Raw genomic sequence first — 113206 nt, forward strand, 5'->3', positions numbered from 1 at the left:
GGGCGATCCGCCCCTCGACGATGAGCGCGCCGATCTGCTGGTCGCCGCCGAGCGGGCCGCTCTTCATCAGCAGGATGTCGAGGTCGGGCATGTCGGCCTTGAGCAGCGAGCCGGTGGTACCGGTGGCAACCAGCGGCAGGCGCTGGAGCACGCCATGGTGGCGGCGGGCCCAGGCCAGCATGTCCGGCTTCTTCTGGTCGTGGGCGATCAGTGCGATCAGTCCGTCTTGGGCCATGGTGTCCTCCCGCTGCGCCGCCGCCATCATCCCCTGATCGGACGGCCAATACGACCTCCGAGCCGCCGCAGCATTTCCCGCGCCAACACCGAGGTCGGGATGTCCCGCAGCGCCGGACGCCCGGCAATGATGGCCGGGACCGCCCTCGCCCGCCAGCGGCGCAGCGAGACACTGGTGGTCGACGCCCGGCGGTATGACATGGACCCGTGCGGGATCGACGCCGATCAGGCGAACGATTTCGTCGCGGGAGAACTGCGAGACGGTGTGGATGGCCGGCGCGGTGCTGACCCGGTGGAGATGCGCCTCGAAGAAGCGGACGCGCTTGGAGGGATGGTCGTCGGGATTGGTCAGGCACGACATGTCGTGCACCACCGGGAGCAGCGGCCCATCAATGTCGGTGATCGGCATGTAGTTCAGCGAGTGAAAGAGGTCGTACTGGATGCGGGACATCGGCTTGCGATGCACCAGGACTTCCTCAGCGGAAATATCTCAATTCACGCGATCAAGCGGCGTAATCTTGATCGCCGTAATCCGGTTTCGCTGCCGTCTGAGCACCTGGATGCGGAAACCATGGAAGGTGAAGGTCTGCCCCGTCTCGGGGATGGACCTGGCCTCATGGATGACGAGGCCCGCCACGGTGGTGGCCTCCTCGTCGGGCAGGCGCCAGTCCATGGCGCGGTTGAGATCGCGGATAGGGACCGCGCCATCGACATTGACCGAGCCGTCGGCCTGCGGCCGGACGCCGGTCACCTGCACATCGTGCTCGTCCTTGATGTCGCCGACGATCTCCTCGATGATGTCCTCGAGGGTCACGAGGCCCATCACCTCCCCATATTCGTCGACCACGAAGGCGAAATGCGTCTTGCGGCGCAGGAAGGCCTTGAGCTGGTCCTGCAGGCTGGTCGAATCCGGCACGAACCAGGCCGGCAGGGCGAGGCTCGACGGATCGATCTTGGCGAGGTCCCCGCCGACGGCGGCCAGCGCCCGCAGCAGGTCCTTGCCGTGCAGCACGCCGATGATGTTCTCCGGCGTGTCGCGCCAGAGCGGGATGCGGGTGTAGGGCGCGGCGAGCACGTCGCGGACGATCTTCTCGGGCGCGTCGCCGGCATCGATGGACACCATCTTGGTGCGATGGACCATGACGTCCTCGACGGTCAGGTCACGCAGGTCGAGAAGGCCGCCGAGCATGTCGCGGTCGAGCTTCTCGAAGGAGCCTTCCTTGTGCATGAGGTCGACCGTGCCGCGCAGCTCCTCCGCGCCGGTGAGGACGTTCTGGTTCTCCTTGATGCGCATCCCGAAGAGGCGCAGCACCCCGCGGACGATGGCCTCGACGGCGATGAGCACGGGCCCGAACAGGGCGACCACCAGCGCGACCGGGCGGGCAAAGACCAGGGCGGTCTGTTCCGGACGGGTGATGGCCACCGTCTTCGGCAGCACCTCGGCGAAGACGATGATCAGCACCGACATGATCGCGGTGGCGTAGATGACGCCCTCCGCGCCCAGCACCGAGACGAAGAGCGTGGTGGCGAAGGCGGAGACGCCGACATTGACGACATTGTTGCCGACCAGCATGGCGCCGATCAGCCGCTCGCGCGTGTCGAGCAGGCGGCTGACGATGCCGGCACGCCGGTCGCCGGCCCCCTCGAGCGCCAGCATCCGCGCCTTGGAGGCGGCGGACATCGCCGTCTCGGCGCTGGAGAAGAAGGCGGAGAGCAGCAGACAGGCGAAGATGAGGCCCAGCGCCAGCCAGGGATTGATCGCAAGCTCGTCCATGATCCTCCGGGCCGGTCAGGCCTCGCCTCTGTGGAGACTGCTCGATGGTGTCGCCTATGCCTAAAGCCTTTCGGCGGCGAGGCAAGGCGCGCGCCTCAGGGTGTCCGCCGCTTGGCGATCACGGTGTCGTCGGACCAGTAGTCCACGAACCCCTGGCGGCTGTAGTAGGCGAGGCCGCCGGCATTCTCGCGACGGATGGTTGCGTCGATCATGACCACGCCGGAAGCCTTCGCCGCCTGGCGCGTCGCCTCGAACAGCCGCCGGCCGATGCCGGTGCCCTGCCCCTCGATGGCGACGAAGGTGGCAACCAGCGCCCAGTCGGCGGGAAGAGGATTGGCGCCGGCCCAGCCGGGATCGGTCCATTCCAGCGCCTGGAAGCCAAGGATGGCGCCGTCCCGCTCGGCGACATGGCAGGCAATGCCACGCGGCGACGCGATGTATTCGGCAATCATCCGGTCGCGGTCGAAGGGGGTGCGATGGGCCGTGGTGCCCCCTTGGCGATGATGGCGTTGAGAAGGTCCGCCATGGCTTCGGCATCGGCAATGTCGGCCAGCCGGATGCGGATGTCATCGGCCATGTGCGTCTCAGCCTCTCGCGAGGTCCTCGGCAAGGAAGGCGCGCACGGCGGCGGGATCAACGTCCTTCGCGATGAAGCTCTCGCCGATGCCGCGGGCGAGGATGAAGGTGAGCTTGCCGCGCGCCACCTTCTTGTCCTGACCGATCGCGGCCATGAGGCCGTCGACATCGCCGACGCCGCCCGGCACATGGGCGAGCTCGGTCGGCAGGCCGACGGTTTTCAGATGCGCGGTCATGCGCTCCGCCGCGTCAGACGAGCAGAGGCCAAGCTTCGCCGAGAAGCGGAAGGCCTGGCACATGCCGATGGCCACCGCCTCGCCATGGACGAGGCGGGTGCCGTCGTAGCGCGTGGCGGCCTCCAGCGCATGGCCGAAGGTGTGGCCGAGATTGAGCAGGGCGCGGTCGCCGGTCTCGGTCTCGTCGCGGGCGACGACGGCCGCCTTGGCGCGGCAGGAGGTTGCGATGGCATGGACGCGATCCTTGCCGCCCTGGAAGACGCCGCGCCAGTTCGCCTCCAGCCAGGAGAAGAAGCCGGGATCGTCGATGAGGCCGTACTTCGCCACCTCGGCATAGCCGGCGCGGAACTCGCGGGTGGAGAGCGTGTCGAGCACGTCGGTGTCGGCGAGCACCAGGCCCGGCTGGTAGAAGGCGCCGACGAGGTTCTTGCCGTGGCGGGAATTGATGCCGGTCTTGCCGCCGACCGAGCTGTCGACCTGCGCCAGCAGCGAGGTCGGCATCTGCACGAAGCCCATGCCGCGGCGGACGATGGCCGCCGCGAAGCCGGCGAGGTCGCCGACGACGCCGCCGCCGAGGGCCAGGACGAGGTCGCCTCGCTCAAGGCGATGGGCGAGGACCTGGTCGACCACCTCCTCCAGCATGGCGAAGCGCTTGGTGGCCTCGCCGGCCGGCACGGTGATGCGGTGATGGCGCAGGCCCGCCGCGGTCAGCCCCGCCTCCAGCGCCGGAGCGTGGAGATCACCCACCGTCGCGTCGGTGACGATGGCGACGGCGCGACCGGGGAAGCGCGCGGCAAGCGTGGCGCCGGCCGAGGCGATGAGGCCGGAGCCGATCAGGATGTCGTAGGAGCGATCGCCCAGCGCCACGGGGACGCGGGTGGTCTCGGGGGCGTCGATGCTCACGGCTGGGCTCGCTCGTCGGACGGCAGGAGGTGGCTGGTCAGAGCGCGCAGCACGTCGTCGACGATCTCGTCATGCGCCGCCTCGCGGGACATGACCGTGACGGATGCCTCGGCATAAACGGGATAGCGCTCGTCCATGAGGCGGCGCAGCACCGCCTCGGGATCGTCGGACTTGAGCAGCGGGCGGTCGTTGCGGCGGCGCACCCGCTTCATCAGCACGTCGAGATCGGCCTTGAGCCAGACGGAGATGCCGCGCTCGGCGATGCGGGCGCGGGTCTCCGGGTTCATGTAGGCCCCGCCTCCGGTGGCGAGGATCTGCGGCCCCGACTCGAGGATGCGGGCGACGACGCGGACCTCGCCGGCGCGGAAATAGGCCTCGCCGTGGCGGGCGAAGATCTCGGGAATGGTGAGGTCGGCGGCCTTCTCGATCTCGGTGTCGGCATCGACGAAGGGCAGGTTGAGCCTGGCCGCGAGGCGCTTGCCGATGGTCGACTTGCCGGCGCCCATCAGACCGACGAGCACGATGGTGCGCGCGCCCAGCGCGTCGCGCAGCCGCTTCACGTCGATCACGGCCGGAGCCGTCGAGGTTACCTCACCCACCATGACGCCCGTGTCTCACGGAATCGGGCGACAGGGCAACCGACCGGATCGGGCGAGGCTCAGGCCGCCTCGCGCGCGGCGATGGCATCGGCGATGGCGACGAGCTTGCGCGCCATCTCGGCATGGAGGCGCTCGACCATGCGGCCCTCGATCTGGATGGCGCCCTTGGCGGCGTTCTCGGGGAGGTCGAAGGCGGCGATGATGGTGCGGGCCCAGGCGACCTCCTTCTCGGCGGGTGAGAAGGCGGCGTTGCAGGGGCCGATCTGGCTGGGATGGATCAGCGTCTTGCCATCGAAGCCCATGTCGCGGGCCTCGGCGCATTCGCGGGCGAAACCCGCCTCGTCGCCGATCTCGTTCCAGACGCCGTCGAGGATGGCGAGGCCATGAGCGCGGGCGGCGGCCAGCGAGGTCATCAGCCAGGCGTTCATCGGCGCACGGCCCGGCACGATGCGGGCGCCGGTCTCCTTGGCGAGGTCGTTGGTGCCCATGACGAAGCCGGTGAGGCGGGTTGAGCGATCCTTCGCGGCGGCGGCAATGGCGCCGGCATTCAGCATGGCGAGCGGCGTCTCCATCATGGCCCAGACCGCGGTGCGCTCCGGCGCGCTGGCGGCGGCGATGGCCTTGCCGGCGGCAACGAGGTCAGCACCCACGTTGACCTTGGGGATGAGGATGACATCGGCGCCGGTGGGGGCGAGGGCGGCGAGGTCGTCATGGCCCCAGGCGGTGTCGAAGCCGTTGAGCCGCACCACCACCTCGCGGTGGCCGAAGCCGCCCTGCCGGACAGCGGCGGCGACCTGCTCGCGCGCCACCTGCTTGGCATCGGGCGCCACAGCATCCTCAAGGTCGAGGATGACGACGTCGCAGGGCAGAGAGCGGGCCTTGTCGAGGGCGCGGGCATTGGAGCCGGGCATGTAGAGGACGGAGCGGCGGGGGCGGATGGCCATAGTGAAGGGTCCGGGGAGTGGCTATGTCGGCGTGAGGCTAGCTGCATCGCAGCATGCGTGCCATCGTCCTTCCGAACGAGAGCGGATTGCAGAAGAGACACGGCGTGACACACGCGGATGTGCTGATCGTCGGCGGCGGGATCATGGGATCCTGCACCGCCTATTTCCTCAAGAAGGAGCTGGGTTTTCAGGGCTCGGTCCATGTCATCGAGCGCGACCCGACCTATGCCGAGGCCTCGACGACGCTGTCGGCCGCCTCCATCCGCCAGCAGTTCTCGACGCCTGAGAACATCCGCATGAGCCGCTTCGGCATCGAAGTGATCCGCGGCCTGAAAGAGCGCTTCGGCGCGGAGGCCGATATCGGCTTCCGCGAGGGTGGCTATCTCATCCTTGCCTCGGAGGGCGGCCGCTCCGTGCTGGAGGCCAACTGGCGCACGCAAGCCGCGGAGGGCGCCGACATCCTGCTGCTGGGTCCCGCCGATTTGCAGGCCCGGTTCCCCTGGCTCTCGACCGAGGACATCGCGCTCGGCGCCTGGGGCCGCACCGGCGAGGGCTGGTTCGACGCGGCCATGCTGCTCGACCTGTTCCGCAAGGCGGCGCGGGAGGCCGGCGCGACCTATGAGAAGGGGGAGGTCGCAAGCCTCACCCGCACGGGCGACCGCGTCACCGGCGCGGTGATGGCGGATGGCTCGGCGCGGACCTGCGGCACGCTCGTGCTTGCGGCCGGCGCCTGGGCGGGAAAGCTGGCTCAAGGCATCGCCGTGCCGCTGCCGGTGGAGCCGCGCAAGCGCACGGTCTTCGTGGTGAAATGCCCGGAGACCTTCCCCGACATGCCGCTGATCGTCGACCCCTCGGGTGTCTGGATGCGGCCCGAGCGCGACCTCGTCATCGGCGGCTGGGGGCCGGGCGAGGGCGACCCGGATCCCGCAGCCTACGGCGACTTCAACCCCGCCCACGACGAGTTCGAGGCCCATGTCTGGCCGGCCTGGGCGACGCGCATCCCCGCCATGGAGCAGCTGCGCCAGATCCGCGCCTGGGCCGGGCACTACGACTTCAACACGCTCGACCACAACGCCATCCTCGGCCCCCATCCCGAGGTCACAGGCCTGATGTTCATCAACGGCTTTTCCGGCCACGGCCTGCAGCAGGCGCCCGCCGCCGGCCGGGCGCTGGCCGAGCTCATCGTCCATGGCGGCTATCGCAGCCTCGACCTCTCCGTCTTCGGCTTCGACCGCATCCTGCGGGGCGAACCGGTCCTCGAACTCAATGTGATCTGACCCGGAGCCCCCCATGAAGGTCTGCATCTTCGGCGCCGGCGCGGTCGGCGGCAACGCGGCGGCGCGGCTCATCGCGGCGCGCGACGCCGAGGTCTCGGTGGTGGCGCGCGGCGCCCATCTCGCCGCCATCCGCGAGAAGGGCCTGACGCTGCACACGGGCGGCGAGACGCTCGGCGGCATGCCCCATGCGGCGACCGACGACCCGTCGACGCTGCCGCCGCAGGACCTGGTGGTGGTGACGCTGAAGGCCCATTCGCTGCCTGCCATCGCCGGCCAGATCCGCGCGCTGCTGGCGCCGGGGGCGGCGGCGGTCTTCTTCACCAACGGCGTGCCGTGGTGGTGGAACCACGGCATCGACGAGGAGGCGGGTTCGCTGCCGCTGCTTGATCCGGACGGGCTGCTGTGGCGCGATCTCGGGCCGGACAGCGTGCTCGGCGGCGTGGTCTATTCCGCCAATGCGGTGACCGAGCCGGGGGTCATCACCCACACGGCCGGCAATCGCTGGATCATCGGCGAGCCGACCGGTTATGCCTCGCCGCGGGCGGATGCGGCGGCGGAGGTGTTCCAGCGGGCCGGGCTCGGCGGCGAGGTGACCACCGACATCCGCAAGGCCATGTGGGAGAAGCTGGCGCTCAACATCGCGGCGAACCCGCTCTGCGCGCTGTCGCGGCTGCCGCTCGGGCGCTGGCACGAGGTGCCGGGAATCGGCGCGCTCGGCATCGGCATGATCAAGGAGATGCTGGCGGTCGCCAAGGCGCTGGGCTGGGATCTCACGTCGGAGGTCGACCCGGCGGCAGCGCTCCCGGCGCGGCCCGGCCGCCCCGGCGGCAAGCCCTCCATGCTGCAGGATGCCGAGGCCGGGCGGCCCATGGAGGTCGAGGCCATTGTCGGCCAGCTCCAGGCCTTCGGTCGCGACCATGGCGTGCCGACGCCCGCCATCGACGTGGTGCTGCCGCTGCTCAGGGCGCTGGACGCGGCCGTGAGCAAGCCGCCCGTGAAGGTGTGAGGGGCGGCGACAGGCTCCAGGCCCCCGTCCTGTCGGAGGGCGCGAGCATCGCCGACACCTCTCCCCGGCGGGGAGAGGTCGAGCCGAGGCGAAGCCGCGGATCGGGAGAGGGGGAGATGTCGTCGGGGCCTTGCCCCCTCTCCCGGCGCTGCGCGCCGACCTCTCCCCGCCGGGGAGAGGTGCGCTGACCGGCCAGCCCTTGCGCTTGAACCTCCGCCCGTCATGCCCGGGCTTGGCCCGGGGGCATCCACGCATTCGTTTCAAGGGGCAGTGGTCAAGTCGTGGATGCCCGGCACAAGGCCGGGCATGACGAAGAGGGCGGCGGGACTTCGGGAGGGGCGAGGTTCCTCGCCTGCTCCCCCTCCCCTCAGTGGTTCGACATGGGCCGCCGCCGCACGTTGGGCCTCAGGTGCTGGAACGGGATGACGCCGGTGTCGTCCAGCGCCGCGCCGGGGGAGGCGCCGACCACGACCGAATCCGCATAGGGCTGCCAGTCGCCGCGGAAATGCACCGAGCTCTTCAGCACGACCACCTTGTAGCCGGTGATGTCGATGCCGAGATGGGTGCAGACCGCGACGCAATGCGGCTGCTGGCGCACCGTGCCGACGACGAGATCGATGCCGCCGATCCTGAGCCAGGCGGAGGGCCCCATGTTGATGGGCTGGCCGCCGACCATCGGCCCGGTGCCGATGAAGCGGCCGTCGGAGACGGCGATGACCTCGGCCGTGGTGGTCAGCGGCTCCTCGCCCGGTCCGCTGCCATTCGCGGCGAAGGTGACCGCGATGGTGGCGCCCTTGCCGGCCTTGTGCGCGGCCTCGGCGATAGCCGGCTCGTGGTGCAGCGCCATCAGCGTCGACTGGGCGCCGCGTTTGATCATGGCGCGCAGGAAGCCGGTGGTGATGGAGGAGCCGCCGGCGCCGGGATTGTCCTGCGTGTCGGCGATGATGACGGGCTTGCCGGCCATGTCGGCGCGCTGGAAGGCGAGCGCCACCGCCTCGTCCTGGGGCTTGGCGAGATGGTCTAGGAAGGCGGCCTCGGAGCGCAGCACGGCGTGATAGAGCCGGTCGACGGCGGCATCGACGGACGGCTGGTCCGCGCCATAGCCGATGACGGTCGCGCCCATGTCGAAGATGTCGGCGGAGGGGAAGCCGGGGCAGAGCGAAAGATGCACGCCGGTCTCGGCCTCGATCTCCTCCAGCAGGGCATAGAGCCCCTTCATCGGCTCGATCATCGAGCAGCCCGAGGCGATGGGGATGAGGAAGGGCATCTGCCGGAAGGCGCGAGCCGGCTGCGGCCCCCAGGCGAGGACGCGGTCGAGCCACTGCGCAACGCGCTCGCCGGTCTGCAGCCAGTCGATATGCGGATAGGTGCGGTAGGCCGACATGAAGCTCGCATTGTCGACCATCTGCCGCGTCACATTGGCGTGGAGGTCGAGCGAGGAGAGGACCGGCACATTTGGACCGACGAGGCGGCGGACGCGGGCGAGCAGCTCGCCCTCGGCATCCTCGATGGTCTCGGTGGTCATGGCGCCGTGGAGTTCGAGGAAGACGGCGTCGGGCGCGGCATCGGCCAAGTCGGCGAGGATGTAGGAGACGGCCCGCTCGAAGACGCGATCCTCGACCCGGCCCGAGGGCTGGGCGAAGGACCAGGACAGCGGCACCATCGTGTGACCGGCGGCCTCCGCGATGCGCATGAAGCCGGTGGAGGCGATGTTGAAGGGGCGGAACTTCGTCAGGAGATCCGGGCCGCGGGTGAAGCCGGGCCAGGCGCCCTCCTGGTTGAACATGGCCCAGGGCGTCGGCTCCGGGACGAAGGTGTTGGTCTCGTGCATGAAACCGCCGAGGGCGATGCGCATGGGGTTCGTCCTGTCCGGTGGCCGCCCGCGGCGGCCTCGGGAGGGATCAAAGCCGAGGGCGGTCAGCCCGGCCAGTCCTGAAGCGGCATGACGCGGTCGCGGTGGGGAGACTTGACGAGGCGGGCGAGAAGCCGGGCGTCGGCGGTGACGAGGCGGCAATCACGCGCCGCGGTCAGCGCCAGGTAGAGGCAGTCATAGACGGGGTGGTCGAGGACGAGGGCGATGGTGAAGGCGGAACCGACCAGGTCCTGGTCAGGAACCAGCTCCGCGAAATAGCCTTCCAGAGCGGCAAGAGCCGAACGCCCCTCGGCCGCGCTGATACCGCCGACGCGGCAGCGCTTCCAAAGCACGCTAGCCACTTCCAGAAGGATCAGGCTGGGCGCGATCAGCGGCTCATCGCGTTCCAGGAGCGCAAGGGCAGCGTCGGACCCGTCTTCCTCGATCAGCCATTTGGCGGCGACGCTGGCATCCACGACCAGGGCCATCGCCGTATCGCCTCAAGCCAGACCGTCGCGCCGCTCTTCGGCGGTAAGCGGTTCGCCGGGGCCTCCGCTTCGCGCAAGGAACCACCGGCTCGCCGCGACTCGCTCCTGCGGCGAGAACTTGCGGCCCCCGAGACTGTCCAGCCAAGCGCTGAACTCCTCTTGCGGCGCACCGGGCGAGGGAATGGAGGTCATCTCGCCTGCCATCGGTGGAGACGTGGCGAGACGGCTCTGCCCAAGCACATCGACGATCTCCTGCTCAAGGGACCGGCCCTTTCGGGCGGCAGCCTTGCGCAGCTCTGCGAGCGTCTCCTCGGGAATGTCGCGGATCAGGACCTCGGCCATGACGAAGCTCCGTGCTGTCCTCAAGGATAGCACGGAGCGCCGCAGAGCCGAAACCGTCAGCCCATGGTCGGGATGACGAAGCTGGCGCCGTCCTTGATGCCGGAGGGCCAGCGGGACGTGACCGTCTTGGTCTTGGTGTAGAAGCGGAAGGCGTCGGGACCGTGCTGGTTCAGGTCGCCGAAGGCCGAGCGCTTCCAGCCGCCGAAGGTGTAGTAGGCCAGCGGCACCGGGATCGGCACGTTGATGCCGACCATGCCGACCTGCACCTTGGCGGCGAAGTCGCGGGCCGCATCGCCGTCGCGGGTGAAGATGGCGACGCCGTTGCCATATTCATGGTCGTTGGCGAGGTCGAGGGCCTCGCCATAGGTCTTGGCGCGCACCACCGAGAGGACGGGACCGAAGATCTCCTCCTTGTAGATGCGCATGTCCTTGGTGACGTTGTCGAAGAGACAGCCGCCCATGTAGTAGCCGTTCTCGTAGCCCTGCATCCTGAAGCCGCGGCCATCGACGACGAGCTTGGCGCCTTCCTTCACGCCGATATCGACATAGCCCTTCACGCGCTCCAGCGCCTGGGCGGTGACCAGCGGGCCGAAATCCGCATCGAGCGAGGTGGAGGGGCCGATCTTCAGGGATTCGACCCGCGGGACCAGCTTCTCCATCAGGCGGTTCGCCGCCTCTTCCGTCACCGGCACGGCGACCGAGATGGCCATGCAGCGCTCGCCGGCCGAGCCGTAGCCAGCGCCGACCAGGGCGTCGACCGCCTGGTCCATGTCGGCGTCGGGCATGATGATCATGTGGTTCTTGGCGCCGCCGAAGCACTGGACGCGCTTGCCGCTGGCACAGCCGCGGGCATAGACGTACTCGGCAATGGAGGTCGAGCCGACGAAGCCGACGGCCTTGATGTCGGGATCGTCGAGGACGGCGTCGACTGCCTCCTTGTCACCGTTGACCACGTTGAAGATGCCCGGCGGCAGGCCGGCCTCGAGGAAGAGCTCGGCGAGCATCAGCGGCACACCCGGATCGCGATCGGAGGGCTTCAGCACGAAGGCATTGCCGGCGGCGATGGCCGGGCCAGCCTTCCACAGCGGGATCATGGCGGGGAAGTTGAACGGGGTGATGCCGGCGCAGACGCCGAGCGGCTGGCGCATCGAGTAGATGTCGATGCCGGGGCCGGCGCCCTCGGTGTACTCGCCCTTCATCATCTGCGGGGCGCCGATGGCGAACTCGACCACTTCGAGGCCGCGCTGGATGTCGCCCTTGGCGTCGAGGATGGTCTTGCCGTGCTCGCGGGCCAGCAGCTCCGCCATCTTGTCGTTGTCGCGGGCGCAGAGCTCAAGGAACTTCATGAGGACGCGGGCGCGGCGCTGCGGATTGGTGGCGGCCCAGGCGGGCTGCGCGGCCTTGGCGTTCTCGACCGCGGCGCGGACCTCGGCCTTGGAGGCGAGGGCGACCTTGCCGAAGACGGAGCCGTCCAGCGGCTGGTAGACGTCGGCGGTGCGGCCGGACGTGCCGGCGACATGCTTGCCGCCGATGAAATGACCGTAATTGCGCATGGGCTCTCTCCCTCGGACGTCTCGGCCGTTTGCGGCCCCGCAGCAGCACTAGAGCGAAGCAGTGCAAGGTCCAAGGGGTAAGATGGCGCATGCGTTGTGCGCGTTTTGGCGTAAGATAGGCGCATGACGCCAAACTGGGATCATGTCCGGGTCTTTCTTGCGGTGGCGCGCGCCGGCCAGTTCCTCGCCGCGGCGCGGGCGCTGTCGCTGGACCACGCCACTGTCGCCCGCCGGATCGGGCTCCTGGAGGAACAGCTCGGCACCCAGCTCGTCGCCCGCTCCACCGCCGGGATCACGCTGACGGTCGCCGGCGAGAGCTTCCTCGCCGCAGCGGAGGCCATGGAGACCGCCTGGCTGGATGCCCAGGCCGATGTCTCGCAGGTCGACCGGGTGGTGTCCGGCACCATCCGCATCGGCGCGCCGGAGGGCTTCGGCGCGCTGTTCCTCGCGCCCCGGCTGGGGCGGCTCGCCGAGCGGCACCCCGAACTCACCATCCAGCTCGTGCCGCTCCAGCGGACCATGTCGCTGTCGAAGCGCGACGCCGACCTCGCGGTGGTCATCGACCCGCCCTCGGACGGGCGGCTCACCGTGCGCAAGCTCACCGATTACGGCCTCGGTCTCTATGCGACCCCGGACTATTGCGAGCGCCACGGCATGCCCGCCGACGCGGAGACGCTGCGGCGCCACCTGCTCGTCACCTCGGTGCAGGAGCTCCACTATTCGGAATCGCTGACCTATTACCCGCCGGCCTTCGATGCGGGGCAGCGGCGCTTCGAATGCGCCAGCGTGCTCGCCCAGATGGAGGCGGTGAGGGCCGGTGCCGGCATCGGCATCCTCCACGACTATGCGGCGCGTGACGCCGGCGGGCTGGTGCGGGTGCTGCCGGACCTGGCGATCCGCCGCACCTATCACCTCGTCGCCCATGTCGACACGCGGCGCATCGCCCGGATCGACGAGGCCTATCGCTTCGTCGTCGAGGAGGTGGCCGCGGCCGGGGGGCTCTTCGCCTGAGGGGAGAAACGGGAAGAGCCCGGCATCCACAGGGGCGGACCCATGGGCACCGGGCTCCCACGCGGCCGGCCCGGGGGGAACCGGCGCGTATCGGGCATTATTCTGCCGCGACGCGGATGGGGCGCGGTGTCTCGCCGGGTGAGGAGGCATCGGCGGGCAGCAGCAGCGGCGGCGCACCTTGCGAGGCGGCGCCATGGCCGCCCTCGCCGGGCTCGTCGGTGGGTCCGACAAAGCGGCCGAAGACCCAGCCGAAGAAGCGGCCGGCATCGTCCATCACCGTGTAGAAGGACGGCACGAAGACGAGGCTGAGGACGGTCGAGACGATCAGGCCGCCGATCACCGCGATGGCCATGGGCGCGCGGAACTCGCCGCCATCGCCCGAGCCGAGAGCCGGCGGGATCATGCCGGCGCCCATGGCGATGGTGGTCATGATGATGGGCCGCGCGCGCTTGCGGCCGGCATCGAGGATCGCCTCGCGCCGGTCGACGCCCTCGCGCACCTTCTCCACCGCGAAGTCCACCAGCATGATGGCGTTCTTGGTGACGATGCCCATGAGCATGAGGATACCGATCACCACCGGCATGGAGATGGCATAGCCGGTGAGCAGCAGGGCGAGGATGACGCCGCCGAGGGACAGTGGCAGCGACATCAGGATGGTCAGCGGCTGGAACACCGAGTGGAACAGCAGAACCAGCACGCCAAGCACCATGAGCAAGCCGGTGCCCATGGCCACCGCGAAGCCCTGGAAGACCTCCTGCATGATCTCGGCGTCGCCGCCGCGCTGGAAGGAGACGGTCGGCGGCAGGTTGCGCGCCGCCGGCAGGGCGAAGACCTTCTCCAGCGCCGGGCCGATCTCCATGCCGCCGGTGAGGTCGGTGCCGATATTGACGCGGCGGATCCGGTTGTAGCGCTCGATCGACGAGGGGCCCTGGCCGAAGGTGATGTCGGCCACGGCGGTGAGCGGCACCTGCTGGCCCGTCGCCGAGACAACGGTGAGGGACGAGAGGATGTCGAGCTCGGCGCGGGCGTCGGTGTCCAGCTGGACGCGGATGGGAATGAGCCGGTCGCCTGCGTTGAACTTGGCGAGGTTGGCGGCGACATCGCCGATGGTCGCCACGCGCACCGCTTCCGAGATCTGGTCGGTGGTGATGCCGTAGCGCGCCGCCTCGTCGGTCTTCGGCACGACGCGGATCTCCGGGCGCTCGAGGCCGGCGGAGGCGGCGACGTTCACGAAGCCGGGGATCTGCCGCATCTCGGCTTCGAGCCTGGCGACGGCGAGCGACAGGTTCTGCGGGTCGAGGCCGCGGACGATGATGGAGAGCTCGCGCTCGCCGCGATCGTTGACGTACCAGGCCCGGATGTCGGGGATCTGGGTGAAGAGCGGCGATGTTGCCGCCTGGATCTGCCGCTGGGTGCGCTCGCGCTTGGTCTTGTGGATGAGGCGGACGATGACGGTGGCGCGGCGGATCTCCAGCGTGCCGACGGGGTTCGAGCCGCCGATCACCAGCACCGATTCCACTTCCGGGATGGTCTTGCGGATGAGCTTGGCGAGCTGGTCGGAGCGCTCGCGCGTGTCCTCCAGCGTCGATCCCGGCGGGAGTTCCATGGAGACGACGAAGCGGGCCTCGTCGGGGAAGGGGATGAAGCCGGTGGGCAGGAAGCGGATGGCCCAGATCGACACGGCGAAGACCGCGATTCCGGCGAGCAGCGTCACATAGCGGAAGCGGATCGTGCCGGAGAGGAAGCGCAGGTAGGCGCGCATCATCACGCCGTCCTTCGGCTCCTTGTGCGCGTGCGGCCTCAGGAAATAGGCCGCCAGCATGGGCGTTATGAGGCGTGCCACCAGGAGCGAGAAGAGCACGGCGATGGCCACGACCAGGCCGAACTGCTTGAAGTACTGACCGGCGATGCCGCCCATGAAGGAGACGGGCGCGAAGACCGCGACGATGGTCAGCGAGATGGCGATGACCGCGAGACCGATCTCGTCCGCCGCCTCCATCGAGGCGCGGTAGGGCGATTTGCCCATTTTCATATGTCTGACGATGTTCTCGATCTCGACGATGGCGTCGTCGACGAGGATGCCTGTGACGAGGATGATCGCCAGCAGCGAGACGAGGTTCATCGAGAAGCCGAGCATCTCCATGGCCCAGAAGGTCGGGATGATGGAAAGCGGCAGGGCGACGGCGGAGATGAGCGTAGCGCGGAAGTCGCGCAGGAACAGGAAGACCACGATGACGGTGAGGCCGGCGCCTTCCAGCAGCATGGTCATGGCCGACTTGTGGTTGCCGGCCGTGTAGTTCACGGAATTGTCGATCTCGGTGAAGCTGATCGCCGGATTGGCCCGGCGCAGCTCCTCGATCTTCTCGCGGGCCAGCGCTGCCACGCGCACGTCGGAGGCGCCCTTCGAGCGGAAGACCTGGAAGGCCACCGTCGGCGTCTCGCCATTGAGGCGGGTGAAGCTCTTCGGCTCCTCGAAGAGATCGGTGACCGAGCCGAGGTCGGACAGGCGCACCTCGCGGCCGCCCGACAGGACGATGCGGGTGGCGGCCAATTCCTCGACCGTCACCGCACCCGCGAGGGTGCGGATGGACTGCTGCTGGCCGCCGATATCGCCCTGGCCGCCGGCGAGGTCGACATTGGTGGCGCGCAGCTGGCGGTTGACCTCGCCGGCGGTGATGCCGAGGGCCATGAGGCGGTTGGGGTCGAGCGCAACGCGGATCTCGCGCAGCACTCCGCCGTTGCGGCTGATGCGGCCGATGCCACGCAGGCCCTGAAGCTCGCGCTTCACCGTGTCGTCGACAAACCAGGACAGCTGCTCGATGGTCTTGGCGGGGGCCGCCACCGCGACCGTCAGGATCGCCTGGTTCTCGACGTCGAGCCGCTCGATGATCGGCTCGTCGATGTTGCGCGGCAGGTCGGCGCGGATCTTGGCGATGGCGTCCTTGACGTCGTTCAACGCCCGGTCGGTGTTCACCTCGAGACGGAACTCGACCACCGTCGAGGACATGCCGTCGGTGAGGTTCGAGATGACGTTCTTGACGCCGGTGATGTTGGCGACGGCGTCCTCGACGCGCTTGGTGATCTGGCTCTCGAGCTCGGCCGGTGCAGCGCCGGCCTGGACGATGCGCACCTGGACCAGCGGCACGTCAATGTTGGGAAAGCGGGTGATCGGCAGGTTGAGGTAGCTCATCCAGCCGAGGAAGCAGAGCACCACGAAGAGGACGATCGAGGGGACCGGCTGGCGGATCGAGGCGGCGGAGATGTTGAGGGCCATCGTCCTCTCCCTCAGCGTTGGACGGCCGCGACCGGGGCGACCCGGTCACCGTTGCGGACGAAGCTCCCGGAGACGGCGACGACCTGCTCGCCCTCCTTCAGACCCTCGCGAACCTCCACCCGGCCCTGCGAGCGCAGGCCGATGACGACCTCGCGCGTCTCGACAAGGCCGTCCTTGACCACCTGAACCGTCGTCCTCTGGCCGAACATCACGGCCGAGAGCGGCACGGTGACGCCCGAGGAGCGGGCGACCTCGACGGTGGCGCGGCCAAAGGCGCCGAGCGGCGGCCGGTCGGTGCCGGTCAGGGTGACACGGACGCGGCCGAGACGGTTGCTGCGGTTCACCTCCGGAGCGACGAGGCGGACGCGGCCGGGCAGCGGCGCGGCATAGCCGGCCGCGTCGATCTCGGCGGGCTGGCCGGGGCGCATGCGCGCGAGCGTCGTCTCGGGCACGTCGGCCTCCAGCTCGACCTGGCTCTCGGCGATGATGCGGAAGAGCGGATCGCCTGCGGCGGGAGCCAGCGCGCCGAGGCGGGCCGTGCGGCGCGAAACCGTGCCGCCGACCTTCGCCTTGATCTCGGTGCGGGCGATCCTCAGCTCGATGTCGCGGCGCTGGGCGCGGGCGAGAACGAGGTCGGCCTCGGCAAGGGCGAGGGCATTGGTCGCCGACTCCACGCGGGCCCCGGCGGTGCGGGCCGCGGTGGTGCGCTGGTCGAGCACGTCATTGGTGGCGGAGCCGGTGCGCTGGAGCTGCTGGGTGCGCTCGAGCTGCTGCTCAGCGAGGGTGCGGGAAGCGGTCGCCTCGGCGATCTGCGACTTCGCCTGGGCCACGGCAGCCGCGGCGCGGGAGATCTGCGCGGCATTCTGGGCCAGTTGCACGTCCAGCATCTCGCGGTTGAGGCGGGCGAGGACCTGGCCGGCGGCGACCCGGTCGCCCTCCTCGGCGAGGATCTCGACCACCGTGAGGCCGTCGACCTCGGGGGCGACGAGGATCTCCTCGCGCGCCACGAAGGAGCCGCTGGCGACAACGGTCTCGCGCAGTTCCTGGCGGGTGGCGGTCGCCACCGTCACCGAGGGCGCAGCGGTCTGCGCAGCGGCGGTGCCTGCGAGCGCGACCAGAACCGCAGCGATGGGCAGCGTCAGGCGGGTCGGGGTGAAGATCATGGGGCGAAGGCCTTAGCGGAAGTGGGCGCGGTGGATGGCAGCAGCATGTCGCGCAGGACGTCGAACATCAGCGCCACGTGGGGGCGTGGATCGAAGGAGGGATCGCGGGCCCGGCGCAGCATCAGGCCGTCGCCGAAGGTGATGAGGAACTGCACGGCGCGCTCCAGGTCAGCCTCGGGGGCGGTCTGGCCCCGGTCGCGCGCCACCGTGAGAGCGAAGCGGATGTTCTCCGCGATGAACGCGTCGATCCTCCTACGCAGGGCGCCGATCTGCGGATTGCGCGACACCTCCGACATGATCTCGACCCAGAGCATGCAGCTCTCGCGCGGTTCCTCGACCATGTGATGACGCGCCAGGACCTCGAAGGCTCCCCAGATGTCCGTCGTATGCGACAGGGCCGCGAAACCCTGGCCGATCTCGTCGAAGTCGCGCTCGCACAGGCCCTCGATCATCGCTTCCTTGGAGGGGAAGTAGCGGTAGAGGTTGCCCGGGCTCATGCCCGCCTCGGCGCAAATCTCGGCCATGGAGGCGCCGTGGAATCCGGAGCGTACGAAGCAGCGCTCGGCGGCGTCGAGGATCGCGACCTTGCGGTCGGTGCGCTGGGTCTCGGCAATGCGGGGCATGGGGCTCCTTCAGTGTGCGCAGCCTTACGATGAGACAGGAGACGACGCAATTGAAAAGAGAATGAACATTCATTTTCGACTGCGGCTCGCCGTCGCACCCCCCTCCTCTGTTGTCTGCCGTTCAGCGATCCGCCACCCCGCGAGCAGAAACCGGTCTTTTCAGCGACAAGAACCAGTGGTGTTCTGATCTCACCAGCCGATCAGGTGGTTCGCTCAAGCGGGCCCGTCGGCTGCACCGGAAGGACACGCCATGCTGAAGACCCTGATGCTCGCCGCCGCCCTCGGCATCGCCGGCACCGCCGCGATGGCCCAGACCGCCACCCAGCCCTCGACGACACCGGCCACCCGTCCGGCACCGACCGCCCCGGCGACCGCGGCTCCGGCCCCGGCGGCCACGCCCGCGCCCGCGGCGACGACCCCGGCCGTCCAGCTCATCGACATCAATTCGGCGACGGAAGCCGAGCTGCGGGTCCTTCCGGGCATCGGCGAGGCGCGCGCCAAGGCGATCATCGCCGGCCGCCCCTATCGCGGCAAGGACGAGCTCGTGCGCAAGAACATCATCCCGCAGGGCGTCTATGACGGCATCCAGGCGCGGATCGTGGCCCGCCAGCGCTGAGGTCTCACGCCTCGCTCTTCGCCCTCCCCGCTCCGGCGGGGAGGGTTTTTTGTTGGGGGTCGGCGTTCAGTCTCGATGCCCCACCCTTACCCTCCCCTCTGCCGAGGGGAGGGGGACTTCGACGTCCCGCCCGATCGAAGCGGCTGGGCCTGGCGCGACCGTCACCCACCCCGCGCAACGCGGTGGTCCCCCTCCCCTCGGCAGAGGGGAGGGTAAGGGTGGGGCATTCCTGGTCCCTAATACGCCTCTAGCGGCTGCACTCGCGGATGAGGCCGGCGATGAAGGCGTCGCAGCGCGCGAGTTCGGCCACTTCAATCCACTCGTCCGGCTGGTGCGCCTGGGCGATGTCGCCGGGACCGCAGATGACGGTGGAGATGCCGGCGGTCTGGAACAGGCCGGCTTCCGCCCCATAGGGCACGACCTGGATACCGTTGTCGCCGGTGAGGCGGCGGGCGATGCGCTCGGCCTCGCCGTCTTCCTCGCGCACCAGCGGCTGCCCACCGACCCGCCAGGTGATCCTCACGCCCGCATCCGGATGCACGGCCTTCATGGCCGGCTCGATCTCGCGGCGGACGAAATCCTCGTACTCCCGCACATAGCGCTCGCCATCATCGCCGGGGACGACACGGATGCCGGTGACGAAATGGGCATCGAGCGCGGTGATGTTGTGCGCCGTTCCGCCCTGGATCGTGCCGACATGCAGCATGGTCCAGCCCGGATCGAAATAGGGCACACCGCCATTCGCCTCGGCTTCGGCCTTGTTCCGCAGGTCCCGGTCCTCCATCCAGCTGACGAGGCGGGCGGCGACGAAGACGGCGGAGACGCCGTTGTAGCGCTGCGAGGAATGGACCTCGTGGCCGCGCACATGGGTGTCGATCCGCATATAGCCCTTGTGGCCGGTGACCACCTTCATGCGGCTGGGCTCGCCGACGATGCAGGCGGAGGGACGCGTCCAGTCCTGGCCGAGCCGCGCGATGAGGGCGCGGGCGCCGTCCATGCGGATCTCCTCATCCGCGGTGAGGCAGATGTGGATGGGGCGCTTGAGGTCGGCGGCGACCATGGCCGGCACGGCGGCGAGCACGCAGGCGTCGAAGCCCTTCATGTCACAGGCGCCGCGGCCGTAGAGCTTGTCGCCCTTGGCCGTGAGGGTGAAGGGGTCGGTGGTCCAGGGCTGGCCCTCGACCGGCACGACGTCGAGATGGCCGGAGAGCACGATGCCGCCGTCCACCTTCGGGCCGATCGTCGCCCAGATATTGGCGTTGCGGCCGTCCGGCATCGGCACGATCTCGCACGCGACGCCATGGCCCGCGAGATAGTCGCGGATGTAGTCCACGAGATCGAGATTGCTGGCGTCGGAAACCGAGGGGAAGCCGACAAGGCGCTCGAGGAGCTGGATGCTGGAGAGGGTCATCTGCCGAAGGAGCCGATGGCAGCCATGCACGTCAAGGGGAGGCCATCGCATGGCAGCCTGTTGACCGGCCCGGCCCACTCCGGTTCTGTTGCCCTTTCTCCCTCGGGACACATCCATGCCTATCGTCAATCGCATCGCCGGCCTTCACGAGGAGGCCACGGCGTGGCGTCGTGATTTCCATCAGCATCCCGAATTGCAGTTCGACCTGCCGCGCACCTCCGCCATCGTCGCCGACAGGCTGCGCGAATTCGGCTGCGATGAGGTGGTGACCGGGATCGGCCGCACCGGCGTCGTCGGCGTCATCCGCGGCAAGAGCACCGGGTCTGGCCGGGTGGTCGGCCTGCGCTCCGACATGGACGCGCTGCCGCTGACCGAGATCACCGGCGCGCCCTGGGCCTCGACCGTTCCGGGCAAGATGCACGCCTGCGGCCATGACGGGCACATGGCCATGCTGCTCGGGGCGGGCAAGTATCTCGCCGAGACGCGCAACTTCGACGGCACCGCCATCCTCATCTTCCAGCCGGCGGAAGAGGGCGGCGGCGGCGCCCGCGCAATGGTCGCCGACGGGCTGATGGACCGCTTCGGCGTCCAGGAGGTCTATGGGATGCACAATGCGGTTGGCCGCCCTGTCGGGACCTTCGCCATGCGCGCGGGCCCACGCAGCGCCGCTGCCGATCTGATCGCTATTCGCGTCGAAGGGAAGGGAGGCCATGCCGCAAAACCCCACCTCGCAGTCGATACGATCCTTGTCGCCTCGCATATCGTGGTGGCCATCCAGTCGGTGGCCTCGCGCAATGTCGACCCCCTCGGACAGGCGGTGATCTCGATCTGCGCCTTCAACGCCGGCTTCACCAACAATGTTATCCCGCAGACGGCCGAACTGAGGGGTACGGTGCGCACCTTTGATCCGGCCATCCAGGACATGATCGAGCGACGCCTCAAGGAGATCGCCGAAGGCACCGCAGCGCTTTTCGGCGCCAAAGCAGAGTTGACCTACACCCGCGGCTGCCCGGCGGTCGTGAACCATCCGGCCGAGACCGACTATGCCATCGCGGCCGCAGCCTCCGTCGTCGGCGAGTCCAACATCGCCACCGACTTTCCCCCGTCTATGGGTAGCGAGGACTTTTCCTTCATGCTGAACGCCCGTCCAGGCTGCATGGTCTCGATCGGACAGGGGGACGGCCAATACGTCCACCACCCCGCCTATGACTTCAACGACGAGATCCTGCCCATCGGCATGAGCTACTGGGCGCGTCTGGTCGAAACCCGCATGCCCGCCTGAGGCCTCGGACCATCGTGCCCATCATCAACCGCATCGCCGCGTTGCACGAGGAGGTCACCGCCTGGCGGCGGGACTTCCATCGGCATCCCGAGCTCGGTTTCGACCTGCCGCGGACGGCCTCGGTGGTGGCCGATAAGCTCCGGGCCTTCGGTTGCGACGACGTCGTGACGGGGATCGGCCGCAGCGGCGTCGTGGGCATCATCCGTGGCCGCTCCGACCGGTCCGGACGTGTGATCGGCCTGCGGAGCGACATGGATGCCCTGCCCATCCACGAGACCAGCGGCGCCGCCCACGCCTCCACCGTTCCCGGGCGCATGCACGCCTGCGGGCATGACGGGCACATGGCCATGCTGCTTGGCGCGGGGCAGTATCTCGCGGAGACGCGCAATTTCGATGGCACGGTCGCGCTGATCTTCCAGCCGGACGAGGAGGGTGGCCACGGCGCACGGGCGATGGTCGCCGACGGCCTGATGGAGCGGTTCGGCGTGCAGGAGGTCTACGGCATGCACAACAGCCAGGACCCCGTCGGTTCGATCCAGGTGATCACCGGGGCCGCAAGCGCCGCCGTCGACTGGATCGATATCCGCATCGAGGGCAAGGGCGGCCATGCCGCGAAGCCCCACATCGCCGTCGACACGCTGCTTGTCGCCGCCCAGACGGTGATCGCCGTGCAATCGATCGCCTCGCGTTCGATCGACCCGCTCGCCGCCGTCGTCGTGTCGCTCTGCTCGGTCGAAACGGGAGCGGCGAACAACGTGATCCCCCATGCGGCAGTCCTGAAGGGGACGGTCAGGACCCTCTCCCGGGCGGTGCAGGACCAGGTCGAGGCGCGGCTGAACGCGGTGGTGTCGGGCACGGCCGCAGCCTATGGCGCGACCGCGACAGTCGCCTACGAGCGGGCCTGTCCGAGCGTCCTCAACACCGCGGCCGAAAGCGCCGCCGCGGCCCTCGCGGCAGCCTCGGTGGTCGGTGAACCGGGGGTCTGGCGGGACGTGCCGCCGCCAATGGGGGGCGAGGATTTCGCCTTCATGCTGGAGGAGCGCCCGGGCTGCATGGTCGGCATCGGCCAGGGTGGGGAATTTGGCCTTCATCATCCCTCATACGACTTCAATGACGAGATCCTGCCCATCGGCATGAGCTATTGGGCAAGGCTCGTCGAAACCCGCATGCCCGCCTGAGCGGCACCCTCGATCCGGAGACAGATCATGCCCATCAACAATCGCATCGCCTCCCTCCATGACGAGGTCACCGCCTGGCGCCGCGACCTGCACGAGAACCCTGAGCTGATGTTCGACGTGCACCGCACCGCCGGCATCGTCGCCGACAAGCTCAAGGAATTCGGCTGCGACGAGGTGGTCGGCGGCATCGGCAAGACCGGCGTCGTCGGCATCATCAAGGGCCGCAACACCGGCTCGGGCAAGGTGATCGGCCTGCGCGCCGACATGGACGCGCTGCCGCTGACCGAGATTACCGGCCTGCCGCACGCCTCCAAGGTGCCGGGGAAGATGCATGCCTGCGGCCATGACGGCCACACCGCCATGCTGCTGGGCGCTGCCAAGTACCTCGCCGAGACGCGCAATTTCGACGGCACGGTCGCGGTCATCTTCCAGCCGGCCGAGGAGGGCGGCGGCGGCGGCCGCGAGATGGTCAATGACGGCATGATGGACCGCTTCGGCATCCAGGAGGTCTATGGCATGCACAACGCGCCGGGCCTGCCGGTGGGCAAGTTCGCGCTGCGCGCCGGCCCGCTGATGGCGGCCGCCGACCGCATCCAGATCGACGTCGAGGGCAAGGGCGGCCATGCCGCCAAGCCCCATCTCGCCGTCGACACGATCCTGATCGCCTCGCAGATCGTCACCAACGTCCAGTCGATCGTCTCGCGCAACGTCGACCCGCTCGGCAACGCGGTCGTCTCCATCTGCGCCTTCAATGCCGGCTTCACCGACAATGTCATCCCGCAGACGGCGACGCTGCTCGGCACGGTGCGCACGCTGACCCCCGAGATGCGCGACCTCGTCGAGAAGCGCCTGCACCAGATCGTCGAGGGCACCGCGGCCATGTATGGCGGCACGGCCAAGCTCACCTATTTCCGCGACTATCCGGTGACCCGGAACCATGCCGACAACGCCATCTTCGCCGGTGACGCGGCGGCCTCCGTGGTCGGCGAGGATGGCGTCAACCGCGACACCGTCCCGGTCATGGGCGGCGAGGATTTCTCCTTCATGCTGGAGGCCCGTCCCGGCGCCTTCATCTTCATCGGCCAGGGCGACACGGCCTCGGTCCACCACCCGGCCTATGACTTCAACGACGAGATCATCCCCATCGGCATGAGCTACTGGGCGAAGCTCGTCGAGAGCCGCCTTGCCGCCTGACGCCTGATCCGGCGCGGCGGTGCCGTGCCGGTCGCCCTCCCTTCCGCAGGACCACGCCCATGCCCATCGTCAACCGCATTGCCGCCCTCCACGAGGAGGTCACCGCCTGGCGCCGCGACATCCACGAATATCCGGAGCTGCAGTTCGACGTGCACCGCACCGCCGGCATCGTCGCCGACAAGCTGCGCGAGTTCGGCTGCGACGAGGTGGTGACCGGCATCGGCCGCACCGGCGTGGTCGGCATCATCCGCGGCAAGGCCCATGGCTCCGGCAAGGTGGTGGGCCTGCGCGCCGACATGGACGCGCTGCCGCTGACCGAGATCACCGGCCTGCCGCATGCCTCCAAGGTGCCGGGGAAGATGCACGCCTGCGGCCATGACGGCCACACCGCCATGCTGCTCGGCGCTGCCAAATACCTCGCCGAGACCCGCAATTTCGACGGCACGGTCGCGGTCATCTTCCAGCCGGCGGAAGAGGGCGAGAAGGGCGGCGAGGCCATGGTGCTCGACGGCATGATGGAGCGCTTCGGCATCCAGGAGGTCTATGGCATGCACAATGCGCCGGGCCTTCCCGTCGGCCAGTTCGCCATCCGCCCCGGCCCGATGCTGGCGGCGGTGGACAATTTCCGCATCCATGTGGAGGGCAAGGGCGGCCACGCGGCGCGGCCGCACCAGTCCATCGACACCATCCTCGTCGCCTCCCACATCGTGGTGGCGGTGCAGTCGATCGTCGCCCGCAACATCGACCCGCTGAAGAGCGCCGTCATCTCCATCTGCGCCTTCAATGCCGGCTTCACCAACAATGTCATCCCGCAGACCGCCGAGCTGCGCGGCACGGTGCGCACCCATGACGGCGAGGTGCGGGACTTCATCGAGAGGCGGCTGAAAGAGGTCGCCGAGACGACTGCTGCCGTCTTCGGCGCCACGGCCACGGTGGAGCATGTGCGGGTCGTGCCGGCCACCGTCAACGATCCCGCCCATACGCCGCATGCGGTCGCCGCGGCGGCCGCCGTGGTGGGCGAGAAGGCGGTGAACGACGACGCGCCGCAGATCATGGGCGGCGAGGATTTCTCCTACATGCTGCAGGCCCGCCCCGGCGCCTTCATCATGATCGGCCAGGGCGACACGGCCTCGGTCCACCACCCGGCTTACGACTTCAACGACGAGATCATCCCGCTGGGCATGAGCTACTGGGCGAAGCTGGTCGAGAGCCGCATGCCGGCGTGAGGGGGCGGCTGACGCTCACCTCTCCCCGGCGGGGAGAGGTCGGCCGAAGGCCGGGCGAGGGGGCCAAGCGCTGGCCGTGTTTCGCTCTCCTCCTCACCCGCCTCGCTCTCGCTCGTCGACCTCTCCCCGCCGGGGAGAGGTGAATGCGCCACGCATCCCCGCCTCCCACCTTCCCCCTCGCCTCGGCGCTCCTGCCGCGCTAGCCTCCCGCCTTCGCATCGCCGTTCCGGAGCCTTTCCATGCCGATCATCAACCGCGTCGCCGACCTCCACGACGAGATCACCGCCTGGCGGCGTGACTTCCATGAGAACCCGGAGCTGCTCTACGACGTGCATCGCACCGCCGGCATCGTCGAGCAGAAGCTCAAGGAATTCGGCTGCGACGAGGTGGTCTCCGGCATCGGCCAGACTGGCGTCGTGGCGGTGATCAAGGGCCGCAAGACCGCATCGGGCAAGGTCGTCGGTGTGCGCGCCGACATGGACGCCCTGCCCATCGAGGAGGCGACCAACCTCCCCTACAAGTCGAAGGTTCCGGGGAAGATGCATGCCTGTGGCCATGACGGCCACACCGCCATGCTGCTCGGCGCCGCCAAGTACCTCGCCGAGACCCGCAATTTCGACGGCACCGCCATCATGATCTTCCAGCCGGCGGAAGAGGGCGGCGGCGGCGGCGACGCCATGGTCAAGGATGGCCTGATGACCCGCTGGGGAATCCAGGAGGTCTATGGCCTGCACAACATGCCGGGCATTCCCGTCGGCCATTTCGCCGTGCGCAAGGGTCCGGCCATGGCCGCGGCCGACCGCTTCATCATCGACATCGAGGGCAAGGGCGGCCACGGCGCCATGCCGCACCTCTGCGTCGATCCGGTCCAGGCGGGCTTCGCCATCGGCCTTGCGATGCAGACCATCGTCTCGCGGAATGTCGACCCGATCGAGAGCGCAGTGATCTCCATCACCTCGGTGAAGGCGGGCGAGGCCTTCAACGTCATCCCGCAGACGCTGCGGATGCTCGGCACGGTGCGCACCTTCAAGCCGGAGATCCAGGACCTCGTCGAGGCCCGCATGAAGGAGCTGGTCGAGAACGTCGCGAAGGGCATGGGCTGTGTCGGCACGATCAACTACCAGCGCGGCTATCCCGTCACCTTCAACCATTCCGACCAGACCGACTTTGCGGTGAAGGTCGCCCAGTCCGTCGTCGGCGCCGACAAGGTCGACCCGGAGACGCCGCCGCTGATGGGCGCGGAGGACTTCTCCTACATGCTCAACGAGCGGCCGGGCTGCTACATCTTCCTCGGCAACGGCGACACCGCCGCCTGCCACCACCCCGCCTACAATTTCGACGACAACGCGATCCCGACGGGCACCAGCTATCTCGCCAAGATCGTCGAGACGGCGATGCCGGCCTGAGGCGGATCCCGTGACACAGCAGAAGGTTGCGCCGGGCCCGGTTTCGCTGGGCATCGTCGGCGCGGGGATCATGGGCGAGCGTCTTCTTGGCGCCGCCCTCGCCCATGCGGCGGATGTCGTTCGTATCGCCGGCATCTGGGACCCCTCGGAGGCGGCGATGGCGCGCATCGCGGCCGCCCATCCGGGCGTACCGCGGCTTGGCGGTCCCGAGGCGGTGGCGGCGGCGAGCGACTGCCTCTACGTCGCCTCGCCCCCCTCCTCCCACCTTGCCCATGCCCGCACGGCGCTGGCGCTCGGCAAGGCGGTGTTCTGCGAGAAGCCGCTGGCGGTGGACCTGACGGATGCCCGCGCCTTCGTGGCGGAGGCCGGCGGACGCGGGGCGGTGAACTTCCCCTTCGCCTCCTCCTTCGCCGTGGCAACCCTGCAGCGCTGGATCGCCGAAGGCGCGATCGGCACGCCGCAGCGCATCGCCATTGAGGTGTCCTTCGCGACCTGGCCGCGCTCCTGGCAGCGCGATGCCGCCTCCTGGCTCGACGGGCCGGCCGAGGGCGGCTTCACCCGCGAGGTGGTGTCGCATTTCCTCTTCCTGTCGCGCCGGCTCGGCGGGCCGCTGACCGGCCTCAAGGCGACGGCGGAGTTCCCGGAGGCCGGCAAGTCCGAACGCAAGATCGCCGGCACGCTCGTCGCCGGCAGCCTGCCGGTGACGCTGGCGGGGAGCGTCGGGACCACCGCCAAGGACGACCACAACACCTGGACCATCGAGGGCACGGCCGGCGCGGTGCGCCTGCGCGACTGGTCCTTCGCCGAGCGGCGGACGCCCGAGGGCGCCTGGCAGCCCGACCCGGAGGCGCTGCCCAACGAGAAGATCCGACCGCTGGTGCTGCGCCGGCAGCTCGAGGGCGTCGCGGCGCTGGTGCGCGGCGAGGCGTTCCATCTCGCGACGCTCCCGGAAGCGCTCGAGGTACAAGAGACGGTCGAGGCGATCCTGAAGGGGTGAGAAGACCGGACGTCGGCTGGCCGAATGGCCGCTTAGCTTTTCTCACGATGGCCCCTCACCCTTCCCTCTCCCCGCAAGCGGGGAGAGGGGGCAACAGCGTCGCGAGTCTTTCGGCAACGGTTGGGCCTGGCTCGTCTCTTCCGAACGATCGCGACGTCGACGTCCCCCTCTCCCCGCTTGCGGGGAGAGGGAAGGGTGAGGGGCATTGCTCAACGCCCCCCCTACCTCTTCCCGTCCTCCAGAATCATCTTGGCGCCCTTCTCGGCGATCATCAGCGTCGGCGTGTTGGTGTTGCCGGAGGTGATGGTCGGCATGACCGAGGCATCGGCCACGCGCAGCCCCTCCACGCCGATCACGCGCAGGCGCTCGTCCACCACGGCCATCGGATCGGAGGCAAGGCCCATCTTCGCCGTCCCCACGGGATGGAAGATGGTCGTGCCGATATCGCCGGCGGCCCTGGCGAGGCTCTCCGCATCGTCGCCGATGACCGGGCCGGGCAGGAATTCCTCGGGGCGGTAGGGGGCGAGCGCCGGCTGGCTCATCAGACGCCGCGTCACCCGCAGCGAATCCGCCGCCACCTTCCGGTCCTCGTCGGTCGCGAGATAATTCGGCGCGATGATCGGCTTGTCGGTCGGGTCGGCTGAACGGATATGCACCGAGCCGCGCGAGGTGGGGCGCAGGTTGCACGGCGCCACCGTCACGGCGGGGAAGCGGTGCAGCGGGTCGCCGAACTTGTCGAGCGACAAGGGCTGGACGTGGAACTGGATGTTGGCCCGCTCCTGGGAGGGGTCGGAGCGGGTGAAGATGCCGAGCTGGCTCGGCGCCATGGTCAGGGGGCCGGTGCGTCGCACCAGATATTCGAGGCCCATCAGGCCGCGCTTGACGAGGTTGTGGTAGGTCTCGTTCAGCGTCTTGATGCCCTGGACCTTGTAGATGGCGCGGATCTGCAGGTGGTCCTGCAGGTTGCCGCCGACGCCGGGCTTCTCCTTCACCACCGGGATGCCGTGGCACGACAGCACGTCGCCATGGCCGATGCCGGAGAGCTCGAGGATCTGCGTCGAGCCGATGGAGCCGGCGGTCAGCACCACCTCGCCACGGCAGCGCAGGATGACGCTCTCGCCGCCCTGGCGGATCTGCACGGCCTTGGCGCGGCCCTCCTCGACGATCACCTTCTCGACGAGGACGCCCGAGAGCAGGTCGAGATTGTCGCGCTGGTCGATGATGGGCTTGATGAAGCCGCGCGCCGCCGACCAGCGCAGGCCCTTCTTCTGGTTGACGTGGAAATAGGCGGCGCCCTCGTTGTCGCCGGTGTTGAAGTCGTCGAGCGGGCGCACGCCCATCTGGACCGCCGCCTCGCGCACCTTGTCGAGCAGGTCCCAGCGCACCCGTGGCGCCTCGACGCGCCAGTTGCCGCCGGTGCCGTGGTGCTCGCTCTGCCCCAGGAAATGGTCCTCCAGGCCGACAAAGAGCGGCTTCACGTCGTCCCAGCCCCAGCCGGTGAGGCCGAGCTGGCGCCAGTGGTCATAGTCGGCGCTCTGGCCGCGCATGGTGATCATGGCATTGATGGCGGAGGAGCCGCCGATCACCTTGCCGCGGGGATAGATGAGCGAGCGGCCGTTGAGACCGGGCTCGGCCTCGGTCCTGAACATCCAGTCGGCGCGCGGATTGTTGATGGCGAAGAGATAGCCGACGGGGATGTGGAACCAGATCCAGTCATCCTTGGTGCCGGCCTCCAGCAGCATGACGCGGTTGCGGCGGTCGGCGGAGAGGCGGTTCGCCATGAGGCAGCCTGCCGTACCGGCCCCGCAGACAATGTAGTCCCACTCACCCTCGATGGTGCGGGCCATGGCTCCCCTCCGGCACTGTCGCGGGCTCTCAGGTTCTGGCCCTTGCGGCGATCCATCGCGCGGGATGGCGAGAAGGTCAATCAGGCCGCTCGGGGGGCGGGAGGCGATGACAGGATTGCCTTGGCGAACAGGGGCGTTAGATGTCGGGCATGCTGTCGTTCCCCCGCTTCCGTCGCCTCTCCACGTCCGTCGCCATGGCCCTTGCGGCCGCCGCTCTCGCTCTTGCCGCTCCCGCCGCAGCGCAGGAGATGCGCGGCCATGGCGGGCCGGTGCGGGCGCTCGCCGTCGCGCCCGACGGGCGCCTCGCCCTCTCCGGCTCCTTCGATTCCTCGGCCATCCTGTGGGACATCGAGCAGGGCCTCGCGGTCACCGTGCTGCGCGGCCATGACAGCTCGGTCAACGCCGTGGCCGCGCTTCCCGACGGCCGCTTCGCCACCGCCGGCGAGGATGGGCGCATATTGCTCTGGCGCATCGGCCGGGCGGAGCCGGAGGCGCGGCCTGTCACCCACGAGGCGCCTGTCGCCGCGCTCGCGCTCTCGCCCGATGGTCAACGTCTGGCCTCGGCGTCCTGGGACGGCACGGTCCGCCTTGCCCCGCTCAGCGGCGGCGCGGCGCGGGTCGCGACCACCCAGCGCGGGCCGCTCAACGCCGTCGGCTTTGCGCCGGATGGTCGCAGCATCGTCACTGGCGGCCATGATGGCGCGCTGCGCTTCGTTCCCCTCGATGGCGGCACGGATCGCGTCGTGGAGCTCGGCCTGCCGGTTAATGCGCTGGCGGTCGCGGCGGATGGCGAGATCGCCGCCGGCCTGGCCGACGGCCGCGTCGTGGTCCTGTCGGGGACGGGTCAGCAGCGCGGCGAGATCCGCGCCGCCGAGACGCCGATCGTCGCGGTGGGGCTGTCGCCGGACGGCAAACGCATCGCCGCAGCCGGCATCCGCGGCTCCGTTGCCATCATCGACCGCGCGACCCTCGCCGTCGAGCGGGTGCTGGTGGGGCCGGGCCTGCCGGTCTGGTCGCTGGCCTTCCGGCCGGGGACGGAGGAACTGCTCACCGGCGGCGGCGACCGCCTCGTGCGCCGCTGGCTAGCCTCGACCGGCGAGCATATCGGCGCGGTCATCATGGCGAAGCCGTCCGAGGCACTGGCGCGGCTGGCCGACCATCCGGGGGCGGAGGTGTTCCGCGCCTGCGCCGCCTGCCACACGCTCGATCCGGACGGCGGCAACCGCGCCGGGCCGACCCTGCACGGCGTCATCGGCCGCCGCATCGGCACGGCGCCCGGCTACGACTATTCGCCGGCGCTGCGGGGCATGGACATCGTCTGGACCAAGGAGACCATCGCCCGTCTCTTCGAGATCGGGCCGATGGCCTATACGCCCGGCACCAAGATGCCGGAACAGCGGGTGACCGACCCGGAGGACCTGAAGGACCTCGTCGACTTCATCGCCAAGGCGACCGGGGCGGAGTGAGCGGGCTCAGTTGAGCCCGTCGTTCCCCGCCTTGACCTCGGCCAGATAGTCCTCGGTGGTGCGCACCCGCGGCCGCTCCGGCGCGCCATAGGGGTCGAAGCTCTCGTTGACGACGCGCTCGACGCGGCAGTCCTCGCACATGAACAGCGCCTCGCGGCGCGCGGCATTGGCGCCGGAGAACATCCAGTGCCCCTCGAGCTTGGCGGCGATGCGCTCGATGGTGGAGCGGGTGCCGAAGGCCTTGTTGCACTGGGTGCAGTGGAAGGGCTCCTCCTCCTTCACCAGCCGCTTGGGCTCGCGCCAGGCGACGAAATCGAGCTGGGCGACGAGGTCGATGGCGTCCTCGGGGCAGGTCTGCTCGCACAGGCCGCACTGGACGCAGAGGCTCTCGGAGAAGCGCAGCATCGGCTTGTCGGGATTGTCCGACAGCGCACCGGTCGGGCAGGCAGAGACGCAGGACAGGCACAGCGTGCAGGCCTCGACATTGACCTGCGCCTTGCCGAAGGGGGCGCCCTTCTCCAGCGGGATGACGTCGACCGGCGCGGGGGCGGCGGCATGGAGCTCCTGGAAGGAGAGTTCGAGCAGGCCGCGCTTGGCGCCCATGGGGAGGAAGCTCGCGGGCTTGGCCGTCGGCGTGCCGGCGAAGGGCACGGCGAGGAAAGAGCCGAGCGCGTCGGGATCGTCGGTCTCGACCAGGCGCAGTACGTCGGCGCCATAGCCGAGGGCCGAGAGGATGGTGCGGGTGGTGGCGAGGGTGCGCTGCAGGCCGAGCAGGTCATGCTTCGGCTTGGCGCGGGTCAGCACGGCGATGCCGGCGACGCCATAGGCGAAGGCGCCGGCGAGCATTTCGGGACCCACCTGCGTCACCTCGTTGACCTGCAAAGGCAGGACATGGGCCGGCAGTCCGTCACCGTAGCGGGCGAGCATGTCGATGAGCGGCAGGCCGTGGTCCCCGTCATGCAGCAGGATGACGGCGCCGGTGCCGCCCGCCGCCTGGTAGGTGGTGACGAGGGCGCGCATGCGACGCATCAGCGCATCAACGGGCGGCAGGGCGTAGGAGGCAGCCCCCGTCGGGCAGGCGGCGGCGCACTGACCGCAGCCGGCGCAGATGGCCGGATCGATAGCGACATGGTCGCCATCCGGGGTGATGGCGCCGGTCGGGCAGAGGTCGAGGCAGCGGGTGCAGCCGGTGATCTTCGAGCGGGAATGGGCGCAGAGCGAGGCCTCGAACTGGACGAAGCGCGGCTTGTCGAAGGTGCCGACGAGCCCGGAGGCCTCGCCGATCAGCCGCTCGACCGCGGCGGGATCGCGCGGGTCGGCGCGCAGGTAGCCGGGGCGCAGTTCGGCGGCAGGGAAGAGCGGTATCCCGCCGGAGAGGTCGATGACGATGTCGGAGGTGGAGGAGGCGCCGTTGCGCGGCGCCTGCCAGACATAGGCGCGGCGCGAGGCGGGCGACGGCAGCGCATAGTCGTCGACCACCAGTTCGAAGGCACCGAGATGGCCGCGGGCGACGGAGATCGTGCCCTTCACCACGGGAAAATCGGTGGTGGAGGGCGGAGTCACCGCCTCGGGCCGCGTCAGCAGCACGGTGACGTCGAGGGTTTCGGAGAGGCGGCGGGCGGCCTCGATGGCGACCTCGTCGCGGCCATAGACGAGGGCGACGCCCTTCGATTCCAGCGTCACCGCCTGGATCGGCGGCATCTCCTCGGAGGCCGCGGCGAGGAGCGCCGCGGTCTTCGGACCGGCCTCGCGCGCGCCACCCGACCAGCCCGCCTGCTCGCGCACATTGGCGAAGGCCAGCCGGCCGGCAAAGCCCATGTCCTCGGCGGTTTCGGTGAAGAGCGGCGCCTCCTGGGTGCAGGCGACGAGCACGTCGCTCTCCTGCGCCAGCACGGCCTTGAAGAAATCGAGTTCCTTGCGGCAGAGCTGGTCGGCCGTGCGCACCTTGGTGCGGCAGGCCTTGGCCACCGTCTCGCCATGCAGCGGCATGGTCTCCTCGCAGGAGCAGAGGAACGTGGTGGCTGCCGTCATTTCACTCTCCGACCCGCGGCTCTTCCCGCCGCTTGGTGTCTTCATATATTGGAAGCAGTCCAAAGAACCAGACCGGCCCGTCAGAAGGGCCGCCGCCCCCTGAAGGTCCCATGGCCCTCGTCACGCTGCGCACGCCCTCGACCCTCGACCTGCCGCCGGGCTTCCGGGCGGTGGCCTTGCGCGAATCCGGCGACGCTTTCGCCCATGCCTGCCGCACCGCGGGCGAGGAGGGCGCCGGCACGCTCGTCTGGGTGCGGCGTTTCGACATGGCCGAGTTCGCCGTCGTGCTGGAGCCGGAAGAGCCGCTCGCCGAGGCGCGCAAGGCCGTCTTCATGGGCATGGCCGCGACGGCGGACGCCATCGCCTCGCTCTGCCCGCCGGAGCGCAGCGTCGGCATCGCCTTCCCCGACACGATCCGCTTCGACGGTGGCCTTGTCGGCGGTGGCCGGCTCGGCTGGCCGAAGCGCTGCGGCGAGAACGAGGTTCCGGACTGGCTGGTCTTCTCCGCCACCGTCCGGGTGTCCTTCGCCGGGCTGATGGAGCCCGGAAAGGTGCCCAACGCCACCGCCCTCGACGAGGAGGGCTTCGAGGGTGTCGGCCCGGCCATGCTGGTGGAAGCCTTTGCCCGCTTCCTGATGCGCTTCGTCGACATCTGGCAGAACGAGGGACCCGACCGGATCCTCAAGGACTACATGAAGCGGCTCGACAAGGACCGGCCGGGCGACACGCTCGCTATCTCCCCCGCGGGGGACCTGGTCGTCACGCCGGCGACCGGCGGGCCCGGCCGTACCGTGCCGCTGCTCGACGGGCTCAAGGCCGTCGCCTGGCTCGACCGCGACGCCGGAGGGCCGCGCCTGTGATGATGCTGCGGACCATTCGCCTCGACCCCTCCGACACGTTCGTCTTCCCGCTCGCCGCGGAACCCGGTGAATGGGCCGTCACCGGCTCCTTCCTATTCTGGGGCCGCGATGTCGCGGCGCTTGCCGGCAAGGAGCGCGCCGCGTTCCGGTCAGGCTTCGTCGGCGTCGACTCGCTCGGCTTCTCGACACTGGTGGTCGTCCAGCCGATCCGGCCGGAGGAGCGCGCGGCGGCCGTCGAGGCGCTCGCCGCGCATCTCGTCGACAAGCTCGGCGCCCCCTCGCTCGATGCGGCCCGCGCCGCAGCCAAGGAGGAGATCGCCTTCGCCGCATCGCTCGCCGAGCACGACGAAGGCACGCTTGTCGCCCTCCATCGCGGCGAGGAGGGCGGGGAGATCCGCGAACAGTACCGCGTGCTGCAGCGGCGCGAGCGCAATGACAGCGCCGACAGCCTGCACGCCCATGCCCGCGCCTTCACCTTCCACGAGGAGGTGGACGATGTCCCGGAGGAACGGGTGGACCTGATCGACATGATGGCGACCCGCCGATGACCCCCGCGACGCGCACAGTGAAGGAATTCTGGGTGTCCTCGGGGCACCACATGACCCGCCGCACCGAGGGCGGCGGTCTGGCCATCAGCGACGAGATGATCCTCGCCTACCTGGCGCGGCCGGAACTGGTGCCGCCGCCGGAGGCCTGTGCCGCCGAGCGCGAGCTGCACGCGCTGCTGCTGGCCGAGCCGCGCCGCCCGGTGACAACGGCGATGATCGCGGCCATCGCCGACGAGGATGCCCGCGAGAACTGGCAGTTCATGATCGGCTTCCGCGACAGGTTGCTCGCCCATGCCAGCATCGAGGCGGCCTATCTCGCCATCGTTCGCGGGGGGGCCAAGGGCATCCCGCCCCTCTTCCTCAACCAGCTCGTCCATCTGATCCTGCGCAACGCCCTCGACGGCTGCGAGGACCCCTTCGTGCTGCGCGCAGCGGAACTCCTGTTCCGCGCCCAGAAGGGCAGCCTCAAGGACAGTGCGCTGCTGCTCGCCGACCACGAACTGGTCGAGGAGCTGGAGGCCGAGCGGCAGAGCCTCATGACGACCTCGCCGCTCGCCGCCATGATGGGCAAGGACGCCGCCGCCGAGCTCGACGTCATGACCGACGAGACGGCCGAGAGCTACTGGTCGCGCTCCGACGCCTTCAGCATGGTGCTCAACCTCGGCGGCGACCCGCGCTCCCGCGAGGCGCTGTGCCGGGTCCTCGAGACCTGGATCCTCCACATGCTGGGTATCGAGACCACCATCGCCGCGGTGGAGCGGGTGGAGGATGCGGACTGGCGCTGGTTCGTCGGCCTCGACGCCGAGGCGACCTCGATCGGCAACCGCCTGTGGCGCGGCGAGGCGGTGGACCCCGGCGAGCAGAGCCGCATCTGCGGCCTGTTCCGCCTCGACTTCGCCGATGCGAGCCGCGTCGATCCGAAGCTCGCGGGCAAGCCCGTCTATCTCCTCATGGCCCTGACCGAGGACATGGTCCTCAGGGTCAAGCCGCAGAACCTCATCGCCGGCCTGCCGCTGGCCGGCCGGCTCGCCGCCTGACGGAGAACGCCATGCCCGTTCGCCACCTGACCGTCGGCATCGTCGCCGTGAAGCGCAAGCTCAGCAATCCCTGGGTCGATTTCGAATGGCTGCCCGAAGCGGTGCTGCCCGGTCTGCCGGAGGTGCCGCCGGGCACCCGGATCGGCGCGGAGGGCACCGTCGAGCGCTGGTATCTCGGACCGGTGGAGCTGACCCTCCATTCCGGCGAGACCTCGCACTATCGCGACAACCTGGCCTCGGGGCGTCCCTCGGTCTGGGTGGCCCTGCGCGAGTCGCAGGAGGGCGGCTGGGGCGTCGCGGGGGCCACCATCGACCCTTATGAAGGCGAGGCCTTCGTCGACGTGGTCACCGACAAGGTCGAGGCCGTGCCCATGCCGCATGAGGTTGCGGTGGAGCTGCAGGCCTTCATCGACGCCCATCATGTCGACCAGCCCTTCTACAAGCGCAAGCGCGACCGCAAGGATCCCAATGCCGAGCCCGATTTCGGCATCGGCCATCCGGCGCTGGCGGAGCGGGGGAAGCGGTCGTGAGGCGCGCCGTCCCGCCGCCGCAGGGCGAAGGCTTCCTCTCCCGCTGGTCGCGGCTGAAGCGCGAGCCCGAACCCGCGCCCGCCCCCGTCGAACCAACGCCGCCGGCCGCCGCCGAGCCGGCGCTGCCCGAGGGCAAGACGCTCGAGGACCTGATCGCCGAATTGCCGAAGGTCGAGGACCTCGTCCCGGGCCAGAGCGTCTCCGCCTTCATGCAGCCCTGGGTGCCGACGCCGCTGCGCAACGCCGCGCTCCAGCGGATGTGGCTGCTGGACCCGGCCATCCGCGACTATGTCAGCCCGGCGCTCGACTACGCCTATGACTACAACACGCCGGGGGCCGCGCCGGGATTCGGGCCGATCGAGACGACCAAGGACATGATCCGCGAAGTGGCGGACCTGTTCGACCGTGCCCTGGCGCGGTCGGAGGCCGGCAATAATCCACAATCCGCTCACGACATAGTGTCGCAAGCCGAGGCGCCCGCGGATGCTGCGCCGCAGCATGCTCGCCAGGCCGCCGCCGAGCCGGAGGAGACGGAAAGCCGCAATTCCCCTGAGGAACCTGCCGAGTCCACCTCCGCCGCGGCAGCCCCTGTTGCTGCGCCGCACAAAAGTTCAGGCTTTGATAAGGATTTAGCGCCGCCGAAGCGGCGCAATGGCGGAGCTTTGCCCGCCTGAAAATCTCTTTGCCGCCTTGCCTTGCCAGGTCATAGCTTGTACCTATTCTAAAGCAAATGAGGGCAGGCCTATGGGCCGCCAAGTGCCGGAACAGGCACCGCCCCATTGAGAGGAAAGCAGTCGCGCTGTGCGTGAACGGGGACTGGAAGAGGCCATCAAAGCGGTGGGCGGCGTCGGTGCGCTTGCCCGTGCTCTCGGTATTTCCCAGCCGTCGGTGTCCAGCTGGAACCGCGTGCCGCCCGAGCGCGTGATCGCCGTCGAGAAGGTCTCCGGCATCGGCCGCCACATCCTCCGCCCCGACCTCTATCCGGAAGCCCGCTCCGCCATCGCCGTCGCCATGGACGCCGCGCAGGCGAAAGCTGCTGCGGACGAGATCGACGAGATGGATCAGCTGAGGGCCGCCGAGTACGGCATGCTGGCGCTGCTGCTGTTCAAGGTTCCCACCGCCGAGGTTCTGAAGCAGGTCGGCGAACTCAAGGGTGACGCCTCGCCGCTCGGCATGGCGCATCTGGCCCTGGCCCAGGCGGCCCGCGACACCTCCGTCGAGGCGGTGAACCGCGAGTTCTTCGACCTCTTCGTCGGCGTCGGCCGCGGCGAGCTGCTGCCCTATGCCTCCTATTACCTGACGGGCTTCCTGCATGAGCGGCCGCTGGCCGCCGTGCGGCAGTCCTATGTCGATCACGGCATCCTGCGTTCGGACGATACGCGCGAGCCGGAAGACCACATCGCCCTGCTGTGTGACGTCATGGCCAACATGGCCCTGCGCTCCATCGGCGAGGGATACGAGACGGAGAAGGCCTTCTTCGAGGCGCATCTGAAGCCTTGGGCAGGACGATTCTTCGCTGATCTCGAAGCCATGCGGACCCGCCCGTTCTACGCCGCCGTCGGCGCGGTCGGACGGCTGTTCGTGACCATTGAGGAAGAGGCTTTCTCCTTCGACGCCTGAGCGCCGGGGAGAAGACTGGAGGACGCGACCCATGTCGACGAAAGACCAAGCGAACGCACTCGTGACGGCCCGCCGAGACTTCCTGAAAGCCATGGCCGGCACCTCCGCCGCAGCGGCTGCCGTCGTCGTCGGCGCCGATGCCGCCGAGGCCCAGACCGCCACCCGCGAGAACCGGAACGAGCGCACGAAGGCCCGCTATCAGGCCAATTCGGCGCACGTCCAGGCCTTCTACCGCACCAATCGCTACTGAGAGGGCGCTCCCCCATGTTGATCAAGCGCAAGTCCCAGGACGCCGCCCGCACGCGGCTCGCCGGCCTCGCCGGCGGCCTGACCTCCGGCGTGATGGATCGCCGTACCTTCCTCGCCCGCTCCGGCCTCACGGCCGCGGGTGCCATCGCCGTCGGCTCGCTGACGCTCGGTGCGGTGCGCAAGGCCGAGGCGGTCGCCGCCCCCCAGCCGGGCGTCGCCATCGCCGTGAAGAAGAACATGTGCACCCACTGCTCGGTGGGCTGCACCGTCATCGCCGAGGTGCAGAACGGCGTCTGGACCGGCCAGGAGCCGGCCTGGGAGAGCCCGATCAACCGCGGCACCCACTGCGCCAAGGGCGCGTCCTCGCGTGAGCTCGTCTTCGGCGAGCGCCGCGTGAAGTATCCGATGAAGCTGGTCAACGGCCAGTGGCAGCGCATCTCGTGGGATCAGGCCTTCAACGAGATCGGCGACAAGATGCTGGAAATCCGCGCCAAGTCGGGCGCCGACAGCGTCTACATGCTCGGCTCGGCCAAGTTCACCAACGAGGCGGCCTATCTGTTCCGCAAGTTCGGCGCCTTCTGGGGCACCAACAACGTCGACCACCAGGCCCGCATCTGCCACTCCACCACGGTGGCCGGCGTCGCCAACACCTGGGGCTACGGCGCCCAGACCAACTCCTACAATGACATCCGCGTCGCCAAGACCATGATCATCATGGGCGGCAACCCGGCGGAGGCGCATCCGGTGTCGCTGCAGCACGTGCTCAGCGGCAAGGAGCTCAATCGCGCCAACCTGATCGTCATCGACCCGCGCATGACCCGCACTGCGGCCCATGCCACCGAGTATGTCCGCATCCGTTCCGGCACCGACATTCCGGTGATGTGGGGCATCATGTGGCACATCGTGAAGAACGGCTGGGAGGACAAGGAGTTCCTCGCCCAGCGCGTCTACGGCATGAACGAGGTGCTGAAGGAAGTCGAGAAGTGGGATCCGAAGACCGTCGAGGACGTCTCGGGCGTTCCCGGCGCCCAGCTCGAGAAGGTCGCCAAGCTCTTCGCCACCGAGAAGCCCTCGACGCTGATCTGGTGCATGGGCGCGACCCAGCACACGGTCGGCACGGCCAACGTCCGCGCCTACTGCAACCTGCTGCTGCTGACCGGTAACGTCGGCGCGCCCGGCACCGGCGCCAACATCTTCCGCGGTCACACCAACGTCCAGGGTGCGACCGACATGGGCCTCGATGTCGGCAACCTGCCGCTCTATTACGGCCTGGTGGAAGGCGCCTGGCGTCACTGGTCGCGTGTCTGGGAAGTTCCCTACGACTACTTCGTCTCGCGTTTCGACGAGGTGCCGGCCAAGGGTGGCCGTGCAGCCCGCACGGCGCGCCAGAACATGGAGGTCTCGGGCATCCCGTCGACCCGCTGGTTCGACGCGGCCCTGCTGCCCACCGAGCAGGTGGACCAGAAGGACAACGTCAAGGCGATGTTCGTCATGGGCCACGGCGGCAATACCATTCCGCGTGTGCCCGGAGCGGTCGAGGGCCTCGGCAAGCTCGACCTCCTCGTGGTGGTCGACCCGCATCCGACCAACTTCATCTCGCTCGGCAACCGGCGCAACGGCACCTATGTCCTGCCGGCCTGCACCAACTTCGAGTGCGACGGCTCCCGCACCGCCTCGAACCGGTCCATCCAGTGGGGTGAGAAGGTGGTCGAGCCGATCTTCGAGTCGGCGACCGACTACTGGATCATCTACAGGTTCGCCCAGAAGCTCGGCTTCGCCAACGAGATGTTCAAGAACATCAAGATGGTGAAGGGCAAGTACGGCGACGAGCCGGAAGCCGAGTCGATCCTGCGCGAGATCAACCGCGGTGGCTGGTCGACCGGCTACACCGGCCAGTCCCCGGAGCGCATCAAGGCGCACATGGCGAACCAGGACAAGTTCGACATCGTGACGCTGCGCGCATCGAAGGACGTGGCGGGCGTCGGCGGCGACTTCTACGGCCTGCCCTGGCCGTGCTGGGGCACCCCGGAGCTCCGCCATCCCGGCACGCACATCCTCTACAACACCAATGAGCGCATGATGGACGGCGGCGGCACGTTCCGTCCGCGCTTCGGCCTCGAGCGCAACGGCGAGACGCTGCTGGCGCAGAACTCCTGGAGCAAGGACTCCCTGATCCAGGACGGCTATCCGGAGTTCACCTATGCGATGTTCCAGCGTCTCGGCTGGGACGCCGACCTGACCCCGGCCGAGAAGGCGACCATCGAGCGGATCGGTGGCGCCAACCCGGGCGCGATCTCCTGGGCCACCGACCTGTCGGGCGGCATCCAGCGCGTCTGCCTCGAGAAGAACGTCTGCCCCTACGGCAACGGCAAGGCTCGCGCCATCGCCTGGAACCTGCCTGATCCGGTTCCGGTCCATCGCGAGCCGATCTACACGCCGCGCGTCGACCTCGTGGCCAAGTATCCGGCCCGCGCCGACGAGCGGACGCTGCGCATGCCCAACCTCCACACGACCTACCAGAAGGGCGCGGTGGACAAGGGCATCGCCCGGCAGTTCCCGATCATCCTCACCTCCGGTCGTCTCGTTGAATACGAAGGCGGCGGCGAGGAGACGCGGTCCAACAAGTGGCTCGCCGAGCTGCAGCAGGACATGTTCGTCGAGATCAACCCGCGTGACGCGGCCCAGCGCAACATCTCCGATGGCGGCTGGGTCTGGGTCGCCGGCCCCGAGGGTGGCCGGGCCCGCGTCAAGGCGCTCGTCACCGAGCGTGTCGGGCCGGGCGTCGCCTGGATGCCGTTCCACTTCGGTGGCTGGTACCAGGGCGAAGACCAGCGCAAGAACTACCCGCAGGGGACCGATCCGATCGTCCTCGGCGAGAGCGTCAACACCGTGACCACCTATGGCTATGACCCGGTGACGGGCATGCACGAAGGCAAGGCCACGCTCTGCCAGATCCAGGCGGCGTGAGAGGGAGGACCGAACAATGGCCCGCATGAAGTTCCTCTGTGATGCCGATCGTTGCATCGAATGCAACGCCTGCGTCACCGCCTGCAAGAACGAGCACGACGTGCCCTGGGGCATCAACCGTCGGCGCGTCGTGACGCTCAATGACGGCAAGCCCGGCGAGCGCTCCATCTCGATGGCGTGCATGCACTGCACCGACGCGCCCTGCGCGGCGGTGTGCCCGGTGAACTGCTTCTACACCACGGCCGACGCGGTCGTGCTGCACTCGAAGGAGCTGTGCATCGGCTGCGGCTACTGCTTCTACGCCTGCCCGTTCGGCGCGCCGCAGTATCCGCGCGTCAGCAACTTCGGCACCCGCGGCAAGATGGACAAGTGCACCTACTGCGCCGGTGGTCCTCTCGCCGACAGCTCGACCGCCGAGTACGCGGCCTATGGCGCGAACCGCCTGGCCGAGGGCAAGCTGCCGATCTGCGCCGAAATGTGCTCGACCAAGGCCCTGCTTGCAGGTGACAGCGACATGATCGCGACCATCTACAAGGAGCGCGTGCTGAAGCGTGGTTACGGCTCGGGCGCCTGGGGCTGGCAGACGGCCTACAAGGAAACCATCGCCATCTGATCCGCCGGGCGGCGGCGTTCCGTCGCCGCCCGCTTCATTCCATTCGGGACGGCAGCCCCATGTGCGCCGTCCGCAGGGAGGACCATCCGATGCGCGTCACGCTTCGGTCTCTCGTGGCCGCCTTCGCCCTGGCGATCGCCGTCTTCATCGCCGCACCGGTCTCGGCGCAGCAGCCCACCTCGGTCAATCCGACCGCTGCCTCCGTCAAGGAGCAGCAGCTCATGCAGGCCCTCCAGGCCGGCACGCCGGGCGCCGGCTCCACGCTCTCCGGGCGCATCACCATTCCGGATGCCAGCGCGGCCAACCTCATCCAACCGCAGGGCCAGGCCTGGCGCGCCTTCCACCAGGGCGCCATGCACTGGGTCGGCGCCATCGCCATTCTCGGCATGCTGGGCCTGCTCGCGGTGTTCTACTTCACCCGCGGCAAGATCATGATCGACTCCGGCCTGTCCGGCGTGAAGATCCTGCGCTTCTCGACCTTCGAGCGCTTCATCCACTGGCTCACCGCGGGCTGCTTCATCATCCTCGCGCTGTCCGGCCTGAACGTGACCTTCGGCAAGTTCGTGGTCGCGCCGCTGCTGGGCGAGGACGCCTTCGCGACCCTCGCGCAGGGTGCCAAGATCGCGCACAACTTCCTCGCCTGGCCCTTCATGCTCGGCCTGGTCTTCATGTTCGTGGTCTGGGTGATCCACAACATCCCGAACAGCACCGACATCACCTGGATCAAGCAGGGCGGCGGCCTCGTGGGTGGCGGTCATCCGCCGGCCAAGAAGTTCAATGCCGGCCAGAAGGTCATCTTCTGGGCGGTGATCATCGGCGGCGGCCTGCTGTCGCTGTCGGGCGTCTACCTGCTCTTCCCGGCCTCGGCCGGCGGCGTGCTCGCCCTGCAGTTCTGGAACATCGTCCACGGCCTCGTGGCGGTGCTGCTCATCGCCATGATGATCGCCCACATCTATATCGGGTCGGTCGGCATGGAGGGCGCCGCTGACGCCATGACCTCCGGCGAGGTCGACCTCAACTGGGCCAAGGAGCACCACTCGCTCTGGGTCGAGGAAGAGTTGGCCAAGGGCAAGGCGCTGCCCCCCGGGGCCCAGCCCGCCGAGTGACGGCATCATCCTGACAATCCCGAACGCCCGGCTCCGGCCGGGCGTTTTCGTTTGGGGGCTGGCGGCGACGGGGCCGCGGCCCTAGTTTCCGCTCTCCACAACGAACGAGGCCGCGACGGCGATGAAGGTGGTTGGACTGGCGGGCTGGAGCGGGGCGGGCAAGACCACGCTGCTCTCCCGCGTCATTCCGGTGTTGCGCGGGCGGGGCCTGACGGTCTCGACGCTGAAGCATGCACACCACGCCTTCGACATCGACAAGCCCGGCAAGGATTCCCACGAGCACCGGCTCGCCGGCGCCACCGAGGTGCTCGTCGCCTCCGGCCGCCGCTGGGCCCTGATGCACGAGTTGCGCGACGAAGGGGAACCCCGCCTCGCCGAGCTCCTCGGGCGGCTCTCGGCCGTCGATCTCGTCATCGTCGAAGGCTTCAAGCGCGAGGCCCATCCGAAGGTGGAGATCCATCGCGCTGCCAATGCCAAGTCCTGGCTCTTTCCCGACATTCCCGACGTGCGCGCCCTCCTCAGCGACGTGGTCGCTCAGGGCTTCAGCGGCCCCTGCGCGAGTATCGACGCCATCGAGACCGCCGCCGACCTGCTTCTCGGAGCTGCCGATCCGCTCGACGCCGTGCTGGACCTCCTGCGACGCACGGAGCCCGTCGAACTCGCCCGCCAACCGCGCAAGGCCAGCTGAGCCATGGCGCAGCTCTCCTCCGACCAGTTCGCCTTCGGCGGCCAGCTCCTCTCCATCGAGGACGCGCTCGACCGCGTCGCCGCCGGCCTGCCGCCCGTCGCCGGCACCGAGAGCGTGCCGCTGCTGGACGCTGACGGGCGCGTGCTCGCCGCCGACATCGCCGCGCCTGTGAGCCTGCCGCCCTTCTTCAACTCGGCCGTGGACGGCTATGCCGTGCGTTTCGCCGATCTCGCCGCCTCGGGGGAGACGCGCCTGCCCGTGTCGGGCCGCGTGCCGGCAGGCGCGGCGGCCGGCGCGACGGCGGGCGGGGTCGCCGTGCGCATCTTCACCGGCGCTCCCATGCCAGAGGGCTGCGACACGGTCTTCATGCAGGAGGACGTGCGCCTCGACGGCGAGACCATCATCCTGCCGCAGGGGCTCTCAGCAGGCGCCAATTGCCGCCCTGCGGGCGAGGATCTGCCCCGCGGCGCGCAGGCATTGTCCAGCGGCCGGGTGATGACGCCGGAGACCATCGCGCTCGCCGCCGCCCTCGGCCTCACGCACGTCACTGTGCGCCGCCGCGTGCGCGTCGCGGTCTTCTCCACCGGCAACGAGATCGTCTCGCCCGGCACGCCGCTCGGACCCGCGCAGCTCTACGATTCCAACCGCTTCACCATGCAGGCGCTGCTGCGCCGCCTAGGCGCCGACATCACCGATCTCGGCATCCTGCCCGACGACCGTGCGGCCATCGCCGCGGCGCTGTCGGCGGCAGCCGGCGGCCATGACCTCATCCTCACCTCCGGCGGTGTTTCCACCGGCGAGGAGGACCATGTGAAGGCGGCGGTGGAGGCGGTCGGATCCCTCACCTTCTGGCGTCTCGCCATCAAGCCGGGCCGCCCTGTCGCCATGGGCGTCATCCCCGCGCCCGGCGGCGCGGAACAGGCGGCCTTCATCGGCCTGCCCGGCAATCCCGTCGCGGTCTTCGTCACCTTTGCCCATGTGGTCCGGCCCTTCCTCACCGTGCTGGCGGGGGCGAAACCCGAGCGGCCCATGGCGCTGCCCGTCCGCGCCGCCTTCCCCTACAAGAAGAAGGCGGGCCGCCGGGAATATGTGCGGGTGGCGCTGAGGCGCGGCGCCGACGGCGTCATGGAGGCGGTAAAGCATCCACGCGACGGCGCCGGGGTCATCACCTCGCTGACCGAGACGGACGGGCTCGTGGAACTTCCCGAGCCGGTGGAGCGCGTCGCGCCCGGCGAGACGGTCGCCTTCCTCTCCTACGCGCTGCTGCGTTGAGCCTTCAGGCCTCGGGGAAGCGCGCCAGCACAGCCTCGGCCTCGCCCAGGTCGTCGGGGCTGTTGGCATTGAAGAAGGGATCGTAGGGCTCGGTCGGCCAGATCGCCTCGGCCACGCCGTGGCGCGCGGTCCAGCGGTCGATCTTGCGCAGATCCTCCTCCACCAGCGCCCGGCGCAGATCGGCGAGCAGCGCGACCGGCCAGAGGCCGACCACGGGATGGGTCTGGTCGCCGGAGCGGGCGGTGGCGAGCGGCGTTCCGGCGGCCTCGCGGGCCTGATGCAGCCTTGCCACCAGATCTCCGGGCAGGAAGGGCGAGTCGGTCGGGATGGAGACGATCCACGCCATGTCCGGCCGCTCCCGCTCCATCCATTCGAGCGCCGCGACGATGCCGGCCAGCGGCCCGGCGAAGCCCGGCACCGTGTCGGCCACCACCGGCAGGCCGAGGGCGGCAAAGCGCGCCGGATCGCCGTTGGCATTGACGATGAGCCCGTCGCACTGGGGCGTGAGGCGTGCAACGGCGCGGTCGAGGAGGGTGACGCCGCCGAGCGTCTTCAGCGGCTTGTCGCCGCCGCCCATGCGGCGGGCGAGGCCGCCGGCCAGCAGCACGCCGAGGGTTGAGGGATGCGGCATGGGCGTCAGTCCTCCGCGCCCTTGCGGCGGTGGCGGGCGCTCTCCTCCTCGACGTAGGAGAGGTCCTGGTCGAAGACGATGCGGTCCTCGCCGGCCAGCGCCACGAAACGCTTGCCCTTGGCGCGGCCGATCAGGGTCAGGCCGCACTGGCGGGCGAGCTCGACGCCCCAGGCGGTGAAGCCCGAGCGCGAGACGAGGATGGGGATGCCCATGCGGACGGTCTTGATGACCATTTCCGAGGTCAGGCGGCCGGTCGTGTAGAAGATCTTGTCGCCGCCCGTCTCGCCGTGGCGGTACATCCAGCCGGCGATCTTGTCGACGGCGTTGTGGCGGCCGACATCCTCCATATAGACCAGCGGCTTGTCCTCGCGGCAGAGCACGCAGCCATGGATGGCGCCGGCCTCGAGATAGAGCGAGGGCATGGTGTTGATGGCGTGGGTCAGCCGGTAGAGCCAGGAGGTGCGGAACGGCGCCTTGGGCAGCTGGATGTCGGCGAGGGCCTCTATCAGGTCGCCGAAGGTCGTGCCCTGGGCGCAGCCGGAGGTCTGGGTCCGCTTCTTCAGCTTCTCCTCGAAATTGGTGTGCTCCTCGGTGCGCACCACCACGACCTCGAGCTCCTCGTCATAGTCCACGCCGGTGACCACGTCGGTCGGCTTCAGCATGTTCTGGTTGAGGAGGTAGCCGATGGCGAGATAGTCGGGGTAATCGCCGATCGTCATCATCGTGACGATCTCCTGGGCGTTCAGGTAGAGGGTCAGCGGCCGCTCCACCGTCACCGACGTCTCAATGGCCTCGCCGCGTTCGTTGACGCCCGTCACCCGCTGGGTCAGGCGGGGATCGGCGGGGTTCGGGACGATGAGGGGCGGCGTGTCGGACATGGCACCGGCAATCGCTTGAACGGGGCCGGTCCATAGCACGGCGCCGGGGCGCCGTGCCATCGCCGCGTCATTGGCGGAAGGGGCTCACGCTCCCGTGTCGGCGGCATTGGCGAAGAAGAGCTGCTGGCCGTTGATCCGGTAGTCGGCGATGGCCTGCTGGCCCTCAGGGCCGACGATCCAGTCGATGAAGGCCTGGGCCTCGGCCTGTTTCACGTGGCGATGGCGCTCGGGGTTCACCAGCATGATGCCGTACTGGTTGAACAGGCGCCGGTCGCCCTCGACGAGGATGTCGAGATCGCCGCGATTGCGGAAGGAGAGCCAGGTGGCGCGGTCGGAGAGGACATAGCCGTTCATCGCCGAGGCGGTGTTCAGCGCCGCGCCCATGCCCTGGCCGATCTCGCGGTACCAGCTGCCACGGGTGGCGGCGAGGTCGATCCCGGCGGCGGTCCACAGCGCCAGTTCGGCCTGGTGGGTGCCGGAGCGGTCGCCGCGCGAGACGAAGGGCGTCGCCTTGGTCTGGATGGCGCGCAGGGCCGCGGCGATGTCGCGCGAGCCCCTGATGCCGGCCGGATCGGCCTTCGGACCGATCAGCACGAAGTCATTGTACATGACCGGGCGGCGCGGGCCTCCATGGCCCTCGGCGACGAAGCGCTCCTCGGCCGCGCGGGCATGGACGAAGACGACGTCGGCATCGCCGCGGCGGCCGGTGTCCAGCGCCTGGCCGGTGCCCTGGCTGATGACGCGCACCTCGATGCCGGTCTTGGCCTTGAACAGCGGCAGGATGTGGTTGAACAGGCCGGAATCCACCGTCGAGGTGGTTGAGGCCACGGTGATGAACCGCGGGCCCGCTGGCGTGCGGATATCCTGGGCGAATGCGATCCCGCCAAGGGCGAGGAAGGAGGCGGTGGCGGCGATGAGATGGCGCCGGGTCGTCATGGTCGTCTCCGCTGGAGGTGTGGGACAGAAGGGCCGGCTCACCAGACGAGATCGCCGGCGATGAAGGCGCGGGCCTCGGCGCTGACCGGCCCCGCGAAGAAGGTCTCCGCCGCCGCGTCCTCGACGAGGCGGCCGCGGTGGAGGAAGAGCACCCGGTCGGCGAGGCGGCGGGCCTGGCCCATGTCATGGGTGGCCATGACGAGGGTCACGCCCTCGGCCTTGAGGGCGAGGATCATCTGCTCGATCTGGCGGGTGGCGCCGGGGTCGAGCTGGGAGGTCGGCTCATCGAGGAAGAGGATCTCGGGGCGCAGCGCCCAGGCGCGCGCGATGGCGAGACGCTGCTGCTCGCCGCCCGACATGAGGCGGGCGGGCCGCTCGGCCATGTCGGTGAGGCCGAAGCGCTCGAGGGCCTCGCGGGTACGGGTGCGGCGCTCGGACCAGCCCGCGCCGGCGGCGGCCAGCGCGTGCTCGACATTCGCCAGCGCCGAGCGGCGCAGCATGACCGGTTTCTGGAACACCATGGCATGGCGCTTGTGGCCGGCGATGACGCCATGGTCGGCGGCCCAGGCCACGCGCCCGGCGGAGGGCGTCAGCAACCCGTGGCAGAGCCGCAGCGTCAGCGACTTGCCGGAACCGTTGGGGCCGATCAGCACGGTGAGCCCGCCGCGCGGGATGGTGAAGCCGATGCCGTCGACGAGGCGCTTGCCTCCTCCATCGAAGGCGAGGCCAGTGACAGCGAGCGGCAGAACGGAGGTGGTGTCGCGCATGGCCGTCATCCCGCGAACCGCGCGCCGACACGGCTCGCCGCATAGGTGACGGCATTGATGCCGAGGGTCAGCAGGATGAGGACGATGCCGAGGCCGAGGGCCAGCGGCAGGTCGCCCTTCGAGGTCTCGAGCGCGATCGCCGTGGTCATGGTGCGCGTGTAGCCGGCGATGTTGCCGCCGACGATGAGCACCGCGCCGACCTCGGCGCTGGCCCGGCCGAAGCCGGCGAGAATGGCCGTGGCGAGCGCGAAGCGGCCGTCCCAGAGCAGGGTCGGGATGGCCCGCAGCCCGTTGAGGCCGAGCGATGCGAGATGCTCGCGATACTCGCCGTGCAGGTCCTCGACGAGCTGGCGGGTGATGGCGATGACGATGGGCAGCACCAGGATCGCCTGGGCCACCACCATGGCGGTGGGGGTGAAGAGCAGGCCGAGCGGCCCCAGCGGGCCGGAGCGCGACAGCAGCAGGAAGACGAGGAGGCCCGCCACGACCGGCGGCAGGCCCATGAGCGCGTTGACGAGGACGATGACCAGGCCGCGGCCGGGGAAGCGCGACAGCGCCAGCAGCGCGCCGACAGGCAGGCCGATCAGCGCCGCCACGGCGACGGCCGTCAGCGTCACCGCCAGCGACAGCCGGACGATGGCGAGGAAGGCCGGATCGCCGCCCCAGATGAGGGCGAGAGCGGCGGAAAAGGACTGGGCGATGTCCACGTCGGGAAGAACTCGCTGCACGAAGAGTTGCGCAGTCTACGTTTTCTGACTAACTCAGATCAAACTTGGAATTTCTGCAGGAAATTGCTGCCTCATGCAGGATGATCTGTACCTCACGACGGACGAGGCCGCGGCCTATCTCCGCCTCAAGGAGCGCAAGCTCTATGAACTGGTCGCGGAGGAGGCGATCCCCTGTTCCAAGGTGACGGGCAAGTGGCTCTTTCCCCGCGCCGCGCTCGACCGCTGGGTCGCCGCGGGCCTTGCCCGGCCCGCCGGCTTCGTGGCCGAGGCACCGCCGCCCATCGTCGGCGGCAGCCATGATCCGCTACTCGAATGGGCGCTGCGGCAGTCCGGCTCGGGCCTCGCGCTGCTGTCGGAGGGCTCGGAGGCGGGCCTCGACCGGCTGGAGCGCAACGAGGTGGCCGCCGCCGGCATCCACCTCCACGGGACCGGCGACGACGAGACCGCCAATGCGGCGGCGGTGGCGGCGCGGTCCGGCCTCCACGATGCGGTGGTGCTCGGCTTCGCCCGGCGCGAACAGGGCTTCCTCGTCGCGCCCGGCAATCCGCTTACCATCGGGTCGCTCGCCGATGTCGACCGCCGCACGGCGCGGATCGGGCTGAGGCCCGCCGGCGCCGGGGCGCAACTGCTGCTGGAGGCCATCGCCGCCAGGGCCGAGATCCCGCTCGACCGGCTGACGCGGTCGGCGACCCCCTACCCCACCGGGCCGGACCTCGCGGTGGCCATCCGCGCCGGCGAGATCGATTGCGGCATCGCCACACGCGCCGTCGCCGACCTCAACGGCCTCGGCTTCGTGCCGCTGACCTGGGAGCGCTTCGACCTCGTGCTGCGCCGGCGCAGCTATTTCGAGCCGGCCTTCCAGAGGCTGACGGCCTTCCTGCGCCAGCCGGCCTTCGCCGCACGGGCCGCGGCGCTTGGCGGTTATGACGTCGCAGAGGCCGGCGTCGTCCGGCTCAACCGGTGACGGCCCGGCGGCACGGGCCTATATGGGGCCGATGACCACCCGCCCCCTCACCCCGCTAGCCGACGCGCGCGCCCGCCTCCTGAGCGGACGCGGGCCCGTGGCGGCGGTGCGGGTATCCCTGTCGGAGGCGATCGGCTGCGCGGCGTCGGAGACAATCCACGCGCCGCATGCGCTGCCCCGGACCGCGGTCGCCCTGCGGCCGGGCGTGGCGGTGGCGAGCGCGGACCTCGTCGGTGCGACGCCGCAGGCCCCTGCCCTGCTCCCCCTGGGGCCACCGCATGTCCTCATCGGCGAGGCACTGCCGGCCGATGCGGACGCCGTGCTCGCGGCCGATGCCGTCGCGATGAACGGGCCCTTCGCCGAGATCGGCCAGTCCGCCTATCCCGGCGAGAATGTCCGCAAGGCCGGCGGCGATCTTGCCGCCGGGACGGTGATCGTCGCCGAGGGCGGCCTGATCACAGCGGAGGTGGCCCTGGCGCTTGGCTGCGCGGGCTTCACGGAGGTCGCCGTGCGCCAGCCCGCCATCCACATCGAGGGTCCCGCCTCTCCGGAAGCCGTCTTCCTCGCCCGCCTCCTGTCGGAAGCCGGGTGCAGGATGGCGGAGGGGACGGCCGACCTCGTCATTACCCTCGTCGCCGATGTGGCCGCCGCCACCCCGCCCGACGCCATCCTCGGCCTCGCGCTGCAGCCAGGCCGCGACAGCGCCCTCGACCTCTCCGGCGAGACGCCCTGCCTGATCGCGGCACCGCGCTTCGACGGCCTCGTGGCACTGCTGCACGGCCTCGTCCTGCCGCTGGTTGCGACGCTGGCCGGTCGTCGCCCGCGCCGCGTCGAACGCGCCCTCACAGCCAAGATCGCCTCGCAGGTCGGCATGACCGACCTCGTGCTGCTCGCCGCTGCGGCGGAGGGCTGGCGTCCGCTCGCCACCGGACAGGCGACGCTCGCCGCTCTCCTTGCTGCCGACGCGGTGGCGCTCATCGACCCCGACAGCGAGGGCCTGCCCGCCAACGCCCTCCTCGCCGCGACCCCTCTCCGGGAGCCTTTCGAACCGCGATGACCTCCTCAGCCCTCGTCCAGGACCAGTTCCTCAAAGTGCTCTCGCGCGAGGAGGCCATTGCCCGCTTCCGCGGCGCCCTGGAGCTCCGCCCGCTCGGGGCGGAGAGCGTGCGGCTGGAAGGGCTCGTCGGGCGGGTGCTGGCCGAGACGGTGGCAGCCCCCGTCGATGCACCGCCCTTCGACCGCTCGGTGGTCGACGGCTTCGCGGTGCTGGCCTCCGACGTCGCGGGAGCGAGCGAGGAGAGCCCCGCCTGGCTCGCCCTGACCCCTGAGACCATCGCCTGCGGGACGCAACCACGCCTGCCGGTCATCGCCGGCCATGCCACCCCCATCGCCACCGGCGGACCGATCCCGCGCGGCGCCGACGCGGTGGTGATGATCGAGCACACGCGCTTCGAGAACGGCCGCCTCGCGGTCATGCGCGCTTCGGCGCCGGGGCAGAACATATCCTTTGCCGGCTCGGACATCGCCCGCGGCGAGACGCTGCTGCGGCGCGGCACCCTCCTCGGCTCGCGCGAGGTGGGGATGCTCGCCGCCGTCGGTGCGGCGGAGGCCAAGGTCTGGCGCAAGCCGCGCGTCGCGGTGATCTCCACCGGCGACGAACTCGTCGCGCCGGGCGAGGCGCTGCGGCCTGCCGCCATCTACGATTCCAACGGCCCCATCGTCGCCGCCGCGCTGGAGGAGAACGGCTGCGAGCCCGTCCGCTTCGGCGCCATTCCCGACGTCGCGACGGCACTGGCCGCGGCGATCCGGGAGGCCCATGCCACCTGCGATGCCGTCATCCTCTCCGGCGGCACGTCGAAGGGCGCGGGCGACCTCACCTACACCATGGTGGAAAGCCTCGGCTGGCCCGGCATCATCGCCCATGGCGTGGCGCTGAAACCCGGCAAGCCGCTTTGCCTGGCGGTCTGCGAGGGCAAGCCGGTGGTCATCCTGCCGGGCTTCCCGACCTCGGCCATGTTCACCTTCCATGACATCGTCGCGCCGGTGCTACGCATCCTCGCCGGCCTGCCCGAGCGCGCGGAGATCGGCGTGCCGGCACGGGTGCCGACGCGCATCCCCTCGGATCTCGGCCGCACCGAGTTCGTCATGGTGGCGCTGGCGGAGGGGCCGGAAGGCCGCGTCGCCCACCCTGTCGGCAAGGGCTCCGGGGCGGTGACCGCCTTCGCCCAGGCCGACGGCTTCCTCACCATCGACGCGCTGAGCGATGCCCTGCCGGCCGGCACCCAGACCGAGGTGACGCTGTTCGCCCCGCATATCGCCGCGCCGTCGCTCACCATCATGGGCAGCCATTGCGTCGGCCTCGACGCGGTGATCGACCGGCTCTCCGACCGCGGCCTCACCGCCCGGTCGCTGGCGCTGGGCAGCCTCGGCGGCCTCTCGGCACTGAAGCGCGGCGAATGCGACATTGCGCCGATCCACCTGCTCGATCCGCAGAGCGGCACCTACAACACGCCCTTCCTCGGCGAGGGCCTGCGGCTGGTGCCGGGCTGGCGGCGGATGCAGGGGCTCGTGCATCGCGCCGACGATCCGCGCTTTGCGGGTGTCGGCTCGGTGGACGACCTGGTCGCCCGGGCGCTGGCCGATCCCGACTGCCTGATGGTGAACCGCAACCAGGGCGCCGGCACGCGGGTGCTGATCGACCTCCTGCTCAAGGGCGCCAAGCCGCCGGGCTACTGGAACCAGCCGCGCTCGCACAATGCGGTGGCCGCGGCGGTGGCGCAGGAGCGCGCCGACTGGGGCATGACCATCGCGCCGGTCGCGGCGGCCGCGGGTCTCGCCTTCCTGCCCCATGCCGAGGAACATTACGACTTCGCGGTCTCCGCCACGCCGCGCGGCGAGGCGCTCGCCGCCTTCGAGGCGGCGGTGACGGAGGCGGCGGCGGATCTCAAGCGCATCGGCTTCACGCCGGCCGGCAAGGGCTGAGGCCGCACGCACGGGAACCATGGCTCCGCCTACCGGTTGTTCGGGCAACCTCAAGGAGCCGCCGATGTTCTCGTTCTTCGACACCCGCACACCCGCCCAGCGTTTCGCCGACGAGGCGATGGAGCATATTTCCGCACTCGCCAAGCAGCTCGGCCAGGCCGGCCAGGCCGGCGGTGATGCGATCTCCCACGCACCGGACCACCTGAAGGCCATGGCCAAGAGCCTCGACCGCATGGGCATCGGGCCGGGCGTCGCGGCCGCCGCCGGCCAGCACGCCCTGCGCAGCGTGTCGCGCAATCCCTCGCTGCTGGCGCCCATCGTGGTGGTCGGCGCGGCGATTGCGCTTGGCTACTGGCTGGCCCAGCCCGGCGAACAGCCGGCCGCACCCCATGTGAAGCGCGCGCGCGACTGAGCGGCCGCCAGCCTGTCCCGATCTACCGCTCGCCCCCCGGCGGACCCGTCTCGTGGTCCTCCGGGGCGGCGTTCGTGTCCTCGACCTTGAGCGGCGTCAGTAGGCGCAGGGTCATGACGGTCAGCACGGTGAGGAGCAGGGCCACGGCCCAGGCCCCGAGGCCGACGGCGGTGCCGATGGCACCCGTCGCCCAGAGGCTCGCCGCCGTCGCGGTGCCGCGGACCGAATTGCGCATCTTCAGGATGGCGCCGCCGCCGATGAATCCGACGCCGGTGATCAGGCCCTCGACGATCTTGCCCATGGCATCGGGGTGGGTCCCATAGCGCAGCTCCGCCGCCTGCACGAAGCCGCAGCAGGCGATGGCGACCAGCGGGAAGGTGCGAAGGCCGGCGCTGCGCTCCTCCTGCTCGCGATCCCAGCCGATGGGCAGGGCCAGCAGATAGGCGATGGCCAGCGCGACGAGATGCTGCAGAGCCTGCGCATCGCGCACGAAACCCCAGACCGTGTCCGTCATCGATCATCCCTCATCGATCCTCCTTGGCGACGCGAAAAGGGCGGCCCCGCAGGACCGCCCTCTGGTGCGTCACCCCATCGGGGTCAGCGGCGCATGCCGTAGAGAAAGCCGACGAAGGCGGCGACGGCGATCGACTGGAAGGGGCGCGATGTGATCTCGTCGCGCAGCATGCGCTGCAGGTCGCCGGCGCGGTTGGCCATGACGTCGGTATCGACGCCGACGGCCTTCAGCTGCGACTGGGCGGCGCTGGCGAGATCGGACACGCCAGTCTGCGGGTTCATGGTGTTGGCATCGGCCATCGGGGTCCTCCGGGTTGGGTGCAAGGGTTTGCCTTGCCTGCGCAACGCCGGGTGACGCGGAATCGTTCCTTGGCCCCTCAGCCGCGGGTGACGTGGTGGGCGGGCGTCGCGCCGCCGTTCCACTGGCCGCCCAGCGCCCGCTCGACCTGGGCTGCGAGCTGGAGCAGCAGCCCGTCCTGGCCCTGCGCGCCCATCACCTGGATGCCCATGGGCAGGCCGTTGGCCAAGCGCCCGAAGGGCATGGAGAGGCCGGGAATGCCGCAGAGATTGGCGAGCGGCGTATAGGCGAAGATGCCCCAGAGATTGGCGAACCAAGCGTGCACGTCCGGCTCGTCGCTGACGGTCAGATACTCGGTGGTGCCGATACGCGGGGTCGGCTTCGCCATGGTCGGCGTGAGGATGATGTCGAAGCGCTCGAAGAAGGCGCCGAAGCCGCGCGAGGCGGTGTTGAAGGCGAGCTGCATCCGCGTGCGCTCGGAATAGGTGGCGTCGATGCCGGCGGCCCAGAGGCGGATGTTCATCGGCTCGACCAGGTCCTCGGGCGGGCGGGTCATGCCGCGCGGCTCCAGCAGCAGCGCGATCGTCTGGGCGAAGTTGGTGATGTAGCAGGTGGTCTGCGCCTTGAAGGCTGCCTCGTAGTCGATGGCGGGCTGGGCCTCCTCGACATGGTGGCCGAGGCCCTCGAGGAAGCGGGCGGCGCGCATGAGTTCGGCGATGATCTCCGGCGAGGTGCCATAGGGCCCCCACTGGTGGGAGAGGCCAATGCGCAGCGGCTTCGGGTCGCGGCGGACGAGGTCGGCATAGGGCTCGTCGGCGCGCCAGTAGGGCATGAACTCGCCAGGGGCGCCGCCGCGGCAGGAATCGACGAAGAGCGCGCTGTCGCGGACGGAGCGCGACAGGCAGCCCTGCGACGAGACGATCGAGGCAAGGTCGGAGCCGCCGGGAGCGATGGAGAAGACGCCGCGCGAGGGTTTGAGGCCAATGAGGCCGTTGACGCCGGCGGGGATGCGGATGGAGCCGCCGCCATCGGTGCCGTGCGAGAGCGGCAGCGCGCCGGCCGCCACCATGGCCGCCGTGCCGGCGGAGGACCCGCAGGTCGTGTAGGCGGTGTCCCAGGGATTGCGGGTGACGGAGATGGCGTTCTCGGCCGAGGAGCAGACGCCGAACTCGGGCGTCGTCGAGCGTCCCATGAGGTTGAGGCCGGCGGCGCGGATCTTCCGGGTCAGGTGGCTGTCGGCGGCTGCCACATTCCCCTGCATGAGCTGCGAGCCCATTTCCTGGCGGCGGCCCTTCAGCGTCGGCCCGAGGTCCTTCATCAGGTAGGGCACGCCGGCGAAGGGGCCGGCGGCGTTCATGCCGTCCTTCAGCGGATCGGCGACGACGTCGTCGAAGACCTCGACCACGGCGTCGAGGGCGGGGTTCAGCCTGGCGATGGCGGCGGCGGCCTGGGCGGCGAGCTCAGCCGGAGTGACCTCGCCCTTGCGGACGCGGTCGGCCAGCGCGACGCCGTCATGCGCCGCCCATTCGCTCCAGCTCATCGCGAGGGTCATGATGTCCGTCCTTCAATCCCGGTGGTGCCACAGCCTTCGGGCCTTCGGGAGCCGATGACCAGCGGGCATGGCGCATGGCGGCGATGCGATGCGCTTTCGGCCCCTCACCCTTCCCTCTCCCCGCCAGCGGGGAGCGGGGGCACCAGCGTCTTGCTCGTTGCGTGACCGTTGTGACTGGCATGGCGGTTCGGGGCATCCGCGACGTCGTCGTTCCCCTCTCCCCGCGTGCGGGGAGAGGGAAGGGTGAGGGGCCGTTTCGAACATGCCCCCGATCAGACGGGCATCCGCGCCCTCCATTTTCCCGTGAACCTTTTCCGCTCTCCCCCCGACCCATGGTCACTCCGCAGCACGGTGCCGCGGACATGACCCGGGGAGGCGACCCATGTTTGCGAAGCTCGATGTTCGGAAGTCGGCTCTCACGTTCCTTGCTGCGGCGCTCGTCTCGACGCTGGCCGGGATCGCCGCCTCGGCCCATGCCTCGCCGCTGGCAGCCTCGGCCCGGCTCGTTGCGCCCCATGCCATGACCGACGGCAAGGGGGCCGAAGCCTCCGCCGAGCGCAACGGCCACCGCCTCACCCGCCCGGCCAACCGTTTCGACGGGGCGGCCGGGACGGCCGGCAGCACGATCGAGGGCCGCTGAACGGAAAAAGGCCGGGTTGCCCCGGCCTTCTGTCAGTCCCGATCGATAAAGCCCCGGCTCAGAGGCCGAGCTTCTTCTTGCGCTGGGCGAGGGTGCGCAGGCGCAGCGCGTTCAGCTTGATGAAGCCGGCGGCATCGCGGTGGTCATAGGCCACGGCGCCCTCCTCGAAGGTCACCAGTTCCTTGTCGTAGAGCGAATAGGGGCTCTCGCGGCCGACCACGATGGCATTGCCCTTGTAAAGCTTCAGCCGCACCGAGCCGGTGACGAACTGCTGGCTCTTGTCGATGAGGGCCTGCAGCATCTCGCGCTCCGGCGAGAACCAGAAGCCGTTGTAGATGAGCTCGGCATATTTCGGCATGAGCTCGTCCTTCAGATGCGCCGCGCCGCGGTCGAGGGTGATGCTCTCGATGGCGCGGTGGGCGAAATAGAGGATCGTGCCGCCAGGGGTCTCGTACATGCCGCGCGACTTCATGCCGACGAAGCGGTTCTCGACGAGGTCGAGGCGGCCGATGCCGTTGATCTTGCCGAGCTCGTTGAGCTTGGTGAGCAGGGTTGCCGGCGACAGCGCCTTGCCGTCGATGCCGACGGCATCGCCCTCCTTGAAGTCGATGGTGATGTAGGTCGGCTTGTCCGGCGCGCTCTCCGGGCCGTCGGTGCGCGAGTAGACGTAGTCCGGCACCTCATCGGCGGGATCCTCCAGCACCATGCCCTCGGACGAGGCGTGGAGCAGGTTGGCGTCGACCGAGAAGGGCGCCTCGCCGCGCTTGTTCTTGGCGATCGGGATCTGGTGCTGTTCGGCGAACTCGATGAGCTTGGTGCGGCTCGACAGGTCCCATTCGCGCCAGGGGGCGATGACCGTCACGTCGGGCTTGAGCGCATAGTAGGAGAGCTCGAAGCGGACCTGGTCGTTGCCCTTGCCGGTGGCACCGTGGGAGACGGCGTCGGCGCCGACGGCCTCGGCGATCTCGATCTGGCGCTTGGCGATGAGCGGGCGGGCGATGGAGGTGCCGAGGAGATAGAGGCCCTCATACATCGCGTTGGCACGGAACATCGGGAAGACGTAGTCCTTCACGAAGGTCTCGCGCAGGTCGTCCATGAAGATGTTCTCGGGCTTGATGCCGAGCAGCAGCGCCTTGTCGCGCGCCGGTCCCAGTTCCTCGCCCTGACCGAGATCGGCGGTGAAGGTGACGACCTCGCAGCCATAGGTGGTCTGCAGCCACTTCAGGATGATGGAGGTGTCGAGTCCGCCGGAATAGGCGAGGACGACTTTCTTGACGGACTTCTGGGCGGCCATGGGCGTTCCCTGACAGGGCTTGGGCGGGGTTGCGCCGACTTAAAGACAGTCCGGGCCGCTGGCAAGCGGCGCCATGTCAACCCGGCCGCCCGGCAAGCCGCCGGAGCGGCGCGCCGATGCGGGCGAGGCGGGCCGCCCAGACCTCTTCCGGCGCGGCGCCGGGCCGCCGGTAGAACCAGCGATAGGCCCCGGCGATCATCAGCAGGGTGATCAGGATGGCGATGAGCGTGTCGGACAGGAAATGGCCGCCAAAGGCCATGCGCAGGCCGGAAATGACCGCCGTGTAGGCGGCAACGCCCGCCAGCAGCGGCACGCGCGCCGCCGGCGGCGCAAGGAGTACCGGCGCGGCCAGCCAGGCGGCGCCGGAGGCCTCGCCCGAGACGAAGGAGCAGTTGGTGCGGCATTCGCGGCCATTGCCCGGCTGCCACCAGGGCGTGAACTGCCAGGGACCGCCGAACTGCGTCACGTGCACGGGGCGGGCCCGATCCCAGACTTCCTTGAAGACGCCGTTGACGACGAGCACGGGTGCGGCGGCGACGGTCAGGAAGAGGAAGAGCGCGGCGCGGGCCGACATGAACTGCCGGCTCGCGGGCGCGACGATGTGCTGGAGGATGGAGACAAGCGCGGCGATGCCGATGGCAATGGTCGGCCACATGCTGACGCGGCGCAGGAGGGCGGCAAGGCCCCACTCGCTCATCCAGAAGCCCGCGGCGGGCGTCCAGAACCAGCCGCCGACCGCAAGGTCGATGCCGGGCGCGACGGCGATTGCCGCAATGACGACGGCGAGCGCCAGCAACGTTGCGAGAAAGAGGGCGCGGACCAAGGGGGCTCCAGCGGATCGATGGCGATGCGCGCTTCTAGGCCAGCCGCGGGCGACTGAACAGCGCTACGGTGTCTCAGGAGGCGCGGTCGGCCTCCGAGGCGTCGTGGCGCATGATGAGGGGCACCTGCGCCATGGCGAAGATCATGGTGAGGGGCATGATGCCCCAGACCTTGAAGGCGACCCAGGTGTCGGTGGTCTGGGTGCGCCAGACGATCTCGTTGAGCGCGGCGAGGACGAAGAAGAAGAAGGCCCAGCGCCAGGTGAGCAGGCGCCAGCCCTCGTCGGTGAGGTCGAAGACACTGTCGAGGACGAGCTTGAGGACGTTGCGGCCGCTCAGCCCGGCCCAGACCAGCACGCCGCCGAAGAGGGTGTTCACGATGGTCGGCTTGAGCTTGATGAAGAGCTCGTCGTGGAGGATCAGCGTCAGGCCACCGAAGATGGTGATCACCACCGCCGAGACGAGCGGCATGACGGGCAGCTTGCGGACGAGCGTCCAGGTGATGGCCAGCGAGGCAAGGACGGCGACGACGAAGATGCCGGTGGCGAGGAAGAGACGGTTCTGCGTCGCCACCCCGAACCAGCGGTCTCCATAGGAATTGACCAGGAAGAACAGGACCAGCGGACCCATCTCCAGGGCAAGCTTGGCGACCGGCGGCAGTTGGTGTTTTTCGGTATGTGTCATCAGCCCTAGCGCCATGGACAAATCGTCCGGCGAGTTTAGCTTGCGCGCGACGTCGACACCAACACACACCGACGCGATTATCGAGGAGTGGCATCTTGTCCTATGTGTTCGAACCCGCCGCCCGCCCTGCCCTGCCCGTGGTCGGCACCGACAAGCTCTTCCCTGTCCGCCGGGTCTATTGCGTCGGCCGCAACTACGCCGCCCATGCCCGCGAGATGGGCGGTGACCCGACCCGCGAGCCGCCGTTCTTCTTCAACAAGGCCGCCGACGCGCTGCAGCCGGTGCCGCATGGCGTGACCGTCGACCATCCCTATCCGCCGAAGACCTCCAACTATCACTTCGAGCTGGAGATGGTCGTGGCGCTGTCGAAGGGCGGCAAGGACATCCCGGTCGAGAAGGCGCTGGACTGCGTCTTCGGCTATGCCGTCGGCCTCGACATGACCCGCCGCGACCTGCAGGACGAGGCCAAGGCGCTGAAGCGCCCGTGGGAGCTCGGCAAGTCCTCGGACCTGTCGGGCCCGGTCGGCCCGCTCTATCCGGTGTCGATGGTCGGCCATAAGGGCAAGGGCCCGATCTCGCTCACCGTCGATGGCGTCACCAAGCAGAAGGCGGACCTCGCCGACATGATCTGGTCGGTGGCCGAGCAGATCTCCTTCCTGTCGACCTATTTCGAGGTCTGTCCCGGCGACGTGATCTTCTCCGGCACGCCGGACGGCGTCGGTGCGGTGACGCGCGGCCAGACCATGGTCGCCGCCGTGGACGGCCTTGGCGAGATCAGCCTGAAGGTGGTCTGACGCTCCTCCCCGGTAGACCTCCGGTCCAACACAACGCGGCTGCCCCGGCAGCCGCGTTTTTCGTTGGACAGGTAGGACCTGCGATGCGCCCAACAGAAAAGGCGGCCCGAAGACCGCCTTTCCCAATTCCGGTGACGCGGGGCGTCACAGCGAGCGCTTGATCTCCTCGACCCGGTAGCACTCGATGACGTCGCCGGGGCGCATGTCCTGGTAGCTCTCGAAGGCCATGCCGCATTCCTGGCCGACCTGGACTTCCTTGACCTCGTCCTTGAAGCGCTTGAGCGTCGAGAGCTTGCCCTCGTGCACCACCACGCTGTCGCGGATGAGGCGGACATTGGCGCCGCGCTCGACACGGCCATCGGTGACACGGCAACCCGCCACCTTGCCGACCTTCGTGATATTGAACACCTCGAGGATCTCGGCATTGCCCAGCATGGTCTCGCGCAGTTCGGGCGCGAGCAGGCCGGACATGGCGGCCTTCATGTCATCCACCAGGTCGTAGATGATGTTGTAGTAGCGGATCTCGATGCCCGCCTGCTCGGCCGCGGCACGCGCTTCCTTGTGGGCGCGCGTGTTGAAGCCGATGACCACGGCGCCCGCGGTCTGGGCGAGGCCGACATCGCTCTCGGTGATGCCGCCGACACCCGACAGGATGACACGCGCGGCGACCTCGTCGTTGCCGACCTTTGCCAGCGCACCGACGATGGCCTCGACGGAACCCTGCACGTCACCCTTGATGATGAGCGGGAATTCCTTCTTGCCGGCACCGGCCTTGAGCTGGCTCATCATGTCGACAAGGCTGCGGCCGGCGCCGAGGCGGGCGGCTGCCTTCTCGCGCTTCACCGCCTGGCGGTAATCGGCGATCTCGCGGGCACGGGCCTCGGTCTCGACCACCGCAACGCGGTCGCCGGCCTCGGGCGTGCCGTTGAAGCCGAGCACCTCGACCGGGACCGAGGGACCGGCACCGTCGACCGTCTCGCCCTTGTCGTTGATGAGGGCGCGCACGCGACCCCACTCGGCGCCGGCGACGATGATGTCGCCGGGATGCATGGTGCCGCGCTGGATGAGCACGGTGGCCACGGGACCGCGGCCGCGATCGAGCTTGGCCTCGATGACCGTGCCCTCGGCGAGGCGGAAGCCGTTCGCCTTGAGGTCGAGCAGCTCGGCCTGCAGCTGGATGAGCTCCAGCAGCTTGTCGAGGCCCTGGCCGGTCTTGGCCGACAGTTCGACCTCGAGCACCTCGCCGCCGAGGCTCTCGAGCTGCACCTCGTACTGGAGCAGGTCGGTCTTGACCTTCTCGGGACGGGCGTCGGGCAGGTCGATCTTGTTGATCGCCACGATCAGCGGAACCTTGGCGGCCTTGGCGTGATTGATGGCCTCGACCGTCTGCGGCATGACCGAGTCGTTCGCCGCCACCACCAGAACCACGATGTCCGTCACCTTGGCGCCGCGGGCGCGCATGGCGGTGAAGGCGGCGTGGCCCGGCGTGTCGATGAAGGTGACCAGGCCGCCGAGCGGCGTCTGCACCTGATAGGCGCCGATATGCTGGGTGATACCGCCGGCCTCGCCCGAGACCACGTTGGTCTTGCGCAGGGCGTCGAGCAGCGAGGTCTTGCCGTGGTCGACGTGGCCCATGATGGTCACGACCGGGGCGCGCGACTCCAGCATGTCCTCCGGATCCGGGCTGTCGAAGAGGCCTTCCTCGACGTCCGACTCGGCGACGCGCTTCACGGTGTGGCCGAGTTCCTCGGCGATCAGCTGCGCGGTGTCGGCATCGATCACGTCGGTGATCTTGTGCATCGCGCCCTGCTTCATGAGCATGCGGATGATGTCGACGGCGCGCTCCGACATGCGGTTGGCGAGATCGGCGATGGTGATCGTCTCGGGGATCGTCACCTCGCGCAAGATCTTTTCCTTCTGTTCGGTCGGTCGGCGGCCGGACATGCGCTGCACGCGGCGGCGGAACGAGGCTTCCGACCGCATGCGGTCCGAGGCGTCTTCCAGGGCATTGGTGAGGGTGAGGCGCGTGCGGCTCGGCGCGTCAGCGGCCGGGCGCTCCGGGCGGGCGGCAGGCGTTGCCGCCTTGCCGCCGACGCCGCGGCGGGCGCCGCGCGGTGCGTCATCGTCATCCGCGCCGCCACGGGGACGGCCAGCGGCCGGCGGGCCGGACCGCATCGGGCCGGCACCTTCGGGACGGGTGGGGATGGCGCTGGCGGCCGGGGCACCGGTAAAGGGACGCGGCGGGCGCGGCCCGTCGAGGCGCGGCGGGCGGCCGTCGAGGCGCGGCGGGCGATCGCCGAAGGGACGGTCGCCGGCCGGACGCGGGGCATAGCCGCCCTCGCGGCCACCCTCGCGGGGCGGACGGTCACCATAGGGGCGGTCGCCCTGCGGGCGCGGCGGACGGTCGCCGAAGGGGCGGTCGCCCTGCGGACGGGGCGGACGGTCGCCATAGGGGCGGTCGCCCTGCGGACGGCCACCAAAGCCACCCTCGCGCGGCGGACGGTCGCCGAAACCGGGACGGTCGCCCTGCGGACGGGGCGGACGATCACCATAGGGACGGTCACCCTGCGGGCGGGCGCCGTAGCCACCCTCACGCGGCGGGCGGTCGCCGAAACCGGGACGGTCGCCCTGCGGACGGTCGCCGAAGCTGCGGCCCTCGCGGGCGGGGGGCGCCGAGGACCGGGCCTCGGGCTGGGGAGCGGCATCGGCCTGCTCGGCGCGCGGCTGGCGGCCGAGGTCATCGAGGCTGCGGGGGCGGTTCTCGTCACCGAAACGGCGGCGGGATTCCCATTCGGCGCGGCGGCGGGCCTCTTCCTCGGCGCGACGGCGGTCATCCTCCTCGCGCTGGCGGCGGTCCTGCTCGGCACGCTCGGCGGCGCGGCGCGCCTCCTCGTCGGCCCGGCGGCGGTTCTCCTCGTCGGAGACCTTGCGCTCCTCGGTCTCGCGCTGGCGAGCCTCGGCAAGCACGCGCTCGCGGGCCTCGCGCTCTTCCTCCGAGAGGGTGCGCAGGATCATGCCGGCCGGAGCAGCGGGCTTCGGCGCGGCCGGCTTGGCGGCAGCGGGAGCGGCCGGGGCAGGTGCCGGCGCCGGTGCAGGGGCCGCGGGCGCGGCGGCGCCCGGACGCGGAGGCGCGAACGAGCGCGGCTTGGCCGAGACCTTCTCCACCACGACGGTCTTGGTGCGGCCGTGGCTGAAGCTCTGGCGAACCATGCTCTGTTCATTGCCGGCGGGCTTCTTCAGGCTGAGGGTCTTGCCCGTCAGGCTGAGGGTCTTGTCGCCGGAGGTCTTCTCATCGGTCATTCGGTTCGGGTCCTGCGCCTATCGGCTTTGGTCCTGGGAATTCAGTGCTTCGGCTCGTTGACGGGAGCCGGAGGTGTCGCGCCGGTCACAGATCCGGTGCGATAGACCTCAAGGGCCGTGCAGCGCGCGAGTACATTGGTGCTCGGCCCGCCGGCGAGCAGGGCAGCATGTACCACATTCATGCGCCCCAATGCCAAATCCAATTGCAGCGACGTGAACGCCGTCACGCGCGGCAACCGATCACCGGTATCGGGGTCGGCGCGGCGGGCGGCCTGGCCGATTTTCCTGACCCCGTCATCGCTCGCGTCCGAGGCGTGGACGAGGCCTGCGACCTTGCCCTCGGCGAGCGCGCCCTCGACCTTGGCGAAGCCGGCGACCACGGCGCCGGCCTTGTTGGCGAGCGACAGGGCGGCGATGGCCTGGGCCTCCAGCAGCTTCTCGACGAGGTCGGGAAGATCCGGAGCGACGGTGACCTCGCGCTTGAAGGCGCGGGCGAAGAGCTTGCGTTTCACCGCCTCGGCGACAGCCGGACGGGTGGCGGTGACCCAGGCGCCGCGGCCCGGCAGGCGGGCCTTCACGTCGGGCACCACCTGATCGTCGGGACCGACGACGAAGCGGACGAGCCCATCGGGGGCGCCAGCCCGGCGATGGACGATGCAGGTGCGTTCGCTCCCCGCGCGGCCCGTCAGCGGGCCGGCGTCGAGCGTCGGCTCATCAGCATCGTTCACCACGGTTGCGGCCACCCCGGCTCATCTCCCGCTCAGGCTTCGGCGGGCTCGGAATCGGCCTCGGCCGGCTCCGGAGCCTCGATCCAGCCCGCCTTGACGCGGGCCTGCATGATCATCGCCTCGGCATCGTCCTTGGTCAGCTCGAAGCCGTCGAGGAAGCCCGCGTGCTTGACGGTCTGGCCGTCCTTGCGCTCGCTCCAGCCGACGAGGTCGTCCGGCACGCAGCCGGCGAAGTCCTCGAGCGACTTCACGTCGTTCTCGCCGAGCTTCACCATCATGGCGGTGGTGACACCCTCCACCTCGCGCAGGTCATCGGCAACGCCGAGCTCCTTGCGCTTGGCGTCGTGCTCGGCCTCGACCTTGGCGATGTGATCAAGGGCGCGGCGCTGCAGTTCCTCGGCGGTCTCCTCGTCGAAGCCCTCGATGGAGGCGAGGTCGGAGAGCTCGACATAGGCGACCTCCTCGACCGAGCGGAAGCCCTCGGAGGTGAGCAGCTGGCCGACGACCTCGTCGACGTCCAGGGCGCCCATGAACAGCTTGGTGCGAGCCTCGAACTCGGCCTGGCGACGCTCCGACTCCTCCTGCTCGGTGAGGATGTCGATGTCCCAGCCGGTGAGCTGCGAGGCGAGCCGAACGTTCTGGCCGCGGCGGCCGATGGCGAGCGAGAGCTGCGGATCGGGCACGACGACCTCGATGCGCTCGCGGTCCTCGTCGAGCACGACCTTGGCGACCTCGGCCGGGGCCAGCGCATTCACCACGAAGGTGGCGATGTCCGGATTCCACGGGATGATGTCGACCTTCTCGCCCTGCAGCTCGGCGACGACCGCCTGGACGCGCGAGCCGCGCATACCGACGCAGGCGCCGACCGGATCGATGGAGGAATCGCGCGAGACGACGGCGATCTTGGCGCGCGAGCCGGGGTCGCGGGCGACCGCCTTGATCTCGACGATGCCGTCATAGATCTCCGGAACCTCCTGGCCGAAGAGCTTGGCCATGAACTGCGGATGGGTGCGCGACAGGAAGATCTGCGGACCGCGCTGCTCGCGGCGGACGTCGAAGAGGTAAGCGCGGACGCGGTCGCCGTTGCGGAACATCTCGCGCGGGATCAGCTCGTCGCGACGGATGATCGCCTCGCCGCGGCCGAGATCGACGATGACATTGCCGTATTCGACGCGCTTCACCAGGCCGGAGACGATCTCGCCGACGCGATCCTTGTACTCGTCGAACTGGCGGTCACGCTCGGCCTCGCGGACCTTCTGGACGATGACCTGCTTGGCCGACTGGGCGGCGATGCGGCCGAAGTCGAAGGGCGGCAGGGTCTCGGCGATCCAGTCGCCGGGCTGGGCGGCCGGGTTCTTGCGACGGGCCTCCTCGGTGGCGATCTGGGTGGCGACGTTCTCGATCTCGTCGACGACCTGGAGCAGGCGCGACAGGCGGATCTCGCCAGACTTCGGATTGATCTCGGCGCGGACCTCGGTCTCCTGGCCGTAGCGCGAACGCGCGGCCTTCTGGATCGCGTCCTCCATCGCCTCGAGCACGATCTGACGGTCGATCTGCTTCTCGCGCGCGACCGCGTCGGCGATCTGCAGGAGTTCCAGTCGGTTTGCCGAAACGGCCATGGTCGGTCCCCTCTAGCGGGAAGGTTTGGGTTTGGCGTAACGACCCGGGCCCTTGGGCTTGGGGCCCTTCGAATAGGGCGCGCCGGGGGCGGGTTTCTTCTTCGGGGCCGGCGCGGCGCGCACGGGGCGCGGCGTGCCGGGGCGGACGATGACGATCTCGGTGTCGTCCTCGCCCTCGTCGGCGGCGTCGATGTCCTCGTCGCCGTCCTCGTCCTCCTCATCCATGGCGCGGCCGGCGGCTTTCGCCCGGCGCAGCGCCTCGCGGATGAGATCATCGGTCAGCACGAGGCGCGCCTCGCCGATCTCCTCGATCGGCAGCAGAACCTCGGTCGGCTCGTCGCCCTTGGTGTCGGTGCGCTTGATGCGGGCGTCCTTGCCGGCGGCGCCGAGCACGAAGCCGCGGTAGCGCTTGCGGCCGTCCTGGGCGACCGCCATCTCGATCTTCGCCTCATAGCCCGACCAGCGGTCGAAATCGCCGGCGCGGACCAGCGGCCGGTCGATGCCCGGCGAGGAGATCTCGAGATTGTAGGCGGAGGCGATCGGGTCCTCGACGTCGAGGACCGGCGACAGGGCGCGGCTCACCGCCTCGCAATCGTCGATGGTGAAGGTACCGTCAGGCCGCTCGGCCATGATCTGCAGGGTCGAGCCGCCGGCCTGCGAGCCGGAGATGCGCACACGCACCAGGCGGAAACCGAGGCCCTCCAGCACCGGCTCGGCGATGGACGCGACGCGCGCCGCCGCCCCCGTCTCGACGATGAGGCGCGGGTCGGCGCCAGCGGCATCCGCCGCTTCGGCCAGGACTTCAGGACGCGGGTCTTGCCCGGACAATCGCAACTCCGAAAAGGGAGATCACCGGGGCTGAAACAAAAAGAGCGGGTCCCCGGGGGGACCCACTCTCACGATAGCCATCGATGAGGGTGTATCACGTGACGCTTCACATACGCCCTGCAACGCCGTCGCGCAAGAGGCGGTGCGCCGGAACGGGGGCCCGCAGGCGAGCCCCCATCAGGCGTCACTGATCCTCGTCGTCGTCGCCGGCGTCGCCGATCAGGTCGCTGACGTCGCCGTCGTCCTCGTCCTCGTCGTCCTCGAGGAAGGTGTCGTCCTCGTCGCCGGCATCCTCGACATCGACGTCCACGTCGTCGTCGATGACCGCGGCCTTGGCCGGGGACGCCTCTTCGCCATCGGCCTCTTCGAGGCTGACGAGTTCGGCGTCGGCGACCTCGAGCTCGGCCTCGTCCTCATCGGGCTGCGGGGCAGCCTTGGCGGCGGCCGAGCCGCGGCGGGCGGGCTCGAACATGGCGCGCTGGAGCACCTCACCCGTGTAGGGCGAGACGATCGGATCGCGGTTCAGGTCGTAGAACTTCTTGCCGGTCGTGGGGCAGATGCGCTTCACGCCGAGTTCGGGTCTCGCCACGGCGGACTCCTTGAGAAAGATCGGACTTCGCTTGAAGGGGGGTCAGTTGGACGCAAGGCCCCGGCTTGTCAAGAGGCTTGCGGCGCGGGATAGAGCGCACGACCCTTTTTTCAGACAGCCCGGATCATTCATCGTGAGCGCTTCAGAAACCAAGACCCCGCTCACCGCCCGGCGCGGTGCCTCGCTCTCCGGCACCATCACCGTGCCCGGCGACAAGTCGATCTCGCACCGGGCGCTGATGTTCGGCCTGCTGACCGTCGGCGAGACGCGCATTTCCGGCCTGCTCGAGGGCGAGGACGTGCTCAACACCGCCAAGGTCTGCCGCCAGCTGGGTGCGACCGTGACCCGCACCGGCGAGGGGGCCTGGACCGTCCACGGCGTCGGGGTCGGCGGCCTGAAGCAGCCCGAGGCAGCGCTCGACTTCGGCAATTCCGGCACGGGCTGCCGGCTGATGATGGGCGTCGTCGGCTGCCATCCGATCCGCGCCACCTTCGACGGCGATGCCTCGCTCCGCAAGCGGCCGATGCGCCGCGCCCTCGACCCGCTCGAGCTCTTCGGCGTGCGCGTCGTGGCGCAGGGCGAAGGCGGCCGCCTGCCGATCACCATCGAGGGGCCGTCGGACGCCGTTCCGGTCACCTACGAATCCCCCGTCGCCTCGGCGCAGGTGAAGTCGGCCGTGCTGCTCGCCGGCCTCAATGCGCCGGGCATCACCACCGTCATCGAGAAGGAAGCGACGCGCGACCATACCGAGCGCATGCTCAGCCATTTCGGCGCCGAGGTGACCGTGACGCCGCATGGCGAGCATGGCCGCCGCATCGACCTCGTGGGACAGCCGGAGCTGAAGGCCGCCCCGGTCGTGGTGCCGGCGGACCCGTCATCGGCCGCCTTCCCGATCGTCGCGGCCGCCATCGTGCCGGGCTCGGACGTGACGGTGACCGGCGTCATGATGAACCCGCTGCGCACCGGCCTGATCACGACGCTGCAGGAGATGGGGGCCGATATCGAGCTGGTGAACCCGCGCGTCGAATCGGGCGAAGACATTGCCGACCTGCGGGTGCGCGGCTCGAAGCTGCGGGGCGTCGACGTGCCGGCTCACCGGGCGCCGGCGATGATCGACGAATATCCGATCCTCGCGGTGGCGGCTTCCTTCGCCGAGGGCCCGACGCGGATGAACGGCCTGCACGAGCTGCGCGTGAAGGAATCGGATCGCCTCGCGGCGGTGGCCGCCGGCCTTGCCGCAGCGGGCGTCGACCACACGATCGAGGGCGACGACCTCATCGTCGCCGGCAATGGCAAGGCGCCGGGCGGCGGCACGGTCGCGACCCACATGGACCATCGCATCGCCATGAGCTTCCTGGTCATGGGCCTTGCCACGACCAAGCCAATGACCGTCGACGATACCGGCTTCATCGCCACGAGCTTCCCCGATTTCGTCGGCCTGATGCGCGGCCTCGGGGCCGATTTCGCATGATCATCGCGATCGACGGACCGGCCGCCTCGGGCAAGGGCACCATCGCCCGGCGTCTTGCGGCGCATTTCGGCCTGCCGCATCTCGACACCGGCCTGCTCTATCGCGGGGTCGGCCGCATCATGCTCGACCGCGGCTTTCCGCTCGACAATGTCGAGATCGCTACGGCCATCGCCGAGAACCTCGATATCGCCGACCTCGCCGGCGAGGCGCTGCGGACCCGCGAGGCGGGCGAGGCGGCCTCCGTCGTCGCCGCCCATGCGCCGGTCCGGCAGGCGCTGCTCGACCTGCAGCGCGCCTTCGCGGCCCAGACGGGGGGCGCTGTGCTGGACGGCCGCGACATCGGCACGGTGATCGCGCCGGACGCGCCGGCCAAGCTCTTCGTCACGGCGAGCCCGGAGGAGCGCGCCCGCCGCCGCTTCCGCGAGCTGGTGGGCCGCGGCGAGCTGGCCGACGAGGAGGCCTTCTATGCCGCCGTCCTCGCTGACATCGCCAAGCGCGACGCGCGCGATTCCGGCCGGTCCTCTGCGCCGCTCATCATCGCGCCGGACGCGCTGGTGCTGGACACGACGACGCTCGGCATCGAGGAGGCCTTCGCCGCAGCGCTCGCGGCCGTCGAGTCGGCCCGGCGATGACGCCCTTCGGCGCCCGGGTCCGGTCCTTACGCGAGGCGAAGGGCGTGACGCTGACCGCCATGGCGGAGACGGTCGGCGTCTCGGCGGCCTATCTCTCGGCGCTGGAGCACGGCAAGCGCGGCCGCCCGAGCTGGTATCTCGTCCAGCGGATCATCGCCTATTTCGGCATCATCTGGGACGAGGCGGAGGAACTGGCGAAGCTCGCCGAGATCTCCCATCCGCGCATCGTGATCGACACGTCCGGCCTGTCGCCGCAGGCCACCGAACTGGCGAACCTGCTGGCGCGACGCGTCGGGGTGCTCTCGGACGAGGAGATCGCCGAGCTGCTGTTCATCCTGAAATCGAAGTTGCCGGGGCGCTGATCAGCCTTCGACACGCCGGACCGGCATGTCCGCCTCGCGCGCCGCGGGGTTCGGCGCGAGGACCGGCCGGAAGATCTCGATGGCGCGCTCGCGCCTGATCGCGGCAGGCTTGTAGACCTGCTTCGTCGCCTCGACGAGATGGACGCCGGCGAAGGGCAGCCCAAGGGCCGAGCCTGTGCGCTCCCAGGCAATGGCCGAGCCCAGCACCAGCGAGCGCCGCACCGGCGGAACCCAGAGGGCCTGGCTCCAGGACACCGGCGTGAAGGAGCACTGGCGCATCAGCTCGGTGAGCTGGCGGGCCGAATAGGGCCGGCCCTGGCCGAAGGGGGTGGTGTCGCGCTGCGCCCAGAGGCCGCGCCGGTTCGGCACCACGGCGAGGACCTTGCCGCCGGCGGCGAGCACCCGCCAGGCCTCGCGCAGCAGCGCCTGCGCGTCGTTTGAGACCTCCAGCGCGTGGACGATGAGCAGGCGGTCCACCGCCGCATCGGCCAGCGGCAGCATGTCGTCCTCGACAAGCGCGGAGCGGCCCGGACGTGCCGTCGGCCAGTGGATGACGCCCTGACGCGCCGGCATGAAGGCGAGCGAGCGGTCGGCCTCCTCGCGGAAGATGCCGAGATAGGGCGTGCAATAGCCGAGGCCGACGGTGAGCATGCCACGCGCCGAGGGCCAATGGGTGCGGATGGCGCGCGTCACCATGCGCCGCGCGACCATGCCGAGCTGCGAGGAATAGAAAGCGCGAAGGTCGATGACGTCCGACACGGGACCTCGGGCGGGATCAGAGGGCCTTGAGAATGGATTGGCGCGGGCGCGGCGGCAATGACATATAGCCGCCAGGGTGAACGGTCACGATGCGTCTCACCCGAACCATCCGGAGATGCCCATGGCCGCCGCCGTCCACATGTTCACCTGCCTCAGCGACAATTTCGGCGTGCTGCTGCACGATCCGGCGACCGGCGCGACGGCGGCGATCGACGTGCCGGAGGCGGAGCCCGTGCTGGCGGCGGCGAAGGACAAGGGCTGGACGATCAGCCATGTCCTCGTCACCCATCACCATCCCGACCATGTGCAGGGCATCGAGGCGGTGAAGGCCGCGACCGGCGCCCGCGTCATCGCCAACGCCTCCGATTCCCATCGCATCCCGCTGGTGGACGAGACCGTCGTCCCGGGTGGCAAGGCGCGATTCGGATCGCTGGAGGCCGACGTCATCGATACGCCCGGCCACACGGTCGGCCACATCGCCTATCATTTCGCTGCCGAGAAGCTGCTGTTTGCCGGCGACACGCTATTCTCGCTCGGCTGTGGTCGCCTCTTCGAGGGCACGCCGCAACAGATGTGGGATGCGCTCAAGGCGCTGCGGGCGCTGCCCGACGACACCGCCGTCTATTGCGGTCACGAATACACTGCCTCCAATGCCCGCTTCTCGCTGGTGGTCGATCCGGACAATGCCGCCCTGAAGGCGCGCGCCGAGGAGGTGTTCCGCCTTCGCGAGGCGGACAAGGCCACCTTGCCGAGCACGATCGGGCAGGAGAAGGCGACGAACCCCTTCCTGCGTGCCGATGATCCGGTGATCGCTGCCAATCTCGACATGCGCGGCCGCCTGCCGGCCGAGGTCTTCGCCGAGCTGCGCGAGCGCAAGAACAAGGCGTGATCGGCTGAAGCGCGGCCTCAGCCGATGAGGCCGCGCATCGGCGGGAGCGCCAGCGTGCCGGGAAAGATCGCCTCGGCCAGCGGCTTCGCGTCCATCCCGAGATGCTCGACCAGCACGCCCTTGAGCACGGCCCTCAGGTCCGTGGTCGCCGCGAGGTCGCGGCCCTCGAACAGCTTGTTTTGCGCGAGGCCCGGCCAATCCGCGACGACCCGGCCGCCCTTCACCGCGCCGCCGGCGAGGAAGGCGACCGTCGCCGTGCCGTGATCCGTACCGGTCGTGCCGTTGACGCGGGCGGTGCGGCCGAACTCCGTCATCACCACCACCACGGTCTCGCGCCAGACCGCCTTCAGCTCCTCCTCGAAGATGGCGAAGACACGATCGAGCCCGCCAAGCCGGGTGGCGAGCTGGCCGGTGGCGCCGCCGGCATTGACATGGGTGTCCCAGCCCTCGAGGGCGAGCGCGGCGACACGCGGCCCATCGGACGCCGCCATGAGCTTGGCGGCCCCGGTGGCGATGAGCGCCATGCCCTCGGGATCGGCGGGGCTCGAGCGCGGGCGCAGGGCCCCAAGCCCCGAGGCGCTTGCCATGCGGCTGGTGTCGAGGCCCTGACGGAGCGCCGCGGCAAGACGCGGCTCGCGCTCGTCATAGAGCTGGAGGACGCGGCGGGCGACATCATCGTCAGCCTGCTGCAGGCCCTGCGGCGCCCAGCCGAGCACGGGGGCCTGCCCACGCACCACCAGCGGGGCGATGGCGCCGATGCCAAGCGCGCCCTTGGCGCCGATCCGCTCGCCAGGGGGCAGCAGCGCGATGGCGCGGTTGAGCCAGCCGGACTGGGTGAGGCCGGGGCGCGGCTGGCCGCTCTCCAGCACGTCCTGGCCGTCGAAATGCGAGCGCTCGCGATAGCCGGTGGCGGTGGCGTGGACGATGGCCGCCTGCTTCGCCCGGTAGAGACGAGCGAGGTTCGGCATGGCGGGGTGGAGGCCGAAGAAGCCGTCGAGCGGCAGGGCGGCACCGTCGCCGGAGGCCGGCAGGGCAAGGCCCGGGCGCAGCGGGACATAGCCGGGATCGCCGACCGGCGGCACCGCCGCGAGACCATCGAGCGCGCCGCGCAGCACCACCACGACGAGGCGCGGATCACGCCCTCCGGCCGCGAAGGCGTAGCGCGGCGCGAAGCTCCACGCAAAGAGCGCCCCGGCGGCGCCGAGGATGGCGCGGCGACTCGGATGGATCTCGTCCTCGCAGAGCATGGGCTCCTCCTTGCGCGCCTCAGCGGCGCTGGACCTCGGGACTCATCAACAGGATGGCGAGGCCCTGGGCACGGCTCTCGGCGCGGGCGACGGCCTGGCGGGTATTGGCCGAGCAGGCCGGACCGAGCGTTGCGTCGAGGATCGCCAGCGGATTGGCGGCGCCCGGCGTCTGGCGCGCGAAGGTCATGGCCGTCTCGAGCCGGACCTTCAGGCCGTCGGGTGTCGCCCATTGAGCATCGGTGTCCGGAAAACCGTTCGGGCCCGGCGGATTCCAGATGGGCTGGCCGAGCAGCTGGGTGACGAAGAGCACCTGCCCCGGATCGACGGGTCGGCCGGTCATGCGCAGTGCCGCCACGGCGAAGTCTAGCGGCGGGCGGAGCTTACGCGGCTCGGGATAGGCGGGGCTCGCCGCGACGAGGACACGATAGAGGGCGGGCAGGTTGCCGTCGGTGTCGCGGAAGACCTTGGCGAGCCGCGCCACGAGATCGGCCGGCGGGTCGTCGGCGATGAAATGGCGCGCGAGCTTCGTTGCGATGTGGCGCGCGGTGGCAGGATGGCGGGCCAGATCGTCGAGAATCGCCTCGCCCTGGGCGAGGCCCGCATCGGGATAGGTGCGGCCCAGCACCGTCTTCGCGCCGGGCTCGTGGCGGTTGGCGTTGAAGAAAAACGCGCCCATCTCGGCGTCCTCGTCGAAGCGGCCGGGCACGGTCCAGCCGGTGATGGCGCGGGCGAGGCTCGTCACGTCGACCTGGCTGTAGCCGCCGTCGACGCCGAGCGTGTGCAGCTCCAGCAGCTCGCGGGCGAGGTTCTCGTTGAGGCCGCGGCCGCGCCGCTGGCCGGCGCGCGACGAAGGCCCGACGGACTGGCGGTTGTCGAGATAGAGCAGCATGGCCGGGTGCTGCTCCACCGCCTTCAGCATGGCGCGGAAGGAGCCATGGACATGCGGGCGAATGGCCTCGCGCTCGAAGGCGCCGGCGGTCAGGCGCAGCTGCTCGCCCTTGGCGACGGCGACGCAGAAATGGTTGGACCAGAACCAGACGAGGCGCTCGGTGAAACCGAGCTCGGCCTCCACCGCCGTGCGGATGCGGAAGGCGGCCTCCTCGCGGAAGATGCGGGCGGCCGGCGGCTGGTAGCCGGGCGGCGGGCGCTGGCCGGCGCGGCGGGCCGCCTCGATGGCGTCGGCCGCGGCCTTCTCGGCGGCCTCGCGCTCCTTCTGGGCGGCGAGGCGGCGTTCCTCGGGCTGGAACTCGCCATTCTGGGCCAGGGCGGCGGCACTGGTGGGAAGCGTTTCGGCGCCGGGGGGCAGGGCCCGGCCGCGGGCGATGTCGCGCTCGATGGCGGCGGGAATGTCGCGGGGGCGCGACGGATCATCGCCGAGGCGTGGGCCGAGGCCGAAGCGGGGGGCAAGGACGGCATCGTGACGGGCAGCCATCGGGATCACCCATGCGGCGTTGCAGGGCGCAGGTCAGCGCTTCGGCTGGAGTAGACAGCAAATCCGGCAACAAAGGGTCAACGCGGCCGCAGGAAAGCCGCGGCAGTTCAACTCGTCGTCACCGGCGGGGGGCGATCAGAAGTCGACGGCGATGCCGCCGATCTCCCAGTCGTCATAGCGGACCGGATCGGCGCCGCCGCGGCCATGGAGTTCGGGGTTGGCGGCGAGCTCCGCCGCCTTGGCGTCGAGGGCGGCGCGCCGTTCCGCAGCTTCCGCCAGGGCCCGCCTGGCAGCCTCCGACAGGACCTTCGCCGGAGCCTCGATGCGGGCGGAAGGCTGCTCGACCGCGACGGCCGTGGTGAAGACGGGGTTCTCGCTCATGCCGGGGACATCGGTCCGCAGACCGTCGAAGTCAAGGCCTCGAACGTTGACCCGCCCCCGGTCATGGCTATAGTCCGGCCCGCGTTGCCCCTATGGCGGAATTGGTAGACGCGCTCGACTCAAAATCGAGTTCCGCAAGGAGTGCTGGTTCGATCCCGGCTAGGGGCACCAACCGTTTTTCGAAATTATATCAATTGGCTAATGTGATAAAATTGCGTCGATACTTCCGGGGCTTGCCGGAGACGCCTTCAGAAAGTCGCTCTCACATAGCCGAAAACTCAGCCGCTTCGGCCCCAGAATTCACCGCCAATTCTCGGCCCTAAAATCGGAATACGTCACTTTTTTAGGGCTGAACCTGGTGAGAACGAGTTCGCACTTCAACAGACCGGTTAGCATGAATGAATGCGGTCTGCCCGCTGACCACGAGATCATGCCTAGGTAGGGTCGATCCCGGGTCGATCCCACCGCTTAGGGGCCGAAAGCGGATGGGCGGCTCGTTGACTGCAAACCCCAGAAGCGGACATCCTGCGACCTGGTAGTCCGGGCTGGGGACGTCCAGAGCCGTGCGGTCAACCCCTCTTCACTTTACACAAACAGCGAGTACTCATTCAGGTCGCCTTATTGATATTTTTGAGATCATATGACGCAATCCCCTGAACTGGCTGGTGGCGCCGGCTTTACCTACGCCGACCAAGTTGCTACACGGTACCTCGCCGCGCTGCTGCTGGGGTCCGGCGCGCCGGGCCTCGCCGAACGAAAAGTGTTTCGCGTCGCACTTGAGCAGCGGGACGCCGGGGAGCCGCTCGACGACTTAATCGTGGACGGCGAGGCACCGGACGGGTCGTTGGCTCGCTTGAGCCTACAGGTTAAGCGCGAGATCACCATCAGCGCTGCACCCACGAACGAGGACTTCCGCGCCATCATCCGCGACAGCTGGGCAACGATGAACAAGCCCGACTTCCGTGAGGGAGTGGACAGGGTCGGAGCTGCAGTCGGGCCGTCGACCGCCGTCGGAAAATGGCGCGACCTAGTGGCCCTCGCCGAGTTTGCTGCCGCCAGCGCCACACCCGTCGATTTTGCGGTAAGGTTCACATCCAGCGGAAGCGCTTCGACAGACCACCGCGCCGTCTTGTGTGACCTCCAGAAGATCACCGCCGAGCTCGGTAGGTCTGCCACCGTCGAGGCGATGCATGCACTGCTGCGCCATTTCGTGCTTATCCGGTTCGACACGCTGCACGAAGGTGCCGCTGATGACCCGAACACGATTGCGATGATCGAGCAGGCGCTGGCTCCAGGCCATGCAGGGCAAGCCGTCGCGTTAGCCGAGCGACTACGCGGTCTGGCGCGGCGAGGGGCTGGTGCGGCGCGATCATGGGATCGCGGCGCACTGAGGCTCGACGTCTCGCCGTGGTTCAGGCTCGCTACAGACCGATGGCTCGCCGCTGACCTCGAAGTCCTCATGGTCGAAGTGAGGCTGGCCACGGCGAGCATCCTAGACCGAATCGGCAACGCGACGCTCGACCGCGCAAACTTGCGGACTAAGGTAGCGACCGCGCTCGCGGATCGTCAGCTAGTCACGCTTCGTGGGCTGCCTGGGTCCGGCAAGTCCGTGCTGCTGCGCCGAGAAGTAGAGGCGGCTCTAGCTCGCGGGCCGGCACTACTTCTTAAGGCCGACCGTCTGACCGGCGGTAGCTGGGCGCAATACGCGAACGCGCTCGGTTTGGTGCAGCGTGATCCGATCCCGCTCCTACGCGAAATCACCACAGTCGGCACGCCCACGTTGTTCATTGACGGCCTAGACCGCATCGACAGGGCGCAGCGCGGCATAGTTATGGACCTCCTTGCAGCGCTGGAGACGCAACCCGAGTTCTCAAATTGGCGCGTCCTCGCCACGCTTCGGGACTCGGGCGTTGAGCCGGTCCGCACCTGGCTCCCTCGCATGTTCGACGGTGGGCGGATGAGTTCGATCGACGTCGGAGCGCTAGACGACGCTGAGGCCGACGAACTTGCGGTGGCACGGCCGGGTCTCCGACCGCTCCTATTCGGCCCAGATCCCGTCCGCACGCTCGTCCGCCGCCCATTCTTCGCGAAAGTTCTCGACGGGCCCGGCTCCGGGACTGGGGACACCCCGCGCTCGGAGATCGACCTGATGGGACGCTGGTGGTCGCGCGGCGGCTTCGACGCGGAGGGTGGACAGGCGCGCGTCCGGCAGCGGGCGCTTCTGAAACTAGTGCGACTGCGCGCGCTGCAGCCGGATGCGCCCGTGACGCTAGATGCGCTGGAGGCTGCATTGCTCCCGCCGATCGAGGATCTGGTCAAGGACGGAGTTCTCGAGGATGCCGGGGACGGGCATTTCGTGCGCTTCGCACACGATATCTTCTTCGAATGGTCCTTCGCGCAGGCGCTCATGGGCGCCGGAGCTCGCTGGCTCGACGAATTGAAGGCAGCCGGCGAACCACCGGTGATCGGGCGATCTGTGGACCTGCGCGCGCAGGCGATGTTCGTATCGGATCCCGATGGCTGGCGGGCTACGCTGTCCACCCTCTCGGACCGCTCCTTGCGTAGCCAGTGGCACCGAGTTTGGCTGCTTGCCCCTTTGAACCACCCCGATTTTCAGGCGCGGGCAACCGACTTTGACACTGCGGTTACCGGCGAGGGCTACGACGTCCTGCGCTTGGCGATGGTATGGTTTCAGGCGCAGCACACCCTGCCAAACCCCATGTTCATGGATGGATCGGCGGTCGACATCGCCGACCGCGACGTAAGGCTCCGCGCTGCCGATCTGCTGGGATGGCCGGACGACTTCCGGCTCTGGATGCGCTTCCTTCACTACCTCGACGGACGGCTGGAGGCGATGCCGCACCGGCATCTTCCGCACCTCCTGACGCTGTTCGAGGTCTGGCAGAATGCCTTAGCGGACACGCCCAACGCTCTCTCGATGATGATCGTGCGGCGTGCGGGTAGCTGGCTGCATGAGCTTGAGAGACGTCGCGAGAGGATGGGGCGTTTCAGGCGACGCGATGAGGAAGAGGAGGTGCCAGATCCCTGGGGGGAGGTCGAGGGCACCGACGAATTTGAGAGCGCCATCCGCCGTCTGTTGCTGCGGGCGGGCAGGGCAGAACCCGGTCGTGTGTCGGCTTACCTCAGCCAGTTCGGCCCCGAACGTCCGGCTTCTTCAAAAGTGTTCGAGGACATCATGGCTTTTGCGCCGCTGCTGTCACAGACCCATCCCGACGGCCTCGCCGACTTCGCGCTGGATCACTTCCGCCGCGAGCTACCTGAGGACCACCGTCGTCGGATGATGGAGAAGGACCAGCGCCAGGCGGCCTATCGCGAGGAGCTGCGCAAGAGGCCAAAGGACAGCCTCGGCCGGCTAGAGCAGATGAGTCTTTCGAGTCCACACTTCGGATACTCGGGTCCTGACAGGATGGATTGGCAGTCGCTGTCGCTGGAACGCGATCCAACAAGCTACTTCCCGGCGTCGCCACTCCACCAGCCGTTCCAGGCGCTGTTCGAGAACGCGCCAGATGAGGCGCTGCGGCTCGTGCGATCGATGTCAAACCACGCGGTGGAGGCTTGGCGGCAACTTCACCGGCTGCAACCGAACAGTGGCACGCCTGTGCCAATCACGATCGATTTCCCTTGGGGACGCCAGACCTTCTGGGGCGGTGCACGCGAATATCTCTGGAGCCGCGGGCTGTGGGCCCCGAAGCCGCTTGCGTCGGCCTACCTCGCGCTCGACAAGTGGGCGCTCGACCAAGTCGATGCTGGGGCCGATGGTGATGCGCTGATCGAGCGGATCGTCGGCGGCAACCAATCGATTGCCGCGCTCGGGATCGCACTACACGTGGCGCTCGCGAAACCGGTGATCACGCGAGTTGGTGAGGCGCTTGTCACCACGCAGCGGCTCTGGCAGGCGGATATCGAACGTTACGTCAAAGAGGCAGAGATCCGGTCATCTAGCCAGATAGGATTCTATCGTGAGCATCACCGCAAAGATGCCGTAGCGGTCGAGGCGTTGAATACGCGTGCCGTCCGTTCGGAAGAAATCCGAAATCTCGTTACGCTGCACGTTCTCCAGACAGACCCGGAGGCCGCTAAACGTGTTCGGTATGCGATCCTCGCCTTTGCGGACTCACCGGACTTCGAGCTTGAGGAAGCGAAGAGCCACCCGGGCGCGCGCGCCCGTGCAGTGGAGCAGGCGCGCACCTTCGCCGCCTGGGGTGATCTAGCTCACTACCGATTGGTGGACTTTCCAGAGCAACCCGAGCAACGGGCGATCCTCATGGTCAATCCGATCGTGGAGGAGCCTAGCGTCCGGGAGCGGCTGGAGGAGGGGCAGGAACATTTACGGACCTTCGCCCTTTTCCACTGGGCCGAACAGTCCTTCAAGGATGGGCGGATCGCCGACGCTATGAGTCTGCAGCAAGGCGTGGCGAGTGCCCGCTCCTTCGACGACGGGACGATATTCCAGCCGACCTCGGACGACGACCTGATTTCCATGCGGCGGGGTGCAGTGGCCGGCGCTGCAGCGGTCGTCGTGGCGTTCGCACCAGACGATGCGGAAGCCGAATGGGCGCGGGGCGTGCTGGCGCGAGCCGCCGATTGCCCGGAAGAGGGTGGCCCACTCTGGTCGGCGGTCGGCATCGTCAGCTGGCACCACGTCATCTTCGTTGCGCGTGCCGCAGCAGCTGATCTACGCCGCGATCCCGCATCCAAGCGGCATGCGACCGAGCTCCTCTCCACTCTCGTGCATCCACTCGACAACGTCGGATTGGAGACCTCCGGCCTATTGGCCTCGCTGTGGGACGTAGCACCGCGCGTGTGCTGGGTGGGCTTGGGGCTCGCGCTCGACCTCTGCATCGTCGCGTCCGGCGAGATCGGCCCCAACTCGATGCACGATCCCAATGCAGGCGGCGAAGCGCGGAAACGCAAATTGGACGCGGCGCTCGCGAGGCTTGAACTGGCTCCAAATTCGCTTCCAATACCACCGGCGCCTTGGGTGGCCACGACAGCAGCTGACCGTCGCCGTGTTGATCGGCTAACTGAGGACAACAACGCCAGTGAGACTTCGCCCCACTGGCGTGCCGCGGACGGTTGGTGGCGGTCAGATCGTGCAGGAGAGATTCTGGTCAAGCAACCGGTGCAGGCCATCCTCGCCGCTGGCTTCGAGGACATGTTCATCCCTTTCTGCGAAGCGATGCTCGCGTGGACGATCGAGCGGCAGGCGCCAGTGTGGGCACGGGGCTCCCGCGAGATTGAGAGGCCCGACATATTCGAGTGGACGCACAAGTTCGCGGACGTGTTAGGGGCGCTTGTCGGCCTGATTGCTCCCGAAAGGGCGGAGACAAGCTTCATCTCGCCGATCTGCGGAATTGAAGAGGAGGATACCTGCTTCGACCTGCTCGCCCCGCTGGTCATCATGTTCATCTGCCAGCATGTCCTAGATAGCCCCGAAGTGGCGCAGGTGACCCCTGTCGTACTTGATCGCTCGCTCAACCGCCTGCTGGACGCGCCGACATTTCGGCAGACGGCATACCGCGCCGGCGAGATGCACGGCTTCTCAATGCCGCGACTCGCCCAATGGTTAATGTTTGTTGGCGTAGAAAAAGCGTCGCTCGCCCATCGCTTTTCAAACGGTGACTGGTCCGAGATCGCGCTAATCTTGCCTACGGTGGACCGGTTCGTGCGCACTGCCGGATGGGTGCCGACAGTAATGGAAGACTTCCTGACTCTGGCCGAACGCTCCCGTAAGCACTTCCCCGCTGACGCGTTCGCAGATGCCGTCCTCGCTGCACTCTCCGCCAAGGATGATCCGGGAGCGCGGTGGCGCGGCACAATGATAGCCGCAAGAATCGCTTCACGCGTCCAAGATATCGCCGACCGCACGTCTCCGCTGCCGCTCGCGCTTGGTCAGAAGCTCCTGCGCATCCTAGATGTTTTAGTCGATCAAGGTGATAGGCGCAGCGCAGCGCTGCAGATAAGTCCAGCCTTCCGTGACCTTCGGGTCATCGAGGTAGGCAGGTCACCATCTTTGTAAGTTGACCAACTTTGTCCCCAAACTGACCCATTCTCGGGTGAGAGTTCTCCGTGCCATTTTCCGTGGGCTGGGAGAGGAGCGGAGAACGATGAACGCGAGCAAGTTTTCGGGTAGGCAGAAGACGTTCGTTCTTCATCAAGTTGGAGCGTCCTTTGTGTTTTCGAACATTTGAATGTCCGGTATCGGGTGCTCGACTCGCGTCAACGAGCGACCGCAATGGGGCGCGAAGCTGCCGATGATTTGTGGTAGCCGGGAACATGCCGTTCCAACCGTTTCTCGAACTCGCCGATACCCATCCCGCGCTGGCGCATTCGCCAATGCTCCGGGGTCTCACGCGCACGTTCGCCTACATCGCGGAGAATGGTCCGATCGGACTGACGCCATCCGGAGCCTTCAAGCGCGTTTTCGTTCAGTGGGCGGCCGAGGCATTTGATTGGCCAGGACACGGGCCAGCAGACCTCTACGCCGTCAACAAGGTCCTGAACGAGTGGGATTTCTTCCGGCTCGCCGAGCTTCACGACCTCATGCTGGCGCTCACGATCGGTCGGCATTTCAAGGGTGAGTTCCGACTGACGCCGTTCGGCAAGACCTTCGTTGGACAGCCGGGTCGCTTGTTCGGGCTTGTCGCGCCATTCTACCTGTTCCGTGTGGATCATGCCCGCAATTCGCGGCTGAACGAGGAGCGGCTTCTCGGCAGCTGGGAGATCTTCCTCAACGTAGTCAATGTCGAGGCCGAGGGCGGGATTACAGCCGAGCGGCTGCGCGAGGTGCTTTATGGGCCACCGGAGCCTGGCCCACGCTACGATCGGATCGCAGGTCAACTCTATATCGAGGTCCTGCGCCCGATGTGCTGGCTCGGACTGCTTCAGATTGTCGGCGAAGAGCGCATGGCGTCTCGCGACAATGTCTATGCCAAGACCCCGCTCTGGCATGCCGCCTTGCGGCTGGATACTGATGCCTCGTTGCGCACCATCGTAAAGCATTGAACGGTCTGGCGACGGTGGTGTTGCTGAATTAGGCTGGCGCGATGGCTCATTGCGTTTTCATGCACCGATCGGACTCGATCTACGACGACAGTCCGGCGGTCCAGTATCAGTTTCCGAAACAGTATCTCGGCCGCGCCGATCCCAGCATCGGCGACTGGATCCTCTATCTCGAGCCCACCAAGGTCCGTGGGTCGCGCGGCTACTTTGCCATCGCCCGCGTGCAGCGGATCATCCCGGATCCGAAGGCGCTGGGGATGTTCCTCGCGCTGATCGAGCCGAACTCCTATCTCGACTTCGCCAACCCGGTTCCGTTCAACGATGCCGACGGCCCGATCGAGCGCGGCCTCCTGAATGATGAAGGCAAGTTATCGGGGCGCGCCCAATCAGCAGTGCGCCCGATCTCGGATGCCGACTTCTATCGCATCGTCGATCGTGGTCTCGATGATCGCACCCCGCTCCTGCCGCGGGAGGGCGTGCTCGGAGAGCTGTCCGGTTTCGAAGAAGGCCAAGCGCCTTATGTTTTCAAGCAAGAGCGGGATCGCGTGCTCCAGCTGACGTCGCGGGCCGTCCGGGATCGCGTCTTTCGGCGGATCGTGCTCCGGGCCTATGACGAGCGCTGCGCCGTGACCGGCCTCAAGTTGATCAACGGCGGCGGGCGGGCCGAGGTGAACGCCGCCCATATCCGGCCGGTCGAAGCGAACGGTCCGGATACGGTCCATAACGGGCTGGCACTCTCAGGAACGGCCCACTGGATGTTTGACCGAGGCCTGATCAGCCTCGGCGATGATCTTGAGATCCTGATTTCCCGCCAGGCAAACGATCCTGATGGCGTTCGCGCCTTCATCAACCGCTCCGGCTTCGCCGTGCCGCCGGTCAATCTGAAGGACCGGCCCCATCCGCAGTTTCTGGCGTGGCACCGCGAGTACCGCTTCAAACACTGAGCCGGTCAGGCACGGAACGTTTCGTCGTTGTGCCATCGCAGAGCTGAGCGATCGGGTTGCAGCCGCGGATTGTCCGGCACCGCGATCGTCTGACCGTGCAATTCGTAATATTGGCGGCCGTTCGAGAACTCCTCGCGGATCCGCGGGCTCACCTCGAAGCGCAACTCCGGCGTGATCGTGACATAGCCCGCATCGAACAGGCTATGGATGTCCCGTCGCATGAGCACGCCGTTGGAAGCCTCATGCGTGCCTCCATCGGCGAAGGGGCGGATGTGGGCTGCATCCAAAGCTGGAAGGGTCTTCTCGCCTGAGATCGCACATTTGCGGTGATAGCTGTCGGTAACGAGGATGCGGAAGGCGCCCTGGCCAAGGCGCGGTCTGACGAGCGTTGGTTCGCCATAGCGTGCCTGCTCTTCAGCAAAGCCAGTGTGGGCATGCGCCGCCATGCCGCTCTGAACAGCTTCCCAGAGGCGCAAGCCATCTGGTTCGCTGGTCGAGTACCCCTTGAACGAAACGATGTTGGGCGCCCAGCTCTCAGGGACAGGAATCCAACGTGACTCCGGCAGGAAGAATGGTTGCGTCAGGATTCGGCATCCGATCGTGAAATCGCTGCGATCGGCGGGATCCGCCTTGCGGTACTTCGCGATACGGGTCCGCATCTGACCAAGGCTTGACGCGCCATTGGCCTCGCCGAAGGCTTCCCAAGCCAGCGAACAGGGAAGCGCATTGGCGTAGGCGAAAACGCCGCCACCCACGATCATGTTGCGGGGCGCATGGAGCTTGAACAGGAAGAGTTCGCCGGGCTCCAGTGCCTTGAAGTTCGCCGCTGCAGGCGCCCAGAAATTGACCTCGGCAAGATCAGGCTTACGGCGCAGGTGTTCGAACCAGTCGCCATCCGTCACCGCTACGATCAGTTTGACCGACATTCGCACCTCCGATTCCGGCAGAGTACCGTTGATCAGAAAGCCGGGACAATCGCCGCGCGATCCACAAAGACCAGCGGCGATTGGCATCGTGTTGCGCGTTGTCAGATAGCGAGCGACGTCGTCATCCCGACGTATCGCCGCTGCTCGGCCCAGTTCGCCGGCAGATTGGCGGAGAGATCGGAGACGGTGGTGTCGACCTTGAGCCGCTCGTCGATGATGGCCTCGATGATGTCCGGGGCGAGGAAGGCGAGGTTGAGGAGCGTGCGGATGTTGCGCGGGCTCTTTTGTTCCTGCGTGGCGATGGCATCGATATCGGCGAAAGCGCCGCTTACAAGCCCCGCATGCCATTGGCGGGCGCGGTGGATGGCGACGACGAGGCGAAGCTGGTTTTGCCGTTGGCTAGCGTCAGACAGTTCTTTCGCCGTGTGAACCTCCCGCTGGGGTTTGAGAACCTTTGGCGACCAGGGCACGGTTATCTCGATGCCGTTGGCCCGTTCGTCGCAAGCGCCGTCGGCCGCCGCTTCGCGCACCGTCACGACGAGCTTTTCAGCGTGTACCGTGGCCCGGTCGAGATGCACATCGACAAGGTCGATCGCGTTCGGGTCCTGATCGACGATAGCGGCGTCGTTAGGAGAGGCATCGCCGCCGCCAAACTGCCGCTGGATGGCGTCGACTACCAGACGCTCGATGTCCGGCGCGGGAACGCGCGCCCGAGTTCCGGCCTCGTGCGTTCTGCCTTCACAGAGCGCGCGGGAGATGTAGTAGCGGTAGCGGATGCCATTTTTCTTGGCGTGGACCGGCGTCATGCGGTTGCCGGTAGAATCGAAGATCTTGCCCGTCAGCAATCCACCCTTGGCCGCGCGCAGACGACGCTTGGCGTTGAGTTGCAGGGTCAGCCTGTCCTGGACGGCCTTGAACAGGGCCGGCTCGATCAGGGCCTCATGCTCACCCGGGTTCCAACTGCCCTTGTGCGGCAGCTCGCCAAGATAGGTCCTGTTCCTCAAGAGGTGGGAGAGACCGCCGAGAGTGAAGTCGCGGTCGCCGTTGATGGCCCCGGTCGACTTGTATCTGAGCGCGGTGCGGATGCCGCGGGCGCGCAGCTCCGGCACGAGGGCGTGCAATGAGCCGGTGTTGAGATAGAGCTGGAAAATCTGGCGCACACGCTCGGCCTCTTCCTCGTGGATCAGAAGTTTCCGGTTCTCGACGCGGTAGCCGAGCGGCACGACGCCGCCCATCCAGATGCCCTTCTTCTTGGAGGCGGCGATCTTGTCGCGGACGCGCTCGGCCCCGACCTCGCGCTCGAACTGGGCGAATGAGAGCAGCACGTTGAGGGTCAGCCGCCCCATGCTGGTCGTGGTGTTGAAGCTCTGGGTGACGGAGACGAAAGAAACACCATGCGCGTCGAAGCGCTCGACGATCTTGGCGAAGTCGGCGAGCGAGCGGGTCAGGCGATCGACCTTGTAGACGACCACGACGTCGACCTTGCCGGCGTCGACTTCCGCCAAAAGCGCCTGCAGGCCCGGACGATCGGTGGTCCCGCCGGAATAGCCGCCATCGTCGAAGGCGGTCGGGACCAGCACCCAGCCTTCGTGGCGCTGCGAGGCGATATAGGCTTCGCAGGCCTCGCGCTGGGCATGGAGCGAATTGAAGTCCTGATCGAGGCCTTCGTCGGTCGATTTGCGGGTGTAGATCGCGCAGCGCTTAGTGGCGGGCGCGGATGGCGCGCGAGGCGCGCCTGCCTTCGCGGTGGTGGAGGCGGGCTTAGCCATGCGCCGCCTCCCCGGGTTCATTGGTAACCGGAGGACGGGCGGGTCGAGCCGACCGCAGGTGATCGGCCGTGCGTCGCTTCGGTTGGCTGATCCCGAAGAAGGTCCAACCGTTCCAGCTTGTGCCGGTGATCTCCTTGGCGATGCCGGAGAGGCTCGTGAACACGATGCCGTTCCAGAGATAGCCGTCCGCGACGACCACGACTTCATGGAGCGCGCCCTGCCATTCGCGGACGAGGCGCGAGCCCGGCTTGATCTGCCGGCGTGAAAGACCGACCGGCCCGTTACCGTCCTTGGCGGTGGCGCGCGCGAGTTCCTCGGCCGCCTCCTTGGCCATGGTGGCGAGCCGCCGCGCCCAGACGGGCGAGAGCGCGCCATGCGCCTTCTCCTGCAGGAGATGCACAAGCGAGCGCGCCAGCAAATCGCCCTTGAGGCCACGGCCGGCCGGCTTGCCGGTCAGCCGTCGCCACTCGGTGCGAGCCTCCGGGGTCGCGAGATCGCGCATGCGCGCGATCTCCTCATCGAGCGTCCTGCCCGGCGGCAGTTGGTACATCCGGGCCATGATCAGGCCGCCGCCGCGATCCTGGCGGCGTCTTGCGTGGTCGCGCTCACCGGCGTCTCGGTTATGCGGTAGATGCTGCCGCGTTGGTCCGTGCGGGCCTCCCGACCGAGCGTGTAGCCCTTGTGCCGAAGCCCGGTCAGCGCTGCACGCGTCGTGTGCGGAAGCCAGCCTAGTGCTACCGCGAGTTCGGCGATGCTGGCACCGTCCTCGCGCGAGAGCATGGCGATCAGCGTGCTCTGCTTGCTGCCTGGACGCGGGTGGCGCGGCCGGGGTTCCGGAGTGCCAGACTCCGCGGTCGGCTGTCGGTTGGGCCTCGCCCGCTCGACCCGGTCTTCGCCGCCGACGTGGTCTTCGTTGGGAATGACGCCGGCGGCGATCTCCCCTTCTGTCACGCCGGTCGACGCGTCTCCAGATTCCAGGCCGTCATCGATCCCGAGCACAGCGAACGCCTTGTCCGTGACGCGCAGCGTGATCGGCTCGCCGGTCTCGTCATCTTGCTGCCAGACCGGCTCGCCGCGTTTGGCGATTGTTTCTTCCGCGAGGCCGACTGCGATCAGGCTCGTGGCGAATGAGCCGATCGCTTCGTCTTCCAAGGACTCGGGGATAGCGATCGTCCGGTCATCGTGCTGGCAGGCCTTCGACAGCGCCACAAGTTGCTGGTCGGTGAGGTGCTCGGCGAGGAGCACGTTGTTGTTGGCCTTGGCGCGCACTACCGCTTTGGCCTGCTTCCCGGTCGCCGCAAGCGGGCTAGTCGACGCAAGTGTAGCCGCGGGCGGCGGCGAAGGCTCCGTCACGCCCGAGGGCTCTGGGCTCTGCGCGCCGTTGCGATCGATGTCCGAAGCGGCATGGGGCGTTAGCGCGGACCGGGTCGGACGCGCTGCTTTGGCTTTGGTTTTCGTCGTGGTGGTCATGGTGATCTCCATCGTCGGGGACGCGCGGCGACCTGCCGCCGTCACTGACGTCACCCCGCCGACGCTTGGCGCGCGCGGGGTCTTGGAGATCGCGGCGGGCGGGCGGCCCGCGTGGGTCAGCGCCCGGGCGCTTGGTCCTCTCGCACGATCCGCCGGAGCACCGCTGTGGCGGCGAGGATGGTCTGCGCCTCGTGAAGCAGCGGCTCGACATCGAGGATCGCGTCGATGGCGAGGTCCGCCTGTTTAGCGTCGAACGCCGCTTCGGCATTCGTCATCAGTGCGGCGCAGGTCACGATCCTCGCTCGCGCCACGCGGATGCCGAGGCCGAGCGCGGCATCGAGGCTGGAGGCGTCATCGAACCTTGTTCCTGCTAATCGATCCGTGGCTTCAGGCACGGCCGCTGACGCCCGCGTAGCCTGACGAGTCCGCCGGCGGCGGGTCCCGTCGGTCGATCCGCCCTCGGCAGTGTTCTTGGCTTCATCATCCGCCATGGCGCACCTTCATCTGGTCCCACCCGCGGCGGTCGCCGTCTTGGGGCGGCGCCGCCTTCGCCACCCACACACGCTCCGTTCGCGCACGTAGTCCAGTCGAATGTGCGAGCCCCCAATGATGCTTTTCGACCTGCCGCGAATGCAGCGAGCGGGAATGTAAGCTCCGTCCGATCGAGCGGGCTTGATCAGCCTGTTGGGTTTGGCCTCCACTGCATCCGGAAGCTTGACGGATCAGGTGCCACAGCACCGAAGATTGTATTGGCGATCAAACAGAGCGTCAGGCCTTGCCGCCCGCGACCTCTTCGGCCATCGCGGTGATGAACGCGACGGGCTCGGCGCCGATCGCGGACACGTAGGCGACGAGCTCAATCACATCGAGCCGGCGTTCGCCGTTCTCGACCTTGGCGACGAAGGATTGCGGCTTGCCGAGTCGGAGCGCGACCTCGGCCTGGGTCAGACCATTGGCCTTTCGGGTCGCGAGTAGCCGCTCCTGGAAGCGGACGTAGTGCTCGCTCGTTCTCGACTTGCGCATGACCGTCCGGGGATTGGGAGGAGCACACGCAGGAATGATCCCGAATTCGGTTTATCCCAAAACTGGATTTTATCTCCGACCCATGGCTTGGTGCGACGCGTCACCCCTGGCGTGGAGCCCACGATGAACCCGACCGAACCGACCACCGACATCCCCGTCCGCTACATCAAGCTCGGCCCCGGCGGCGCCTGGGCCGCACGCTGCATCTCCGAGGGTGTGTTGGAATACTCGGCCGTCGCGATCCCTGCCGATCTCGTCGCCGATCCCGATCTCGACCGGGTGACCGGTTACTACGTCGATCTGGGGCGGCCGAAGGCGGTGGCGCGCCATTCGGCGAACCAGCTCAACGCCTTCGTCACGCTGCCCACGACCGGCATCTGGATTACCTTTCACGATGGCTTCCTCTGGTGGACGCATGGCGCCGAGAGCGTCGAGTTGGTCGCCAAGGTCGAAGGCGACGGTGCGGACGGCGCCGGTGAATACGGGCCGCCCCACGGGTTCCTGCGCCGCCGTACCTTGGGCGGCTGGCACAAAGCCAGCCTTGCCGGTGACCTCTTGGGCGTCTCCAGCCTCAGCACGCGCCTGACGCGCGTCGCGGGCTATCAGCGCACCATCTGCAACATCGCCGAGGCCGACTATCTCCTGCGCCGCATCCGGGGCGAGCGTGAACTCTTGGCCGATCGCGCAATCGCCGCCCGGGTCGCCATGGAGGAGGTCGCGGGCGACATGATCGCGGCACTGCACTGGGCCGACTTCGAGACCCTCGTCGATCTGATCCTCGCGCGCTCTGGCTGGAATAGGGTTTCGGCGCTCGGCGGCACGCAGAAGGACGCCGACATGATCGTCGAGCAATCGGTGACCGGCGAGACGGCGCTGGTGCAAGTGAAGTCCGCCGCGAGCCAGCAGGTGCTCGACCGCTATGTCGACCTTCACGACCGAACATCCGCCCACGACCGCCTGATCTTCGCCTGCCACAGCGCGAAGGGCCGGCTCTACGCGGACGCCCGCGACGACGTGATCCTCTGGGACCGCCAAGGGCTCGCGCAAGCCGCGATCAAGAATGGGTTGATCGATTGGCTGACGACGCGCGTCGGCTAAGGTCCACGTCCGCTCCGGTCCATGGGCGCCCACCGTCTTGGTCGTCGAGGCCGATAGGCCCGTGTCGCGACACAGGCGCCCCGCGTGCGGCCACCTTGCGTCGGCTGCTCCCTTGGGGCTCGGCCGATACCTCCCGTGGCACGCTTTAGCCCTCGGTGCGCCGTCCGCCGGCGCTGTATCGACGTTCGCATCACGGCTCGTCCTTCTTGCGCTTGACCGGCCGCGGCGGGGTCGGGCCGAGCGTTGTGATCGACGGCTTCGGATATCCGTGGTCGTCGTCGGGGCGTGGGAACGCTGTCCGCGCGCTGTCGACGGGCGGTATAGGCGCGGGCTCACTCGCCGCGCCATCCGCGCCACCTTGTAGAGGCTCCGGTCGCGCCTTTCCCGTGCTGTAGATCAACCTCCCAAACCGGTCGTAAACCGAGACTCGCACTTGCGGCCGATCGGACGCGGCGAGCGCCTGACAGAGCGCGTCGACCTGATCGTCGTGGGCTCCGTGCGGGAACCCAAGGAGTTCTGCGACGAGATCGGTGGCCCACGGCGCCCGCGATGGCAAAAGCACCCGACCCGACTCGAACTTCGGCGACTGGAACCGCACGCGATCGTCCTTCGACTCCCTCGGGGTGATACCGATCGGGTTGAGCCGTTCCCGCCTCAGGTCCTGGACGAGCCCCACGCCGACGCCAGCTTCCTCGATCACGAGGATTTGCGGACGGTGGCGCTTGGCGAGTTCGATGGCACGCAGGCGGAGCGCGGGGTAGGTCAGCTTCGCGCGCGCCACGTCGAGGACGTAGAACACGCCATGGAGTTCGGCGAGCGTGACGCAAACCGAATAGTCGTTCTCCAGCGAGACCTTCGAGGCGGTGTCCCAGCTCTGGATGATGCGCGCACCCGCGAGATCCGGAAGCGGGTCGTAGTATCGAAGCCAGGATCGCCGGAGGATGTTCCCTTCCGGCGGCGAGGGTCGCTGCAGGTACTGCGCTTCGAAGACGGCCGTCCCAAGATCGCGCCGGATGCGGTCGAGGACCTCGACCGGCTCACGGGCCGGATGCAGCGCCTCGCCGGCGGGCCAGAGGTAGGTTTCCTTCGGCCCGATCGGAACGATGCGGTCGGCGTCGGCGATCGCTGGCAGGTCGAGCACCTCCCATTCTTCCGGCGCCCGTGCCAGCATGGTGCCGACGGGGTCGTGCACGTGGAGGCGCTGCATCACCAGGACGACGGCGCCGTTGGCCTTGTCGTCGAGCCGCGACATCGCGGTGCCCGACATCCATTCGTTGACGCTCGCCCGCTTGACGTCGGAATGGGCGTCTTGCGCCTTCAGCGGATCGTCGAAGATCAGGATGTCGCCACCGCGGCCCGTCAGCGTGCCGCCGACGGATCCGGCGAAGCGCGAGCCGTTGCCGGCGAGGATCACCTCCTGCCCCGTGTCCTTCCACGGCCCGATCCGAGCGCCCGCGAAGATCAGTTGGTACAGCGGGTGCTCGATCAGCTGCCGGAACTCGTTGTGGAACTTGGTCGCGAGGTCCTGGGCGTAGCTGAGGCACAAGATCCGGCGCGTTGGGTCATGGCCGAGCAGGAACGCGGGGAACGCGACCGACGTGATCAGCGATTTCAGATGGCGCGGCGGGAGCGTGATGATCAGGCGCTTCGTCTCGCCCAGCCACACCTTTTCGAGCGCGTGCGCGATCGCGTCGACATGCCAGTTGTGCTGGTAGGCGACGCCGGGATTGAGGATCGGGAAGATGACGCGCACGAAGACGGCGAAGCTCCGCCGCGCCAGCGCGATCAAGGCCTCGTCGGGAAGCGGCGCCTGAGGGTCATTGGTGGTCATGGGTTTGTCCTTCCAACCGATGATGTTCAATGGTCATGGGTGAGCGTCGCGATGCCGGATCGGCACGAAGACGGCGTCTCGGCGACGGCGATGAACCCGCCGCCGAGAGGTGAGCCGGATGGGTCGTTCAGTGCCGGGCGCCATCGTCCGCCCCTTGGTCGCGGTCCGCGGCGAGGTTGTCGCCGGACACCGGACTCTCGGGACCGGAGGCTCCTTCCCGATCGATCACCGCCTGCATGTAGCGGCGCAGCGTCGCCTGATCGAAGGCGGCGAGTTCAGTCGGGTCGATCACGGTCGAAGTGCTATCGCGGGTCGCCTCGCGCAGGTTGAGGAGGAAGGCGACCGCCTTGAGGTCGCCCCGGACCGCCTTCTGGCCGACCGCCAGGAACATGGTCTCCTGGATGGTGCGCTTCACGATGACGCCGTTCTCCGGCACGTCGATCTTGCGTGCGAGCAGCGCCGAGACCTGGTCGTGGACCGTCGGCCGGTTCTTCGGTCGTCCCTTTGAGTTGGGCTTCTGGCCATTCCCGAACTGGCCGTGCTTGGGCGGCTTGCAATAGCCGACCTCGTAGTCGCCGAGGGGTTTCTTCGAGCGGCCGCGGGGCGCCTTGCTGGGGGTCTTGGTCATTGGATCGTTCCTGACGCCCGACGAAGCGGGCGGTGATGGGTGTGAGTGACTGAATGGGTTTGCGGGGGCGCGGCGATCGATGCCGCGCCCGCGCGAGAGCGCGCGCAGCCGCGATCAGGCCGCCGTATCGGTCTTTGGCAGGCGCTCGGCCTCGATCTCGTCGAAGGTCTTACCCGTATCGGCGCAAATCGCGTCGAGGCCGGTGAAGGCCTGCCAGCGCCGGATCGCCACATCGACGAACTTCGGTTCGATCTCGACGCCGACGCAGCGCCGCCCGACCTTCTCGGCCGCGAGCAGCGTCGTGCCGGAGCCGAGGAACGTGTCCAGGACGATCTCGCCCGGCAGCGTGCAGTCGCGGATAGCATCAGCCACCATGGCGACGGGCTTCACGGTCGGATGGGCCGCGAGATCCGCCATTCGGCCCTTCCGGAAGGTGTTCGCCCCCGGATAGGTCCAGACATTCGAGCGGTTGCGCCCGTGCTTGCCGAGTTCGATCGCGTTGGTGTGCGCGGCCTCGCCGACCTTGAACAGCGCGATGAACTCGTGCTGCGAGCGGTAGAACGAGCCTTGGCCGGCATTCGTCTTGTTCCAGACGATGACGTTCAGGATCGAGCCGTACACCTCCAGCCCTACCTCCATGAACATGGGCAGGCTCGCCCAGTCGATGCAGGAATAGACGAGCCCGCCGTCCTTCATCGCCGCCTTGATCGCCTGGTCGGTGGCGAGGGCGAAAGCACGGAACTCCGCGGGCGACATCTCCCCGGAACCCATGGCGAACTCGGTGTGCTCGTTCGATCCGCGCCCGAGAACGTGTCCGTTGACCTGCCGGTTGTAGGGCTTGTCCACGAAGGCCATGGCGGCGCGTTCGCCGGCCATCAGCCGGTTCACCTCGTCGACCGACCGGGAGTCGCCGCAGCACACACGATGCCCGAGCGGCCCGAGGTGCCAGGTCTGACCCAGCTCCGTCACCACGATCTTCGCCGGCTTCGGCAGCGCGTCGGCGGGATCGCCGCCGAGGATAGCGCCCCGATCCTCCGAGACCGCGTTTACCTCGCCGACCGCGAAACCGAGATCGGCGAAGGTGATCCCGAGCGAGGGCAGTTCGCCATTCAGATAGGCGAAGTCCTCCGCGAGGATGCCGCGATCCCAGCCCGCAAGCGTCGCGAGCTGATTGTCGCCGAGCATGAAGGCGCGCATCTGCGCCTCCGTGAGGCCGTCCAACACGACAACCGGGACCTCCGTCATGCCCAGCAAGATGGCCGCCGCGTGACGGGCATGGCCCGCCAGAATGCGACCCTCGCGGTCGACCATGATCGCGCTGTTGAACCCGACAGCCGTGATCTGGTTCGCAAGAGCCTTGACGTGGCCCTTCTTGTGCGTTCGCGCGTTTCGGTCGTTGGGACGGATCGTCTTGATATCCCGCAAGAGCGGGCGAAGGCCCGGCGGGATGTGGATTTCAGGGCGAAGCTTCATCAGAGGTCTCCTGCTCCACCCCGCCTCGGAACCATCCCGTGCAGTCAGTGCAGCAGGAAGTGTCTCGCAGGTTCGGCGTCAGGAAACCGGGACAACGAATGTCCGAAATTCACGCCTTGATCGGTTGCGGCTGAAACGTCCCCGGGCCCGTGATCCGGCCCATCAGATGGATGCGCTCGTCTTTCGACGGAATGCTCGTCAGATCAGCAAGCAGGAAATCGGCCGCGCGCGGGAACCCCGCTTTCGCAAACCGTTCCCGAATCAAGCCGCACCAGGCGGCGAAGTCATTGTCTTCGCCGGCGAAAGCGAACAGGTCCAACGCGCTTTGGATCCCCAAGTGGCTGAACGCAGTTTCCATCGTCCCCTCCACGAACCCAGCGCCGGTCCGAATGAAGGCGACATGGGGAAACGGGAACGTCGGCAGCGGACCCTTGTCCTTATAGCGCGAGAGGTTCAAGCCCCGTTCGACCGCCTTGATCCGGGACGCCCACGTCGCCTTGTTCAAGTACCGCTTGAGATCCTCTGCGAAGGCCAGCCCGCGCCATTTGGCTGGGTTGTCCGGATCCTTCTCGATCGTGAACCGGACCCCGGAGCCCCACCACACCGCGGCCGACGCGATCCGCCGCTTCGGTCCATCGGGCCAATGGCGGCGCAGCCAGAACGCAAGCTCGATAAACGCCCAGCTCCCCTCGTCATGCCACGTCGCCGGCTGTCCGCCCTTGCTGAGCTTCACCGCCGGTTTCACCTTTGTCCGCGGGCGGCCGCGGCGCTTGCTTGAGGGCGGCTTTTTCATTGGAGTGCTTCGGTTCGAACCGTCGGTTCCCTGGGAAGCGCTTGGAAGCTGGCAACCGGCAACCGGGATTACCCTGGCCGATCTTTCACCTTGGGGTTCTGTTTTCTTAGGAGTTCGAGCCTCCTGCAACCCCGGGGTGGTTCATCGCTACCGTCTTTCGTAGCTCCGCACAAACGCGTTCGGGTTGCTCGACGGCAAGGAGATGCGCCGCCGGCGAAAGCACCACCAGCTCCGAACCATCGATCGCCTGGTTCAATTCGCGCGCCATGGCAAGCGGCGTCGCGGGATCCTCGGCGCCGGCAATGATCGTCGTGGGCGCCACTATGGTCCCGAGATCCGGTCGTAAGTCCATGCGCCCTATGGCTTCGCAGGCGCCGGCGTAACCGGTCCGGTCGATAGCCAAAAACTCCGCCGCGACGGCCTCGACGGACGTGGCGGCGCTCTCGCGGTATCCTGGCGTAAACCACCGCTCGAGTGTGGCGCCAACGATCGCCTTCGTGCCCTCGCGCCGCACAAGCGCGGCCCGATCGTTCCAAGCGGCCTCGGTGGGCATGAAGGCCGACGTCGCCATCAGCGTTAGGCTCGCCAGGCGATCGGGATGGTGGATGGCCAGCGCTTGACCGGTCATACCTCCGAGCGAGAGCCCCGCGAAATGGACCCGCGCGAGGCCGAGATTGTTCATGAGCGCAACCGCGTCGTCCGCCAGCGCGGCGATGTCGAACGGGCGGGCGTCGAACGTGGAGGCGCCATGCCCGCGCGTGTCGTAGCGGATGCAGCGAAAGTCGGCCGACAGCTCAGCGACCACCGCGTCCCACATGCGATGCGTCGTACCGAGCGAGTTCGAGAACAGGATCGGCGGCGCGTTGGGCGAGCCGGCCTCGGTGACGAAGAGCGTCGCGCTTGGCGTCTGGACGTAGGGCATGGTTCAAACACCCAGGTGTTTTTCGAGGATCGACGGATCGGCCGCCAGCAGCGCGGGCGCGCCGTCGAAGGCGATCTCGCCCTTCGCCATCACAACCATGCGGTCGGCGACCTTGGCGAGGGCGCGATGGTCCTTGTCCACGACGATGGTGGCGATGCCTTCTTCGCGAATGATGCCAAGCGTTTTCCAGATGTCCTGGGCGATCAGCGGGGCGAGGCCCTCGGTCGCTTCGTCGAGCAGGATCAGGTCCGGATTGGTCATCAGAGCTCGTCCGATCGAGAGCATTTGCTGCTCGCCGCCCGAAAGCTGGTGGCCGCCGTTGCCGCGGCGCTGATGGAGCCGCGGGAACACCTCGAAGACGCGATCGATGGTCCAGCGCCGCGAACCGGAAACGCCCGCGCGGGCCGCCATGACGAGGTTCTCGACGACCGACAAGGACCCGAACACGCCCCGTCCTTCCGGAACATAGGCGAGGCCATGGCGCGCGATGTCCTCGGGCTTTGCCTTCGCCGTGCTCGCGCCGGCGAAGACGATTTCGCCGCGACGGTCGGCGAGCAGGCCGACGATGGACTTCAGCAAGGTGGTCTTGCCCATGCCGTTCCGGCCGATCAGCGCGATCTGCTCGCCTCGCGAGACGGTGAGGCTGACGCCGTGGAGCGCTTGGCTGACGCCGTAGAAGCTCGTAAGGCCATTGATGGCGAGAAGCGCGCTCATGCGGCGATCTCCTGCTCGGGTCCGAGATAGGCGGCACGCACAGCGGGATGGGCACGCACATAGGCGGGGTCGCCCGAAGCGATCACCTGCCCGTCCGCCATGACGGTCAGCCGGTCGGCAAGCGCGAAGACGGCGTCCATGTCGTGCTCCACCAGCAGCACGGCGCGGCCGTCCTTGAGGCGGCGAATGATCTCGATCATGCGCGCGGCCTCGGCGTGCCCCATGCCGGCGAGCGGCTCGTCGAGGAGGATCACTTTCGGCTCGGTCGCAAGCACCATGGCGACCTCTAGTTGGCGCTGTTCGCCATGGCTCATGAAGCGGGCAACCGTGTCGCGGCGGGCGGAAAGGCCGACCTCATCGAGGGCGGCCTCTGCCCGCGCGTTCACATTGCCGTCGGTAGACACGGGGCGAAACAATCGGAGCGGCTGGCCGCCATGGGCCTGGGCGGCGAGGCGGACGTTCTCGAACACCGTGGAGTCCGCGAATATCGTTGTCTTCTGATAGGAGCGGCCGACGCCCGCCATGGCCCGGCGGTGCGGCGCCAGCGCCGTGATGTCGCGGTCGCGCAGCATGATTGCACCGTCGGTGACGGGCACGTCGCCGGAGAGCAGGTTGACGAGCGTCGACTTGCCCGCTCCGTTCGGGCCGATCACCGCGTGGACCTCGTCGCGATGGACGTCGATCGAGACGCCCGAGACCGCCCTCAGCCCGCCGTAGCGCTTTTCCAGCGCGGTTGCCTTCATGAGGATCTCAGACATGGGAGGCGGCCTCCTTCGGGTTCGCTGGGGCAGGCTCTTTTGCTGCACTTGGCGGGAACATCATCGCGGACAGCTGCTTGAGCCCGCCTGGCAGCGCGAAGACGAGCGCGATGACGATCAGCCCCTTGATGAGCTTCCAGTGCTCGAAATTCGACTTCAGCACTTCCTCAAGCCCGAGCAACGCGATCGCGCCGACGACTGGCCCGAGGACCGAGTTCATGCCGCCGAGGACGACCATGACGAGGATGCTGGCCGAGAGGTGCCAGCCCAGCATCTGCGGCGCGACGAAGCCGAACTGGGCGGCGGAGAAAAAGCCGGCGACCGCGGCGATCATGGCCGAGACGACGAAGGCCGTCAGCCGAACGCGGAAGACGGGAAAGCCGAGTGACAGCGCGCGCCGTTCGTTGTCGCGCGCGGCTGCGAGCGCGTGGCCGAAAGGCGAGCGCACCATGGCCTGGACCAGCACCGCGGCCCCGACGAGCCAAGCGAGCGCGACCCAGTAAAAGGCGCGTGGGTTCTCCAAATCGATGAGCGTGATGCCGCCGAGGACGAACTCGGGCTTGAAGTAGATGTAGAGCCCGTCCGAACCGCCGCCGATCCGGGTGTCGTGAAACAGGTAGAAAAGCATCTCGCCGAAGGCGAGCGTCACCATGATGAAATAGATGCCGCGAGTGCGAAGGGACAAAGCGCCGATGATCGCCGCGACCACGGCGACGCCCAGCATGGCCGCCGGCAGCGCGATCCAGACACTAGCGCCGGCGGCTTCCGGCGTCATGAGCCCGAGCAGGTAGCCGGCGAGGCCGAAGAAGGCGGCGTGGCAGAGGCTGACCATGCCGCCATAGCCGACGACGAGGTTGAGCGAGAGCGCCAGCATCGCCATCAGCATCGCCTTAGAAGCGAACTGGACGTAGTAGCCGGGCGCGACGAATGGTAGCGCGACGGCAAGCGCGACGATCAAGGCCAAGGCGGCTTTCGTACCGGTCGAGCGGGTCATGATGGCACCTTTAGGACTTGCCGAGCAGGCCGTTCGGCCGCCAGAGCAGCACGCCGGCCATCAGCACGTAGACCAGGATCGACGAGAATTGCGGGAAGAAGACCTTGCCGAACGTGTCGGTGAGACCGATCAAGAGCGCGCCGATGGCAGCACCCGCCACCGAGCCGATGCCGCCGAGCACCACGACCACGAAGGACAGGATCAGCATGCTGTCGCCCATCCCCGGGAACACCGTGGAGACTGGCGCGACGAGCGCGCCGCCGAGCGCGGCGAGCGCGATGCCGCCAGCGAAGACATAGCGGTTGACGAGGTCGAAAGGGATGCCGAGCGCGCGGGTCATGTCGCGGTTCTCTGCGCCCGCGCGAACCACCATGCCGAGCCGCGTCTTCTGGATGACGTAGAAGATGACGCAGGCGAGAATGAGACACGCAACGCAGAGCGCCAACCGGTAGATCGGATAGGAGAGCACGTCCGTCAGCTGGATCGAGCCGCGCAGCCAATCGGGCGGCGCGACCGAATGCACGTCCTTGCCGAAGACGATCTGGCGGACCTCGTCGATAACGAGGATCAGGCCGAACGACAGCAGGACCTGCGCGAGGTGATCGCGCCCGATCATGCGTTTGACGAAGACCTCCTCAAGCAGAATGCCGAGCACGAAGGAAATGGCGAGCGCCCCGGCAACCGCCAGCGCGAAGCTGCCGGTATAGGCGGCGATCGCCCAGGCAAGGTAGGCGCCCAGCATATAGAAGGCGCCGTGCGCAAGATTGATCACGCCGAGGATGCCGAACACGAGCGTCAGGCCGCTGGCGACGAGGAACAGAACGAGGCCGTATTGCACGCCGTTCAACAGCTGAACGGCGAAGGTCAGCGCGTCCATGACTGGGCGTCCTTCGGCTGGAGGAAAAGGGGCGCGCCGGTCGCGACCGGCCCGCGCGCGCCCCGAGGTTGCGGCTGGGGAGGAAAGCCGCGATCAGGCCTGAACGCGGCAGCCGCGCGCCGGATCATCGACCGCCTGACCGGCGACCGAGATCACCTCGTTGCGGCCGTTGCGCACTTCGCGCAGGTAGACATTCTGGACTGGGTTACCGGCGCGGTTGAACGAGAGCGGGCCGCGCGGGCTGTCGATCCTGGCCGAACGCATGGCGCTCGTCGCCCGCGCCCGCGCCGACCAATCGCCGCCGGTGGCCTTTAGCCCCTCGGCGAGCAGCGCCGCCGCGTCCCAGCCCTGGACCGCGTAAATGTCGCCGTCCTGACCGGTTTTGGCCTTGAAGGCTTCGAGAAAGACGCGATTGGCGGGATTGTCGAGGTTGTCGGCGTAATGGAGCGTGGTGCGCACGCCATTGGCATCCGCGCCTTGGGCCTGCAGCGTGCCGTCGGTGAGGAACCCGGCGCCGTAGAGCGGGATGGTGCGGTTGAGACCGGCCGCCGCGTAGTCCTTGACGAACTTGACCGCGCCGCCGCCGGCGAAGAAAGCGAAGACCGCGTCGGGCCGCAGCGTCGCGATGCGGGTGATCAGCGCCTGGAACTCGACCTCCGGGAAGGGAAGCGCCAGATCTTCGACGATCGTGCCGCCCGCGCGAGTGAAGCCCTCCTTGAAGGCGTCGATCATCTGCGAGCCGGCGGCGTAGCGCCAGGTGATGGTGGCGACGCGCCGGCGGCCTTCGTCGAACATCACCTTGCCCATGGGCTGGCAGACCTGCCAGTTGGAGAAGGAGGTGCGGAAGATGTGTGGAGCGCACATGGGGCCCGTGGCCTCGTTGGCGCCGGCGTTGGGGATGATGAGCGGGGTATTGGTGTCGCGCGCGACCTTCACCATGGCCATGGCGACGCCGGAGTGGACCGTGCCGACGACGAGATCGACGCGCTCGCGGCCGACGAGCCGGTTCATGTTGTCGGTCGCGCTCTCCGGCTTCGACTCATCGTCGACCTGGACGAACTCGATGCGCCGGCCGCCGAGCGAGCCGCCCTGGCGTTCCACGTAGAGGCGGAAGCCATCATCGATGAATTTGCCGAGCTTCGCGAACGTGCCCGAATAGGGAAGCATGAAGCCCACTTTCAACGGTGCGCCCTGGGCGATGGCCGGGGTGGGGAAGCGGAAGCCCGCTGCGCCCGTCGTGAGCGCCGCCGCGCCCATCAGGAAGCGTCGGCGATTGGCCGAGATCGGCGATGAAATCGAATGCGACATGGCAGTTCCTCCGGCAGTCGTTGGAGCACGTCTCGTGACCGGGAGCGGATGGTCGGCACATCGTTTTCTCCCTGTCGCGCGTGCTTTTTCACGACCGGGACGTTAAGCGGGGCGAGGCGACCGGAACAGGATCGATTGCATCTATATTGATACCTGAGAGGTATTTTACGATGCGTTTCCGGACTCAAACCCCATCAATTCGATCGTTTCGCTGGGAAATCGATCGATAATCAGTGGGCTTGCGTGGAATGAGGTATTGATCGCCGATGCGCGTGAACTGTTGGTCCGGGGCATGATCCCTCCCCTGCCAAGCCTGTGAATCCGGCACCATCGCGCGGTGAATGCGTTTCCGGGACGTTAGTCCAGCGCGGTCAGTCCGGCGCTCGCAACGATTGCCCGCCATTGGCCGATCTCAGTCGCCAGATGGCTGGCAAACGCCTGCGGCGTCGATGCGATGATCCGCGCATTGATCGGCGCAAAGGCCCGCTCGGTAGCCTCATGCCTCAATGCCGCCTGGATATCCGCGCCAAGCCGTTCGACGATCGCGGGCGGCGTGCGCGCCGCCGCGACGAAGCCCCACCAATTCGCGAGCGCGTAGTCCGGCACGCCCTGTTCGGCGATCGTCGGTACCTGCGGGAGTGCTGCAATCCGCGCCGCGGTCGTCACCCCGATCGCGCGCACCGTGCCGGCTTCGATCTGCGGCAAGGCCGTCGATGCATTGTCGAACATCACATGGACCCGACCGGCGATCAGATCGACCAGCGCTGGGCTGCTGCCGCGATAGGGCGCATGGGTCAGGTCGACGCTGGCCTTCTGCCGGAACAGTTCGGCCGCCAGATGCAGCGACGAACCGAGGCCCGCCGAGGCGTAGACGAGCAACCCCGGCGCGCGCTTGGCGGCGGCGATGAGATCTCCGACCGACCTGTAGGGCGAATTCGCCGGAACGATGAGGATGTTCGGCGTCTCGAGCGCGAGGGACAGCGGCGCGAGATCGGCGACCGGGTCGAACGGCATCGAACGGTAGAGGCTCGGGTTGACCGCCAAGGCCATGGAAGCCAGCCCGATGACATGGCCGTCGGGCTCGGCGCGGGCAACCGAGGCAAGGCCGGTATTGGAACCCGCCCCCGGCCGGTTCTCCACAATCACCGGCCGGCCGTAGCCTTGCGACAATCGTTCGCCGATGGCGCGCCCGATGATGTCGGCGGCGCCGCCGGCGGCAAAGGGCACGACGAGTTGGATGGTCTTGGTCGGGAAGGCCTGCGCGCGCGATGGCGTGGCGAGAAACGAGGCGGCAGCGCCAAGCAAGGCGCGCCGACCGATTGGAAATGCCGTTCGCCGCATGTTGTCTCCTTCGACCGGTCGCCCGCGCCCGAGATCGCCGCGCCTCGACACGGACGTCCGCATGCTCAAAAGCCATCGAAAACGTAGGCGGGATCGCCGACGTCGGACAGGATCGATTGTGTCTATTTCCATACCAGATGGGTATTCTGATCGCTCCATGCGCCGCGGAGCTTCGGCTGGAGGCGCGGCGCCGCGCGCGCCGACTTCACGCCGCGCGGGCGAAGTCCGCGCGTTCCATCAGCCAGGACGCCGCCAGTCCCGCGACGAGCCCCCAGAAGGCGGCCCCGATGTTCATCACGGGCATGTCGGCGACGGTGACGACGAAACAGACGAGCGCGCCGAAGGCGAATGGTCCCTTGAAGGCCACGGTGAAGGCGCCGAGCAACACGCGCAGCATCGCCAGGCCGCCGAGCGTCAGGATCAGCTCTTTCGGCGCCGCGAGCATCAGGCGCGTGAAGGTCGGCGCCAAAAGCCCGAAGCCAATGGCGATCACGGCCGTGACGATCGCGGTCGCGTAGTGGCGCTCGCGCGGTCCGGTCGAGGTGATGAGGCCGTTAGTCGGGCCGGTGAGCGCGGTGCCGACCGCGCCGACGGCGGCGCTCAGGAGGCCGCCGATCCCGGCGAAGATCGTCACGGCGGTCAGGGGCGGTTTGTGTCCAGCCTGCGTGAGGACCGCGAGGCCCTGCCCGTGCTGGACGAAGACGATGGTGATGGCGATCGGAACGACCAGTTCGATCATCGCGCGCCAGGAGAATATCGGCATCGTGAACACCGGTTGCACCAACGCCAGGCCGCCGATCTCGGCGCCCGCGAACCGCCCAAGGCCGCCCGCGACCACCGCGCCGGCGAGCAGAGCGCCGATGATCGGCGGTATGTAGCGTTGGGCAGCCGGCCAGACACTCAGGCCGAAGAACGCCGCGACCATGGCACCAGCGATGGCGAAGTCGCCGTGGAGCGAGCGGACGACGTCTATGGCGAACTTGAGGAAGACGCCGGCCACCATCGCCATCACGATCGGCATGGGTATGAGCTGCATCACGCGGCGGGCGAGGCCAGTCCAGCCGAGCGCGAGCACGAGAAGGCTCGTGACCCAGAAGGCGCCGACCACTTCGGCAAAGCTCATGTGGGTGAGGGCCGGGCCGATCAGCACCGTACCCGGGATTGTCCAGAACAGGCAGAGCGGTTGACGATAGAGCCAGACCAGCGCCACGGTAAGTGCGCCGTTAATGGCGAAGACGCCGAAGACGAAGGAGGCGAGTTCCGCTTCTTTCAACCCACCACCCGTGCCGACCGCCAGGATGATCGCGAGCGCTCCGGTCGCGCCGAACAGGAAGGCGACCAGTCCGGTGAGAAGCTGGACCGGCCCGATGTCGCGGCGGATTTCGGAAAGGGTCGGTCGGTTTGGGCTGAGCGGTTCGAACGGCGTCACGATCGGCGGAGACTCACGCGGCGCGTAGGCCGAGGCGGGCGCGCGCCTCGGCGGGCGTCGCGGGGCGTCCACCATGGCGCGCCACGAGCGCCGCCGCAATCGACACCAATTCGGCGTTGCCGTCGGCGAGGCGATCCTTGCTCACCCGGATATTGTCCTCGAGCCCGGTCCGGACCGCGTCGGCACCGCGAGCGAGCGCCCATTCCATCACCCGGGCCTGTTCGCGCCCGATGCCGGCGGCCGTCCAGGTCGCGCCGGGAATGACGCGCCGCGTCTCCGCGAGCAGGATGTCGAGGAGCCGCTCGTCCGCCGGCATGGCGTTCTGGACCCCCATGACGAACTGGACGTGTGGTGTCGGTGACATCAGTCCGGCGTCGATCAGCCGGCGCGCGCCATGGATGTGCGAGAGGTCGAAAATCTCGATCTCCGGCGCGATGGCGTTGTCCCTCATCTTCGTCGCGAGATCGACGACGAGCGTCGCATGGTTCTCATAGACGATCGTCGGGAAGTTGACCGAACCGGTGGAGAGCGAGGCCATGTCGGGCTTGTGGACAAGAGAAAGACCCCGCGCCGAGGGATCGCGCCCGCGCCCGCCGGTCGAGAACTGCACGATCATGCCCGGGCAGTGTTTCCGGACGCCCTCCTGAACGGCCGCGAACCGGGCCGGATCCGATGACGGAGTCTCGTCGTCGTTGCGGACATGGACGTGCACGAGGCTCGCGCCCGCCTCGTAGGCGGCATGGGTCGACTCGATCTGTTCGGGCGGAAGGATCGGAACGGTCGAGTTATCCTTCTTGCGTGGCACGGAGCCGGTGATCGCGACGGCGATGACGACGGGGCGCATGGCGATATCCTTTGGTCTGGTTAGCCCTGGTCGCCGCCGCCAACGGGCAAGACCGTGCCGGTGACGTAGGAGGCCGCGTCGGAGGCAAGGAAGAGGATGGCGGCAGCCATCTCGCGCAGGAGCCCGTAGCGCTTCATGTGGCTCGATTGCACGGTTTGGTCGACCACCTCCTGCATCCATCTCCTGTCCTGCTCGGTGAGCGGATCGGTCCCACGCGGCACCTTGCGCGGCGGAGCGGTCGTCCCGCCCGGCGCGACGGCGTTCACGCGGATGTTCTTGGTCCCGACCTCCATGGCGAGCGAGGCGGTGAGCGCGTTGACCGCGCCCTTGGCGGCCGAATAGGGCACGCGGTTGACGCCCTTGGTGGCGATGGACGAGACGTTGACGATCGCGCCCCGGCCCTGCTCGAGCATGTAGGGGAGCACGGCGCGGCAGCCCCAGAGTGTGGGAAAGAGCGAGCGCGAGATTTCCTTCTCGATCTGGCGATCGTCGAAATGCTGGAACGGCCGCATCCAGATGGCGCCGCCGACGTTGGTGATCAGCACGTCGATGGCGCCATGGGCGCGATGGGATTTTTCCATCGCTTGCTGATTGCCGCTCCATGTCTCCAGATCGGCGGTCATGGCGATGGCCTGCCCGTCCGCCTTGGCGATCTCGCGGGCGACGTCCTCGACCAGGGGCGAACGATCGACCAACAGTAGGCGGCCGCCTTCGCGGGCAGCCGTCAGCGCGACCTCGCGGCCAATGCCCTGCGCCGCGCCAGTGATCACCATGCTCTTGCCGGCGAAGCGCCCGGGCGCGGGCTTCAGGGCCGCCAGGGCGAGGGCGTCGATGTCGATGTGCGCGGTCACGTGCCGGTCTCCGAAGGCGAGAATTTCTCGAAGTGGAAACTGGCGGGCTTGACGCCCTTCTCCGCCAGATAGCCGCGGACTGCGTCGACCATGGGCGGCGGTCCGCAAAGATAGACGTCGACGTCGCCGCCGTGCAACGCCCCGTCCGGCATATGGTTAGTGACATAACCCTTTCGCGCGTGGCCGCTCGCGGGGTCGGCGACGACCGTCGTGAAGGTGAAGCCGGGAATGGCGGCCGCGAAGGCGGTCAGCTGGTCGACCGCGACGAGATCGACGTCGTTGGTGACACCGTAGATCATGTGCACCGGCTGCTCAGAGCGCGTTGCCGCCAAAGCCTCCAGCATGGCGAGGAAGGGCGCGAGCCCCGTGCCGCCGGCGAGGAACAAGGCCGGCCGCTTCACGTCGCGCAGGTAGAACGAGCCGATCGGGCCGGTCACCGTGAGCGCGTCGCCGGGCGCGGCCTTCTCGGCGAGGTACGACGACATCAACCCGCCCGGGATGTTGCGGACAAGGAACTCGACCACCCCTTCCTTCGGCATGGACGAGAACGAGTAGGAGCGCGTCTGCGTCGTGCCTGGCACCGAGACATTGACATATTGGCCGGGTAGGAACGACAGCCCGGCATCGGCGAGGCGCACCGAAAAACCGATCGTGCTCGGCGAGAGCTTTTCGACCGCGACCATCGTGGCGGGGACCGCCCCGACCTTGACCTTGCAGGCGGCAGACGAGGCGGGAATGCGGATCACGCAGTCCGACTGCGCTTTCATCTGGCAGGTGAGGACGAAGCCCTCGGCGGCCTCCTCCTCGGTCATGGCGTCCTCGATATAGGAGCCGAGCGTGTAGTCCCCCTGTTCGCAGCGGCACTTGCAGGTGCCGCAGGCGCCGTCCCGGCAGTCCATCGGGATGTTGACGCCCTCGCGATAGGCGGCATCAGCCACCAGTTCGCCGATGCGCGCCTCGACGAAGCGCGTGACGCCGTCCTCGAAGTTCAGCGCGATTCTGTGGCTCATGGCGTCCTCCACGCAGGTTATTCTTCTTTTAGACTTGGCGCTTGATCAGATGTGGTAGATATCGACAACGTGGTGAATGTAGTCGTTCTTCAGAACGACCTTCTTGGCCGTGATCAGCCAGCGCTCACCCGATGTATCGATTGTGTAGAACGACGTGCCGAAATAGCTGTCGGTCGTCTTGTAGCGATGGCTCAGCGTGAACCAGTTGAAGCGTACCTCCAGCCGGCCCGCGCTCTCGGCAACGATCTCGACGTTCGAGATGTTGTGGGAGGTGCGTGGCTCGGGCAGCGACGTTGCCGAAGACCGCTCCGTCCGGATGCGGAAGACGCGGTCCTCAAGGCCCTGCTTCGAGCCGTAGTAAATGAGCGAGATCTCGGTTTGCGGGTTCTCCGTCAATTCGTCGTCGTCGTCCCAGGCAGGCATGTGGAACGTGGCGCCGGGCGCGTAGCAGGCGAGCCAGGCGTCCCAATCCTTGTCGTCGAGGGCGCGTGCCTCGGCGTAGAGGAAGGCCTGGACCTGATCCATCGTGACCGGAACGGTCTTCGGCTTGGTCTGCAATGCGAGCGACATGGGTGTCCTCCCCTTCGTTCGAAGGTTTTTGTCGGTTTTCGGGTATCGCCTGGAGATGCGTTCGGCGGTCGCATCGGTGCGTCCGCCGAACAGTCTTACTCGGCGGCCTGCCGGAAGCCGGCTTCGGCGTCCTTTTTCAAGCCTTCGATCAGCGCATCACGCCAATAGGCGTGCTGGATTACGAACAGCCCCTCATCCTCGGTCTTCGCGCCAGAGAGCAGCGGCTTCATCTCGATGGCCTTCGCGTCATCGTCGGCACCCTGGATCCAGTGCGTCGCGCCGCGCGATAGGTCGTTCCACACCGCGTGGCGGGCCCCGTAGCCGATCTGACAGGAGCGGAACTCCTCCAGGTCGTCCGGCGTCGCCATGCCAGACGCGTTGAAGAAGTCCTCGTACTGGCGGATGCGATGGGCGCGCGCTTCCGCGCTCTCGCCCTTCGGCGCGATACAGTAGATCGTGACTTCGGTCTTATCGACGGAAATCGGCCGATACATCCGGATCTGCGAGGAGAACTGATCCATCAGGAAGACGTTCGGGTAGAGGCAGAGGTTGCGGCTCTTCTCGATCATCCAGTCCGCGCGGGCCTTGCCGAAGGACGCGGTCAACTCGTCGCGGCGGTCAAAGTTCGGACGGTCCTGCGGGTTGGTCCAGTTGGTCCAGAGCAGCAGGTGGCCGTGCTCGAAGGAATAGAAGCCGCCACCCTTCTTCGCCCAGCCGCCGGCATCCATGGCGCGGATGTCGTCCTTGGCGTTGGCCGCCTTGCGGGCCTGGGTGGTTGCGGCGTAGTTCCAGTGAACGGACGAGACGTGATAGCCGTCGGCGCCGTTCTCGGCCTGGAGCTTCCAGTTGCCGTCGTAGATGTACTGCGAATTGCCGCGTAGGATCTCAAGCCCCTCGGGCGACTGGTCGACGATCAGGTCGATGATCTTGCGGGACTCGCCGAGGTGCTCCTCGATCGACTTGACGTCGGGGTTCAGCGAGCCGAACAGGAAGCCGCGGTAGTTGGCGAATTTGACCTTCTGCAGGTCGTGGCTGCCGTTCTTGTTGAAGCTCTCGGGATAGCCCGCGCCATCCGGATCCTTCGCCTTTAGGAGCTTGCCGGCGTTGTTGAACGTCCAGCCGTGGAACGGGCAGGTGTAGGTCGATTTGTTGCCGCGCTTGTGCCGGCAGATCATCGCGCCGCGATGGGAGCACGCGTTCAGGAAGCAGTTCAGCTCCCCCTTGCGGTCGCGGCTGATGACGATCGGCTGACGGCCGATGTAGCCGGTGATGTAGTCGTTGTTGTTGGGGATCTGGCTTTCGTGGGCGAGATAGACCCAATTGCCCTCCCAGATGTGCCGCATCTCCACCTCGAACAATTCAGGGTCGGTGAAGATGTCGCGGCGGCAGCGATAGGCGCCGGTCTTCTCGTCATGCTGGACGGAGTTCTGGAGGCGTTGGATCAGGTCGACGGACATGGCGTTTCTCCCCTGCGTTCATTTTTTGGTGAGATCGGACCGCGGGAGAGGCTCCCGCGGCCCGTGTCGAAGGGCTGCTCAGGCGGCCATGACGTGTTCGCGCTCGACCTCGGTGCGCGGCGCGCCGGCCCGCTCCTTGATCAGGATCACGTCGAACTTGGCCTTTGCGAAGGGCCGGTTGAAGCCGGCGTTGCGGATCGCGGCCGCGTCGGTGACGCGTTCCAGCGTGACGACCAGTTCCTCGCGGGTGCCGAAAGCGAAGTCCGTGTAGAGGTACTTGTCGCCGGTGAAGTTGAACTGGGTGGTCAGTTTTCGGTAGCCGGGTGCGGAGATGAAGAAGTGCACGTGGGCCGGGCGCTCTGCGTGGCGGCCGAGAAGCGTCATTGCCTTGCGGGTGCAGCTCTCGGGCGGGCAGCCATAGCCGTTCGGCACGATGGAACGCGCGAGATAGCGGCCCTTGGCGTCGGTCTCGATGCGGCGGCGCAGGTTATAGGCGGCCTGCTCGCCGTCGATGAAGGAATACCCGCCCTTGGAGTTCGCGTGCCAGATGTCGACGATCGCACCGGGGATGATGTTGCCATCCTCGCCCCGGACCTGGCCCTCGATGACGAAGGGTTCGCCCGGGTCGGTGCCGTCATCCATACGGGCCTCGCCCTTTGAGAGCGGCGCGCCGGCGACGTAGAGCGGGCCTTCGATGGTGCGCAGCGTGCCGCCGGAAATGCCGGCCTTCTTCTCGGCTTCGTCGAGGCGAAGGTCGAGGAAATGCTCCAGGGCCACGCCCGGCACGAGCAGGCCGAATTCGTTGTTCTTGGCGGTCTGGGCGAGGAAACCGACGCCAGCCCAGAATTCCTCCATCGACACGTCGCACTCGTCGATCACCTGCATCAGGCGATAGAGCAGACGGTTAGTGACTTCCTTGACGCGGGCGTCGCCGCCCTTTTCGCCGATGCCGGAAGCCTCCTCGGCGAGCTGCTTCATCTTCGACTTGGACATCAGATTGGCGGGCATGGCATTTCCCCTTTCGTGGTTGGCTTGTCTTGTTCAGCGGTCGTCATCGTGGATCGAGGACGGGTGGCGGCAGAGCGGCGTGACGCTGATCTCCATGAAGGGGAACAGCGGCAGCGTCGAAAGAATGTCGTGGAGTTCCTGCGCGCCACCCACTTCGAAGATCGAGGTGTTGGCGTAGCGGCCGGCGTGGCGCCACAGATGCCGCCATGTTCCCGTGCGCTGCAGGTCCTGCGCGCGCTCGCGTTCGGCCTTCTTCAAGGCGTCGGCTTTCTCGGCCGGCAGATCGTGGGGAATGCGCACGTCCATCTGGACTTGGAAAAGCATGGTCAGGATCCCGTCTTGAGCGTTGGCAGCACGTGAATGCTTCGTTCCCGGCGATCGCGGCGGAACCGCGCGATCTGGCTCTCGTCGAGCACGATCCCGAGCCCCGGACCGGTCGGAACGGCGAGGCTGAATTCGCTGTAGTCGAGCGGCGTCTGGAGAATTTCCTCGGTCAACAGCAGCGGGCCGAACAGCTCCGTGCCCCACTCGAGCTTGGCGAAGGTGGAGAAGAGATGCGCGGACGCCGCCGTGCTGACGCCGCCCTCCAGCATCGTGCCTCCGTAAAGGCCGATCCCGGCGGCTTCGGCGATGGCCGCGACCTTGGCTGCCGCGAATAGCCCGCCGGACTGGAGGATCTTGAGCGCGAATACGTCAGCCGCTTCGGCGCGTGCGACCTCGAAAGCGGTTTCGGGACCGTTCAGCGCCTCATCCGCCATGATCGCGACAGAGGTCTCGCGGGCGAGCCGGGCGAGGCCCCTTATGTTCTTGAGCGCCACCGGCTGCTCGATCAGGTCAACGCCCGCATCTTTGAGGAGCGGCAGACAGGCCGAGGCGGTCGCTTCGCTCCAGGCCTGATTGATGTCGACCCGCACCGAAGCGCGGTCGCCGAGGACCCGCTTGATCGCCGCGACATGGGCGATGTTGCCCTTCGGATCGCCCTTGCCGATCTTCAGCTTGAAGATGTTGTGCCGACGGTTGGCCAGCATCTCCTCGGCCTCGGCGATGTCCTTGGCCGTTTCGCCGCTGGCAAGCGTCCAGGCGACGGGGAGCCGGTCGTGCTGGCGGCCGCCGAAGAAATCTGCGACCGACAGGCCGGTGCGCTTACCCATGGCGTCGACCAGCGCCATCTCGACCGCGCATTTGGCGAAGTTGTTGCCCTGGACCGCCTTGCCGACCAGCGCCATAGTCTCGCCAATGCGCTCAGGGCGTGCCCGCGCCAGGACCGGAGCGATGTAGGTGTCGATGGCGAGCTTCATGCCCTCGGGGCTTTCCGCGCCATAGGCGAGCCCGCCGATCGTCGTGCCCTCGCCAAGACCGACGACGCCGTCCGACATATGCAACCGGACGATCATCAGGGTCTGGCCCCGCATCGTCGTCATTGCCAGCTGATGCGGGCGAATGGTCGGAAGGTCGACCAGCAGGGTCTCGACCTGTTCGATCCTGATCGCGGTATTGGGCACGGGCATCTCGGCTCCACTTGGATGGGCCGACGATAGGTCCGCGCGGTGTTGCAGGACAGGATCGATTGCGTCTATTTTGATACCCGACAGGTATGAAGCGAGCCATGAAGGCCGCACGACCTGACGAGGTAAACGTCATGGAACTGCGCCATCTGCGCTATTTCACCATGGTCGCGGCGGAAGGATCCTTCAGCCGCGCTGCGGAAAAACTGCATATCGCCCAGCCACCGCTCAGCCGACAGATCCAGCAGCTCGAAGATGAACTCGGCGTGAGGCTCCTCGATCGAGGCCGCCCCATCACGCTCACCGAGCCGGGTCGATACCTTTTCGAGCAGGCCCGCCAGATCCTCCAGCGCGTCGACGACATGCGCGCGATGACCAAGCGCATCGCCAAGGGGCTGGTGCTTCAGTTCAACATCGGCTTCGTCGCTTCGACGCTTTATGACGACCTGCCCGAACTGATCCGGCGCTTCCGCATCGCGGTTCCGGGCGTCGAGGTCCATCTCCTGGAAATGACCACGATCGAACAGGTGGCCGCCCTTAAGGACGGCCGCATCGATGTCGGGTTCGGGCGGCTGCGGTTCGACGACGAAATGGTTGTGCGCAAGGTGATCCGCGAAGAGAAGCTGTGCATCGCGACACCGAAGGGGCATCCGCTCGCCAGCCGCGAGACCGCGCCGCGCCTGCGCGACACGGCACACGAACCGCTGATCATTTACCCGAAGGCCCCTCGCCCGAGCTACGCCGATCAGGTCATCGGCTTCTATCGGGAGGCCGGTGTCGAGCCGAATATCGCGACGGAAGCCCGTGAGTTGCAGACCGCGCTCGGCTTCGTGGCATCGGGCGGCGGCATCTGCGTGGTGCCAGCTTCGGTACGACGGCTCGGCCGCGACGATGTCTCCTACGTCGACTTGAACGAGCCGAAAATGGTGACGCCGATCATCATGAGCTACCGCAAGAACGATGGTTCACGGCTGCTCCAGCAATTGATCACGCTGGTGCGGGAATTCGACAAATGGGAAGCCGCCCCCACCGCGAGCGAGAAGGCCGTCTGACAGCAAAACGCCGGCGCGTCGCCGCGCCGGCGCTCGCCAGGCCTGTTGTCGCTCAGACCCGGAAGCTGATTTCGCGGGTCATGGCGTCGAGAACACGGACCTGGTCCTCGTAGAAGCGCCGGGCCTCGGCGAGCGAGGTGGCGTCGACCACGATCGAGCCGGTGTTGCTGATCGCGGTGCGAACTTCCGGCGTACGCATCACCTCGCCCACCGCCTCGTTCAGCCGCTGGACGATGTCCTCAGGCGTCTCGCTGCGGACGAAAATGCCGGCCCAGATTGAGTGATCGAAATTCGGCAGCACCTTGCTTTCACCGAAGGCGACGAGATCGGGAAGGAAGTCGACACGCGACTTCGACACCCAGCCGAGCATTTTCAGCTTCTTCTGGTCCTGAAGCGGCTTGTAGGAGGTCGCGAAGGGCAGGATCGCGAAATCGATCTGGCCGCTGGCGAGATCCTGAAGCACCGGCGCGGCGCCACGGTAGGCGACATGGGTGACGCGGATGCCGGTCTGCTTGGCCATTTCTTCCGACAGAACATGGTAGAGCGAGCCGACGCCGACGCTCCCATAAGGCGTGGGACGACCCTGGGCCTTCGCATGCGCGACCAGTTCGTCGATATTGCTAGCCGGATGATCTGGCCGAACAAGTAGGATCAGCGGGTTGCGCGTGATCTGGGTCACGTGGCGGAACTGGTCGGGGCGGAACTTGATGTCGGGGTTGACAAGCGGGGACAGGATCAACTCGTTGGGCGACCCCTGGAAGATCATCCGCCCATCGGCGCGCGTCTGCAGCAGCTTCTGCGCGGCGAGGCCGCCGCTGGCGCCACCGAGGTTCTCGACCAGCACGGTCTGACCGAGCACGCGCTGGAACGCCGGCTGGAGGTTGCGCGCGATGGCGTCGGACAGGCCGCCCGCTGGATAGGGAACCATGAGGGTCAGGGTCCGGCCTGGCCCGAGCTGCGCGTTTGCCGGCGCGGTGCCGAAGCCGAGTGCGGTAAGGCCGGCGACGGCGGCGAGCGCCTCGCGGCGGGAAAGTTCGGTCATGATGTCCTCCTGAAGTCGTTCGTTGATGGATAGGGTCACTGGGCGAAAGCGCGTGACCGGGTGCGCTTGAAGGCAGGCAAAAGGACGCTGAGCAGGATCGCGGCAGCGGCGATGAGCAGGACCGCGCTGATCGGACGCGTTAGGAGTACGGAGGGGTCGCCCTGCGAAAGCAGCAGCGTGCGGCGCAGGAACTCCTCCATCAGCGGGCCGAGAATGAAGCCGAGCAGCATGGGCGCCGGCTCGCAGTCGAGCTTCTTGAACAGATACCCGAGCACGCCGAAGGCGGTCATGATCTGGAGGTCGAAAGCGTTGTTCGACAGCGAGAACACACCGATCGCGCAGAACACGATGATCATCGGGAACAGGTAGTGGTATGGCACCATGATCATGCGCACCCAGAGCCCGATCAGCGGCAGGTTGAGTACCAGCAGCATCAGGTTGCCGATCCACATCGAGGCGATCAGGCCCCAGAAGAGGCGCGGTTGTTCGGTCATCACGCCGGGGCCGGGCTGGATGCCATGCATGATCATCGCGCCGATCATCAGCGCCATCACCGTGTTGGCCGGAAAGCCGAGGGTCAGCATGGGAATAAAGGACATCTGGGCGCCGGCATTGTTGGCGGCCTCCGGCGCGGCGATGCCCTCGATCGCGCCGTTTCCGAGTTCCTCCCGGTGCTTGGACACGCGCTTCTCCAGCGCATAGGCGCCGAAGGACGCGAGCGCCGCTCCGCCTCCCGGTAGTACGCCGAGCGCGGCTCCCAGAGTGGTGCCGCGAAGGGTCGGCGCGACCATGCGCGACCAGTCCTCGCGGGTCGGCATCAGCCCCTTCACCTTGGCGAAGCCGAGATCGCGGCGGGCCTCGTCCTCCAGATTGGCGATGATCTCGCCAATCCCGAACACTCCCATAGCGACGATGACGAAGTTGAGGCCATCCGCCAGTTCAGGAAAGCCAAAGGCGTAGCGTTGAAGCCCTGAGTTCACGTCCGTGCCGACGAGGCCGAGCAGCAGCCCGAGGGCGATCATGGCGATCGCATGCAGGATATGCCCGCTCGCCAGCACGATGGAGGCGGCGAGCCCGAGCACCATCAGCGCGAAATACTCAGCCGGACCGAACCTGAAGGCGAGTTCGGTCAGTGGCGGTGCGAAGAAGGCGATGAGGAAGGTGCACACCGTGCCGGCGAAGAACGAGGAGAGCGCGGCGACCGCAAGCGCGCGGCCGGCGGCACCTTTGCGGGCCATCTTGTAGCCGTCGATGGCGGTCACGACCGAGGTCGCCTCGCCCGGCAGGTTGATCAGGATCGCAGTCGTCGAGCCGCCATACTGCGCGCCGTAAAAGATGCCGGCCATCATGATGAGCGCCGAGACGGGCTCCAGGCCGAAGGTAGCCGGCAGGAGCATGGCGATGGTCGCCGACGGGCCAAGGCCCGGCAGGACGCCGATGGCGGTCCCGAGAAACACACCGATCAGGCACCAGACGAGGTTCGTCGGGGTTGCCGCAACCGAAAGACCCATGAGCAGGTCGGCGAAAATGTCCATGATCCGCTCCTCAGCCCCCGGTGAACCACGAGCCGACAAGCGGCATCTGCACGGAAAGACCCCAGACGAAGACGAGCGCACAGGCGGCGACCAGGCCGGCCGCGCCGAGAAGCGCGACGGGGCTCCAGCGGAACTCGCGGCTCGCCATCGCCGACAGGAGGATCAGCACGAAAAGACCGCCGATCATGCCGATCGGCTCGATCATCAGACCGAAGAGCGAACAGGCCGCGGCTATCAGCAGGAACGGCTTCAGCCGAATGGGATCGAGCGGCGCACCATTGATCCGGATACCGCGCACAAGTGCGACCAGGCCGAGAAGGATGAGCGCTGCCGACAGAACCTTGGGGAAATAGCCCGCACCCATCCGGCCCGCGGTTCCCATCGGGTAGTTCCATCCGAACCAGAGCCCCGCGACACCGAAAGCCAAATAGATCGCCCCGGCGTAGAACTCCTTCGGACTCTTGACGACAACCATGGCCGCCTCCCTCGTCGCGCTTGTTGTCTCGTTGCGCGATCGGCGGTGATCATGGGCAGTTTGTTGCAATACGCAATAATTGAAATTCGCAATAAATGATACCTAACTTGTATAATTGCTCTCCAATGCCGTCGCCGTGGCACCGCGCGGAACTCCAGGGACCAACCCATGCTCGAACGATCACTGACCTATCTCCTCTCCTCGATCGTCGAGGACGGCATCGGCAGCGCCAACCGCATCTTCGAAATCCGCATCGGGTTGAGCGTCCGCGAATTGCGCGTGCTGCGCCTGGTGCGCGCCAATCCGGGCATCACCTTCACCGTCCTCGCAGAGCGGACCAAATTCGAGAGGACGCTGACGTCCAGGACCGTTTCGAAGCTCATCAAGGCCGGTTTCATCGAAAGAAGCGCTATTCCGAGCGATGCGCGGGCTTTCGGCCTAACGATTACGCCTGACGGCGTGGCTTTGTGCGAGCGGGCGGATCCGCTGACCGCCGAGTTCGAGACACTGATGCTGGCACCCCTGAGCATGGCGGAACGCGAGGCCTTTCTGAGCGCCGTCGAACGGCTCAAAGTCTGGATCGAGGGTGGGTATGCCGGCGAGGTCGCGAACCGCTATCCCAGGGCGCGCGCCGGCGCCAAGCCGTTCAACCGAACTCGTGATTTTGTTGGAAAATGAAACTAACTTGACAGACAATGCTTCTCGGGTATGGTCTTTCACGCGGAAGAGTTCGCGGGCTTTCGGGCCGCCGCGACGCCGAAGGAGCAACCGCCCCGGAAACTCTCAGGCACCAAGACCGCGCCTTTTTGATCGACTCTGAAAAGCGGAGCCCGCAGGCTCCCGCCGATGGTGTAAGCGGATCTGGCCGATGAGCGGCCGAACGCGATGCTCTCAGGCCAATGACAGAGGGGGCTTCTGATCCGTGCGTCGCGCGGAAGGAGAAGCCGCATGTCTACTCCCGAGAACCTGAACGTCGCCGTCATCGGTGGCGGCATCACTGGCGTGACAACCGCCTACAATCTGGTCAAGCGCGGGGCTCGCGTCACACTGTTCGACCGCCATCCCTACACGGCGATGGAGACGTCCTTCGCCAATGGCGGTCAGCTCTCCGCCTCCAACGCCGAGGTGTGGAACAGTTGGGCCACTGTGTGGAAGGGTCTCAAGTGGATGACGACGCCGGGCGCGCCGTTGCTCTTCAACCCGCGCCCCTCCTGGCACAAGATCTCGTGGATGCTCGAGTTCATCGGCTCGATCCCCAAATACGAAGAGAACACGGTTACAACCGTGCGGCTTGCTATCGAGGCCCGCGCCCATCTCATGCGGATGGCGGCCGACGAAGGCATCGCCTTCGACTGCGAGAAGCGCGGCATCCTGCATTTCTACGAGAACAAGAAGGACTTCGAGGC

At 68.1% G+C, this 113206-nt stretch carries 106 protein-coding genes, 1 tRNA gene, 1 pseudogene and 1 riboswitch (2 of these 109 cut by a window edge); of the genes and pseudogenes, 41 read left to right on the forward strand and 67 right to left on the reverse strand.

What is annotated here, in order from left to right; translation table 11 throughout:
* The 8 genes and pseudogenes from C8P69_RS24295 to C8P69_RS19295 all read right to left on the reverse strand — a co-directional run.
* A protein-coding gene (locus C8P69_RS24295) for a methylglyoxal synthase (protein WP_245902149.1) crosses the window boundary here: on the reverse strand, positions 1-235 show its 5' portion. Its footprint begins 140 nt before the window's first position; only the first 235 of its 375 coding nucleotides appear in the window; it begins with the start codon at positions 233-235; the stop codon falls past the left edge of the window.
* A gap of 186 nt (positions 236-421) precedes the next feature.
* Positions 422-685: pseudogene (locus tag C8P69_RS24300) on the reverse strand (glycosyltransferase); the annotation flags it as partial.
* Positions 686-724: 39 nt separating this feature from the next.
* The gene (locus C8P69_RS19275) at positions 725-2008 is read right to left on the reverse strand and encodes an HlyC/CorC family transporter (protein WP_108179078.1); all 1284 of its coding nucleotides are present in this window, start codon (positions 2006-2008) and stop codon (positions 725-727) included.
* Positions 2009-2103: 95 nt separating this feature from the next.
* Positions 2104-2460: a GNAT family N-acetyltransferase gene (locus C8P69_RS19280; RefSeq protein ID WP_108179079.1), complete on the reverse strand. Its 357-nt coding sequence runs from the start codon at positions 2458-2460 to the stop codon at positions 2104-2106.
* Positions 2457-2585, reverse strand: a complete 129-nt coding sequence (locus C8P69_RS24475) for a hypothetical protein (RefSeq protein ID WP_281260077.1) — start codon at positions 2583-2585, stop codon at positions 2457-2459. The genes C8P69_RS19280 and C8P69_RS24475 overlap by 4 nt, the downstream gene beginning before the upstream one ends.
* A gap of 7 nt (positions 2586-2592) precedes the next feature.
* Positions 2593-3723 carry a 3-dehydroquinate synthase gene (gene aroB / locus C8P69_RS19285; protein WP_108179080.1) on the reverse strand — a complete coding sequence of 377 codons (1131 nt, stop codon included), beginning with the start codon at positions 3721-3723 and terminating at the stop codon, positions 2593-2595.
* Positions 3720-4325, reverse strand: a complete 606-nt coding sequence (locus tag C8P69_RS19290) for a shikimate kinase (RefSeq protein WP_108179081.1) — start codon at positions 4323-4325, stop codon at positions 3720-3722. Before C8P69_RS19290 ends, aroB begins: the two co-directional genes overlap by 4 nt.
* A 56-nt stretch (positions 4326-4381) precedes the next feature.
* On the reverse strand, positions 4382-5266 hold the full coding sequence (locus C8P69_RS19295; protein ID WP_108179082.1) for an HpcH/HpaI aldolase/citrate lyase family protein: 885 nt from the start codon (positions 5264-5266) through the stop codon (positions 4382-4384).
* A 53-nt stretch (positions 5267-5319) separates the two neighbouring features.
* Here C8P69_RS19295 and C8P69_RS19300 point away from each other — a divergent pair, with 53 nt between their 5' ends.
* A complete protein-coding gene (locus tag C8P69_RS19300) occupies positions 5320-6543 on the forward strand; it encodes an NAD(P)/FAD-dependent oxidoreductase (protein WP_108179083.1) in 1224 nt (407 codons plus the stop codon).
* Positions 6544-6556: 13 nt separating this feature from the next.
* Positions 6557-7549 (forward strand): ketopantoate reductase family protein, encoded by a 993-nt coding sequence (locus C8P69_RS19305; RefSeq protein WP_108179084.1) that lies wholly within the window; start codon positions 6557-6559, stop codon positions 7547-7549.
* A 367-nt stretch (positions 7550-7916) separates the two neighbouring features.
* On the opposite strand, the gene C8P69_RS19310 is transcribed toward C8P69_RS19305, so the two are convergent.
* The 4 genes from C8P69_RS19310 to C8P69_RS19325 all read right to left on the reverse strand — a co-directional run bounded on the left by C8P69_RS19310 (position 7917) and on the right by C8P69_RS19325 (position 11784).
* On the reverse strand, positions 7917-9404 hold the full coding sequence (locus C8P69_RS19310; protein WP_108179085.1) for a M81 family metallopeptidase: 1488 nt from the start codon (positions 9402-9404) through the stop codon (positions 7917-7919).
* A gap of 62 nt (positions 9405-9466) precedes the next feature.
* Positions 9467-9889 (reverse strand): type II toxin-antitoxin system VapC family toxin, encoded by a 423-nt coding sequence (locus tag C8P69_RS19315; protein ID WP_108179086.1) that lies wholly within the window; start codon positions 9887-9889, stop codon positions 9467-9469.
* Between the two features lie 12 nt (positions 9890-9901).
* Positions 9902-10231, reverse strand: coding sequence for a FitA-like ribbon-helix-helix domain-containing protein (locus tag C8P69_RS19320; protein WP_108179087.1), 330 nt, complete (start codon positions 10229-10231; stop codon positions 9902-9904).
* Positions 10232-10287: 56 nt separating this feature from the next.
* On the reverse strand, positions 10288-11784 hold the full coding sequence (locus C8P69_RS19325) for a CoA-acylating methylmalonate-semialdehyde dehydrogenase (RefSeq protein ID WP_108179088.1): 1497 nt from the start codon (positions 11782-11784) through the stop codon (positions 10288-10290).
* Between the two features lie 123 nt (positions 11785-11907).
* On the opposite strand from C8P69_RS19325, the gene C8P69_RS19330 reads away from it, so the two are divergent.
* A complete protein-coding gene (locus tag C8P69_RS19330; RefSeq protein ID WP_108179089.1) occupies positions 11908-12795 on the forward strand; it encodes a LysR family transcriptional regulator in 888 nt (295 codons plus the stop codon).
* Between the two features lie 97 nt (positions 12796-12892).
* Here C8P69_RS19330 and C8P69_RS19335 read toward each other — a convergent pair whose 3' ends face one another.
* The 3 genes from C8P69_RS19335 to C8P69_RS19345 are packed head-to-tail and all read right to left on the reverse strand — an operon-like array spanning position 12893 to position 17855.
* Positions 12893-16069, reverse strand: a complete 3177-nt coding sequence (locus C8P69_RS19335; RefSeq protein ID WP_108179090.1) for an efflux RND transporter permease subunit — start codon at positions 16067-16069, stop codon at positions 12893-12895.
* 11 nt (positions 16070-16080) lie between these two features.
* The gene (locus tag C8P69_RS19340) at positions 16081-17232 is read right to left on the reverse strand and encodes an efflux RND transporter periplasmic adaptor subunit (RefSeq protein ID WP_108179091.1); all 1152 of its coding nucleotides are present in this window, start codon (positions 17230-17232) and stop codon (positions 16081-16083) included.
* Positions 17229-17855 (reverse strand): TetR/AcrR family transcriptional regulator, encoded by a 627-nt coding sequence (locus C8P69_RS19345; protein ID WP_108179092.1) that lies wholly within the window; start codon positions 17853-17855, stop codon positions 17229-17231. Before C8P69_RS19345 ends, C8P69_RS19340 begins: the two co-directional genes overlap by 4 nt.
* A gap of 250 nt (positions 17856-18105) precedes the next feature.
* Between C8P69_RS19345 and C8P69_RS19350 the strand changes: the two genes are divergently transcribed.
* A complete protein-coding gene (locus C8P69_RS19350; RefSeq protein WP_108179093.1) occupies positions 18106-18471 on the forward strand; it encodes a ComEA family DNA-binding protein in 366 nt (121 codons plus the stop codon).
* A gap of 247 nt (positions 18472-18718) precedes the next feature.
* On the opposite strand, the gene argE is transcribed toward C8P69_RS19350, so the two are convergent.
* A complete protein-coding gene (gene argE, locus C8P69_RS19355; protein ID WP_108179094.1) occupies positions 18719-19882 on the reverse strand; it encodes an acetylornithine deacetylase in 1164 nt (387 codons plus the stop codon).
* A gap of 115 nt (positions 19883-19997) precedes the next feature.
* Here argE and C8P69_RS19360 point away from each other — a divergent pair, with 115 nt between their 5' ends.
* From C8P69_RS19360 to C8P69_RS19385, 6 genes are all read left to right on the forward strand, one after another.
* On the forward strand, positions 19998-21164 hold the full coding sequence (locus C8P69_RS19360; RefSeq protein WP_108179095.1) for a M20 aminoacylase family protein: 1167 nt from the start codon (positions 19998-20000) through the stop codon (positions 21162-21164).
* 14 nt (positions 21165-21178) lie between these two features.
* Complete coding sequence (locus C8P69_RS19365; RefSeq protein ID WP_108179096.1) at positions 21179-22342, forward strand: amidohydrolase; 1164 nt, start codon at positions 21179-21181, stop codon at positions 22340-22342.
* 27 nt (positions 22343-22369) lie between these two features.
* Positions 22370-23536 carry a M20 aminoacylase family protein gene (locus tag C8P69_RS19370; protein WP_108179097.1) on the forward strand — a complete coding sequence of 389 codons (1167 nt, stop codon included), beginning with the start codon at positions 22370-22372 and terminating at the stop codon, positions 23534-23536.
* 59 nt (positions 23537-23595) lie between these two features.
* Positions 23596-24762 carry a M20 aminoacylase family protein gene (locus C8P69_RS19375; RefSeq protein WP_108179098.1) on the forward strand — a complete coding sequence of 389 codons (1167 nt, stop codon included), beginning with the start codon at positions 23596-23598 and terminating at the stop codon, positions 24760-24762.
* A 239-nt stretch (positions 24763-25001) separates the two neighbouring features.
* Complete coding sequence (locus C8P69_RS19380; protein WP_108179099.1) at positions 25002-26168, forward strand: M20 aminoacylase family protein; 1167 nt, start codon at positions 25002-25004, stop codon at positions 26166-26168.
* Positions 26169-26178: 10 nt separating this feature from the next.
* Complete coding sequence (locus C8P69_RS19385) at positions 26179-27165, forward strand: Gfo/Idh/MocA family protein (RefSeq protein WP_245902144.1); 987 nt, start codon at positions 26179-26181, stop codon at positions 27163-27165.
* A 221-nt stretch (positions 27166-27386) separates the two neighbouring features.
* Here C8P69_RS19385 and C8P69_RS19390 read toward each other — a convergent pair whose 3' ends face one another.
* On the reverse strand, positions 27387-29012 hold the full coding sequence (locus C8P69_RS19390; protein WP_108179100.1) for a GMC family oxidoreductase: 1626 nt from the start codon (positions 29010-29012) through the stop codon (positions 27387-27389).
* A gap of 149 nt (positions 29013-29161) precedes the next feature.
* Here C8P69_RS19390 and C8P69_RS19395 point away from each other — a divergent pair, with 149 nt between their 5' ends.
* Complete coding sequence (locus tag C8P69_RS19395; RefSeq protein ID WP_425440770.1) at positions 29162-30478, forward strand: c-type cytochrome; 1317 nt, start codon at positions 29162-29164, stop codon at positions 30476-30478.
* A 6-nt stretch (positions 30479-30484) separates the two neighbouring features.
* Here C8P69_RS19395 and C8P69_RS19400 read toward each other — a convergent pair whose 3' ends face one another.
* A complete protein-coding gene (locus tag C8P69_RS19400; protein WP_108179101.1) occupies positions 30485-32509 on the reverse strand; it encodes a 4Fe-4S binding protein in 2025 nt (674 codons plus the stop codon).
* 110 nt (positions 32510-32619) lie between these two features.
* Between C8P69_RS19400 and C8P69_RS19405 the strand changes: the two genes are divergently transcribed.
* The 12 genes from C8P69_RS19405 to C8P69_RS19460 all read left to right on the forward strand — a co-directional run bounded on the left by C8P69_RS19405 (position 32620) and on the right by C8P69_RS19460 (position 43999).
* The gene (locus tag C8P69_RS19405; protein WP_108179102.1) at positions 32620-33369 is read left to right on the forward strand and encodes a biotin/lipoate--protein ligase family protein; all 750 of its coding nucleotides are present in this window, start codon (positions 32620-32622) and stop codon (positions 33367-33369) included.
* Entirely contained in the window at positions 33369-33917 is a 549-nt protein-coding gene (locus C8P69_RS19410; protein WP_108179103.1) for a DUF6505 family protein, read from the forward strand. Before C8P69_RS19405 ends, C8P69_RS19410 begins: the two co-directional genes overlap by 1 nt.
* Positions 33914-34954: a DUF6352 family protein gene (locus C8P69_RS19415; RefSeq protein WP_425440771.1), complete on the forward strand. Its 1041-nt coding sequence runs from the start codon at positions 33914-33916 to the stop codon at positions 34952-34954. The genes C8P69_RS19410 and C8P69_RS19415 overlap by 4 nt, the downstream gene beginning before the upstream one ends.
* Positions 34955-34965: 11 nt before the next feature.
* Entirely contained in the window at positions 34966-35484 is a 519-nt protein-coding gene (locus C8P69_RS19420) for a DUF3305 domain-containing protein (protein WP_108179104.1), read from the forward strand.
* A complete protein-coding gene (locus C8P69_RS19425) occupies positions 35481-36158 on the forward strand; it encodes a DUF3306 domain-containing protein (RefSeq protein ID WP_108179105.1) in 678 nt (225 codons plus the stop codon). Before C8P69_RS19420 ends, C8P69_RS19425 begins: the two co-directional genes overlap by 4 nt.
* A 127-nt stretch (positions 36159-36285) precedes the next feature.
* On the forward strand, positions 36286-37104 hold the full coding sequence (locus C8P69_RS19430) for a Cro/CI family transcriptional regulator (protein WP_108179106.1): 819 nt from the start codon (positions 36286-36288) through the stop codon (positions 37102-37104).
* Between the two features lie 31 nt (positions 37105-37135).
* Entirely contained in the window at positions 37136-37354 is a 219-nt protein-coding gene (locus tag C8P69_RS19435) for a formate dehydrogenase (protein WP_108179107.1), read from the forward strand.
* Positions 37355-37368: 14 nt separating this feature from the next.
* Positions 37369-40320 (forward strand): formate dehydrogenase subunit alpha, encoded by a 2952-nt coding sequence (locus C8P69_RS19440; RefSeq protein WP_108179108.1) that lies wholly within the window; start codon positions 37369-37371, stop codon positions 40318-40320.
* 16 nt (positions 40321-40336) lie between these two features.
* Positions 40337-40933, forward strand: coding sequence for a formate dehydrogenase FDH3 subunit beta (fdh3B, locus tag C8P69_RS19445; RefSeq protein WP_108179109.1), 597 nt, complete (start codon positions 40337-40339; stop codon positions 40931-40933).
* A gap of 89 nt (positions 40934-41022) precedes the next feature.
* The gene (locus C8P69_RS19450; RefSeq protein WP_108179185.1) at positions 41023-42039 is read left to right on the forward strand and encodes a formate dehydrogenase subunit gamma; all 1017 of its coding nucleotides are present in this window, start codon (positions 41023-41025) and stop codon (positions 42037-42039) included.
* A 121-nt stretch (positions 42040-42160) separates the two neighbouring features.
* A complete protein-coding gene (gene mobB, locus C8P69_RS19455) occupies positions 42161-42727 on the forward strand; it encodes a molybdopterin-guanine dinucleotide biosynthesis protein B (RefSeq protein WP_108179110.1) in 567 nt (188 codons plus the stop codon).
* 3 nt (positions 42728-42730) lie between these two features.
* Entirely contained in the window at positions 42731-43999 is a 1269-nt protein-coding gene (locus C8P69_RS19460; RefSeq protein WP_108179111.1) for a molybdopterin molybdotransferase MoeA, read from the forward strand.
* 4 nt (positions 44000-44003) lie between these two features.
* Here the strand turns inward: C8P69_RS19460 and mobA are convergent, their stop codons facing one another.
* From mobA to C8P69_RS19485, 5 genes are all read right to left on the reverse strand, one after another.
* Positions 44004-44630, reverse strand: coding sequence for a molybdenum cofactor guanylyltransferase MobA (gene mobA, locus C8P69_RS19465; RefSeq protein WP_108179112.1), 627 nt, complete (start codon positions 44628-44630; stop codon positions 44004-44006).
* Between the two features lie 5 nt (positions 44631-44635).
* A complete protein-coding gene (locus C8P69_RS19470) occupies positions 44636-45508 on the reverse strand; it encodes a formate dehydrogenase accessory sulfurtransferase FdhD (RefSeq protein ID WP_108179113.1) in 873 nt (290 codons plus the stop codon).
* An 84-nt stretch (positions 45509-45592) separates the two neighbouring features.
* The gene (locus tag C8P69_RS19475) at positions 45593-46444 is read right to left on the reverse strand and encodes an ABC transporter substrate-binding protein (protein WP_108179114.1); all 852 of its coding nucleotides are present in this window, start codon (positions 46442-46444) and stop codon (positions 45593-45595) included.
* Between the two features lie 38 nt (positions 46445-46482).
* Entirely contained in the window at positions 46483-47211 is a 729-nt protein-coding gene (locus C8P69_RS19480; protein ID WP_108179115.1) for an ABC transporter ATP-binding protein, read from the reverse strand.
* 5 nt (positions 47212-47216) lie between these two features.
* Entirely contained in the window at positions 47217-47939 is a 723-nt protein-coding gene (locus tag C8P69_RS19485) for an ABC transporter permease (protein ID WP_425440772.1), read from the reverse strand.
* A gap of 73 nt (positions 47940-48012) precedes the next feature.
* Here C8P69_RS19485 and C8P69_RS19490 point away from each other — a divergent pair, with 73 nt between their 5' ends.
* The 4 genes from C8P69_RS19490 to C8P69_RS19505 all read left to right on the forward strand — a co-directional run bounded on the left by C8P69_RS19490 (position 48013) and on the right by C8P69_RS19505 (position 52297).
* Entirely contained in the window at positions 48013-48903 is an 891-nt protein-coding gene (locus C8P69_RS19490) for a helix-turn-helix transcriptional regulator (protein WP_108179116.1), read from the forward strand.
* A gap of 31 nt (positions 48904-48934) precedes the next feature.
* Positions 48935-49960 carry a MoeA family protein gene (locus C8P69_RS19495; RefSeq protein WP_170118308.1) on the forward strand — a complete coding sequence of 342 codons (1026 nt, stop codon included), beginning with the start codon at positions 48935-48937 and terminating at the stop codon, positions 49958-49960.
* Positions 49957-51885, forward strand: a complete 1929-nt coding sequence (locus C8P69_RS19500; protein WP_108179118.1) for a molybdopterin biosynthesis protein — start codon at positions 49957-49959, stop codon at positions 51883-51885. Before C8P69_RS19495 ends, C8P69_RS19500 begins: the two co-directional genes overlap by 4 nt.
* 64 nt (positions 51886-51949) lie before the next feature.
* On the forward strand, positions 51950-52297 hold the full coding sequence (locus C8P69_RS19505) for a hypothetical protein (protein ID WP_108179119.1): 348 nt from the start codon (positions 51950-51952) through the stop codon (positions 52295-52297).
* A 22-nt stretch (positions 52298-52319) separates the two neighbouring features.
* Here C8P69_RS19505 and C8P69_RS19510 read toward each other — a convergent pair whose 3' ends face one another.
* The 3 genes from C8P69_RS19510 to C8P69_RS19520 form a co-directional block, all read right to left on the reverse strand.
* Positions 52320-52811, reverse strand: coding sequence for an MgtC/SapB family protein (locus tag C8P69_RS19510; RefSeq protein WP_108179120.1), 492 nt, complete (start codon positions 52809-52811; stop codon positions 52320-52322).
* An 83-nt stretch (positions 52812-52894) separates the two neighbouring features.
* Complete coding sequence (locus C8P69_RS19515) at positions 52895-53110, reverse strand: hypothetical protein (RefSeq protein ID WP_108179121.1); 216 nt, start codon at positions 53108-53110, stop codon at positions 52895-52897.
* 77 nt (positions 53111-53187) lie between these two features.
* Positions 53188-54660, reverse strand: coding sequence for an amidase (locus tag C8P69_RS19520; RefSeq protein ID WP_108179122.1), 1473 nt, complete (start codon positions 54658-54660; stop codon positions 53188-53190).
* Positions 54661-55042: 382 nt separating this feature from the next.
* Between C8P69_RS19520 and C8P69_RS19525 the strand changes: the two genes are divergently transcribed.
* The gene (locus C8P69_RS19525; RefSeq protein ID WP_108179123.1) at positions 55043-55300 is read left to right on the forward strand and encodes a hypothetical protein; all 258 of its coding nucleotides are present in this window, start codon (positions 55043-55045) and stop codon (positions 55298-55300) included.
* 58 nt (positions 55301-55358) lie between these two features.
* Here the strand turns inward: C8P69_RS19525 and C8P69_RS19530 are convergent, their stop codons facing one another.
* The 3 genes from C8P69_RS19530 to C8P69_RS19540 form a co-directional block, all read right to left on the reverse strand.
* Positions 55359-56594 (reverse strand): argininosuccinate synthase, encoded by a 1236-nt coding sequence (locus C8P69_RS19530; RefSeq protein ID WP_108179124.1) that lies wholly within the window; start codon positions 56592-56594, stop codon positions 55359-55361.
* A gap of 76 nt (positions 56595-56670) precedes the next feature.
* A complete protein-coding gene (locus C8P69_RS19535) occupies positions 56671-57417 on the reverse strand; it encodes a phosphatase PAP2 family protein (protein ID WP_108179125.1) in 747 nt (248 codons plus the stop codon).
* Positions 57418-57490: 73 nt separating this feature from the next.
* A complete protein-coding gene (locus C8P69_RS19540; protein WP_108179187.1) occupies positions 57491-58099 on the reverse strand; it encodes a septation protein A in 609 nt (202 codons plus the stop codon).
* A gap of 92 nt (positions 58100-58191) precedes the next feature.
* On the opposite strand from C8P69_RS19540, the gene C8P69_RS19545 reads away from it, so the two are divergent.
* Positions 58192-58893 carry a fumarylacetoacetate hydrolase family protein gene (locus tag C8P69_RS19545; protein ID WP_108179188.1) on the forward strand — a complete coding sequence of 234 codons (702 nt, stop codon included), beginning with the start codon at positions 58192-58194 and terminating at the stop codon, positions 58891-58893.
* A gap of 144 nt (positions 58894-59037) precedes the next feature.
* Here the strand turns inward: C8P69_RS19545 and infB are convergent, their stop codons facing one another.
* The 5 genes from infB to C8P69_RS19570 all read right to left on the reverse strand — a co-directional run bounded on the left by infB (position 59038) and on the right by C8P69_RS19570 (position 65957).
* Positions 59038-62193 carry a translation initiation factor IF-2 gene (gene infB / locus C8P69_RS19550; RefSeq protein WP_108179126.1) on the reverse strand — a complete coding sequence of 1052 codons (3156 nt, stop codon included), beginning with the start codon at positions 62191-62193 and terminating at the stop codon, positions 59038-59040.
* A 41-nt stretch (positions 62194-62234) separates the two neighbouring features.
* Positions 62235-62936 carry an RNA-binding protein gene (locus C8P69_RS19555; protein ID WP_245902145.1) on the reverse strand — a complete coding sequence of 234 codons (702 nt, stop codon included), beginning with the start codon at positions 62934-62936 and terminating at the stop codon, positions 62235-62237.
* A 17-nt stretch (positions 62937-62953) separates the two neighbouring features.
* Positions 62954-64540 carry a transcription termination factor NusA gene (nusA, locus tag C8P69_RS19560; protein ID WP_108179127.1) on the reverse strand — a complete coding sequence of 529 codons (1587 nt, stop codon included), beginning with the start codon at positions 64538-64540 and terminating at the stop codon, positions 62954-62956.
* Between the two features lie 12 nt (positions 64541-64552).
* A complete protein-coding gene (gene rimP / locus C8P69_RS19565; protein ID WP_425440773.1) occupies positions 64553-65368 on the reverse strand; it encodes a ribosome maturation factor RimP in 816 nt (271 codons plus the stop codon).
* A 184-nt stretch (positions 65369-65552) separates the two neighbouring features.
* Entirely contained in the window at positions 65553-65957 is a 405-nt protein-coding gene (locus tag C8P69_RS19570) for a TIGR02300 family protein (protein ID WP_108179191.1), read from the reverse strand.
* 133 nt (positions 65958-66090) lie between these two features.
* Between C8P69_RS19570 and aroA the strand changes: the two genes are divergently transcribed.
* Genes aroA through C8P69_RS19585 form a run of 3 tightly spaced genes read left to right on the forward strand, consistent with a single transcriptional unit; the run spans position 66091 to position 68422 of the window.
* Positions 66091-67428, forward strand: a complete 1338-nt coding sequence (gene aroA / locus C8P69_RS19575) for a 3-phosphoshikimate 1-carboxyvinyltransferase (protein WP_245902146.1) — start codon at positions 66091-66093, stop codon at positions 67426-67428.
* The gene (gene cmk / locus C8P69_RS19580) at positions 67425-68060 is read left to right on the forward strand and encodes a (d)CMP kinase (RefSeq protein WP_108179129.1); all 636 of its coding nucleotides are present in this window, start codon (positions 67425-67427) and stop codon (positions 68058-68060) included. Before aroA ends, cmk begins: the two co-directional genes overlap by 4 nt.
* Positions 68057-68422 (forward strand): helix-turn-helix domain-containing protein, encoded by a 366-nt coding sequence (locus C8P69_RS19585; RefSeq protein ID WP_108179130.1) that lies wholly within the window; start codon positions 68057-68059, stop codon positions 68420-68422. The genes cmk and C8P69_RS19585 overlap by 4 nt, the downstream gene beginning before the upstream one ends.
* Here the strand turns inward: C8P69_RS19585 and C8P69_RS19590 are convergent, their stop codons facing one another.
* Positions 68423-69133, reverse strand: coding sequence for a methyltransferase domain-containing protein (locus C8P69_RS19590; RefSeq protein ID WP_108179192.1), 711 nt, complete (start codon positions 69131-69133; stop codon positions 68423-68425).
* A 169-nt stretch (positions 69134-69302) separates the two neighbouring features.
* On the opposite strand from C8P69_RS19590, the gene gloB reads away from it, so the two are divergent.
* The gene (gloB, locus tag C8P69_RS19595; RefSeq protein ID WP_108179131.1) at positions 69303-70070 is read left to right on the forward strand and encodes a hydroxyacylglutathione hydrolase; all 768 of its coding nucleotides are present in this window, start codon (positions 69303-69305) and stop codon (positions 70068-70070) included.
* A 17-nt stretch (positions 70071-70087) separates the two neighbouring features.
* Here gloB and C8P69_RS19600 read toward each other — a convergent pair whose 3' ends face one another.
* The 3 genes from C8P69_RS19600 to C8P69_RS19610 form a co-directional block, all read right to left on the reverse strand.
* The gene (locus C8P69_RS19600) at positions 70088-71317 is read right to left on the reverse strand and encodes a DUF1501 domain-containing protein (RefSeq protein ID WP_108179132.1); all 1230 of its coding nucleotides are present in this window, start codon (positions 71315-71317) and stop codon (positions 70088-70090) included.
* 19 nt (positions 71318-71336) lie between these two features.
* Positions 71337-72749, reverse strand: coding sequence for a DUF1800 domain-containing protein (locus C8P69_RS19605; RefSeq protein ID WP_108179133.1), 1413 nt, complete (start codon positions 72747-72749; stop codon positions 71337-71339).
* 135 nt (positions 72750-72884) lie between these two features.
* Positions 72885-73130: a DUF1674 domain-containing protein gene (locus tag C8P69_RS19610; protein WP_108179134.1), complete on the reverse strand. Its 246-nt coding sequence runs from the start codon at positions 73128-73130 to the stop codon at positions 72885-72887.
* An 86-nt stretch (positions 73131-73216) separates the two neighbouring features.
* On the opposite strand from C8P69_RS19610, the gene C8P69_RS19615 reads away from it, so the two are divergent.
* The 4 genes from C8P69_RS19615 (at position 73217) to C8P69_RS19630 (ending at position 81097) form a co-directional block, all read left to right on the forward strand.
* Positions 73217-73301, forward strand: a tRNA-Leu gene (locus C8P69_RS19615).
* Positions 73302-73770: 469 nt separating this feature from the next.
* The gene (locus C8P69_RS19620; protein WP_108179135.1) at positions 73771-79170 is read left to right on the forward strand and encodes an NACHT domain-containing protein; all 5400 of its coding nucleotides are present in this window, start codon (positions 73771-73773) and stop codon (positions 79168-79170) included.
* A gap of 257 nt (positions 79171-79427) precedes the next feature.
* Positions 79428-80156 carry a hypothetical protein gene (locus C8P69_RS19625; RefSeq protein WP_108179136.1) on the forward strand — a complete coding sequence of 243 codons (729 nt, stop codon included), beginning with the start codon at positions 79428-79430 and terminating at the stop codon, positions 80154-80156.
* Positions 80157-80197: 41 nt separating this feature from the next.
* Positions 80198-81097, forward strand: a complete 900-nt coding sequence (locus C8P69_RS19630) for an HNH endonuclease (protein WP_108179137.1) — start codon at positions 80198-80200, stop codon at positions 81095-81097.
* A gap of 5 nt (positions 81098-81102) precedes the next feature.
* Here the strand turns inward: C8P69_RS19630 and C8P69_RS19635 are convergent, their stop codons facing one another.
* From C8P69_RS19635 to C8P69_RS19660, 6 genes are all read right to left on the reverse strand, one after another.
* Complete coding sequence (locus C8P69_RS19635) at positions 81103-82023, reverse strand: HNH endonuclease (protein ID WP_108179138.1); 921 nt, start codon at positions 82021-82023, stop codon at positions 81103-81105.
* Between the two features lie 101 nt (positions 82024-82124).
* Complete coding sequence (locus tag C8P69_RS19640) at positions 82125-83792, reverse strand: recombinase family protein (protein ID WP_108179139.1); 1668 nt, start codon at positions 83790-83792, stop codon at positions 82125-82127.
* Positions 83785-84351, reverse strand: a complete 567-nt coding sequence (locus C8P69_RS19645; RefSeq protein ID WP_108179140.1) for a DUF2924 domain-containing protein — start codon at positions 84349-84351, stop codon at positions 83785-83787. The genes C8P69_RS19640 and C8P69_RS19645 overlap by 8 nt, the downstream gene beginning before the upstream one ends.
* 2 nt (positions 84352-84353) lie before the next feature.
* A complete protein-coding gene (locus tag C8P69_RS19650) occupies positions 84354-85262 on the reverse strand; it encodes a DUF3489 domain-containing protein (RefSeq protein WP_170118309.1) in 909 nt (302 codons plus the stop codon).
* Between the two features lie 116 nt (positions 85263-85378).
* Positions 85379-85753, reverse strand: coding sequence for a hypothetical protein (locus C8P69_RS19655; protein WP_108179142.1), 375 nt, complete (start codon positions 85751-85753; stop codon positions 85379-85381).
* Positions 85754-86030: 277 nt separating this feature from the next.
* A complete protein-coding gene (locus tag C8P69_RS19660) occupies positions 86031-86285 on the reverse strand; it encodes a helix-turn-helix domain-containing protein (RefSeq protein WP_108179143.1) in 255 nt (84 codons plus the stop codon).
* A 123-nt stretch (positions 86286-86408) separates the two neighbouring features.
* Between C8P69_RS19660 and C8P69_RS19665 the strand changes: the two genes are divergently transcribed.
* The gene (locus C8P69_RS19665) at positions 86409-87383 is read left to right on the forward strand and encodes a restriction endonuclease (protein ID WP_108179144.1); all 975 of its coding nucleotides are present in this window, start codon (positions 86409-86411) and stop codon (positions 87381-87383) included.
* Between the two features lie 190 nt (positions 87384-87573).
* On the opposite strand, the gene terL is transcribed toward C8P69_RS19665, so the two are convergent.
* The 20 genes from terL to C8P69_RS19765 all read right to left on the reverse strand — a co-directional run bounded on the left by terL (position 87574) and on the right by C8P69_RS19765 (position 107699).
* Positions 87574-89214 carry a phage terminase large subunit gene (gene terL, locus C8P69_RS19670; protein ID WP_108179145.1) on the reverse strand — a complete coding sequence of 547 codons (1641 nt, stop codon included), beginning with the start codon at positions 89212-89214 and terminating at the stop codon, positions 87574-87576.
* Between the two features lie 127 nt (positions 89215-89341).
* Positions 89342-89842, reverse strand: a complete 501-nt coding sequence (locus tag C8P69_RS19675; RefSeq protein WP_108179146.1) for a DUF5681 domain-containing protein — start codon at positions 89840-89842, stop codon at positions 89342-89344.
* A 114-nt stretch (positions 89843-89956) separates the two neighbouring features.
* Positions 89957-91315, reverse strand: coding sequence for a site-specific DNA-methyltransferase (locus tag C8P69_RS19680; protein ID WP_108179147.1), 1359 nt, complete (start codon positions 91313-91315; stop codon positions 89957-89959).
* Between the two features lie 109 nt (positions 91316-91424).
* Positions 91425-92108 carry a hypothetical protein gene (locus C8P69_RS19685; protein ID WP_146167385.1) on the reverse strand — a complete coding sequence of 228 codons (684 nt, stop codon included), beginning with the start codon at positions 92106-92108 and terminating at the stop codon, positions 91425-91427.
* Between the two features lie 106 nt (positions 92109-92214).
* Complete coding sequence (gene pcaD / locus C8P69_RS19690) at positions 92215-93030, reverse strand: 3-oxoadipate enol-lactonase (RefSeq protein WP_108179149.1); 816 nt, start codon at positions 93028-93030, stop codon at positions 92215-92217.
* 3 nt (positions 93031-93033) lie between these two features.
* Positions 93034-93744: an ABC transporter ATP-binding protein gene (locus C8P69_RS19695; RefSeq protein WP_108179150.1), complete on the reverse strand. Its 711-nt coding sequence runs from the start codon at positions 93742-93744 to the stop codon at positions 93034-93036.
* Positions 93741-94502 carry an ABC transporter ATP-binding protein gene (locus tag C8P69_RS19700; protein ID WP_108179151.1) on the reverse strand — a complete coding sequence of 254 codons (762 nt, stop codon included), beginning with the start codon at positions 94500-94502 and terminating at the stop codon, positions 93741-93743. The genes C8P69_RS19695 and C8P69_RS19700 overlap by 4 nt, the downstream gene beginning before the upstream one ends.
* Positions 94495-95496, reverse strand: coding sequence for a branched-chain amino acid ABC transporter permease (locus C8P69_RS19705; RefSeq protein ID WP_108179152.1), 1002 nt, complete (start codon positions 95494-95496; stop codon positions 94495-94497). The genes C8P69_RS19700 and C8P69_RS19705 overlap by 8 nt, the downstream gene beginning before the upstream one ends.
* Positions 95497-95506: 10 nt before the next feature.
* Positions 95507-96373 (reverse strand): branched-chain amino acid ABC transporter permease, encoded by an 867-nt coding sequence (locus C8P69_RS19710; RefSeq protein ID WP_108179153.1) that lies wholly within the window; start codon positions 96371-96373, stop codon positions 95507-95509.
* Between the two features lie 93 nt (positions 96374-96466).
* Positions 96467-97681, reverse strand: coding sequence for an ABC transporter substrate-binding protein (locus C8P69_RS19715; protein ID WP_108179154.1), 1215 nt, complete (start codon positions 97679-97681; stop codon positions 96467-96469).
* 357 nt (positions 97682-98038) lie between these two features.
* A complete protein-coding gene (locus tag C8P69_RS19720; protein WP_170118310.1) occupies positions 98039-99022 on the reverse strand; it encodes a Bug family tripartite tricarboxylate transporter substrate binding protein in 984 nt (327 codons plus the stop codon).
* Positions 99023-99227: 205 nt separating this feature from the next.
* A complete protein-coding gene (locus C8P69_RS19725) occupies positions 99228-100451 on the reverse strand; it encodes a benzoate/H(+) symporter BenE family transporter (protein WP_245902147.1) in 1224 nt (407 codons plus the stop codon).
* 13 nt (positions 100452-100464) lie between these two features.
* Positions 100465-101295, reverse strand: a complete 831-nt coding sequence (locus C8P69_RS19730; RefSeq protein WP_108179157.1) for a 3-oxoadipate:acetyl-CoA acetyltransferase — start codon at positions 101293-101295, stop codon at positions 100465-100467.
* A 20-nt stretch (positions 101296-101315) separates the two neighbouring features.
* Positions 101316-102146 carry a benzoate diol dehydrogenase BenD gene (benD, locus tag C8P69_RS19735; RefSeq protein WP_281260079.1) on the reverse strand — a complete coding sequence of 277 codons (831 nt, stop codon included), beginning with the start codon at positions 102144-102146 and terminating at the stop codon, positions 101316-101318.
* On the reverse strand, positions 102143-103156 hold the full coding sequence (benC, locus tag C8P69_RS19740; RefSeq protein WP_108179158.1) for a benzoate 1,2-dioxygenase electron transfer component BenC: 1014 nt from the start codon (positions 103154-103156) through the stop codon (positions 102143-102145). Before benC ends, benD begins: the two co-directional genes overlap by 4 nt.
* Before the next feature lie 45 nt (positions 103157-103201).
* A complete protein-coding gene (gene benB / locus C8P69_RS19745) occupies positions 103202-103726 on the reverse strand; it encodes a benzoate 1,2-dioxygenase small subunit (protein WP_108179159.1) in 525 nt (174 codons plus the stop codon).
* A gap of 95 nt (positions 103727-103821) precedes the next feature.
* Entirely contained in the window at positions 103822-105183 is a 1362-nt protein-coding gene (benA, locus tag C8P69_RS19750; RefSeq protein ID WP_108179160.1) for a benzoate 1,2-dioxygenase large subunit, read from the reverse strand.
* 78 nt (positions 105184-105261) lie between these two features.
* Positions 105262-106191, reverse strand: a complete 930-nt coding sequence (locus tag C8P69_RS19755; protein WP_245902148.1) for a dioxygenase family protein — start codon at positions 106189-106191, stop codon at positions 105262-105264.
* Between the two features lie 33 nt (positions 106192-106224).
* Positions 106225-106515: a muconolactone Delta-isomerase gene (gene catC, locus C8P69_RS19760; RefSeq protein ID WP_108179161.1), complete on the reverse strand. Its 291-nt coding sequence runs from the start codon at positions 106513-106515 to the stop codon at positions 106225-106227.
* Positions 106516-106517: 2 nt separating this feature from the next.
* Complete coding sequence (locus C8P69_RS19765; protein ID WP_108179162.1) at positions 106518-107699, reverse strand: muconate/chloromuconate family cycloisomerase; 1182 nt, start codon at positions 107697-107699, stop codon at positions 106518-106520.
* A 131-nt stretch (positions 107700-107830) separates the two neighbouring features.
* On the opposite strand from C8P69_RS19765, the gene C8P69_RS19770 reads away from it, so the two are divergent.
* The gene (locus C8P69_RS19770; protein WP_108179163.1) at positions 107831-108748 is read left to right on the forward strand and encodes a LysR family transcriptional regulator; all 918 of its coding nucleotides are present in this window, start codon (positions 107831-107833) and stop codon (positions 108746-108748) included.
* A 52-nt stretch (positions 108749-108800) separates the two neighbouring features.
* Here C8P69_RS19770 and C8P69_RS19775 read toward each other — a convergent pair whose 3' ends face one another.
* The 3 genes from C8P69_RS19775 to C8P69_RS19785 are packed head-to-tail and all read right to left on the reverse strand — an operon-like array spanning position 108801 to position 111800.
* On the reverse strand, positions 108801-109790 hold the full coding sequence (locus tag C8P69_RS19775; protein ID WP_108179164.1) for a Bug family tripartite tricarboxylate transporter substrate binding protein: 990 nt from the start codon (positions 109788-109790) through the stop codon (positions 108801-108803).
* A gap of 35 nt (positions 109791-109825) precedes the next feature.
* Positions 109826-111325 (reverse strand): tripartite tricarboxylate transporter permease, encoded by a 1500-nt coding sequence (locus C8P69_RS19780; protein WP_108179165.1) that lies wholly within the window; start codon positions 111323-111325, stop codon positions 109826-109828.
* A gap of 10 nt (positions 111326-111335) precedes the next feature.
* Positions 111336-111800 (reverse strand): tripartite tricarboxylate transporter TctB family protein, encoded by a 465-nt coding sequence (locus C8P69_RS19785; RefSeq protein WP_108179166.1) that lies wholly within the window; start codon positions 111798-111800, stop codon positions 111336-111338.
* 168 nt (positions 111801-111968) lie between these two features.
* On the opposite strand from C8P69_RS19785, the gene C8P69_RS19790 reads away from it, so the two are divergent.
* Positions 111969-112478, forward strand: coding sequence for a MarR family winged helix-turn-helix transcriptional regulator (locus C8P69_RS19790; RefSeq protein ID WP_108179167.1), 510 nt, complete (start codon positions 111969-111971; stop codon positions 112476-112478).
* Positions 112479-112511: 33 nt separating this feature from the next.
* Positions 112512-112609, forward strand: a riboswitch (glycine riboswitch).
* Between the two features lie 139 nt (positions 112610-112748).
* Positions 112749-113206, forward strand: partial view of a D-amino acid dehydrogenase gene (locus C8P69_RS19795; RefSeq protein WP_108179168.1) — the 5' portion only. Its footprint extends 805 nt past the window's final position; only the first 458 of its 1263 coding nucleotides appear in the window; it begins with the start codon at positions 112749-112751; its stop codon lies beyond the right edge, outside the window.

Origin of the sequence: Phreatobacter oligotrophus (assembly GCF_003046185.1) — a bacterium.
In the GTDB taxonomy this organism is placed as follows: Bacteria; Pseudomonadota; Alphaproteobacteria; order Rhizobiales; family Phreatobacteraceae; genus Phreatobacter; species Phreatobacter oligotrophus.

What these genes read in the sequence shown, in the direction of transcription:
- C8P69_RS19790 (WP_108179167.1), top strand. Translation starts at nt 111,969, where the DNA reads ATGCTCGAACGATCACTGACCTATCTCCTCTCCTCGATCGTCGAGGAC.
- C8P69_RS19655 (WP_108179142.1), bottom strand. Translation starts at nt 85,753, where the DNA reads ATGGCGGATGATGAAGCCAAGAACACTGCCGAGGGCGGATCGACCGAC.
- C8P69_RS19325 (WP_108179088.1), bottom strand. Translation starts at nt 11,784, where the DNA reads ATGCGCAATTACGGTCATTTCATCGGCGGCAAGCATGTCGCCGGCACG.
- C8P69_RS19730 (WP_108179157.1), bottom strand. Translation starts at nt 101,295, where the DNA reads ATGCGCCCCGTCGTCATCGCCGTCGCGATCACCGGCTCCGTGCCACGC.
- C8P69_RS19775 (WP_108179164.1), bottom strand. Translation starts at nt 109,790, where the DNA reads ATGACCGAACTTTCCCGCCGCGAGGCGCTCGCCGCCGTCGCCGGCCTT.
- mobA (WP_108179112.1), bottom strand. Translation starts at nt 44,630, where the DNA reads ATGCCGCATCCCTCAACCCTCGGCGTGCTGCTGGCCGGCGGCCTCGCC.
- C8P69_RS19470 (WP_108179113.1), bottom strand. Translation starts at nt 45,508, where the DNA reads ATGTCCGACACGCCGCCCCTCATCGTCCCGAACCCCGCCGATCCCCGC.
- C8P69_RS19415 (WP_425440771.1), top strand. Translation starts at nt 33,914, where the DNA reads ATGACCCCCGCGACGCGCACAGTGAAGGAATTCTGGGTGTCCTCGGGG.
- C8P69_RS19505 (WP_108179119.1), top strand. Translation starts at nt 51,950, where the DNA reads ATGTTCTCGTTCTTCGACACCCGCACACCCGCCCAGCGTTTCGCCGAC.
- C8P69_RS19660 (WP_108179143.1), bottom strand. Translation starts at nt 86,285, where the DNA reads ATGCGCAAGTCGAGAACGAGCGAGCACTACGTCCGCTTCCAGGAGCGG.
- C8P69_RS19625 (WP_108179136.1), top strand. Translation starts at nt 79,428, where the DNA reads ATGCCGTTCCAACCGTTTCTCGAACTCGCCGATACCCATCCCGCGCTG.
- fdh3B (WP_108179109.1), top strand. Translation starts at nt 40,337, where the DNA reads ATGGCCCGCATGAAGTTCCTCTGTGATGCCGATCGTTGCATCGAATGC.
- C8P69_RS19420 (WP_108179104.1), top strand. Translation starts at nt 34,966, where the DNA reads ATGCCCGTTCGCCACCTGACCGTCGGCATCGTCGCCGTGAAGCGCAAG.
- C8P69_RS19500 (WP_108179118.1), top strand. Translation starts at nt 49,957, where the DNA reads ATGACCTCCTCAGCCCTCGTCCAGGACCAGTTCCTCAAAGTGCTCTCG.
- C8P69_RS19770 (WP_108179163.1), top strand. Translation starts at nt 107,831, where the DNA reads ATGGAACTGCGCCATCTGCGCTATTTCACCATGGTCGCGGCGGAAGGA.
- C8P69_RS19515 (WP_108179121.1), bottom strand. Translation starts at nt 53,110, where the DNA reads ATGGCCGATGCCAACACCATGAACCCGCAGACTGGCGTGTCCGATCTC.
- C8P69_RS19310 (WP_108179085.1), bottom strand. Translation starts at nt 9,404, where the DNA reads ATGCGCATCGCCCTCGGCGGTTTCATGCACGAGACCAACACCTTCGTC.
- C8P69_RS19440 (WP_108179108.1), top strand. Translation starts at nt 37,369, where the DNA reads ATGTTGATCAAGCGCAAGTCCCAGGACGCCGCCCGCACGCGGCTCGCC.
- C8P69_RS19665 (WP_108179144.1), top strand. Translation starts at nt 86,409, where the DNA reads ATGAACCCGACCGAACCGACCACCGACATCCCCGTCCGCTACATCAAG.
- C8P69_RS19395 (WP_425440770.1), top strand. Translation starts at nt 29,162, where the DNA reads ATGCTGTCGTTCCCCCGCTTCCGTCGCCTCTCCACGTCCGTCGCCATG.
- C8P69_RS19710 (WP_108179153.1), bottom strand. Translation starts at nt 96,373, where the DNA reads ATGGACGCGCTGACCTTCGCCGTTCAGCTGTTGAACGGCGTGCAATAC.
- C8P69_RS19335 (WP_108179090.1), bottom strand. Translation starts at nt 16,069, where the DNA reads ATGGCCCTCAACATCTCCGCCGCCTCGATCCGCCAGCCGGTCCCCTCG.
- C8P69_RS19540 (WP_108179187.1), bottom strand. Translation starts at nt 58,099, where the DNA reads ATGACACATACCGAAAAACACCAACTGCCGCCGGTCGCCAAGCTTGCC.
- C8P69_RS19370 (WP_108179097.1), top strand. Translation starts at nt 22,370, where the DNA reads ATGCCCATCAACAATCGCATCGCCTCCCTCCATGACGAGGTCACCGCC.
- C8P69_RS19520 (WP_108179122.1), bottom strand. Translation starts at nt 54,660, where the DNA reads ATGACCCTCGCGATGAGCTGGAGCGAATGGGCGGCGCATGACGGCGTC.
- terL (WP_108179145.1), bottom strand. Translation starts at nt 89,214, where the DNA reads ATGACCACCAATGACCCTCAGGCGCCGCTTCCCGACGAGGCCTTGATC.
- C8P69_RS19675 (WP_108179146.1), bottom strand. Translation starts at nt 89,842, where the DNA reads ATGACCAAGACCCCCAGCAAGGCGCCCCGCGGCCGCTCGAAGAAACCC.
- C8P69_RS19460 (WP_108179111.1), top strand. Translation starts at nt 42,731, where the DNA reads ATGGCGCAGCTCTCCTCCGACCAGTTCGCCTTCGGCGGCCAGCTCCTC.
- gloB (WP_108179131.1), top strand. Translation starts at nt 69,303, where the DNA reads ATGGCCGCCGCCGTCCACATGTTCACCTGCCTCAGCGACAATTTCGGC.
- C8P69_RS24475 (WP_281260077.1), bottom strand. Translation starts at nt 2,585, where the DNA reads ATGGCCGATGACATCCGCATCCGGCTGGCCGACATTGCCGATGCCGAA.
- C8P69_RS19680 (WP_108179147.1), bottom strand. Translation starts at nt 91,315, where the DNA reads ATGAAGCTTCGCCCTGAAATCCACATCCCGCCGGGCCTTCGCCCGCTC.
- C8P69_RS19600 (WP_108179132.1), bottom strand. Translation starts at nt 71,317, where the DNA reads ATGCTCTGCGAGGACGAGATCCATCCGAGTCGCCGCGCCATCCTCGGC.
- C8P69_RS19435 (WP_108179107.1), top strand. Translation starts at nt 37,136, where the DNA reads ATGTCGACGAAAGACCAAGCGAACGCACTCGTGACGGCCCGCCGAGAC.
- C8P69_RS19305 (WP_108179084.1), top strand. Translation starts at nt 6,557, where the DNA reads ATGAAGGTCTGCATCTTCGGCGCCGGCGCGGTCGGCGGCAACGCGGCG.
- C8P69_RS19345 (WP_108179092.1), bottom strand. Translation starts at nt 17,855, where the DNA reads ATGCCCCGCATTGCCGAGACCCAGCGCACCGACCGCAAGGTCGCGATC.
- C8P69_RS19530 (WP_108179124.1), bottom strand. Translation starts at nt 56,594, where the DNA reads ATGGCCGCCCAGAAGTCCGTCAAGAAAGTCGTCCTCGCCTATTCCGGC.
- C8P69_RS19590 (WP_108179192.1), bottom strand. Translation starts at nt 69,133, where the DNA reads ATGGTCGCGCGGCGCATGGTGACGCGCGCCATCCGCACCCATTGGCCC.
- C8P69_RS19405 (WP_108179102.1), top strand. Translation starts at nt 32,620, where the DNA reads ATGGCCCTCGTCACGCTGCGCACGCCCTCGACCCTCGACCTGCCGCCG.
- C8P69_RS19755 (WP_245902148.1), bottom strand. Translation starts at nt 106,191, where the DNA reads ATGCCCGCCAATCTGATGTCCAAGTCGAAGATGAAGCAGCTCGCCGAG.
- C8P69_RS19685 (WP_146167385.1), bottom strand. Translation starts at nt 92,108, where the DNA reads ATGAAAAAGCCGCCCTCAAGCAAGCGCCGCGGCCGCCCGCGGACAAAG.
- C8P69_RS19630 (WP_108179137.1), top strand. Translation starts at nt 80,198, where the DNA reads ATGGCTCATTGCGTTTTCATGCACCGATCGGACTCGATCTACGACGAC.
- C8P69_RS19650 (WP_170118309.1), bottom strand. Translation starts at nt 85,262, where the DNA reads ATGACCACCACGACGAAAACCAAAGCCAAAGCAGCGCGTCCGACCCGG.
- C8P69_RS19280 (WP_108179079.1), bottom strand. Translation starts at nt 2,460, where the DNA reads ATGATTGCCGAATACATCGCGTCGCCGCGTGGCATTGCCTGCCATGTC.
- C8P69_RS19645 (WP_108179140.1), bottom strand. Translation starts at nt 84,351, where the DNA reads ATGGCCCGGATGTACCAACTGCCGCCGGGCAGGACGCTCGATGAGGAG.
- C8P69_RS19275 (WP_108179078.1), bottom strand. Translation starts at nt 2,008, where the DNA reads ATGGACGAGCTTGCGATCAATCCCTGGCTGGCGCTGGGCCTCATCTTC.
- C8P69_RS19320 (WP_108179087.1), bottom strand. Translation starts at nt 10,231, where the DNA reads ATGGCCGAGGTCCTGATCCGCGACATTCCCGAGGAGACGCTCGCAGAG.
- C8P69_RS19720 (WP_170118310.1), bottom strand. Translation starts at nt 99,022, where the DNA reads ATGCGGCGAACGGCATTTCCAATCGGTCGGCGCGCCTTGCTTGGCGCT.
- C8P69_RS19715 (WP_108179154.1), bottom strand. Translation starts at nt 97,681, where the DNA reads ATGTCGCATTCGATTTCATCGCCGATCTCGGCCAATCGCCGACGCTTC.
- C8P69_RS19300 (WP_108179083.1), top strand. Translation starts at nt 5,320, where the DNA reads ATGCGTGCCATCGTCCTTCCGAACGAGAGCGGATTGCAGAAGAGACAC.
- C8P69_RS19700 (WP_108179151.1), bottom strand. Translation starts at nt 94,502, where the DNA reads ATGTCTGAGATCCTCATGAAGGCAACCGCGCTGGAAAAGCGCTACGGC.
- C8P69_RS19705 (WP_108179152.1), bottom strand. Translation starts at nt 95,496, where the DNA reads ATGACCCGCTCGACCGGTACGAAAGCCGCCTTGGCCTTGATCGTCGCG.
- C8P69_RS19295 (WP_108179082.1), bottom strand. Translation starts at nt 5,266, where the DNA reads ATGGCCATCCGCCCCCGCCGCTCCGTCCTCTACATGCCCGGCTCCAAT.
- C8P69_RS19780 (WP_108179165.1), bottom strand. Translation starts at nt 111,325, where the DNA reads ATGGACATTTTCGCCGACCTGCTCATGGGTCTTTCGGTTGCGGCAACC.
- C8P69_RS19695 (WP_108179150.1), bottom strand. Translation starts at nt 93,744, where the DNA reads ATGAGCGCGCTTCTCGCCATCAATGGCCTTACGAGCTTCTACGGCGTC.
- cmk (WP_108179129.1), top strand. Translation starts at nt 67,425, where the DNA reads ATGATCATCGCGATCGACGGACCGGCCGCCTCGGGCAAGGGCACCATC.
- C8P69_RS19450 (WP_108179185.1), top strand. Translation starts at nt 41,023, where the DNA reads ATGCGCGTCACGCTTCGGTCTCTCGTGGCCGCCTTCGCCCTGGCGATC.
- C8P69_RS19410 (WP_108179103.1), top strand. Translation starts at nt 33,369, where the DNA reads ATGATGCTGCGGACCATTCGCCTCGACCCCTCCGACACGTTCGTCTTC.
- C8P69_RS19400 (WP_108179101.1), bottom strand. Translation starts at nt 32,509, where the DNA reads ATGACGGCAGCCACCACGTTCCTCTGCTCCTGCGAGGAGACCATGCCG.
- infB (WP_108179126.1), bottom strand. Translation starts at nt 62,193, where the DNA reads ATGACCGATGAGAAGACCTCCGGCGACAAGACCCTCAGCCTGACGGGC.
- nusA (WP_108179127.1), bottom strand. Translation starts at nt 64,540, where the DNA reads ATGGCCGTTTCGGCAAACCGACTGGAACTCCTGCAGATCGCCGACGCG.
- C8P69_RS19340 (WP_108179091.1), bottom strand. Translation starts at nt 17,232, where the DNA reads ATGATCTTCACCCCGACCCGCCTGACGCTGCCCATCGCTGCGGTTCTG.
- C8P69_RS19495 (WP_170118308.1), top strand. Translation starts at nt 48,935, where the DNA reads ATGACCACCCGCCCCCTCACCCCGCTAGCCGACGCGCGCGCCCGCCTC.
- C8P69_RS19475 (WP_108179114.1), bottom strand. Translation starts at nt 46,444, where the DNA reads ATGACGACCCGGCGCCATCTCATCGCCGCCACCGCCTCCTTCCTCGCC.
- C8P69_RS19605 (WP_108179133.1), bottom strand. Translation starts at nt 72,749, where the DNA reads ATGGCTGCCCGTCACGATGCCGTCCTTGCCCCCCGCTTCGGCCTCGGC.
- C8P69_RS19610 (WP_108179134.1), bottom strand. Translation starts at nt 73,130, where the DNA reads ATGAGCGAGAACCCCGTCTTCACCACGGCCGTCGCGGTCGAGCAGCCT.
- mobB (WP_108179110.1), top strand. Translation starts at nt 42,161, where the DNA reads ATGAAGGTGGTTGGACTGGCGGGCTGGAGCGGGGCGGGCAAGACCACG.
- C8P69_RS19375 (WP_108179098.1), top strand. Translation starts at nt 23,596, where the DNA reads ATGCCCATCGTCAACCGCATTGCCGCCCTCCACGAGGAGGTCACCGCC.
- C8P69_RS19585 (WP_108179130.1), top strand. Translation starts at nt 68,057, where the DNA reads ATGACGCCCTTCGGCGCCCGGGTCCGGTCCTTACGCGAGGCGAAGGGC.
- benC (WP_108179158.1), bottom strand. Translation starts at nt 103,156, where the DNA reads ATGAGCCACAGAATCGCGCTGAACTTCGAGGACGGCGTCACGCGCTTC.
- C8P69_RS19315 (WP_108179086.1), bottom strand. Translation starts at nt 9,889, where the DNA reads ATGGCCCTGGTCGTGGATGCCAGCGTCGCCGCCAAATGGCTGATCGAG.
- pcaD (WP_108179149.1), bottom strand. Translation starts at nt 93,030, where the DNA reads ATGCCCTACGTCCAGACGCCAAGCGCGACGCTCTTCGTCACCGAGGCC.
- C8P69_RS19490 (WP_108179116.1), top strand. Translation starts at nt 48,013, where the DNA reads ATGCAGGATGATCTGTACCTCACGACGGACGAGGCCGCGGCCTATCTC.
- benB (WP_108179159.1), bottom strand. Translation starts at nt 103,726, where the DNA reads ATGTCGCTCGCATTGCAGACCAAGCCGAAGACCGTTCCGGTCACGATG.
- C8P69_RS19360 (WP_108179095.1), top strand. Translation starts at nt 19,998, where the DNA reads ATGCCTATCGTCAATCGCATCGCCGGCCTTCACGAGGAGGCCACGGCG.
- C8P69_RS19390 (WP_108179100.1), bottom strand. Translation starts at nt 29,012, where the DNA reads ATGGCCCGCACCATCGAGGGTGAGTGGGACTACATTGTCTGCGGGGCC.
- C8P69_RS19640 (WP_108179139.1), bottom strand. Translation starts at nt 83,792, where the DNA reads ATGGCTAAGCCCGCCTCCACCACCGCGAAGGCAGGCGCGCCTCGCGCG.
- C8P69_RS19350 (WP_108179093.1), top strand. Translation starts at nt 18,106, where the DNA reads ATGCTGAAGACCCTGATGCTCGCCGCCGCCCTCGGCATCGCCGGCACC.
- C8P69_RS19290 (WP_108179081.1), bottom strand. Translation starts at nt 4,325, where the DNA reads ATGGTGGGTGAGGTAACCTCGACGGCTCCGGCCGTGATCGACGTGAAG.
- benA (WP_108179160.1), bottom strand. Translation starts at nt 105,183, where the DNA reads ATGTCCGTCGACCTGATCCAACGCCTCCAGAACTCCGTCCAGCATGAC.
- C8P69_RS19525 (WP_108179123.1), top strand. Translation starts at nt 55,043, where the DNA reads ATGTTTGCGAAGCTCGATGTTCGGAAGTCGGCTCTCACGTTCCTTGCT.
- C8P69_RS19380 (WP_108179099.1), top strand. Translation starts at nt 25,002, where the DNA reads ATGCCGATCATCAACCGCGTCGCCGACCTCCACGACGAGATCACCGCC.
- C8P69_RS19330 (WP_108179089.1), top strand. Translation starts at nt 11,908, where the DNA reads ATGACGCCAAACTGGGATCATGTCCGGGTCTTTCTTGCGGTGGCGCGC.
- C8P69_RS19765 (WP_108179162.1), bottom strand. Translation starts at nt 107,699, where the DNA reads ATGCCCGTGCCCAATACCGCGATCAGGATCGAACAGGTCGAGACCCTG.
- C8P69_RS19785 (WP_108179166.1), bottom strand. Translation starts at nt 111,800, where the DNA reads ATGGTTGTCGTCAAGAGTCCGAAGGAGTTCTACGCCGGGGCGATCTAT.
- catC (WP_108179161.1), bottom strand. Translation starts at nt 106,515, where the DNA reads ATGCTTTTCCAAGTCCAGATGGACGTGCGCATTCCCCACGATCTGCCG.
- C8P69_RS19635 (WP_108179138.1), bottom strand. Translation starts at nt 82,023, where the DNA reads ATGTCGGTCAAACTGATCGTAGCGGTGACGGATGGCGACTGGTTCGAA.
- C8P69_RS19480 (WP_108179115.1), bottom strand. Translation starts at nt 47,211, where the DNA reads ATGCGCGACACCACCTCCGTTCTGCCGCTCGCTGTCACTGGCCTCGCC.
- C8P69_RS19620 (WP_108179135.1), top strand. Translation starts at nt 73,771, where the DNA reads ATGACGCAATCCCCTGAACTGGCTGGTGGCGCCGGCTTTACCTACGCC.
- C8P69_RS19510 (WP_108179120.1), bottom strand. Translation starts at nt 52,811, where the DNA reads ATGACGGACACGGTCTGGGGTTTCGTGCGCGATGCGCAGGCTCTGCAG.
- argE (WP_108179094.1), bottom strand. Translation starts at nt 19,882, where the DNA reads ATGACCCTCTCCAGCATCCAGCTCCTCGAGCGCCTTGTCGGCTTCCCC.